The organism is Hymenobacter amundsenii (genome assembly GCF_002204745.1).
GTDB lineage: Bacteria > Bacteroidota > Bacteroidia > Cytophagales > Hymenobacteraceae > Hymenobacter > Hymenobacter amundsenii.
Window position 1 is genome coordinate 1 of sequence record NZ_NIRR01000001.1, and the last position, 112,364, is coordinate 112,364.

111 protein-coding genes, 4 tRNA genes and 2 pseudogenes (1 of these 117 running past the window's edge) are annotated in these 112,364 nt (G+C 58.5%); 24 read left to right on the plus strand and 93 right to left on the minus strand.

The window, feature by feature from the left end:
- The first annotated feature begins 326 nt into the window (after positions 1 to 326).
- Positions 327 to 1,841, plus strand: coding sequence for a M28 family peptidase (locus tag CDA63_RS00005; protein WP_088462398.1), 1,515 nt, complete (start codon positions 327 to 329; stop codon positions 1,839 to 1,841).
- Positions 1,842 to 1,948: 107 nt separating this feature from the next.
- Here the strand turns inward: CDA63_RS00005 and CDA63_RS00010 are convergent, their stop codons facing one another.
- Both CDA63_RS00010 and CDA63_RS00015 read right to left on the minus strand, forming a co-directional pair.
- Positions 1,949 to 3,112: a VWA domain-containing protein gene (locus CDA63_RS00010; protein ID WP_088462399.1), complete on the minus strand. Its 1,164-nt coding sequence runs from the start codon at positions 3,110 to 3,112 to the stop codon at positions 1,949 to 1,951.
- 77 nt (positions 3,113 to 3,189) lie between these two features.
- Positions 3,190 to 5,331 (minus strand): FUSC family membrane protein, encoded by a 2,142-nt coding sequence (locus CDA63_RS00015; RefSeq protein WP_088462400.1) that lies wholly within the window; start codon positions 5,329 to 5,331, stop codon positions 3,190 to 3,192.
- Between the two features lie 177 nt (positions 5,332 to 5,508).
- On the opposite strand from CDA63_RS00015, the gene CDA63_RS00020 reads away from it, so the two are divergent.
- The 3 genes from CDA63_RS00020 (at position 5,509) to CDA63_RS00030 (ending at position 8,608) form a co-directional block, all read left to right on the plus strand.
- Entirely contained in the window at positions 5,509 to 7,314 is a 1,806-nt protein-coding gene (locus CDA63_RS00020) for a PAS domain-containing protein (RefSeq protein ID WP_088462401.1), read from the plus strand.
- Between the two features lie 172 nt (positions 7,315 to 7,486).
- A complete protein-coding gene (locus tag CDA63_RS00025; protein WP_088462402.1) occupies positions 7,487 to 8,152 on the plus strand; it encodes a sensor histidine kinase in 666 nt (221 codons plus the stop codon).
- Positions 8,153 to 8,200: 48 nt separating this feature from the next.
- Positions 8,201 to 8,608, plus strand: coding sequence for a response regulator (locus CDA63_RS00030; RefSeq protein WP_088462403.1), 408 nt, complete (start codon positions 8,201 to 8,203; stop codon positions 8,606 to 8,608).
- Positions 8,609 to 8,741: 133 nt separating this feature from the next.
- Here CDA63_RS00030 and CDA63_RS00035 read toward each other — a convergent pair whose 3' ends face one another.
- From CDA63_RS00035 to CDA63_RS00045, 3 genes are all read right to left on the minus strand, one after another.
- Positions 8,742 to 9,707, minus strand: coding sequence for a bestrophin family protein (locus CDA63_RS00035; protein WP_088462404.1), 966 nt, complete (start codon positions 9,705 to 9,707; stop codon positions 8,742 to 8,744).
- Between the two features lie 76 nt (positions 9,708 to 9,783).
- Positions 9,784 to 11,751 (minus strand): MutS-related protein, encoded by a 1,968-nt coding sequence (locus CDA63_RS00040; protein ID WP_088462405.1) that lies wholly within the window; start codon positions 11,749 to 11,751, stop codon positions 9,784 to 9,786.
- A gap of 158 nt (positions 11,752 to 11,909) precedes the next feature.
- A complete protein-coding gene (locus tag CDA63_RS00045; protein ID WP_088462778.1) occupies positions 11,910 to 12,359 on the minus strand; it encodes a RidA family protein in 450 nt (149 codons plus the stop codon).
- Positions 12,360 to 12,468: 109 nt separating this feature from the next.
- Between CDA63_RS00045 and CDA63_RS00050 the strand changes: the two genes are divergently transcribed.
- A complete protein-coding gene (locus CDA63_RS00050; RefSeq protein ID WP_088462406.1) occupies positions 12,469 to 13,263 on the plus strand; it encodes an energy transducer TonB in 795 nt (264 codons plus the stop codon).
- Between the two features lie 209 nt (positions 13,264 to 13,472).
- The gene (locus CDA63_RS00055; protein WP_088462407.1) at positions 13,473 to 15,047 is read left to right on the plus strand and encodes a DNA integrity scanning protein DisA nucleotide-binding domain protein; all 1,575 of its coding nucleotides are present in this window, start codon (positions 13,473 to 13,475) and stop codon (positions 15,045 to 15,047) included.
- A 149-nt stretch (positions 15,048 to 15,196) separates the two neighbouring features.
- Here the strand turns inward: CDA63_RS00055 and CDA63_RS00060 are convergent, their stop codons facing one another.
- The 5 genes from CDA63_RS00060 to CDA63_RS00080 form a co-directional block, all read right to left on the minus strand.
- Positions 15,197 to 15,712 (minus strand): PaaI family thioesterase, encoded by a 516-nt coding sequence (locus CDA63_RS00060; protein WP_088462408.1) that lies wholly within the window; start codon positions 15,710 to 15,712, stop codon positions 15,197 to 15,199.
- 109 nt (positions 15,713 to 15,821) lie between these two features.
- Entirely contained in the window at positions 15,822 to 16,388 is a 567-nt protein-coding gene (locus CDA63_RS00065; protein WP_088462409.1) for a PPC domain-containing DNA-binding protein, read from the minus strand.
- A 32-nt stretch (positions 16,389 to 16,420) separates the two neighbouring features.
- Positions 16,421 to 17,665 (minus strand): hypothetical protein, encoded by a 1,245-nt coding sequence (locus tag CDA63_RS00070; RefSeq protein WP_126546653.1) that lies wholly within the window; start codon positions 17,663 to 17,665, stop codon positions 16,421 to 16,423.
- 3 nt (positions 17,666 to 17,668) lie between these two features.
- Positions 17,669 to 18,496 carry a hypothetical protein gene (locus CDA63_RS00075; protein ID WP_126546654.1) on the minus strand — a complete coding sequence of 276 codons (828 nt, stop codon included), beginning with the start codon at positions 18,494 to 18,496 and terminating at the stop codon, positions 17,669 to 17,671.
- 29 nt (positions 18,497 to 18,525) lie between these two features.
- On the minus strand, positions 18,526 to 19,089 hold the full coding sequence (locus CDA63_RS00080; RefSeq protein ID WP_088462412.1) for an RNA polymerase sigma factor: 564 nt from the start codon (positions 19,087 to 19,089) through the stop codon (positions 18,526 to 18,528).
- Positions 19,090 to 19,295: 206 nt separating this feature from the next.
- Here CDA63_RS00080 and CDA63_RS00085 point away from each other — a divergent pair, with 206 nt between their 5' ends.
- On the plus strand, positions 19,296 to 19,844 hold the full coding sequence (locus CDA63_RS00085) for a hypothetical protein (protein WP_088462413.1): 549 nt from the start codon (positions 19,296 to 19,298) through the stop codon (positions 19,842 to 19,844).
- Between the two features lie 74 nt (positions 19,845 to 19,918).
- On the opposite strand, the gene amaB is transcribed toward CDA63_RS00085, so the two are convergent.
- From amaB to CDA63_RS00135, 10 genes are all read right to left on the minus strand, one after another.
- Positions 19,919 to 21,517 (minus strand): L-piperidine-6-carboxylate dehydrogenase, encoded by a 1,599-nt coding sequence (gene amaB / locus CDA63_RS00090; protein WP_242434498.1) that lies wholly within the window; start codon positions 21,515 to 21,517, stop codon positions 19,919 to 19,921.
- A gap of 218 nt (positions 21,518 to 21,735) precedes the next feature.
- Complete coding sequence (locus CDA63_RS00095) at positions 21,736 to 23,247, minus strand: Do family serine endopeptidase (RefSeq protein WP_242434499.1); 1,512 nt, start codon at positions 23,245 to 23,247, stop codon at positions 21,736 to 21,738.
- 384 nt (positions 23,248 to 23,631) lie between these two features.
- Positions 23,632 to 24,450: a hypothetical protein gene (locus tag CDA63_RS00100; RefSeq protein WP_088462415.1), complete on the minus strand. Its 819-nt coding sequence runs from the start codon at positions 24,448 to 24,450 to the stop codon at positions 23,632 to 23,634.
- Between the two features lie 119 nt (positions 24,451 to 24,569).
- Positions 24,570 to 25,772 carry a M20 metallopeptidase family protein gene (locus CDA63_RS00105; RefSeq protein ID WP_088462416.1) on the minus strand — a complete coding sequence of 401 codons (1,203 nt, stop codon included), beginning with the start codon at positions 25,770 to 25,772 and terminating at the stop codon, positions 24,570 to 24,572.
- Positions 25,773 to 25,954: 182 nt separating this feature from the next.
- Positions 25,955 to 26,494: a sporulation protein gene (locus tag CDA63_RS00110; RefSeq protein ID WP_126546655.1), complete on the minus strand. Its 540-nt coding sequence runs from the start codon at positions 26,492 to 26,494 to the stop codon at positions 25,955 to 25,957.
- Entirely contained in the window at positions 26,472 to 27,194 is a 723-nt protein-coding gene (gene deoC, locus CDA63_RS00115; RefSeq protein WP_088462418.1) for a deoxyribose-phosphate aldolase, read from the minus strand. The genes CDA63_RS00110 and deoC overlap by 23 nt, the downstream gene beginning before the upstream one ends.
- A 248-nt stretch (positions 27,195 to 27,442) precedes the next feature.
- Entirely contained in the window at positions 27,443 to 30,847 is a 3,405-nt protein-coding gene (gene secA / locus CDA63_RS00120) for a preprotein translocase subunit SecA (RefSeq protein ID WP_088462419.1), read from the minus strand.
- Between the two features lie 224 nt (positions 30,848 to 31,071).
- On the minus strand, positions 31,072 to 32,253 hold the full coding sequence (gene glf / locus CDA63_RS00125) for a UDP-galactopyranose mutase (protein WP_088462420.1): 1,182 nt from the start codon (positions 32,251 to 32,253) through the stop codon (positions 31,072 to 31,074).
- Between the two features lie 177 nt (positions 32,254 to 32,430).
- Entirely contained in the window at positions 32,431 to 33,624 is a 1,194-nt protein-coding gene (locus tag CDA63_RS00130) for a glycosyltransferase family 1 protein (RefSeq protein ID WP_088462421.1), read from the minus strand.
- A 211-nt stretch (positions 33,625 to 33,835) separates the two neighbouring features.
- The gene (locus tag CDA63_RS00135; RefSeq protein WP_088462422.1) at positions 33,836 to 34,354 is read right to left on the minus strand and encodes a GNAT family N-acetyltransferase; all 519 of its coding nucleotides are present in this window, start codon (positions 34,352 to 34,354) and stop codon (positions 33,836 to 33,838) included.
- Between the two features lie 140 nt (positions 34,355 to 34,494).
- Here CDA63_RS00135 and CDA63_RS00140 point away from each other — a divergent pair, with 140 nt between their 5' ends.
- Complete coding sequence (locus CDA63_RS00140) at positions 34,495 to 35,280, plus strand: hypothetical protein (protein WP_126546656.1); 786 nt, start codon at positions 34,495 to 34,497, stop codon at positions 35,278 to 35,280.
- A gap of 27 nt (positions 35,281 to 35,307) precedes the next feature.
- On the opposite strand, the gene CDA63_RS21950 is transcribed toward CDA63_RS00140, so the two are convergent.
- From CDA63_RS21950 to dapF, 3 genes and pseudogenes are all read right to left on the minus strand, one after another.
- Positions 35,308 to 35,694: a TOBE domain-containing protein gene (locus CDA63_RS21950; protein WP_449404433.1), complete on the minus strand. Its 387-nt coding sequence runs from the start codon at positions 35,692 to 35,694 to the stop codon at positions 35,308 to 35,310.
- Between the two features lie 141 nt (positions 35,695 to 35,835).
- Positions 35,836 to 36,306: pseudogene (locus tag CDA63_RS21955) on the minus strand (ATP-binding cassette domain-containing protein); the annotation flags it as partial.
- Positions 36,307 to 36,352: 46 nt separating this feature from the next.
- Positions 36,353 to 37,147, minus strand: coding sequence for a diaminopimelate epimerase (dapF, locus tag CDA63_RS00150; protein ID WP_088462425.1), 795 nt, complete (start codon positions 37,145 to 37,147; stop codon positions 36,353 to 36,355).
- A 161-nt stretch (positions 37,148 to 37,308) separates the two neighbouring features.
- Here dapF and CDA63_RS00155 point away from each other — a divergent pair, with 161 nt between their 5' ends.
- From CDA63_RS00155 to CDA63_RS00165, 3 genes are all read left to right on the plus strand, one after another.
- Positions 37,309 to 38,193, plus strand: coding sequence for a class I SAM-dependent methyltransferase (locus CDA63_RS00155; RefSeq protein ID WP_088462426.1), 885 nt, complete (start codon positions 37,309 to 37,311; stop codon positions 38,191 to 38,193).
- A 151-nt stretch (positions 38,194 to 38,344) separates the two neighbouring features.
- Positions 38,345 to 39,280 carry a Ppx/GppA phosphatase family protein gene (locus CDA63_RS00160; RefSeq protein ID WP_088462427.1) on the plus strand — a complete coding sequence of 312 codons (936 nt, stop codon included), beginning with the start codon at positions 38,345 to 38,347 and terminating at the stop codon, positions 39,278 to 39,280.
- A gap of 121 nt (positions 39,281 to 39,401) precedes the next feature.
- Positions 39,402 to 40,469: an Ldh family oxidoreductase gene (locus tag CDA63_RS00165; protein ID WP_088462428.1), complete on the plus strand. Its 1,068-nt coding sequence runs from the start codon at positions 39,402 to 39,404 to the stop codon at positions 40,467 to 40,469.
- A gap of 90 nt (positions 40,470 to 40,559) precedes the next feature.
- Here CDA63_RS00165 and CDA63_RS00170 read toward each other — a convergent pair whose 3' ends face one another.
- Positions 40,560 to 41,294, minus strand: coding sequence for a murein L,D-transpeptidase catalytic domain family protein (locus CDA63_RS00170; protein WP_242434500.1), 735 nt, complete (start codon positions 41,292 to 41,294; stop codon positions 40,560 to 40,562).
- Between the two features lie 395 nt (positions 41,295 to 41,689).
- Here CDA63_RS00170 and CDA63_RS21510 point away from each other — a divergent pair, with 395 nt between their 5' ends.
- Positions 41,690 to 44,056, plus strand: a complete 2,367-nt coding sequence (locus CDA63_RS21510; protein WP_088462430.1) for an alpha-amylase family glycosyl hydrolase — start codon at positions 41,690 to 41,692, stop codon at positions 44,054 to 44,056.
- Positions 44,057 to 44,245: 189 nt separating this feature from the next.
- Here the strand turns inward: CDA63_RS21510 and CDA63_RS00180 are convergent, their stop codons facing one another.
- The 7 genes from CDA63_RS00180 to CDA63_RS00210 form a co-directional block, all read right to left on the minus strand.
- A complete protein-coding gene (locus CDA63_RS00180) occupies positions 44,246 to 45,118 on the minus strand; it encodes a murein L,D-transpeptidase catalytic domain family protein (RefSeq protein ID WP_165768129.1) in 873 nt (290 codons plus the stop codon).
- Between the two features lie 220 nt (positions 45,119 to 45,338).
- Complete coding sequence (locus tag CDA63_RS00185) at positions 45,339 to 45,548, minus strand: hypothetical protein (RefSeq protein ID WP_088462432.1); 210 nt, start codon at positions 45,546 to 45,548, stop codon at positions 45,339 to 45,341.
- A gap of 134 nt (positions 45,549 to 45,682) precedes the next feature.
- On the minus strand, positions 45,683 to 47,983 hold the full coding sequence (locus tag CDA63_RS00190; RefSeq protein ID WP_088462433.1) for a TonB-dependent receptor: 2,301 nt from the start codon (positions 47,981 to 47,983) through the stop codon (positions 45,683 to 45,685).
- A gap of 119 nt (positions 47,984 to 48,102) precedes the next feature.
- A complete protein-coding gene (locus CDA63_RS00195) occupies positions 48,103 to 48,489 on the minus strand; it encodes a hypothetical protein (RefSeq protein ID WP_088462434.1) in 387 nt (128 codons plus the stop codon).
- Between the two features lie 90 nt (positions 48,490 to 48,579).
- The gene (locus CDA63_RS00200; RefSeq protein WP_088462435.1) at positions 48,580 to 49,245 is read right to left on the minus strand and encodes a HupE/UreJ family protein; all 666 of its coding nucleotides are present in this window, start codon (positions 49,243 to 49,245) and stop codon (positions 48,580 to 48,582) included.
- 76 nt (positions 49,246 to 49,321) lie between these two features.
- Entirely contained in the window at positions 49,322 to 50,680 is a 1,359-nt protein-coding gene (locus tag CDA63_RS00205; protein ID WP_088462436.1) for a tetratricopeptide repeat protein, read from the minus strand.
- A gap of 138 nt (positions 50,681 to 50,818) precedes the next feature.
- A complete protein-coding gene (locus CDA63_RS00210) occupies positions 50,819 to 52,921 on the minus strand; it encodes a DUF4331 family protein (RefSeq protein WP_088462437.1) in 2,103 nt (700 codons plus the stop codon).
- A 654-nt stretch (positions 52,922 to 53,575) separates the two neighbouring features.
- Here CDA63_RS00210 and hscA point away from each other — a divergent pair.
- Both hscA and CDA63_RS00220 read left to right on the plus strand, forming a co-directional pair.
- Positions 53,576 to 55,438 carry a Fe-S protein assembly chaperone HscA gene (gene hscA, locus CDA63_RS00215; RefSeq protein WP_088462438.1) on the plus strand — a complete coding sequence of 621 codons (1,863 nt, stop codon included), beginning with the start codon at positions 53,576 to 53,578 and terminating at the stop codon, positions 55,436 to 55,438.
- Positions 55,439 to 55,508: 70 nt separating this feature from the next.
- Positions 55,509 to 56,708: an anhydro-N-acetylmuramic acid kinase gene (locus tag CDA63_RS00220; RefSeq protein ID WP_088462439.1), complete on the plus strand. Its 1,200-nt coding sequence runs from the start codon at positions 55,509 to 55,511 to the stop codon at positions 56,706 to 56,708.
- Between the two features lie 36 nt (positions 56,709 to 56,744).
- On the opposite strand, the gene CDA63_RS00225 is transcribed toward CDA63_RS00220, so the two are convergent.
- The 53 genes and pseudogenes from CDA63_RS00225 to CDA63_RS00485 form a co-directional block, all read right to left on the minus strand.
- Positions 56,745 to 57,143, minus strand: coding sequence for a hypothetical protein (locus CDA63_RS00225; RefSeq protein WP_088462440.1), 399 nt, complete (start codon positions 57,141 to 57,143; stop codon positions 56,745 to 56,747).
- Positions 57,144 to 57,223: 80 nt separating this feature from the next.
- Positions 57,224 to 57,538 carry an FtsB family cell division protein gene (locus CDA63_RS00230; RefSeq protein ID WP_088462441.1) on the minus strand — a complete coding sequence of 105 codons (315 nt, stop codon included), beginning with the start codon at positions 57,536 to 57,538 and terminating at the stop codon, positions 57,224 to 57,226.
- A gap of 222 nt (positions 57,539 to 57,760) precedes the next feature.
- Positions 57,761 to 59,032 carry a phosphopyruvate hydratase gene (gene eno / locus CDA63_RS00235; RefSeq protein ID WP_088462442.1) on the minus strand — a complete coding sequence of 424 codons (1,272 nt, stop codon included), beginning with the start codon at positions 59,030 to 59,032 and terminating at the stop codon, positions 57,761 to 57,763.
- A gap of 269 nt (positions 59,033 to 59,301) precedes the next feature.
- On the minus strand, positions 59,302 to 59,907 hold the full coding sequence (rplQ, locus tag CDA63_RS00240) for a 50S ribosomal protein L17 (protein WP_088462443.1): 606 nt from the start codon (positions 59,905 to 59,907) through the stop codon (positions 59,302 to 59,304).
- A 210-nt stretch (positions 59,908 to 60,117) separates the two neighbouring features.
- Positions 60,118 to 61,107 carry a DNA-directed RNA polymerase subunit alpha gene (locus CDA63_RS00245; protein WP_088462444.1) on the minus strand — a complete coding sequence of 330 codons (990 nt, stop codon included), beginning with the start codon at positions 61,105 to 61,107 and terminating at the stop codon, positions 60,118 to 60,120.
- Positions 61,108 to 61,251: 144 nt separating this feature from the next.
- Positions 61,252 to 61,857: a 30S ribosomal protein S4 gene (rpsD, locus tag CDA63_RS00250; RefSeq protein WP_088462445.1), complete on the minus strand. Its 606-nt coding sequence runs from the start codon at positions 61,855 to 61,857 to the stop codon at positions 61,252 to 61,254.
- 99 nt (positions 61,858 to 61,956) lie between these two features.
- Entirely contained in the window at positions 61,957 to 62,349 is a 393-nt protein-coding gene (rpsK, locus tag CDA63_RS00255; RefSeq protein ID WP_088462446.1) for a 30S ribosomal protein S11, read from the minus strand.
- 124 nt (positions 62,350 to 62,473) lie between these two features.
- On the minus strand, positions 62,474 to 62,851 hold the full coding sequence (gene rpsM, locus CDA63_RS00260) for a 30S ribosomal protein S13 (protein ID WP_088462447.1): 378 nt from the start codon (positions 62,849 to 62,851) through the stop codon (positions 62,474 to 62,476).
- A gap of 122 nt (positions 62,852 to 62,973) precedes the next feature.
- Positions 62,974 to 63,090, minus strand: a complete 117-nt coding sequence (rpmJ, locus tag CDA63_RS00265; RefSeq protein ID WP_088462448.1) for a 50S ribosomal protein L36 — start codon at positions 63,088 to 63,090, stop codon at positions 62,974 to 62,976.
- A gap of 115 nt (positions 63,091 to 63,205) precedes the next feature.
- Positions 63,206 to 63,424 carry a translation initiation factor IF-1 gene (gene infA / locus CDA63_RS00270; RefSeq protein ID WP_019946152.1) on the minus strand — a complete coding sequence of 73 codons (219 nt, stop codon included), beginning with the start codon at positions 63,422 to 63,424 and terminating at the stop codon, positions 63,206 to 63,208.
- Positions 63,425 to 63,428: 4 nt separating this feature from the next.
- Entirely contained in the window at positions 63,429 to 64,199 is a 771-nt protein-coding gene (gene map, locus CDA63_RS00275; RefSeq protein ID WP_088462449.1) for a type I methionyl aminopeptidase, read from the minus strand.
- 5 nt (positions 64,200 to 64,204) lie between these two features.
- A complete protein-coding gene (secY, locus tag CDA63_RS00280; protein ID WP_088462450.1) occupies positions 64,205 to 65,518 on the minus strand; it encodes a preprotein translocase subunit SecY in 1,314 nt (437 codons plus the stop codon).
- Positions 65,519 to 65,532: 14 nt separating this feature from the next.
- Positions 65,533 to 65,979 (minus strand): 50S ribosomal protein L15, encoded by a 447-nt coding sequence (rplO, locus tag CDA63_RS00285; protein ID WP_088462451.1) that lies wholly within the window; start codon positions 65,977 to 65,979, stop codon positions 65,533 to 65,535.
- Between the two features lie 13 nt (positions 65,980 to 65,992).
- Positions 65,993 to 66,172, minus strand: a complete 180-nt coding sequence (rpmD, locus tag CDA63_RS00290; protein WP_088462452.1) for a 50S ribosomal protein L30 — start codon at positions 66,170 to 66,172, stop codon at positions 65,993 to 65,995.
- A 6-nt stretch (positions 66,173 to 66,178) separates the two neighbouring features.
- Complete coding sequence (gene rpsE / locus CDA63_RS00295; protein WP_242434502.1) at positions 66,179 to 66,781, minus strand: 30S ribosomal protein S5; 603 nt, start codon at positions 66,779 to 66,781, stop codon at positions 66,179 to 66,181.
- Between the two features lie 9 nt (positions 66,782 to 66,790).
- The gene (gene rplR / locus CDA63_RS00300) at positions 66,791 to 67,141 is read right to left on the minus strand and encodes a 50S ribosomal protein L18 (RefSeq protein WP_044515439.1); all 351 of its coding nucleotides are present in this window, start codon (positions 67,139 to 67,141) and stop codon (positions 66,791 to 66,793) included.
- A gap of 9 nt (positions 67,142 to 67,150) precedes the next feature.
- Positions 67,151 to 67,705: a 50S ribosomal protein L6 gene (rplF, locus tag CDA63_RS00305; RefSeq protein ID WP_088462453.1), complete on the minus strand. Its 555-nt coding sequence runs from the start codon at positions 67,703 to 67,705 to the stop codon at positions 67,151 to 67,153.
- Positions 67,706 to 67,725: 20 nt separating this feature from the next.
- Entirely contained in the window at positions 67,726 to 68,124 is a 399-nt protein-coding gene (rpsH, locus tag CDA63_RS00310) for a 30S ribosomal protein S8 (protein ID WP_088462454.1), read from the minus strand.
- 198 nt (positions 68,125 to 68,322) lie between these two features.
- A complete protein-coding gene (rpsN, locus tag CDA63_RS00315; RefSeq protein WP_088462455.1) occupies positions 68,323 to 68,592 on the minus strand; it encodes a 30S ribosomal protein S14 in 270 nt (89 codons plus the stop codon).
- Entirely contained in the window at positions 68,585 to 69,145 is a 561-nt protein-coding gene (gene rplE, locus CDA63_RS00320; protein ID WP_088462456.1) for a 50S ribosomal protein L5, read from the minus strand. Before rplE ends, rpsN begins: the two co-directional genes overlap by 8 nt.
- Positions 69,146 to 69,172: 27 nt before the next feature.
- Positions 69,173 to 69,418: pseudogene (gene rplX / locus CDA63_RS00325) on the minus strand (50S ribosomal protein L24); the annotation flags it as partial.
- A 2-nt stretch (positions 69,419 to 69,420) separates the two neighbouring features.
- A complete protein-coding gene (gene rplN, locus CDA63_RS00330; RefSeq protein ID WP_088462458.1) occupies positions 69,421 to 69,789 on the minus strand; it encodes a 50S ribosomal protein L14 in 369 nt (122 codons plus the stop codon).
- A 1-nt stretch (position 69,790) separates the two neighbouring features.
- Positions 69,791 to 70,084 (minus strand): 30S ribosomal protein S17, encoded by a 294-nt coding sequence (gene rpsQ, locus CDA63_RS00335; protein WP_088462459.1) that lies wholly within the window; start codon positions 70,082 to 70,084, stop codon positions 69,791 to 69,793.
- A gap of 2 nt (positions 70,085 to 70,086) precedes the next feature.
- Positions 70,087 to 70,299, minus strand: coding sequence for a 50S ribosomal protein L29 (rpmC, locus tag CDA63_RS00340; RefSeq protein WP_088462460.1), 213 nt, complete (start codon positions 70,297 to 70,299; stop codon positions 70,087 to 70,089).
- Between the two features lies 1 nt (position 70,300).
- Positions 70,301 to 70,726 carry a 50S ribosomal protein L16 gene (rplP, locus tag CDA63_RS00345; protein WP_088462461.1) on the minus strand — a complete coding sequence of 142 codons (426 nt, stop codon included), beginning with the start codon at positions 70,724 to 70,726 and terminating at the stop codon, positions 70,301 to 70,303.
- A 39-nt stretch (positions 70,727 to 70,765) separates the two neighbouring features.
- A complete protein-coding gene (rpsC, locus tag CDA63_RS00350) occupies positions 70,766 to 71,635 on the minus strand; it encodes a 30S ribosomal protein S3 (RefSeq protein ID WP_088462462.1) in 870 nt (289 codons plus the stop codon).
- Positions 71,636 to 71,640: 5 nt separating this feature from the next.
- On the minus strand, positions 71,641 to 72,120 hold the full coding sequence (gene rplV / locus CDA63_RS00355; RefSeq protein ID WP_088462463.1) for a 50S ribosomal protein L22: 480 nt from the start codon (positions 72,118 to 72,120) through the stop codon (positions 71,641 to 71,643).
- A 1-nt stretch (position 72,121) separates the two neighbouring features.
- Positions 72,122 to 72,400, minus strand: a complete 279-nt coding sequence (gene rpsS / locus CDA63_RS00360; RefSeq protein WP_088462464.1) for a 30S ribosomal protein S19 — start codon at positions 72,398 to 72,400, stop codon at positions 72,122 to 72,124.
- A gap of 3 nt (positions 72,401 to 72,403) precedes the next feature.
- Entirely contained in the window at positions 72,404 to 73,231 is an 828-nt protein-coding gene (rplB, locus tag CDA63_RS00365) for a 50S ribosomal protein L2 (RefSeq protein WP_088462465.1), read from the minus strand.
- A gap of 39 nt (positions 73,232 to 73,270) precedes the next feature.
- Positions 73,271 to 73,558, minus strand: coding sequence for a 50S ribosomal protein L23 (gene rplW, locus CDA63_RS00370; RefSeq protein WP_088462466.1), 288 nt, complete (start codon positions 73,556 to 73,558; stop codon positions 73,271 to 73,273).
- Positions 73,558 to 74,196, minus strand: coding sequence for a 50S ribosomal protein L4 (gene rplD, locus CDA63_RS00375; protein WP_088462467.1), 639 nt, complete (start codon positions 74,194 to 74,196; stop codon positions 73,558 to 73,560). The genes rplW and rplD overlap by 1 nt, the downstream gene beginning before the upstream one ends.
- 9 nt (positions 74,197 to 74,205) lie before the next feature.
- Positions 74,206 to 74,832, minus strand: coding sequence for a 50S ribosomal protein L3 (gene rplC / locus CDA63_RS00380; RefSeq protein ID WP_088462468.1), 627 nt, complete (start codon positions 74,830 to 74,832; stop codon positions 74,206 to 74,208).
- 290 nt (positions 74,833 to 75,122) lie between these two features.
- Positions 75,123 to 75,428, minus strand: a complete 306-nt coding sequence (gene rpsJ, locus CDA63_RS00385) for a 30S ribosomal protein S10 (protein ID WP_019946175.1) — start codon at positions 75,426 to 75,428, stop codon at positions 75,123 to 75,125.
- Between the two features lie 21 nt (positions 75,429 to 75,449).
- Positions 75,450 to 77,594, minus strand: a complete 2,145-nt coding sequence (gene fusA / locus CDA63_RS00390; RefSeq protein ID WP_088462469.1) for an elongation factor G — start codon at positions 77,592 to 77,594, stop codon at positions 75,450 to 75,452.
- Between the two features lie 99 nt (positions 77,595 to 77,693).
- Positions 77,694 to 78,161: a 30S ribosomal protein S7 gene (rpsG, locus tag CDA63_RS00395; RefSeq protein WP_019946177.1), complete on the minus strand. Its 468-nt coding sequence runs from the start codon at positions 78,159 to 78,161 to the stop codon at positions 77,694 to 77,696.
- Between the two features lie 86 nt (positions 78,162 to 78,247).
- Positions 78,248 to 78,670, minus strand: a complete 423-nt coding sequence (gene rpsL, locus CDA63_RS00400) for a 30S ribosomal protein S12 (protein WP_088462470.1) — start codon at positions 78,668 to 78,670, stop codon at positions 78,248 to 78,250.
- Positions 78,671 to 79,021: 351 nt separating this feature from the next.
- Positions 79,022 to 79,411, minus strand: a complete 390-nt coding sequence (locus CDA63_RS00405) for a hypothetical protein (RefSeq protein ID WP_126546657.1) — start codon at positions 79,409 to 79,411, stop codon at positions 79,022 to 79,024.
- Positions 79,412 to 79,494: 83 nt separating this feature from the next.
- A complete protein-coding gene (locus CDA63_RS00410) occupies positions 79,495 to 79,686 on the minus strand; it encodes a hypothetical protein (RefSeq protein ID WP_088462472.1) in 192 nt (63 codons plus the stop codon).
- A gap of 122 nt (positions 79,687 to 79,808) precedes the next feature.
- On the minus strand, positions 79,809 to 80,156 hold the full coding sequence (locus CDA63_RS00415) for a DUF3467 domain-containing protein (protein WP_088462473.1): 348 nt from the start codon (positions 80,154 to 80,156) through the stop codon (positions 79,809 to 79,811).
- 120 nt (positions 80,157 to 80,276) lie between these two features.
- On the minus strand, positions 80,277 to 84,629 hold the full coding sequence (rpoC, locus tag CDA63_RS00420) for a DNA-directed RNA polymerase subunit beta' (RefSeq protein ID WP_088462474.1): 4,353 nt from the start codon (positions 84,627 to 84,629) through the stop codon (positions 80,277 to 80,279).
- A 316-nt stretch (positions 84,630 to 84,945) separates the two neighbouring features.
- Complete coding sequence (gene rpoB / locus CDA63_RS00425) at positions 84,946 to 88,821, minus strand: DNA-directed RNA polymerase subunit beta (protein WP_199797473.1); 3,876 nt, start codon at positions 88,819 to 88,821, stop codon at positions 84,946 to 84,948.
- Between the two features lie 298 nt (positions 88,822 to 89,119).
- Positions 89,120 to 89,497, minus strand: a complete 378-nt coding sequence (gene rplL, locus CDA63_RS00430) for a 50S ribosomal protein L7/L12 (protein ID WP_088462475.1) — start codon at positions 89,495 to 89,497, stop codon at positions 89,120 to 89,122.
- 139 nt (positions 89,498 to 89,636) lie between these two features.
- Positions 89,637 to 90,191: a 50S ribosomal protein L10 gene (rplJ, locus tag CDA63_RS00435; protein WP_088462476.1), complete on the minus strand. Its 555-nt coding sequence runs from the start codon at positions 90,189 to 90,191 to the stop codon at positions 89,637 to 89,639.
- Between the two features lie 19 nt (positions 90,192 to 90,210).
- A complete protein-coding gene (rplA, locus tag CDA63_RS00440) occupies positions 90,211 to 90,903 on the minus strand; it encodes a 50S ribosomal protein L1 (RefSeq protein WP_088462477.1) in 693 nt (230 codons plus the stop codon).
- 18 nt (positions 90,904 to 90,921) lie between these two features.
- The gene (gene rplK / locus CDA63_RS00445; RefSeq protein ID WP_088462478.1) at positions 90,922 to 91,365 is read right to left on the minus strand and encodes a 50S ribosomal protein L11; all 444 of its coding nucleotides are present in this window, start codon (positions 91,363 to 91,365) and stop codon (positions 90,922 to 90,924) included.
- Between the two features lie 206 nt (positions 91,366 to 91,571).
- Positions 91,572 to 92,141: a transcription termination/antitermination protein NusG gene (gene nusG, locus CDA63_RS00450; RefSeq protein WP_088462479.1), complete on the minus strand. Its 570-nt coding sequence runs from the start codon at positions 92,139 to 92,141 to the stop codon at positions 91,572 to 91,574.
- 21 nt (positions 92,142 to 92,162) lie between these two features.
- Complete coding sequence (gene secE / locus CDA63_RS00455; RefSeq protein WP_088462480.1) at positions 92,163 to 92,357, minus strand: preprotein translocase subunit SecE; 195 nt, start codon at positions 92,355 to 92,357, stop codon at positions 92,163 to 92,165.
- 59 nt (positions 92,358 to 92,416) lie between these two features.
- A tRNA-Trp gene (locus CDA63_RS00460) sits at positions 92,417 to 92,490 on the minus strand.
- 127 nt (positions 92,491 to 92,617) lie between these two features.
- Positions 92,618 to 93,805 (minus strand): elongation factor Tu, encoded by a 1,188-nt coding sequence (gene tuf / locus CDA63_RS00465; protein WP_088462481.1) that lies wholly within the window; start codon positions 93,803 to 93,805, stop codon positions 92,618 to 92,620.
- 174 nt (positions 93,806 to 93,979) lie between these two features.
- Positions 93,980 to 94,051, minus strand: a tRNA-Thr gene (locus tag CDA63_RS00470).
- A gap of 109 nt (positions 94,052 to 94,160) precedes the next feature.
- Positions 94,161 to 94,233 (minus strand) — tRNA-Gly (locus tag CDA63_RS00475).
- 75 nt (positions 94,234 to 94,308) lie between these two features.
- A tRNA-Tyr gene (locus tag CDA63_RS00480) sits at positions 94,309 to 94,391 on the minus strand.
- A 254-nt stretch (positions 94,392 to 94,645) separates the two neighbouring features.
- Positions 94,646 to 97,258: a M1 family metallopeptidase gene (locus CDA63_RS00485; protein ID WP_088462482.1), complete on the minus strand. Its 2,613-nt coding sequence runs from the start codon at positions 97,256 to 97,258 to the stop codon at positions 94,646 to 94,648.
- Positions 97,259 to 97,354: 96 nt separating this feature from the next.
- Between CDA63_RS00485 and CDA63_RS00490 the strand changes: the two genes are divergently transcribed.
- Genes CDA63_RS00490 through frr form a run of 3 tightly spaced genes read left to right on the plus strand, consistent with a single transcriptional unit; the run spans position 97,355 to position 99,330 of the window.
- A complete protein-coding gene (locus CDA63_RS00490) occupies positions 97,355 to 97,864 on the plus strand; it encodes a biotin/lipoyl-containing protein (protein ID WP_088462483.1) in 510 nt (169 codons plus the stop codon).
- 55 nt (positions 97,865 to 97,919) lie between these two features.
- Complete coding sequence (pyrH, locus tag CDA63_RS00495; RefSeq protein ID WP_242434503.1) at positions 97,920 to 98,714, plus strand: UMP kinase; 795 nt, start codon at positions 97,920 to 97,922, stop codon at positions 98,712 to 98,714.
- Positions 98,715 to 98,766: 52 nt separating this feature from the next.
- Positions 98,767 to 99,330 (plus strand): ribosome recycling factor, encoded by a 564-nt coding sequence (frr, locus tag CDA63_RS00500; protein WP_088462484.1) that lies wholly within the window; start codon positions 98,767 to 98,769, stop codon positions 99,328 to 99,330.
- 109 nt (positions 99,331 to 99,439) lie between these two features.
- Here frr and nadD read toward each other — a convergent pair whose 3' ends face one another.
- Genes nadD through CDA63_RS00535 form a run of 7 tightly spaced genes read right to left on the minus strand, consistent with a single transcriptional unit; the run spans position 99,440 to position 104,799 of the window.
- Entirely contained in the window at positions 99,440 to 100,042 is a 603-nt protein-coding gene (gene nadD, locus CDA63_RS00505; RefSeq protein ID WP_088462485.1) for a nicotinate (nicotinamide) nucleotide adenylyltransferase, read from the minus strand.
- Positions 100,039 to 100,623 carry a guanylate kinase gene (gene gmk, locus CDA63_RS00510; RefSeq protein WP_088462486.1) on the minus strand — a complete coding sequence of 195 codons (585 nt, stop codon included), beginning with the start codon at positions 100,621 to 100,623 and terminating at the stop codon, positions 100,039 to 100,041. The genes nadD and gmk overlap by 4 nt, the downstream gene beginning before the upstream one ends.
- A gap of 9 nt (positions 100,624 to 100,632) precedes the next feature.
- Positions 100,633 to 100,920 carry a hypothetical protein gene (locus CDA63_RS00515; protein WP_088462487.1) on the minus strand — a complete coding sequence of 96 codons (288 nt, stop codon included), beginning with the start codon at positions 100,918 to 100,920 and terminating at the stop codon, positions 100,633 to 100,635.
- A gap of 25 nt (positions 100,921 to 100,945) precedes the next feature.
- Positions 100,946 to 101,608: a sigma-70 family RNA polymerase sigma factor gene (locus CDA63_RS00520; protein WP_242434504.1), complete on the minus strand. Its 663-nt coding sequence runs from the start codon at positions 101,606 to 101,608 to the stop codon at positions 100,946 to 100,948.
- A gap of 60 nt (positions 101,609 to 101,668) precedes the next feature.
- The gene (locus CDA63_RS00525; RefSeq protein ID WP_088462488.1) at positions 101,669 to 102,982 is read right to left on the minus strand and encodes an O-antigen ligase family protein; all 1,314 of its coding nucleotides are present in this window, start codon (positions 102,980 to 102,982) and stop codon (positions 101,669 to 101,671) included.
- Between the two features lie 12 nt (positions 102,983 to 102,994).
- Positions 102,995 to 104,038 (minus strand): glycosyltransferase family 9 protein, encoded by a 1,044-nt coding sequence (locus tag CDA63_RS00530; protein ID WP_088462489.1) that lies wholly within the window; start codon positions 104,036 to 104,038, stop codon positions 102,995 to 102,997.
- Positions 104,035 to 104,799 carry a glycosyltransferase family 2 protein gene (locus tag CDA63_RS00535; RefSeq protein ID WP_088462490.1) on the minus strand — a complete coding sequence of 255 codons (765 nt, stop codon included), beginning with the start codon at positions 104,797 to 104,799 and terminating at the stop codon, positions 104,035 to 104,037. Before CDA63_RS00535 ends, CDA63_RS00530 begins: the two co-directional genes overlap by 4 nt.
- A gap of 101 nt (positions 104,800 to 104,900) precedes the next feature.
- Between CDA63_RS00535 and CDA63_RS00540 the strand changes: the two genes are divergently transcribed.
- From CDA63_RS00540 to CDA63_RS00560, 5 genes are all read left to right on the plus strand, one after another.
- Positions 104,901 to 105,719 (plus strand): T9SS type A sorting domain-containing protein, encoded by an 819-nt coding sequence (locus CDA63_RS00540; RefSeq protein WP_088462491.1) that lies wholly within the window; start codon positions 104,901 to 104,903, stop codon positions 105,717 to 105,719.
- Positions 105,720 to 105,781: 62 nt separating this feature from the next.
- On the plus strand, positions 105,782 to 106,228 hold the full coding sequence (locus CDA63_RS00545) for a hypothetical protein (RefSeq protein ID WP_126546658.1): 447 nt from the start codon (positions 105,782 to 105,784) through the stop codon (positions 106,226 to 106,228).
- 44 nt (positions 106,229 to 106,272) lie between these two features.
- On the plus strand, positions 106,273 to 106,992 hold the full coding sequence (locus CDA63_RS00550) for a hypothetical protein (protein ID WP_088462493.1): 720 nt from the start codon (positions 106,273 to 106,275) through the stop codon (positions 106,990 to 106,992).
- A gap of 163 nt (positions 106,993 to 107,155) precedes the next feature.
- A complete protein-coding gene (locus tag CDA63_RS00555; RefSeq protein WP_088462494.1) occupies positions 107,156 to 108,028 on the plus strand; it encodes an SDR family NAD(P)-dependent oxidoreductase in 873 nt (290 codons plus the stop codon).
- A gap of 84 nt (positions 108,029 to 108,112) precedes the next feature.
- Complete coding sequence (locus CDA63_RS00560) at positions 108,113 to 108,643, plus strand: hypothetical protein (RefSeq protein WP_088462495.1); 531 nt, start codon at positions 108,113 to 108,115, stop codon at positions 108,641 to 108,643.
- A gap of 98 nt (positions 108,644 to 108,741) precedes the next feature.
- Here CDA63_RS00560 and ahcY read toward each other — a convergent pair whose 3' ends face one another.
- Together ahcY and CDA63_RS00570 are read right to left on the minus strand one after the other, a co-directional pair.
- Complete coding sequence (ahcY, locus tag CDA63_RS00565) at positions 108,742 to 110,061, minus strand: adenosylhomocysteinase (protein ID WP_088462496.1); 1,320 nt, start codon at positions 110,059 to 110,061, stop codon at positions 108,742 to 108,744.
- 169 nt (positions 110,062 to 110,230) lie between these two features.
- The gene (locus CDA63_RS00570) at positions 110,231 to 110,935 is read right to left on the minus strand and encodes a DUF4397 domain-containing protein (RefSeq protein WP_165768130.1); all 705 of its coding nucleotides are present in this window, start codon (positions 110,933 to 110,935) and stop codon (positions 110,231 to 110,233) included.
- A gap of 200 nt (positions 110,936 to 111,135) precedes the next feature.
- Between CDA63_RS00570 and CDA63_RS00575 the strand changes: the two genes are divergently transcribed.
- Both CDA63_RS00575 and CDA63_RS00580 read left to right on the plus strand, forming a co-directional pair.
- Positions 111,136 to 111,756, plus strand: a complete 621-nt coding sequence (locus CDA63_RS00575; protein WP_126546659.1) for a hypothetical protein — start codon at positions 111,136 to 111,138, stop codon at positions 111,754 to 111,756.
- 219 nt (positions 111,757 to 111,975) lie between these two features.
- Positions 111,976 to 112,364, plus strand: the 5' end (the start) of a protein-coding gene (locus CDA63_RS00580; protein WP_088462499.1) for a class I SAM-dependent methyltransferase. 808 nt of this gene lie beyond the right edge of the window; the window shows 389 of its 1,197 coding nt (coding positions 1-389); it begins with the start codon at positions 111,976 to 111,978; its stop codon lies beyond the right edge, outside the window.

Here is a 112,364-nt window from a genome sequence, read left to right on the forward strand (position 1 = left end):
GGCTGCACTCCAGCATCGACTATCAGACCCCCTATTACGCTCACCAACAGCTTCTTCCACTTAACGCCCTAAACTGTCCAGCGTAACTAGACCACCTCAAAGAACTTCATGCAGAGCATGTTGCGCTTAGAGCACGGACGAAGCATCTCGCGTGCTGACGTTGAGCAACTATGGCAACATCAGCACGCGAGATTCCTCGCGCTACTCGGAATGACGTGCTATTTTTTATAGCTTCCTTACTACTTTGCTCACTCCTAAGTTATGTGGCAACCTTGCGGCAGTTGCTTCGTCCTTTTCCAACCTCGTTCTACCACTTCATTTCCCCCATGACCCTACGACTCACTCCCCTCCTACTGGCTGGCCTGCTACTAGCCGCCGCCCCCGCCGCCACGGCCCAGAAAAAGAACCGCAAAACCACGCCCAGCTCTACCGCCAGCTTGGCTGGCAACGCCGAATCGGCCATCAAGGAAGCCGACATTAAGCGCGACCTGTTTGCGCTGGCCGGCGACAAGTACCGGGGCCGCGAGGGCGGCACACTCGACGAATTGCGGGCCTCCAGCTGGCTGGCCGAGCAGATCCGGGCCATTGGGCTGGAGCCGGCCGGCGACGACGGCACCTACTTCCAGTGGTTTAACCTGCAGCGCACTCGCCTCACGCCCGGCAGCACCTTAAGCATTGGGAGCCACCGGCTGCGGCCCGGCCACGATGCTGTAATAACGGCCCCCACCAACGCCCGCGTAACGGCCCCGCTGGTGTTCGTGGGTACGGCCACGCCGGCCGAGCTGGCCAAGGTTGACGTGAAAGGCAAAGCCGTGGCCCTCCAGATTTCAGGCGCACCCACCGACGGCATCAGCTACCGGCGCTACCTGTTCGGCAAGCTCCGCGACCAGGCGGCCGAGCTCACCAAGGCCGGCGCGGTGGCGGTGGTGTTTATTTCCGATGCGCCCGCCCAGGCCGTGTACGACCATTGGAGCCATATTTTCGAGCGCGGCCGCTACGGCCTGCCCGGAGACGCCAACGTGAAAGTGCCTGCCGAACAGACGCCCGTAGTGTGGTTGCCCTCCTCCGACCTGAGCTGGGCCCGCCAGGCTGGCCAGCAGTTTTCCACCGAGCTGAAAGTAGAAACGTTTGCATACCCCTCGGTAAACATCGTGGCCAAGCAACCCGGCACCGACGCCCAGCTCAAGAATGAATATGTACTCTTCAGCACCCACCAGGACCACGACGGCGTGCGAGCCGCGGTAGCCGGCGACTCGATTTACAACGGGGCCGACGACAACGCCACCGGCTGCGCGGCCCTGCTGGCCATCATGCGGGCCTTCAAGCAGCAGCCCGCCAGCCGCTCGGCGCTGTTCGTGTACCATGGAGCGGAGGAGCGCGGTTTGCTCGGCTCCCGCTACTTCTCCGACAAGCCCACCGTGCCCCGCGAGAGTATCGTAGCCGTACTCAACGCCGAAATGATGGGCCGTAACGCCCCCGATTCGGCCGCGCTGCTGGGCTCCACCGCGCCCCACCTCAACTCCTCCGACCTCGTACGGACGGCACTGGCTGCTAACCAGGCCGGCCCCCAGTTCAAGCTCGATGTCGAGTGGGACAAGGCTACCCACCCCGAGGGCTGGTACTTCCGCTCCGACCACCTGCCCTACGCCCGCCTGGGCATCCCGGCCATCATGTATACCTCGTTGCTGCACGCCGACTACCACACGCCTAAAGACGAGCCCGCCCGCATCGACTACGCCAAGCTGCTGCGCATGACCCAGTGGATGTACCTCACCGGCTGGGCCGTGGCCAACCGCCCCACGCCGCCCGCTCGCGAGGTCGGCTTCAAGCTGGAGCGGTAGCCGGTTATTAGTTTTAAACTGAGGTTGATTGGCACGTCAAAAGGACGTCATGCTTCGATTTCGATCAGCATGACGCCCTTTCGACGTGCCAATCAACTACCAGCCCATTACGGCTGGCTGTATTCGGTAATAAGGCGGACGAGCAGGTTGTTGAGAAATTCAACCTTGTACTCCCCTACGGTGGCGGTCAGGTGCTTGTCGCCGATGCCGCTGTGGTCGGTGAGGAAGACGTATGTGCCGGCCGTGCTCAGGGCAAGGCTGCGCATCAGAAACTCGGTGCTGGTATCGATGCCGCTGGCCGTTACCGGAATGAGGCGGATGCCCCGACCGGCGGCCTCCCGGATGAGCGTCTGCATCCGGGTGCGGGCTTCGCCGTGGGGCGGGGCATCGAGCACCAGAAATAACAGCCGGCAACTGGCCTCGGGGCGCCATTGCTGATCGAGCGCGACCCGCAAGCCTTCGTCTACGGCTTCGGGGAAATCGCCCCCGCCTCCAGCGCGCTGGGCCTGCACGAAGTCTTGTAGCTCGCTCAGCTTGGTCGTAAAGGGCTGCACGCGCGTTAGGTAGGCATCGCCCTGGTCGCGGTAGAATACGCTGCTCATGCGAATGTCGGCCGAGGGCAATTGCGCGACGACGCGAGGAATTACATTGCCCAATTCAGCCTGGAGGTAGGTAATTTCGTCGCCCATCGAGCCGGTAGCATCCACGACAAACATAATATCCACTGCCGAGGCGGCCGTGGCGCCCACGGGCAGCGCCCGGGTGGCCGCGTACTCGGTGGCCGCTAGCGGAGCCAAGGTAAACTGCTGGCCCCGGTAGGCCACCAGCACCGGCTGGGCCGCCGCCGGACTATCCTTCTGAAACAAGCCCGGAAATAGTTCGGCCCGACCCAGCCGATCGGTTATGGCGACCGTGACGCCGGTCGTTGCCGCGGCCGAACCCAGCGTGACTTGGGCCCCGGGCAGCGGCTGGCCGGCGGCATCGGTGAGCGTGAGCGTGTAGCGCGTGGTGGGGTAGAGCTGCCAGCTATCCGGCAGCGGAGACCACTCGGGGCGCTTGAGTACATTAATCCAGAAGGACCAGTTGCGCAGGTCGTTCCATTCGCCGGCCGTTAGCACACCGGCCTGGGGCTGGGTCGGGTTGGAGCCCGAAGGCGGCGGGGCCACGCCCAAATCACGGGTAGGGCTTACGCTGCTGTCCAGGGCCCCGGAGCAGGCACCGAGCAGGAAGGGCAGCGCGCCGACGAGGGCCCATTGTAGTCGTGTTTTCATGGGGATAGAATAAAAAGGTTGCGTGGTGCTGGCAGGAGTAGCCTCCGTGGCCAATTGGTTGCACGCGGCCCTTACTGCTACACCGCTACCGCCTCCGTTATCCGCCCAATGTCGCCGCTTACTTTCTGGATGAACTCCAACTGCTCGCCCAGTTGCTCGTCTTGCCCGGCGGTTGGGGCGGGCGGGGTGACGGCCTCTTCTGTTTCGGGTTCGCCGAGGCGGAGCAGGCCGCGCTGGAGCTGCTGCTGGGCCTGGCGCAGGTTTTTGAGGCCGGTGGCCGAGATTCCGGGCGTGGTTTCGCCGGCCAGTAGGGCCGAGGTGATGGCCGCCACGTTGGCCGACAAAATGTGGTTAAGCACCACGAACTCGTGGACCTCGGCGGGGTGGCGCTGCTTGGCCCGGGGCTCGGAGAGCATCCGCTGGAAGGCCGCGCCCAGGTTGGCCGAGCTCACGTACACTTCTTTGCGGGCCAGCTTATAGTCGAGCACGGCCACGGGCGAGCCGAGCAGGGCCTGCTGGAGCGTGCGCAGGTAGCGCAGGTTGGCCCGCAGCACCGGCCGCAGAAAATCCTGGAGCTGCTCCGACTCCCAGCGCGGAAACAGCCAGTAGCTCACCGCAAACGCAATGGCGCAGCCCAGCACGGTATCGAAAATACGGTCCTGCACCACCCGCACGTAGCCCCGGCCCAGAAAGCTGAACAGGATGAGCACGAAGGGCGTCATGAACGTGACCGTGACCAGGTAGTTGATGCGCACGAAGCTGAACGATACTACCATGAAGCCCACCATCAGGGCCAACAGCACCAGCCGGTCGGGAATCAGCCAGAGCACCAGCGCCCCGAGCACGCCCCCGAGCAGCGTACCAAGCACCCGCTGGCCGTTGCGCTGCTTGGTGAGGCTGAAGGCCGGCTTGAGCATGTAGGTAATCGTCATGAGCACCCAGTAGCTGTGGTGGCCGGGCAGGGTTTCGGTGATGATGAAGCCGATGAGCGAGGCGATGAGCATGCGCATGGCATGGCGGAAAATACCCGAGCGTAGCGTAAGCTGGCTCGTGAGCTGCCGAACCGTGAACTGCTGGTGGGCCACGAACCGGTCGAGCTCCAGTTCGGCCCGCTGGCCCACAATGGCCGCGGCCTCAGCCCCAAAATACCCCTGGATACCCTGGAGGCGCAACGCCAGATTGCGCAGGTTCACCAGTACCTTGCGCAGCGGCAGCACCGAGCCCGCGCCGGCCGGACCAGCCGACGCGGATTCGAGCGCGTCGATGCGGGCTTTGAGCTGTTCGAGGCCCGCCAGCGGGTCGGCCGTGGGGCGGGGGCGGTAGGCGTGGTTGCCCTGGATGGCGAAGCCCACCCGCTCCAGCTCGGCGGCCAGCGCATCGACCTCGGTGGCCACGGCCGCCAGCACCCCGCTGGCCTCGAAGCGCTGGTGCAAGGCGGCGTAGTCGTAGGAGCTGATGGTGACCTGCTCGTAGAGGTCGACCAGATCGACGAACGTGAGCACCAGCCGCCGTCCCGTACCAGTCGATTCGCTCACCAGCTGGCGGGTTTTGAACAGTAGCTCCCGCACCACGTCCTGCTTCTCGCTCACGCGCACCTGCTGGGCCACGAGGCGTCGGTAGTCGGCGTCGAGGTGGTCGGTACCGGGGCGGTAGAAATCGGCCTTGAGGCGCAGAAACTCGGCCACGGCCAGCACGGCGTCGCCGAGGGCCTGCTGGGCCACGCGGTAGGGGCGCAGGCGGTTGAGCAGCAACGCCAGGGCCAAGTACCAGAGCCCCCCGGCCACAATCAGGCCGGCGTAGCTGAACACGCGCTCGGGCGGCAGGGGCTTGTCGAGCATGAGAATGAGCACCAGCAACCCCGCCGTGCCCACGGCTCCGGCCCGGTTGCCGTACACGAGCAGCATCGTAAACCAGAAGCTCACCGCCACCACCACCAGCCCCAGCAGCCACGAGTAGGGCTGCAGAAACCCGGTAACCACGGCCATCAGGCCCGCCAGGGCCACGGCCGCCAGCCCGGCGTTGCGCTTGTGCACGGGCGGCCCGGGCGTGTCGGTGAAGCTCACGCACAGCGCCCCAATCGACATCGTAACGCCCGCCGTGAGCTGGCCCAGCAAACCCAGGCCCAGGCCCGGCACCAGCACGGCCAGGGTCGTGCGCAGGCCATCGGAAAATTCCTGGCTCGAAAAGAAATAGCGAAGCTTACGGACGGTATCGGGCATGGCAGCGAGCCGCCCACGTTCGGACCGGACGGCCGCCCGCAAGTTGCAACCAGCCCGCCGGATTTACCACCCCGCAGTTTTTGCTTGCTGCCCGGCCGACCAACAATCCTTTTTGCGCTGCAATGTGCGCCGGGTGGTATCTTCGAACCCGTAATCCTTATTTCCCTGCTTAGGCCTATGGCTAACGCTAATTATCCGGTAGCGGCGCTGCCACCCGACGCGGGAGCGGCCGATGAGCTGTTGTACGCGCTGCTCGACGTTTCGCAGACGGGCCTGCTGCTGCTGCGCCCAATTTTCGACGAGACAGACAGCCGCATCGTCGATTTTCTTTACGAGTACCTTAATCCCGCCGCCCAGCGGTTACTCGGCCAGCCCGAGCACCCCAACCAGCGCCTGCTCGCACTGTATCCGCACGCCGGGCCCACCGGCATTTTCGACTTTTACCGCCGCGTGTTCGAGTCGGGTATTCGTGGGCAGGAGCATTTCAACTACCAGTACGATGGCATCGACGGCTACTTTCGGGCGGTGGCCCGGCCCCAGGGCCCGCTGCTGGTCGTGAGCCTGTCCGACGACAACGATACCCCGCGCACGGCCATGCAAGAGGCCCTGCGCCGCAGCCAGCTAGCCGAGCAGCAGGCCCGGGAGGAAGCCGAAACCGAGCGCAACCTGCTCCAAGCCGTGCTCACTCAGGCCCCCGTGGCCATTGCCCTGTTTCAAGGCGACGAGTGCGTAATCGGGACAGTCAACGACCAGATGTGTGCCATTTGGGGCTACCCGGCGGCGGCCATTCTCGGTTTGCCCCTGCTTGAGGCCGTGCCCGAGCTGGTAGGTCAGGAATTCGACAGCCTGATCCGCGACGTGGCCCGCACCCGCCAGCCTTTCGTGGGCCAGCAGGTGGCAGCCCAACTCCGCCAGCCCAGCGGGCAGGTCGAAAGCCAGTATTTCAACTTCACCTTTCAACCGCTCTACGATGCCGAGGGCCAGCTGTTGGGCGTGCTCAATATCGCCGTCGATGTAACCGAGCAGGTCCTGGCCCGCCAGCAGGTGCAAAACCTCAACGAAGAGCTGGCGGCCGCCAACGAGGAATTGCAGGCCTCCAACGAGGAATACCTGGATACCAATACGCAGCTGCTCAATACCCAGCAGCAGCTGCGGCAGCTCAACGAGGAGCTGGAGCACCGCGTAGCCCTACGCACCGGCGAAGTGCAGCGCGCCCTGGCCGAAACCGAGCACCAGCGCGAGCAGGTACGGGCCCGCCAGGAGTTGCTGAGCCAGATTCTGGGCCGGGTGCCCGCCGTGCTGGCTACCTTCAGTGGCCCCGACCACCGTTTCACCTTCTTCAACGACCGGTATCAGGAGGCGGTCGGCGGCCGCGCCCACCTGGGCCAGCCAGTGGCCGAACTCGTTCCTGAAATCGTGGCGCAGGGTATTCTGGGAATGCTCGACCACGTGTACCGCACCGGCCGGCCCTACGAGGCTACGGCGGCCCCCATCGTGCTGCACAACCCCGGCGGCCCCGAACCCACGGCCCCGCGCTACGCCAACTTCATCTGCCAGCCGTTGCTCGACAGCCAGGGCCAGACCTGGGGCGTGCAGGCATTTGCCGTCGATGTAACCGAGCAGGTGCTGGCCCGCCGGGAGCGGGAAAGCCGCCAAACTGAGCTGCAGACCATTTTCGAGCAGGCACCAGTACCCATCGCCATCCTGCGTGGTTCCGCCCTAATAGTAGAGCTGGCCAACCAAGCCATCTGCGATTTGTGGGGCCACACGCCGGCGCAGGTATTGGGCCGGCCCTATTTCGAGGCCGTGCCCGCCACAGTGGGCCAGGGGTTTGAGGAGTTACTGGCGGGGGTGCTGGAAAGCGGCGAAACGTTTTCCATTGACGAAAGCCCGGTGCAACTCGACCGCGCCCACACCGCCGGCCGGCGCTGGGCTACTTTAACTTCGTGTTTCAGGCCCTGCGCAATGAGCAGCAGCAGGTGACGGGCCTCATCGCCATTGGCATTGAGGTAACCGACCAGGTGCTGGCGCGCCAGCAGGTGCAAGCCCTCAACAACCAGCTGGCCGCCATCAACGAGCAGGCCCGGGCCACCAAGAGCAGCTACTCGAAACCAATACCCGCCTCAGTCGCACCAACGCCGACCTCGATACGTTCGTGTATTCAGCCTCCCACGACCTCAAATCGCCGATTACCAACGTGGAGGGGCTGCTGCTGGCCTTGCGCGAACACCTGCCACCGGAGGCCCAGCAGCAGCAGCCCGTACCCCAACTGCTGGGCATGATGGAAGACGCGGTGGCGCGCTTCCAGCAAACCCTGGCCCATCTCACTGATGTATCTCGCCTTCAGCAGATTGACCTGACCGAGTTACCCGAAGCCGTGGACCTGCCGGCCGTGGTGGAGGCCGTGCGCCTCGATATGCTGCCCGAACTAACGGCGGCCTACACCACGCTCACCATCGACTTGGCTGGTTGCCCGACCGTGCGGTTCTCAGCCAAAAACCTGCGTAGCATTATTTATAACCTGCTCAGCAACGCCATTAAGTACCGTGCCCCCGACCGGCGGCCTCAGGTACACTTATCTTGCCGCCATGTGGGCAACCTCGTGATGCTGGAAGTTGACGACAATGGTCTCGGCCTGAATCCGAACCAGCTGCAGGAACTGTTCCGGCTGTTCCGGCGGCTGCACAGCCACGTACCGGGCTCGGGCGTGGGCCTGTACATGGTAAAAAAGATGGTTGAAAACGCCGGCGGCACGATTACTGTGCGTAGTGAGCCCAATGTGGGCACCACCTTCATCGTATCGTTGCCCGTAGCCACCTAAGCGGCGGCATTTGCGCCGCTCCTCTTTCGCTCCATTCTGCTGATTTATATGCAAAAGCTACCAAGTATATTATTGGTTGATGACGATTCGACCAACAATTTTCTGAACGAGCTACTATTCAAAAAGCTCGACGTTACCGAGCAGGTGCTAGTGGCTGAAAGTGGCTCCCAGGCCCTCGATCTGCTGGCCCAGGCAGCGCCCGACGCCCCCGCCCTCATCCTGCTCGACGTGAACATGCCCGGCATGAGCGGCATTCAGTTCCTGGAGGCCTACCAACAACTGCCCGATGCCCAGCGCGGGGCCACGGTGGTCATTATGCTCACGACTACCATGGACGCCCGCGACCTGATCCGCCTCGACGAGCTATCCATTGCCGGGCTCGTCAGCAAACCCCTCACCAAGGAAAAAATCGATAACATCCTCCAACTCCACTTCCAGCGCCAGTTGCCAGGATAGGGCTTAGGAAAAGGACGTCATTCCGAGCGAAGCGAAGAATCTCGCGTGCTGTCATTGAAGATTACTTCAACGATTAGCACGCGAGATTCTTCGCTTCGCTCGGAATGACGTCCTTTCTCTTTTTCCCCAGGCTCTAATACAGCACGTCGTCGATGGGGGCGAGCTTGGGCGGCAGGTCGGTTTCGCCGAGCATTTCGCGCAAGTCGATTTCGATAGTGCGGCAGATGGCCGTCATCGGGACATCATTGATTTCGTTTTCGAAAGGGTTTTCGGAGGTGTGCCCGACCACTTCCATGGTATTGAAGACCCACGAAACGAGTACCGCGAACGGGATGGTCAGCCAGATGTGGTCGGGGCCCATCCGGGCAAATTCGCCAATCAGGCCCAGCGGTAGCAGCAGGGCAAACAGCCGCACGAACACGTAGCTAAAAAAGGCATACTGGCGCGGGAAAGGCGTATTCTTGATTCGTTCGCAGCCGCCCTGCAGGTTGAAGAGTTCCTCCAGACTCTGCATCATGTTCACGTGCTGGAAGTCGTTGAGCAGGCCTCGCTCCTGACGCAGCACCCGTAAATCGGCAGCTTGCTGGCGCAGCAGGTGGGCCGGTGGATTCTGGCGGAGGCGCATCTGGGCCGATTCGGCCGCGTCGAGGAAGGGTGCTACCTGCTCGTCCCAAAGTTCGGGCTGGCGGCGCAGGGCTAGCCGCAACGCGTTACACCAGGCAATTTGGCGATACACCAGCCGCCGGTGCCGCCCGCTCAACTCCTCCAGTGTGGCGGGTGGGGCCTCCACGTCGGGCGCATCTACTACCGTCGTGATGTACTCCAGACTCTGGATAGCCCAGTTGCGGCTGTAGTTGACCACCCCGCCCCAGAGCTTACGCCCCTCCCAGAAACGGTCGTAGGAGCCACTATTTTTGAAGCCCACGTAAAAGGCCACCGCAATACCCAGCGTGGCCACCGGCTGCCACGGAATATCGAGTGCGTGAAGCCCGGCTCGGTAGACAACACAGATAAGCAGGGCATACAGGCTCTCGAAAAGCACCATTTCCCAGGCGTAGGGCCAGATAACGCGCCAACGAATGTTTTTACGAACGTACATGATTGAGAGGAGCGAAATGGCAATGCAGAGCCTGCCTTACCCGTGCGGCAGCTAAAAAGTTGTCGCAACCACCAATTCAGACGGGCTTTTTCTCGTCTTCCGGGTCATCGAGCACGATGCCCATCAGGCGCATGAGCTGACTGGCATTGAATGAGCGGCACATGCCGGGCGTGAGGTGGTAATCGAAGCGCAGGGTGCCGTCGGGGTTGAGGTAGGAGTTGAAGCTGACGTTGCGCACATGCGCGGGCAGGTCGGTTTCGAGGGCGGCCAGCTCCAGATCGTGGGTGCTAATCAGGCCACTGGCGGCCCGTTCGCGCAGCTGGAATACCAGCGCCCGCGCCCCCCGGTGCCGGTCGGCCGAGTTGGTGCCCTTCAAAATCTCATCGAGCAGATAGAAAACGGGCAAGCCTTCCGTGGCCAGTGACGAGTTGCCAGTTGCCAGGTCGTTGGTTGCGGCCGATGAGCCAGCAGCGGGCACCACTAGGTCGCCGGTCATTGTCAACTCTTCCTTATCAGTTGTCAATTGATTTCCCTCCGTCATGTCCAGCAACAGGCGCAGGCGCTTGAGCTCGGCGTAGAATGAGGAGGTGCTTTCGGCCAGGTTGTCGTGGCTGCGCATAGCGGTGAACACGCGGGCGGGACCGGTGCGGAGGGTTGTGGCGGCCACTACCGCGCCGGCCTGGGCCAGCACCAGGTTCAGGCCCACGGTACGCAGAAAGGTGCTTTTGCCCGCCATGTTCGAGCCGGTCACAATCACCGTTTGGCCCAGGCCAGCCGTAGTAAAGTCGTTGCGCACGCCCTCACCCCCGAACAGCAGCGGGTGGCCTAAACCGGTGGCGGCCACGGTAAGGGCCGGGGCCGTGAGGTCGGGCTCGGCAAAGCCCGGGTTGGCGGCCCGGAAAGCGGCCAAGCTCACCAGCGCGTCGAGTTCAGCGGCGGCTTCCAGCAGCGGTTCCAGGCCACCGGTGATACGGCGCTTCCAGCGTTCCAACTGCCAGATGCCCCACAAATCCCAGAGCAACACCGTATTCAGCATGCCCGCCACAGCCGGGTTCTGGCGGGCCGAAAACCAGCCGGCAATACTGCCCAGACGCTTCAGCAGCCGCGCCGCCGCCGTGCCACCGGTAGCGTGCAGGGTACGGTGCAGCCGCTGCAGTGCTGGGCTCTGCCAAGTGCCGGCCTCGAAGTGAGCTAGCTGGTCGTGGGCCGCTCGCAGGGCGTCGCGCATGGTGGTGGCGTGGGTGTAGTAGTCGGCCCGTATCGCCGCAAACCGGCCGTTGAGGGCGGCAGGCAGCGCCAGCAGCAGCAGAAACCCGGGGCCGTGGCCGCTGAAAGTCGCCCACAAACCCACCAGGGCTCCTAGCGGCAGCAAGCCCAGCAGCGGCAGCAACCACCCACGGCCAGCGTAGAAATTGGGCTCGCGGAGCCAGCCGGCAAAGGCGCGCGGGTCGGTTTCCTGGCGCGGGTAGTGGCGGGCACGGGCCTGCCACTCCTGCTGCCAGGCCACGTTGGGAGCCAATTCGGCCGTAGCCTGCTGCCGCTCCTGCACCGTAGCCGGCGCGGCCGGGGCCAGCAGCCAATCCGCCAGCCAATCCTGCCCCAGCCGCGAAGTGCTGCGGTTAAGGAGCTGAAACAGCGAGTGGTCGCCGAATACGTCGAGGTCGGCGGCGTAGGCGTGCTGGGGGTCGAGGTAGCGGCGGCCGGGGTCGAAGCCGGCCAGGCGGCCTTCGAGGCGGGCCAGCTCGTCGCGGTTGAGTTGGGCCAGCAGCCGATGGTGTTCGCGCTGGTAGCCCACGCGGTTGTGCCAGCCCACCAGCGCCAAAAATGCCAGGTAGGCCCCCAGCGCCAGCCCCAGCGCGGCGGCCGTCTGCCCCAAGCTCAGCAGCCACCACACGCCACCGGCCGCCACCCCGAACAGCAGCAACCGCACCAGCGCCACTACCCGGTGCCGGCCGGCAAAATAGCCCTCACGTTCGGTATGGTAGGCCAGGTTTTCCTGAAATAATTCGGCGGGGGCAACGGTAAGCGGACGGTAATCGGACACGGATGATGGAAAGAAAGGGACGTTGGGATAAGTGAGGCAAACGCGCTGGTTGTGCTGCGCTAAGGCAACGCATGACCAGCGCATTTGCTACTTCTGGCTTCTGGCTATGCCTATAACAAAGCGGTAACGTACTTCGGCTTTGGTCAGCACGACCCCGTTTATGTGGCCCGCTTCACCTCCCCCACTGCCGCCACGCATTTAAGTTCTATGGCAATGGGGGTGGGCAGGCAGCTGATTTCAACGGTGGTGCGGCAGGGTTGGTTGGCCTGGAAATACTCGGCGTAGAGGCGGTTGTAGGTAGCGAAGTCGGCGCGCATGTTGGTCAGGAACACTGTAACGTCTACCAAGTCGTTCCAATCGGCTCCGGCTTCTTCCAGAATCCAGCGCACGTTGCGGAATACGGCGTGGCACTGGCTCTCAAAATCGTAACGCACTACGCGGCCGGTTTCGTCCAGCTCCACGCCGGGCACCTGGGCCTGGCCGCGCTGGCGGGGCCCTACCCCCGAAAGGAACAGCAGATTGCCCACGCGGCGGGCATGGGGGTAAAAACCTACCGGTTCGGGGGCGCGGCCGGAGTGGTAGGCGGCGGAAGTTGCGTCAGGTGCCATAAGGCCAAAGCTACCGAAACCGCCGCTTTCCGCCGAAATCCCGAACTTGAAGGCTGGCTGGTGCGGTTGTTGTTCCCAGTTCACCTCCGTTTCGCGCTGCTTTCTTCCTATGAAACCAACTATTCGTCCGTTAGCCCTGGCTGCCCTGCTTAGTGCCGCCGCCCTGGCACCAGCCGTAGCCCAGCAAAAGCTCAAGTACCCCAAAGCACCGCCCGCCAACGCCATTTACGAGGCCGTGCAACAGCCCGCCTTGCCCGCCGGTGGCGTCGAGGCCTTTGCCCAATACCTGGCCAACAACCAGCAGTATCCCACCGCCGCCTTGCAGGCCGGGGCGCAGGGCACGGTAACGGTGAACTTCGTGGTCGAGAAAACCGGCTCTGTTTCCAATGTGACCGTGGCCCAGCCCGGCAACGCCCTGCTCGATGCCGAAGCCATCCGCCTCATCAAAGCGGCCCCGCGCTGGACGCCCGCCAAGCACCGCGGCGGCGTGGTGCGCCAGAGCCAAGCAGTGCCCGTCACGTTCCAGATTCCTGGCGAGGCAGCCCCAGCGGCCGTTCCGGCGGCTACTGCCGCAACGGCTGCCGGCAGCACTACCCAAGTGGTTAGCGCCGACCGCCCCGCTCGGCCCGTGGGCGGCACCGAAGCCTTTTTCGAGTGGATTCAGCAAAACCAGAAGTACCCCGCCCTCGCGCTGCAACGCAAAATTGAAGGCAAAGTGCTGATGGAATTTCTGATTGAGAAAGACGGCTCGCTTACCGATATCAAGCCCATCAAGCGGCTCGGCTCGGGCCTCGACGAGGAAGCCATTCGACTGCTTAAAGCCGCGCCGAAGTGGGAGCCGGCGCTGTATAAGGGCGAGCCGATAAAGCAAAAGATGGTTTTACCGGTTGTATTCTCGCTTTAAGCTCGTCAGCGGCAAGTTGCCGGTTATCAGTAAATAATACGGCATACACCGTATCTATACCGCTTGCATTGCTGCGTTATCTGGGTCAATGGCTTGGGGCTTCGATGCTGAAGCTGCTTTTTTTGCCGTTCGTATAAAACAAAGTCCGCCCCTGTTCGTCAGTATGCCTAGTCCGTTGGCTTTCTGATCCGGGCCTTTTCGCTACCGTTATGATGTCGCCTTTGCCGTTGCTATCCGCTCCGCCCGTTGGATTCGGAATTCCTTTGCCCCTGCGGACCAACTATTCTGTCTGGCCCTACCAGGCGCGGTTCCGGCAGGCAGCCCAGGCTATTGCCACCGGTATTTTCGAGTCCCTCGACGAAGACTTGCACCCCCACGTGTACCTGCTGGCCTTACCCATTGAAGCTGCCGGGCTGGACGATGACGAACTGCCGGCCGCCGTACAGTTCGAACCCGAAGAAGGGGCGCTGCTTGCCCACCATTTCGAGCAAGTGCTCGAGCGCGGCCGCGTGCTGCAGCTCACCCACACCTGGCAACCCACCGACCTCGACCTGGAAAGTGAGGATATGCTGCGCCGCAAGCAGTTCGGGCGGGGCGTGCGCCAAGCCGTGCAGGAAGTGCTCGACGAGCTCGATGTGCCCGGCAAGCACCTTTCGTTTGCCGGCTGGCCCGTGCCAATTGGCCGCCACGTGGTGATGCCCGTACTCCAGCTCAACCGCAAGGTGTATAACAGTTACCCCACGCTGCAGCCCAACCGCTACTACACCGACGGCCGCCAAGTATCGAATTCCCTGATCATGGCGTCGATTCTGCGCTTCAACGAGGACTGCATCAAGTCGCTCACGGAGCCCGAGCCGGGGTCTGGACTGCTCATCCGCCCCCGCGAAACCGACGAAATCATCCGCTCGGCGGGCAAGCTGTTCATGGATACGCCAGCCCAGGACATGGGCATGAATCCGGCCGCCACCAAGCTGTTCGCTACCTGCAACACCATTTCCTCGCTCCGCTACGAGGGAGCCGAGGGCGTGGGCAAGCTACTGTTGGCCCGGCGCGGCCACCCCAACCTGGCCGAGGTGTTTGCCCTCACTTGTCCCACCCCACTCACCGACTACCGGGCCGTGCGCAAGCTGCTCGAAATGACCACGGCTGACGTAAGCTTACTCGCCGACGGCGAAAACGTGTACGCATTGGGCCGCCAGATCGGGCAGTACGACGCCTCCCGCGAGGATTTGTTTGTCATCAGCTTCGTGACGCATTATGCCTGGGAGTTCCAGCACGGCGGCCAGGTGCTCATGCGGGCCCACTACGGCAACCCCAGCCTGCCCCGGGCCCGCCTCAACCGCACCAAGTTCCGCCGCGACCTGCGCCGCACATTCGAGCTCACCGACGCGGCCAAAATAGAGAAGCTCTGGGACGTGGTGCTCGAAGCCAGCCGCCAGAAGCACGGCACGCTGCTCGTTATCACGACCGAGGCGCTGGCCGAAGCCGACCGCCTCAAGCTGCAGTGTACCCTCGTCGAGCCGGTGCCGCTCACTCCCCTCATCACCCGCCTCGTTACGGCCATTGATGGGGCCGTACTGCTCGACCCCGACGCCTTTTGCTATTCCATCGGGGTCATTCTCGATGGCAAAGCCACCGGCCGCGGCACCAGCACCCGCGGCGCCCGCTATAACTCAGCCATCCGCTACGTCGAAAGCAGCCCCTACCCCTGTCTGGCCATTGTGGTGAGCGAAGACGGCCTGATGGATGTGATTACCAAGGAAAGCGTAGCCAACGGTGAGTGAATCGGGGAATGTGTAAGCAGAAAACAGCGTCATTCAGAGCGAAGCAAAGAATCTCGCGTGCCATGCTAACGCCTGATACTAGGGTTACTTCGGCACGCGAGATTCCTCGCTTCGCTCTGAATGACGTTCTGGTTCGTTCGTTTACCCTCCTACCGCTTCGCCCGGAACGACCACGTAACCCGGAAGACAGCCACCGTATCGCCGGCTTCATCGACGCCGGTGCTGGTGGCCACTACGGTACGGCCTTCGCCGGTGGCACGGCTCTCAGCCAGTGCCCGGGCAATGGCCGCGCCGTCGGGGCAGGTAAAGCGAATCAGGCCCACGGCTTTCTTGGTGAAATCGGCTTGCAGGCCCACGACCAGCATCGAGGCCGGCGGGCCGCTCTGCACGTGCATCATGGCCAGCAGGCCGCTGGCCATTTCGGCGGCCATGCTCAGGCAGGCGAAATAGATACTCTTGAACGGATTCTGGGTCAGATACTTATAAGGCACCGTAACGGTGCATTGCTCCGGCGTGAGGGCCGCCACCCGCAGGCCGGCCAAGTAGGCCATGGGCAGCCGCCGCAGCATAAACAGCTTCAGCTTGAGCGGATTGCTGATGTCGCGGCGGAATTTTTCCAGGCGGGCCGTATCGGCCGGGGTAACAGGAGTTGGTTGGTCTGACATGGTAGGGCGGCGTGAGCACCCCAATTAACAAAAAATACTCGTCATGCCGAATATCCTTAGCTAACCAGCCCTTCCCCAGTTCACCGGTAACGTTGCTACTAGCTGCCCCCTACTTCCTCCGTTCTTTCGGCTGGGCCGAAACCGGGGCTACTGGCCGCACCATCAATTCGCGGTAGCCATAGGTGGGGTCGGGCTCGCGGCCGAATTCCAGCTCCGGCAGTTCCCCAATAACCAGCTCCACGGTCGTATACACGGTATTGCCGTCTAGCAAGTGCCCGCCCAGGGTACGCCCCGTCGAATCGGCTACCGAGAGGTGCAGGTGGCTGCCGCTCAGGGCCAGCGTGCCTACCAGCGACACGATTTCGAAGTGACCCTGGTATACCGTAGAACCCTCCTGATTAGCCAACCGAAGCGTGGCGGTGGTCAGGCTACCCACGCCCGTTAGCACGCAGGCGGCGCGCAGGTTCTGGGCAGTCGTGAAGGCCAGCAGCTCGCGGCGCAAATCCTGCCCTGGCCGCAGCCGGAGGGCGTAGGTGCGCAGGGAAGAGGCCGGAGCAGCGGTTGAGGCGGGCATAGCAGCGGGAGTGGTTTGCGCGGCCGCCGGGGCAGCACCAGCCAATGCGGCCAGCAGCCCGAGCAACAGGCAGCGCCCGAAAGAGAATGGCAGACGGTTCATGTCCGCAAAGAACGGCTATTCGGCCGCGCTATTTACTTGTTAAAGCTCACGTTGCCGTAGCGCACTTTAATGTTGACGTTACCGGCATTGCGGGCCGACACGGCTCCGAAAGAACCTTGCGTGTCGCTCGAAGAGGGGCTGGTTTCTTCAGAATCCACTTTTACCAGGCGCTTATCCACCAGCAGACGGCCATGGTCGGTGTTCACGTCGAAATCGAAGGCCGCCCCGTCGGGGAAGTTGAGCAAGATGGTGCTGTAACCCCCATCAAGCGTAATCTGGCGAAAGTTCTTGCCGGTATTGCGCACCTCGAAATTAGGGCAGTACTGCACCTTCATATCGAGCTGGTTGCTCAGCTTGTCGATGCTGAATTTCGAGTAGCCCGAGAAACCGCGCAGGTTATGCACCGTACCCAAGGCTACGTCGCCGTAGCGGCTGTGCACGGTCAGGTCTTGCACGGTACCAATATCGATGTCGGAGTTGTTGTTGCGCAGCTCCACGGTCCCGGCTTCGGTGAGGCGCACGTTGGCATAGGAAGCCTCAATAACGGCCCGGCCGGCGTAGGGCACAGCGGCGCGGGCGTTGGTCAGGCGCAGGGTGTTGCGGGGGCCTTCGAGGCGGGCTGTACGCAAGTGGCCGTACTCTACGGTCAGTTCCGTGGCTCCGGTCAGGTCGCCAGTCAGGCTGATGCCGCCGAAAGCGTTATGCAGCGCCAGCGGGTTATTCTTGGGCACCCACACCGTGTAATTCACTTCGTAGAGCTTCACCCGGCTGCGGCACTCCTGGGGCAGCGCGCCGAAGCGCGAGCGGGCCGAAACGCCGCCCGTGGCCGGGTCGCGGCCCAGGATTTCTACCTCAATCATGGCTTGCAGCTCCTGCGCTTTCTCCTCCGTTTCGGCCCGCGTGATGATATCGACATCGGTGCGGATTTCGGGACGGTTCCACACGTTCACCTGCACCCGGCCGTAGCGCGTGTCAAGTGTATAAAGCTTGGTGGCCGAGGTCGGAAAAGTCCGGCTGAGCTTGCGCACCTTCTCTACGGCCAGCGCGGGGCGGCCATCGTCTTGCTGCGGCCCCTGGGCCATACTGCCCTGGCAGGAGTCGGGTTGCCCCGGCGCTCCTGCGAGCGGCAGGGGTGCGGCGGCCGGCTCGTAGAAATGTGCATTAGGTCCGCCTCCGGCTCCCGACTGCGCCCGGGCGGCGGGGCTCGCTACACTCAGCAGCGCGGCCAGCGCCAGCAGTCGGCCGGTCCCGCCGGGTATCAGGCGAAAAGCACGCATAGCTTACGGAGTGCGGCGGCTGTCGGCCACCATGTAGGGTTGGGTATGGTAGGCCCGAATCTGTTCGCGGGTGCGCAACTGCTGGCCCAGCAAATCGAGCCGGATTTGCATGTTGCGGTTCATGGCATCGAGCACTACCGCAGGCTCGGGGTTACGGTAGAGCTCTACTTTCAGCTGCTGATAATCGGAATCAAGCGCCGCCAACTCCTGCTCCCATTCGGGCTGCGGGGTAGCCGTTTCGCGGTCGGCAACCTGCAGCTCCTGGCGGCGCTCGGCGAGCTGGACGGCGTAATAGGTTTCCAGGCGCTGCACGGCGCCGGCCAGGCGCTGCTCGGGGCCATCCGAGGCCGGCGTAGCCAGTTCGGGCACCGTGTACGGAGTCAGGGCCGGTACGGGGGCTTGGTGTAGGTTAACCAACTGGCCGGCACGGGTCCAGATGGTGGCTTCGGGGCGCTGCTGCCAGAACCAGGTACCTAGCAACAACAGCGCGGCCACGGCGGCCGCAATGCCATAGGGCCGAGCCGAACGAGCATCGGCTGTTATATCAGGAATTTGAGCTGTGAAAGAGGTAGCGGCGGCCGGGAAAAGCGGCAACACTCGTCCTGGGTCCTCAGCGGCTTCCGCCGGGGCGGAAGTCCCGTCAAGGTCCTGAGCAATGGCGTCCCACAAGTCCGGACGTGGCTCAAACGCGTCGAAATCGGCGCGATGATGGTCCACGAAGGCTTCCAGTCCGGTGCTTATATTATTCATGGTGAGTAGCAGGTGAAGGCAGGGCCGGAGCAGTTGGTCGGGCGAGGGGTGGGCCAGAACCGAACCGGCAGAATACCGCAAAGGGGTCGGAGAATAAAATCAGCGGGGCTTTACAGGCCGTGCTGGCGGGCCAGCTCTAAAAGCTTTTTTCGGGCCCGGCTATACTGCGATTTAGAGGTCGATTCGGTGATGCCGAGAATACCGGCAATTTCGGCATGGTCGTACCCTTCGAGCAGGTACAGAGTCAGCACGACGCGGTAACCATCGGGCAGGTCCTGCACGCAGCGGCGCACTACGTCGGCCCGCCAACTGGTAATTTCCGGATCGGGGCCATGGTCGGCGGAGTCGGGAGCCGCGCCGTCGTGCTGCTCACCCAGCGGCACCAACGTTAGGCGGCGGTTGCGCAGGCAGTTGATGCTTTTATTGATGACGATGCGCTTAAGCCAGGAGCCAAACGACGAGTCGCCTTTATAGCTGTGCAACTCCCGAAAGGCGCTCAGAAACGCTTCCTGCAACACATCCTCCGCCTCAGCAAAGTCGCCGGTAATGCGCAACGAGGCGTTGAACATGGCCTTGGAGTAGCGCTTATAGATTTCGGCCTGGGCTCGCCGGTCGCCTAAGCGGCACCGCTCGACTAGCGGGGCATTGATGTCGGTATAAGCAAAAGCCTCCATAGGGTTTCGGCAGAATGAGCAGAAATTCGAAAAACGCGGAAAAGTAAATATCCGGTTTTCTGGGCAGAAACGGTGCGGCCGGCGGGCAAGCAGGAGAAAGACGACCGGGCCGGGCCGGGGTTGCACCCAATGATTTAACACACCAAGAGACTATAAAAAGTGTCACGCCCTGTCTATATTTCAACTCCTTGAACCACTACTACCTTATGAAATTTCTTCCAGCCCTGCTACTTGCAGGTATCTGCTTGGCAGCCTGCACTAAGAGGGATGCTGCGCCCACCATCGACTTCGGTCCCAATGGTGGCATTACCCAGCGTGACGCCAGCGGCAAGCTATTCGGCACTATCGATACAACCGACTGGACCGCTGATACCAAGAACTGGAACAAGCAAGAGCGGGCCTTATTCACTTTACCACTTGATGTGAATGCCCCCTACATCCTCCGCACCATCCCGGGTGAGTTTGGCCCCAATCCGAGCAGGCTGAATTCAACCTCGGGTTTCAGCCTCTACGGTATTCCGTTTAATGCTATGTGGGAGCTGGCATTTGTCGATAAGAACTACAAGGTTGTCGACAGGCAGAAATACGGTCCTTTTAAGGTTGCCGACGTACGGTTCCCGTTTGAGTTTCCCGCTGATAAGTTCGCTTCTGGCACTACTTACCGCGTGTACTACGTCGTTTATTCGACCAACTCGCCTGCCAGCAGTCCAACGTTGTTTTTGAAAGGACACGGCGACATCAGCCTAATTCAGTAGCGCCAGTTTCTGCAAATGCCAAACGGCCCACTCGGTAGAACCGAGCGGGCGTTTGCATAAGAACAAAGCAGCAGTTACACGTCGAATTTGATGCCTTGAGCCAGCGGCAGCGTGGTGCTGTAGTTGATGGTGTTGGTCTGGCGGCGCATGTACACCTTCCAAGCATCGGAGCCCGATTCGCGGCCGCCGCCGGTTTCCTTCTCGCCGCCGAACGCGCCCCCAATTTCGGCCCCGCTCGTGCCGATGTTCACGTTGGCAATGCCACAGTCGGAACCAGCTTGGCTGAGGAAGGTTTCGGCCTCGCGCATGTTGAGCGTAAAGATGCTCGACGACAAGCCCTGGCGTACGCCGTTCTGCAGCTCGATGGCCGCCGTTACATCGCCGCTGTACTTAATCAGGTACAGAATGGGTGCGAAGGTTTCGTCCTGCACCGTGGTGTATTCGTTCTTCGCCTCCACGATGGCGGGCGTTACATAGGTACCGGTTTCGTAGCCTTCCCCTTCCAGCAGTTCGCCACCGATGAGCAGCTTGCCACCTTCGCTTTGCACGGCCTTCAGAGCCTTCTGGAAGCCGACTACCGAGTCCTTGTCAATCAGCGGTCCGACCAGCGTGCCGTCCTGCAGCGGGTGGCCGATAGGCAGGTTGGGGTAGATTTTGAGCAGGCGGGCCTTCACGTCGTCGTAAATCGAGTCGTGGATGATGAGGCGGCGGGTGCTGGTGCAGCGCTGCCCACAGGTGCCCACGGCCCCGAACACGATGCCCGGCATAGCAATGCTCAGGTCGGCGTGCTCGGTGAGGATGATGGCGTTGTTGCCGCCCAGCTCCAGCAGCGACTTGCCCAGGCGGGCGCCCACGGCCTCGCCTACCTTCTTGCCCATGCGTGTGCTGCCAGTGGCCGACACCAGCGGTACGCGCCCATCGGCCGCCATTTTGGCCCCGATTTCGGCATCGCCAATAATCAGGTTGAAAATACCCTCGGGCAGCTCGTTTTCTTCCAGCACGCTCTTGATGATGTGCTGAATGGCCACGCCGGTGAGCGGGGTTTTCTCGGAGGGCTTCCAAATGCAGGTGTCGCCGCAGACGGCGGCCAGCATAGCATTCCAGCTCCAGACAGCCACTGGGAAGTTGAAGGCCGAGATGATGCCCACCACGCCCAGCGGGTGGTACTGCTCGTACATGCGGTGGGCGGGCCGCTCCGAGTGCATGGTCAGGCCGTGCAGCTGACGCGAAAGGCCCACAGCAAAGTCGCAGATGTCAATCATTTCCTGCACTTCGCCGAGGCCTTCCTGCAGAATTTTGCCCATCTCGTAGCTCACCAGCTTGCCCAGGTCGTCCTTGTGGTCGCGGAGCTTGTTGCCAATCTGGCGCACAATTTCGCCGCGCTTGGGCGCCGGCACCAGCCGCCAGGTTTTGAAAGCCTCCTGAGCCTTGGTTACCACATGCTCGTAGTCTTCGGCCGTAGCCATGGCTACGGCACCGATTACCTTGCCATCGGCGGGCGAATGGATGGTGCGGGTGTTTTTGTTGTCGGTGCCGCCCCACTCCAGGCCGGTGCTCCAGGCGGCGTTGTGGGCCTGTACGCCCAGCTCGCGCAGTACCTGCCGGATGCCGTGGTGGTCGTGGTCCTGAACATCGGTGCCGGTGGCAACTGCTTCTTCGAGTGCTTGCTTCATGGGGTACGGAATATGGGTGGGGTAAGGGTTGCGGGAGAACGAGGTAGCCGGAGTGGCCTCTTACAAAGCTAACAAAAGCTTTCGGGGTGAGTTTTTTGGCGCTCGGCATCAGGGCCAAGGCAACACAAAAAACCCTGCCGCAGCAGCCGCCACGGCAGGGTTTAGTTGTCTTTTCAGGAAGTAATCCGGATTCCGGCTTTCGCCAGGAAAAGACTGTTTTACTGGCCCTGGCCGATGGGGTAGTAAGCCTTGCGGCCGTCGGGATACACGCCTTCTACCAGCGCGCCGTCGGTTTCCTTGGCTGCTTCGAGCAGGCGCTGTACATCCTGGGGCTTCTCGACGCGGTTCTTGTCGATGCGGGTGATGATGAAGCCGTCGGCAATACCGGTTTCGCGGAAGTTCGATTCGCGGATGCCAGTGATTTTGGCGCCGCCTTCAATGCCGAGCTTACCCTGCTCTTGGCGCGATACCGGGCTCAGGTTGGCACCCTCGTACTTCACACTCGTGGCGGCCGTTTCCCGAATCACGTCGGTGGTGCCAGTGGCGTTGCGCAGGGTGGCGCTGGCGTTCCGCTCGCGGCTGTCGCGCAAGTAGGTAATCTTGATCTTATCGCCGGGGCGGAAACGGGCCACCTGCTCCTGGAGTTGGGAAGACGTGTTCACCTTCGCGCCGTTGATTTCCGTGATAACGTCGCCCTCCTTGAGGCCGGCTTCGGCGGCGGCGCTGTTTTTACCGGCGCTCATCACGTACACCCCCTTCAGGTTATCAAGCTTCTTCTCGGAAGCCAGCGTAGCATCCACTTCCCGAATCTGCACGCCTAGCAGGGCGCGTTGCACCACTTTATACTTCAGCAGATCGTCAATCACCTTGCTCACGATGGAGCTGGGCACGGCGAACGAGTAACCAACAAACGAGCCGGTTTGCGAAGCAATGGCCGAGTTAATACCAATTAGGTCGCCATTGAGGTTAACCAGCGCCCCGCCCGAGTTACCGGGATTCACTACGGCGTCGGTCTGCAGAAACGACTCGATGCCCATGCCGTCTTCGCGGCGCAGAATATTGATGTTCCGGCCCTTGGCCGAAATGATACCCGCCGTTACGGTCGAGTTCAGGTTGAAAGGGTTGCCTACGGCCAGTACCCACTCGCCCACTTTCACATCGTCGGAGTTGCCGTAGCGGATGAAGGGCAAGTTGTCGGCCTTTACTTTGAGCAAAGCCAGGTCGGTGTTGGGGTCCCGGCCCACCAGCTCGGCCTCAAACTTGCGCTTATCGTCCATCACCACCTCAATTTTGCTGGCTTTGTCGATGACGTGGTTGTTGGTGACGATATAGCCATTAGCGGCGATAATCACGCCCGAACCCGAACCCTGCTGCGGGCCTTGCTGACGGCCGCGGCCGTGGTTCTGCTCGAAGTCGTCGCCGAAGAACTGGCGCAGGAACGGGTCCATGCGCATGGCGGCATCGTTCTGGCTAGCCTGGGGCGAATATTCGGTCATGACGTGCACGACGGCCGGGGTAACGGTAGCGGCGGCGGCCGTAAAGTTCAGGCCCTCGGGCACGGCGTACGTGCTGCTTTTTAATTCACTGGTGTAGCGAACATTTGGGTCGGCGGCCAGGGCCTGGGGCGAGTTGTCGCGCGCGGGCTCCAGCATTTTATAACCTCCTACGGCCACGCCTCCGCCCAGAATGGCGGAGCCCAGCAGGCCGAGCATCAGTTGTTTTGCTTGCATGGGTATTGAAAAAATGGGTGATAAAAAATGTCGGAAGTGAAAATACCGCTAAAAGGCGAATGAGCAATAAACCGGTCCCTAGGCTCGCCTGCTTAGCTGGTTCTCTAACGCCAGAGCCCAGCGAATGGTGTCCGGTTGCATGGGCGTTCAGGGAGTAAAACAGCCCGTTGGTAGAATGTTTTGGCTGTGGCCGAAGGGTCAGACGGTTAGCACCTGCTCTGGGCAACCAAACGCCAATAAAAAGGGCACCCGAAACGGATGCCCTTATGACGGTGCAATTAGCATACCTCAACCTAGTGCCTGGTTGGCTTCCCGATATCGAAAGGCAGCCCCGGCTGCGAGCTGGCGCCAGTGTGAGTTGGACATCGATAGCCGGCACGGCCATTAGTGTTGCGTTGGCAGAATAATTCGGTCGCTTGACAAGGCGTTTTTGCCGAGCAGGAAGCGCAGATCAAGCCCCAGCACGGGGGTGCGCAGGTTGGTGCGCCCTCCCGAAACAGGATTGCCATTCTGGTCGAACTGTGGCAGGGCATTGATGTACTGGGTTTGCAGGGCCACCCAAGGCGTAAAGTCGATGCGGGGTGAGAGGCGCACGCCCACTTCGGCCCGGGCACTACCAAAGTCAATAAAACGCTCCTTGTTCTGGTTGGCCTCGCGCTGGAAGCGCAGGTAAGCCAGCGCCTCATAGGAGAGCCGGGGCCGCAACTTCAGGCGCGGTCCAAAGCCAAATTCGCGGTCCAAGCCCAGCCGCAGCCGCGCGTGCGCCCGGTTGCCATTGTTGCTGAAAGAATCGTTTGTAGATGCTGCGTATTCCGTCGCCAGCCGCTGCGAGAAGCGGAATGACCCGATCGGGCCAGCGTGCCGAAGCAGTACCCCGGGGGTAAGATTGCCAACTACTCCCAGAAAGTCGCCGTAACCTCCACCCGCGTCGCTGCCGATGCGCAACGTCGGTCCCCAACTCCAGTGCTCGTTCCAGAAGTGTTCGTAGCCCACCCGAAGCTGGCCCCCGGCAAATGTGCTCCCCCCGCGGTTGGTCTGGCTAAATGCATTCACCCCGACCAGCACGTAATCGTTGCCTGGCAGGGCGATTTCGGCTTGTACTTCGGGTAACAACACTACGTTGGAAGTGCTACGATCCTGGGCGGCAGCATTTTCAGCCAGCAGCAAAAGTAGCGCGGTGGCGCCGGGCAGAAGAATACGCATACAGACAAGGATAAACTGACAAGCCCCCAGAACAGGTAGCACTCCAGGATACGAGAGGAGGAAAATAACCGCCGGATGCGGCGCTAAGCGGAAGCGTTGCACGCCCCCCAACCAGCCAGTTAGGCCTTCTCCGCCAGCTCGCGCAGCGTCAGCCAGGCCATCAGGCCGGGGCCGACTTCCAGCGCATGCGGGTCGATGTCGAAAGTGGGCGTGTGGACGCTGGAGGTGAGGCGGCCGCTGCCATCGGCGGCGGCGGTACCTAGGCGGTAGAAGCAGGCGCTGGCGGCTTGGCTGAAATAGGCAAAATCCTCGGCGGCCATCCACTGGTCGAGCTCCACCACATTTTCGCGGCCCAGGTATTCCACGGCAGCCTGCTCGGTGCGTGCCGTGAGGGCGGGCTCGTTTTCGAGGTAGGGGTAGCCACGGCGGATCTCCAGCTCGCAGCTCGCGCCCATGCTCACGGCCAGCCCCTCGCAGAGACGGCGCAGGTGCTCGTGGGCCTCGTTGCGCCACTCCTCGTTCAGGGTCCGGAACGTGCCTTCCAGCTTCACCTCATTGGGAATGACGTTGGTGGCACCCTGGGCAATTACCTTCCCAAACGAGAGCACCGAGGGCAGCTTGGGGTTGGCGCGGCGGCTCACAATCTGCTGGGCGGCCACGATGATATGGGCGGCCACCAGCACCGGGTCTACGTTCTGCTCGGGCATAGCGCCGTGGCCGCCCTTCCCACGCACGGTCAGGTACAGCTCGTCGGTGCTGGCCATGTAGCGGCCGGCCCGCAGGCCCACCTTGCCGGCTGGTAATAGCGGAAACACGTGTTGCCCCAGCACGCTGTCGGGCCGGGGGTTTTCGAGCACGCCCTCGGCAATCATCAGCGACGCGCCCCCCGGCAGCAGTTCTTCGCCGGGCTGAAACATCAGCTTCACGCTACCTTCAAACTCCTCCTTAAGCGCCACCAGAATGCGGGCCACTCCCAGCAGCGACGACGTATGCACGTCGTGGCCGCAGGCGTGCATTACGCCGGGGTTCGTGGATTTGTAGGGCACCTCGTTCTGCTCCGTAATCGGCAGCGCGTCCATATCGGCGCGCAACGCCACAGTGCGGGCGCCGGGATTGCGGCCCTCGATTACGGCTACTACGCCCGTTTTAGCAATAGCCTGGGTTTGCAGCCCCAACTTTTGCAGCTGCGCCGTCACGAAGGCCACCGTTTCGTGCTCTTTAAACGAGAGCTCGGGGTGAGCGTGCAAATGCTCGCGCAACGCCACGGTTTCGGCGGCGGCTTCGGCAGCTAGTTGCTTGACACGAGGTAGCAGGTGGTTCATAGGTTTTGACTGTTAGCTAAAGGAACGTCATTCCGAGCGAAGCGAAGAATCTCGCGTGCTGATGTTGCAATAGTAATCCAACGTCACACGCGAGATTCTTCACTTCGCTCGGAATGACGTTCTTTAGTTGTTGGCGCGATAAGCGGAGGCTAGCGGCTAATAGCTTTCAGCTAACAGCCAAATCAATAGCCCGATTTATTGATGTTTACCTGCATGGACTCCAGTTCGGCGCGGGGGGCCAGGGGGCGGATGCGCAACAGCGCCTGGGCGGCTTCGAGGCGGGTAAGGTAGTCGCCGACTTGCAGGCGGAAGATGGGCTGCTTGTAGGTCAGGTAATCGGTTTCCTCGGGGTAGCGGCTGATGATGGCCCGGCGCACACTCATCGCCTTGTCCTTTTCCAACCCTACGTAGGCCAGTATGCGGTAGCCCTGGGCATACTTTACGTTTTGGTTGGTGAAGGCCTGGTCGCGCAGCCGCTGGTCTATCTGGGTATTTACCTGGTTGGTGGGCGCTACTACCCGGCCGCGCGGCGCGGCTGCCGTAGCGGCTGGCTTCGGGGCCGGAAACACCGGTCGGAACTGGCTCAGGTCTTCGGCCGGCCGTTGGGCGGCGAGGCGGCGGGTGGTATCAGCAACTGGGGCGGCAGGCCCCGATGTCGCGCAGGACCCGAGCGACAACAGGGCGGAAAGCAATAGCACGTTACGAAGTAGCGGTAGAGTCATGAGCGGAAGCGGTTTCAGATTCGGCAGCGCGTTGGGCAGCGTTTTCCGCGCCGGGTTCGGCCAGCAAAGCTACGCCATCGGAAGCGCCAATCCGGTCGGCCCCGGCGGCCACCAGGGCCAAGGCAGCTTCGCGGGTGCGGATGCCACCCGAGGCTTTGAGGCGGATGTGCGTGGGCAGCGAGGCCCGCATCAACTCAATATCGGCCACCGAGCCCCCCCGACTGGCAAAACCGGTGCTGGTCTTCACGAAGTTGGCCCCGGCCTCGGCGCAGAGCCGGCACGCCATCACTATTTCGGCCTCCGTGAGCAGCGCCGTTTCGATAATCACCTTTAGCAACGCCCCGCGCAGCCGGCACAACTCGGCCAGTTGCCCGATTTCGTCTTCCACTTCCTCCTGGCGGCCGGCTTTCAACGCCCCTACATTGAGCACCATGTCCAGCTCGGTGGCGCCGTCGGTCAGGGCCAGATGCCCCTCGAAGAATTTCACCTTCGCCAGCGCATAGCCCAACGGGAACCCAATAACGGTACAAACGGCTACCCCCGAGCCTTGCAGCTCGTCGGCCGCCTGGCGCACGTAGCAGGGCGGTACGCAAACGCTGGCAAAGTGGTGGGCCGCGGCCTCCGTGCAAAGCCGGGTGATCTGGGCCGGCGTGGCATCGGGCTTGAGCAGCGTATGGTCGATGTATGGCGCGAGGTTCATTTCGGGAGGAAGCTTAGGAGCAAAAAGTGAATGATGATGCTCGGCAGGTACTCTTTCTAGCTTGCACAAGCGCCGGACTTCAGGCCTGATAGCCTCTCAAAAACCTTTCCAGCAAAAACCCCGGCTCGCTACCAAGCGGCAACGAACCGGGGCTTACGCCAAATAACACGCATTTCAACAGACGAAATACCTAAAGGAATCGGAACACCGGAATGTCATCCTGGACCTTTAGCCTTCAGGCTTCGGAGCTAGTCAATCAATACGGCCCGATCATTCAGCAGGTCGTCTTCGACTTGCTTGAACTTCACGTCGCGCACGATGCGGCCGTCCATGTATTGTACGCTCACTTTTTCGTTGCGGTTGGCTACTTTCTGCGACTTGGCAGGCTGCTGCTTCTCCATGGTTTGGGTCATGGCGCCATCCTGCTCCAAGTCTTCGGGGCCCGCGCCGAGCGAAACCGACGAAGTTTCCTTCTGGGCTTGCAGCTTGGGCTGGGGCGGGGCCACCGGCAACTCGTCCTCGGTGAAGTACTCGAATTCGTCTTCGCCATCCTGCCCGGCATGGGTCGGTACGTCGGCCCGGAACAGGAACTGGATGGTGTCCTCGTTCACCTTGCTGATCATCTGCTTGAAGAGCTCGAACGACTCGAACTTGTACACCAGCAGCGGGTCTTTCTGCTCGTACACGGCGTTCTGCACTACCTGCTTAAGGTCGTCCATGGCGCGCAGGTGCTTGGTCCAGGCTTCGTCGATGACGGCCAGCACTACCACTTTTTCCATGCCCCGGATTACCTCATGGCCCTTGTTGGCCTGGGCGCGGCGCAGGTTGGCAATGGCCTGGACCTGCTTGCGGCCATCAGTAAACGGCACCGCAATGTTCTCGTAGGGCGCGTTCTGTTGCAGCAGGTCATTGATCAGCCCCATGGAGTTGCCGGCAATGAACTCGTTTTTGCTGTGGTAGTAGCCCAGCGCCTCATCGTAGAGCTGCTGAGTGAGCTGACCAGCGTTCATACCGCTCAGCTGCTGGCCCGTGAGGTGGGTGTCGTAGCCGAAGATGCGGATGATGGCCAGCTTGAAATCCTCGAAATCGTTGCTGCCCTTGTGGCCGATTACGATGTCTTCGCAGACGTCGTAAATCATGTTCCAGATATCGAGCTCGAGCCGTTCGCCGTGCAGGGCATTGCGGCGGCGCTTGTACACCACCTCGCGCTGGGCGTTCATCACATCGTCGTACTCCAGCAGGCGCTTGCGGATGCCGAAGTTGTTCTCCTCCACTTTCTTCTGAGCCCGCTCAATCGAGCTGGTAATCATCGAGTGCTGAATCACTTCGCCTTCTTCCAGACCCATCCGGTCCATGAGCTTGGCAATGCGGTCGGAGCCGAACAGGCGCATCAGGTTGTCTTCCAGGCTCACAAAGAACTGGCTGGAGCCCGGGTCGCCCTGGCGGCCGGCGCGGCCCCGCAGCTGGCGGTCGACGCGGCGGGACTCGTGGCGCTCGGTGCCGATAATGGCCAGGCCGCCCGAACCTTTGGACGTTTCGCGCAGCTTAATGTCGGTGCCGCGGCCAGCCATGTTGGTGGCAATGGTGACGGTGCCAGGGTAGCCCGCGCCGGCCACGATTTCGGCCTCGCGCTGGTTCTGCTTGGCATTGAGCACTTCGTGCGGAATGCCCTTGAACTTGAGCATCCGGCTCACCAGCTCCGAAATCTCGACGCTCGTGGTACCGACCAGCACGGGGCGACCGGCCTGCACGAGCTCCTGTATTTCGTCGGCCACAGCGTTGTACTTCTCGCGTACCGTTTTGTACACCTTGTCGTCCTCGTCCTTGCGGGCGATGCCGCGGTTGGTGGGCACCACCACCACGTCGAGCTTATAGATTTCCCAGAACTCGCCAGCTTCGGTTTCGGCCGTACCCGTCATGCCGCCCAGCTTGTGGTACATGCGGAAGTAGTTCTGGAGCGTAACGGTAGCGTAGGTCTGGGTCAACTCCTCGACGCGCACGTTTTCTTTGGCCTCCAGGGCCTGGTGCAAGCCGTCGGAGTAGCGGCGGCCTTCCATTACGCGGCCGGTCTGCTCATCCACGATTTTCACTTTGCCATCCTCGGTGAGGATGTACTGGTCGTCGCGCTCAAACAGCGTGTAAGCTTTCAGGAGCTGGTTGATGGTGTGCACGCGCTCCGACTGCTGCTGGAAGTCGTCCATCACCTTTTCCTTGGCGTGGAGCTTTTCCTCGGTGCTTAACTCGGTGTTCTTCTCGATGACGGCCAGTTCCGAGCCGATGTCGGGCATAATGAACAGACGGGTGTCTTCGCCCTCACCGGTAATCAGGTCGAGGCCCTTTTCAGTTAGCTCAATCTGGTTGTTCTTCTCGTCAATTGTGAAGAACAGCGGCTGGTCGGCCTGGGGCATCTGGCGCGAGTTGTCCTGGAGGTAGAAGTTTTCCACCTTCAGCAAAATGGCGCGCATGCCGGTTTCGCTCAGGAATTTGATGAGCGGCTTGCTCTTGGGCAGTCCGCGGAAGGCGCGGAACAGCATCAAACCACCTTCACCCTCCTTAGGGCCGTCGTTGCCCTCCTTGATGAGCTTGCGGGCCTCCACGAGGTAGTTCTGCACCTGCTTTTTTTGGGCATCTACTACCTTCTGAATCCGGGGCTTGAGCTGGTAGAACTCGTGCACGTCGCCGCGCGGAATCGGACCCGAGATGATGAGCGGCGTCCGGGCATCATCAATCAGCACGGAGTCCACTTCGTCGACCATGGCGTAGTGATGCTTGCGCTGCACCAGCTCCTGAGGGTCGCGGGCCATGTTGTCGCGCAGGTAGTCGAAGCCGAATTCGTTGTTGGTGCCGTAGGTAATGTCGGCCAGATATGCCTGGCGGCGGGCGTCGGTGTTAGGCTGGTGCTTGTCGATGCAGTCCACCGTGATGCCATGGAATTCGAACAACGGCGCGTTCCACTCCGAGTCGCGCTTGGCCAGGTAGTCGTTCACCGTTACTAGGTGCACGCCGCGGCGGGCCAGGGCATTGAGGAAGGAAGGAAGCGTCGAAACCAGCGTTTTGCCTTCGCCGGTGGCCATTTCGGCAATCTTGCCCTGGTGCAGCACTACGCCGCCGATCAGCTGCACATCGTAGTGCACCATGTCCCAGGTAATTTCGGCACCAGCAGCCAACCATTTGTTTTTCCAAATGGCCTTATCGCCCTCAATCACGACGTTGCCCTTGCGGCTGGCGTATTCGCGGTCGTAATCGGAAGCCGTTACTACGAGCTGCTTGTTTTCGGCGTAGCGGCGGGCGGTTTCCTTGGTAATGGCGAACGAGAGAGGCAACACCTCCATCAGCACCACTTCCAGCTCCTTGTTGCGCTGCTTTTCGAGGGCGTCAATCTGATCGAAGATTTCTTCCTTCTGGAGCGCGTCGAGGGTTTCGCCGTTCACGCGGCCGTGCAGGCCGGCGAGTTGGTCGTCGAGGGTTTTGAGGTGGGCGTCGATGCGGGCCCGGACCTCGTTGGTACGGGCACGGAGCTCGTCGTCGCTGATGGGTGCCAGTTTGGCATATTCGGCGTTAATCAGCGCCACGTACGGGACAATCTCCTTCAGGTCCTTGTCGGATTTCGACCCGAACAATTTGGCGACAGTCTTCCCTAGAAAATCAAGCATGTTGGTTTACCTTAATTGAAACGCCGGGGCGCAACTCAAATTTACGGCGATTTTCGGGAATACCCCGGCTCTTTTACCGTCACTACGTCGCCCCGACCCCCGAAACGACAAACCCCGCACCTCAAAGAGTGTGCGGGGTTTGCCTAGTCGGATTACTTGTCAGGTAGTGAAGCCGAGCGAATTAGTGACTGAACAGTTGAATCGCTGATTCACTCAGCACTCATTTACTTCTTGGCCGGGTCGCGGGGCACGAGCTTTTCCATGATGGAAGTGGAGCCGATGATGGCGGGCTTTTTGGGCTTGTCGGCCATTTCCGGGGTGGCGGTCAGCTTTTTGTAAAGCGTTAATGCCTGGGCTACTACCTGGTCCATGTTGTAGTACTTGTAGGTAGCCAGACGGCCCACAAAGTGTACGTTTGGGGTTTCGTCGGCCAGCTTCTTATACTTATTGTAGAGCTCGGCATTTTCCAGGCGCGGTACGGGATAGTACGGGTCGCCCTCGGCCTTGGGGTACTCGTACACGATGGCCGTTTTGGGGTGCTGCTGGCCGGTGAGGGCCTTGAACTCGGTGATGCGCGTGTAGAGGTTGTCGTTGGGATAGTTGACCACCGGCGCGGCCAGGTAGTTCTCGGTATTCAGCGTTTCGTGCTTGAACTCCAGGGAGCGGTAGGGCAGCTTGCCGTACTGGAAATCGAAAAACTCATCGACCGGACCCGTGAAAATCATTTCCTTGAACGGAATGAAGTCGATGATGTCGTGGTAGTCGGTGTTGAGCATCACCTTGATATTCGGGTGATCCAGCAGCCGCTCGAACATGCGGGTATAGCCGTGCAGAGGCATGGCCTGGTAGGTGTCGGTGAAATACCGGTCGTCGCGGTTGGTGCGGGTGGGTACGCGGCTGGTCACCGACTTATCGAGCTCCGAAGGGTCCATGCCCCACTGCTTGCGGGTGTAGTTGCGGAAGAATTTTTCGTACAGCTCCCGGCCCACCTTGCTCACTACCACATCTTCGGACGTGCGGATAACCGGCACTGCCTCGGCCACCGACGCGAAAAACTCCTCTACTTCGAAGCTATTCAGCTTGAGCCCGTAGAGCTTGTTGATGGTATCGAGGTTAATGGGCATCGGTACCATTTGGCCGTCAACGGAAGCCAGCACGCGGTGCTCATAGGGCCGCCAATCGGTAAAATCGGACAGGTATTCGAATACGTCCTTGGAGTTGGTATGGAAGATGTGCGGGCCATATTTGTGCACCAGAATACCGTCCTCGTTGTAATGGTCGTAGGCGTTGCCGGCAATGTGGTTGCGCTTATCTACAACCAGCACTTTTTTATTGGAGCGGGTGGCCAGCCGCTCGGCCAGCACACTACCGGCAAATCCGGCCCCGACAATTAGATAGTCAAACATAAAGCGGTGTTTGGGAAGTTAAAAAGAGGGGAAATAGGGCAGGATGAAAAAATTAGGCACGCAGCGTATTCCGACTAGTGTAACCGCTTAAACGGTATTTGTTCTAATTGCACAGCATCCGTTCCAGCTTTAATTATCTGCCCGAATTTTGGCTGCTAACCATTCTGTACTAAGGCATTATTTACTGGCCTGCTGCTGCATGAGGTCTACCATCTGCTGCCAGGTTTGATCCCAACTGATGGTGGCCAAGTAATCATCGGTACGTTGGCGCCAATCGGCATCCTGGGTCTGGGTGAGGGCTATTTCGATTGCCTGACCGAACTCGGTGGCAGTGGCGGCAACCTGCACCAGCTTCAACTCACCGTAGGGCCGCACTACGTCGCGGATGGGAGTGCTGACAACGGGGCAGCCGGCGGCCAGATACTCGGGCGTTTTAGTGGGCGAAATAAACTTCGTGCTCTCGTTATCAGCGAAGAGCAGCGTAGCCACATCCCAACCCCGCAAGTAGGCAGGTAGTTCCTGATAATCCTTACCGCCGAGATAATGAATATTGGCATTGCCAGGCAGCGTAGCCGGGTCGATTTTGACTACCGGCCCGATAATGACAAACTGCCACTCGGGATGCGCTTCGGCCAACTGGCCCAACAAGTCAATATCGAGTCGCTCATCAATCACCCCGAAAAAGCCAACGCGGGGGTGGGCAATTCCAGCCTGGTCGGTAGGCTCGGTCATTTCGTGGCGGGCCTGGCCGAAGTGGTCTTTGTCGATGCTGCTCGGAAAGGGGTAAGCGGCGGCGTGCTGCTCGCGCTTGGCCTCGTAAAGCGTGTGGCCACCGGTAAATACCAAATCGGCTTTCCGGAACAACTCTTGCTCCCGCTCGCGCAACTCGGGCGGCGCGAACTTGAAGTTGGCCAGCTCGTCCATGCAGTCATACACCGTCAGGACCGGCGCGAAGCCACGCGACTTGCCCAGGGCCATTGGGGTGTAGTACCAGAACAGGTACTTGATAATATCCTGGTCTTGGAAGAGCTGTTGTAATAATTGCTGCTGCGCCTCATCGGCGGCCGGCGCATCGTGGCGCAGGTTTTCGGGCAGGTGAGCCACCACCACTTTCAGGCCGTGGGGGCGCTCTTTTATTTCAAGGTGGGGCGCTACCTGGTCGTTATCGTGGTAAAACGCGTCTTCCACGTAAAATACCGGTCCCTGCTGAGCAAAGCGCGACATCAGGTGCTGGGGCCGCTGCCACACAAAATCCCAGTGGAGGTGGGCAAAGCACACCACGGCGGGTAGCTGATAAGCGGCAGACGGGTTGGAGGAATTAGCAGCGTGGGCGGTGCGCACGGACGATTCCGCCGGCGAAGCAAGCGACATAGAAAGCGAGATAAAGAATGAGGAACTTCCGGTGGCTACGCAGGTCTGTCGGACCGGGGTTCACTCGCCTATACGCCCGCTATTTCAAAAGGATATTGTCGAGCTGACACTATTTTTTTTGGCCAGTATCCGCTAATCATATTAGCACCTGTTTTATCAAACCTTTCTGCCACTCCTAAGTTATGCGGCAGCCCTAATGCCAATCGGCAGCTCAACCCAGCAGACACTGCATTTCCACCGCATCCTGCCACCCTTCGGCGGTGCGCAACCACTCGCGCCGCACGCCTACCCGCTCGAACCCGGCCGCCGCGAACAGGCGCAAGCTTGCCTCATTATCGGCCCCGATGGTGCAGGAAAGCTGATGCAGGCGCAATACCTGGCGGGCGTAAGGCAACAACAACTCCAACGCAGCCCGGGCGTAGCCCCGCTGCCGGTGGGCCGCCAGCACCGTAATGCCCACCCCCGCCCGCTGGTGCAGCGGCTCGAACCCGAACAGATCGAGAGTTCCCACTGCCGCGCCGCTAGCCTGGTCTTGCAATACCAGCCGCAGCTGCCGCACCTCAAAAAAATCGACCGCCGCGTTGTCTAGGTACAGGCGCAGCACGTGCCGCGACACGGGCGCCAGCGTATCGGACACGCCCCAGACGGCCGGGTCATTTTCCAGCTGGTAGAGGAACTCCAGGTCGTCGGCTTCCAGGGGGCGCAGAGTCAGCAGGTCGGATTGGAGCATATGGGCGGTGAGTGGCAGGTCAGAAAATATATGTTAGCGGACATATACCGCCTTCATGTTGCTAATCGTTAGGCAGCTAGTTATTTTTCTTCCATCATTATCCTCCTTCCGCTATGGTTAAGCGCTTCTACTTATCCGTTATGTTACTGCTGGTTGCTACTGCCAGCGGCTACGCGCAAAGTATGCTCTACCTGGATGCGCGGCTGGGGATCAACCACAATCAAGCTGAAGGCGCTTATTTCGGCAAAGATAAGCCACCATTCAAGCCATATAGCACGCTAAAAGATATGAGCTTTGATGAGCAGGGCGTGCTGATGCTGCGGCTTCAGGTAAAAGAGACGTTCGGCATTGCTGCCGGTTACAGCGGTGGGTCGCTGGCCTGGGCATATAGCCTTCAGATGCCCCAGCAGTATACAGTTAACCCTTTTCATCCGGAATGGAAGGGACATGGAACCGGCGTATACATGCACCAGTTACCACTATTGTTCAGCAAAACATTCCGGGAAATAAACCTGCGTGAAATTGACACGGTCCGCCACACCTACCTAGCCAGCTTTCGGTTGGATGCAGTGCTGGGCGGCGGACTAAATCGCCTAGGCAACACCTGTCTGAATTGTGGAGGAGTGAGTGCCGGTGGCTTGTTTTACGATACTATCGACTTCCGCCAAACCATCATCGTGCGTCGCAAGTGGGGCGGCTTTCTGATGGGCGGCGTTACGGCCCGCTTCTACCGGTTGGGCAAGGAGCGGCTGAACCTGAGCGTTTACTATACCCAGGGCCTAACGGATATGCTGTTGGTGCCGGTGCAGTATCAGTACAATTCGCAACGCGGGGCCACTACGCTCCACATCCGTGGTTCCGGGTTTAGCGCTACGCTGGGCGTACCCATCCGGCTGAAAACGTTCGGCAAAGCACCACCGAGCTAAATAGACAGAACTATTCGCCAACCTGAGTTAATCGATGAACGAAACTGGCGCGTCGGGGGCCAACACCACCACTACTGCCACGCCGGGCGCTACCGTGGCGGCTGGCAGGCGCACGCGGATCAGGGTGGCGGCAAGCTGCACTTCAGCCTCGTAGTAGCTACCTAGGAACCGTACGGCCCGCATGATTCCGGCTACGCCCGGGTGGCCGGCGGGGGCTAAAACCAGGTTTTCGGGGCGTACCAGCAGGACGGAGCCGGGCAGCTTGCGGCTCGGGGCAGCCAGCAAAGCCCGCATGGCCGCCCCATCAAGGCGGTTGTAGTCGCCGAACAGGGCGGCCACGTACTCGCTGACCGGCTGGCGGTACACCTGCTCGGGCGGGCCCTGCTGCACGAGGCGGCCGCGCTCCAACACCATCAGCTCATCGGCCCAGGGCAGCGTGTCGGTGGGGTCGTGCGATACCAGCAGGCAGGTGATGCGGAGCTCCTCCCCCACTTCCCGAATGATGGTCTGAAGCTGCTGCTTGTGCACCCGGTCGAGGTTGGAGAAGGGCTCGTCGAGCAGTAGCAGGCGCGGGGCCGTGAGCAGCAGCCGCGCCAGGGCCACCCGCTGCTGCTCGCCACCCGAAAGCTGGTTGGTGCGCCGGGCCATGAGGCCGCTGATGCGGCAGACCTCGTACACCTGCTGGGCCTCGGCGGCGGGGCGCTTGTTGGCATAGCGCAGCACCTGCTCCACCCGTAACGATTTTGGCAAATCCGACTTCTGCGACAAGTACACGATACCCGGATGGCCCGGCACCAGCACTTCTTGGGGCCCTCGCACCCGCCGCCCCGTCAGTCGCACCTCGCCCGCCGTGGGCTGCACCAGCCCGGCAATCACCTGCAACAACGTACTCTTGCCCGCCCCCGACTCACCGGCCAATGCCAGCTTTCGGCCCAGCGGCTGCTCAAAATTGATGTTCTTCAGCACCGTCGCCCCACGTTCTTCCAGGCTGATATTAGCTACGGCCAGGAAGTCGGTATCAGGCATGAAGGGGGAATCAGGGCGGGTTATCGGAGGCAAATGGTGCTTTATACTACACTGTTCCTTCGAACACGTAGGTGGCGGGGCCACTGAGGAAAACGTTCGTGAACGAGCCGTCGGGCTTAGCCTCGAAGGCCACGCGCAGGTCGCCGCCGGGGGTGCGCAGGTGCACGGGGGTGGCCGCTCCACGCCGGGATGCTGCCAGGGCCACGGCCGTAACGCCGGTACCGCAGCTCAGGGTTTCGTCTTCTACGCCCCGCTCGTAGGTACGCACCTGCCAGGGCTGGCCGGGCGTGGCGGGCGGTTCCACGAAGTTCACGTTGGTGCCTTTTTCGCGGAACAGCTCGCCGTAGCGGAGGGCCCGGCCCTCAGCAAACACATTCAACTCGGCAAGCGTGCTGGCGGGCTGGAAGCGTACAAGGTGGGGCGAGCCGGTGTCGAGAAACACACCGTAATCTTCCACGTCCTGCTGGCCGATAACGTCCTGCATGCGCAGGTGCACGGTGCCGTCGGCATCTACGCGGGCCTCGTGGGGGCCGTCGGCGGCCAGGAAGCGGGTTTCATTGTTTATCACACCTAGCTGTCGGGCGAAGGCCACCGTGCAGCGCCCCCCGTTGCCGCACATCGAGCCCAGGTAGCCGTCGGCATTGAAATACACCATTTCGAAATCGTACTGCGGATGCTGGCGCAGCAGAATCAGGCCGTCGGCCCCAATGCCGCGGCGCCGGTCACAGAGGTGGCGCACGCGCTGGTGGTCGGCAGCATCGAACTGGTGGGCCCGGTCATCGACCATTACAAAGTCGTTGCCGGTACCCTGGTATTTGAAGAAGTGCAGCGTGGGGCTCATGGTAGCAAAGGTAGGGGTTGACGACGTAGGGGCGAGGCTTGCGCCCGCCCGCTGCTCGCACTGTTTCAACGGCTCTGTTCAATGTTATGCTGTTCAACGGCCCACATGGCGGGCGGGGGCAAGCCCCGTCCCTACGTCGTCAACCCCTACCTTTGCCCTGCATGTACACATTCCTGACCACGAGCCCCTGGGCCGACTACGAACTGCTCGACGCGGGCAATTTTGAGAAGCTGGAGCGTTTCGGCCAGCACATTCTGGCCCGGCCCGAGCCCCAGGCCATCTGGGACCCGCACCTGCCGGCCTCGGAATGGCAGCGCGCCAACGCCATTTTCACACGCGAGAAAAGCAGCCAGGAGCGCGGCCAGTGGAAAATAAAGCCCGGCACACCCGAGCAGTGGCACATCAATTACGAGCGGCCCGACGGCCTGAAGCTGCGGTTCCGGCTGGGCATGTCGTCGTTCAAGCACGTAGGCCTGTTCCCCGAGCAGGACCCCAACTGGCAGTTCATTTACAACGAAACGCGCCGCCGCAAGGCCGCCCAGCCCCGGGTGCTCAACCTGTTTGCCTACACGGGTGCCGCTACCCTGGCCGCCCGTGCCGCCGGCGCCGACGTTACCCACCTCGACTCGGTGAAGCAGGTCAATTTCTGGGCCCGCGACAATATGGAAGCCTCGGGCATCGATGGGGTACGTTGGCTGGTAGAAGACGCCATGAAGTACGTGAAGCGCGAAGTGAAGCGCGGCAGCAAGTATCAAGGCCTCATCCTCGACCCGCCCGCCTACGGCCGCGGCCCCAACGGCGAGAAGTGGCAGCTCGAAGATGAGCTCAACGAAATGCTCAAGCTCTGCCAACAGCTCCTCGACCCCGAAGACCACTTCTTCCTCGTCAACCTCTACTCGCTCGGGTTCTCGGCCCTTATTCTGGATAACTTGGTGAGCGAGATATTCCCCACGATGCGCGACAAGCGGGAAATCGGGGAAATCTACCTCCACGATGCCGGCGCCCGCAAGCTGCCGCTGGGCACATTCTGCCGGTTTGCCACCTAACTTTTTCGTTTTTCGCTGCTCGTTTTTCGTTTTTCAGCTTCTTGCGTAAGCCAGAAGCGAAAGACCGTACCGGTTATTCGGACGAGTCAAACCCAGTAAGCTAACAGAGCCGCTTGATCCGAAAAACGAATAACAAAAAAAGAACAACCCAATGACTCACCGCCGCCTCGCCCTCATCGATATGGGCACTAACACATTTCACCTGCTGATTGTGGAGTTGCCCGCAGCTGGCCAGACCCAGCCGCGCACCCTGTTGCGGACCAAAGTGGGTGTGCGGCTGGGCGAGGGCGGCATCAGCGCGGGCCGCATTGCCGAGGCTGCCTACGAGCGGGCTTTGCACGCGGTGGCCGGGTTTCGGGAAGAAATGGAGCTGCACGAGGTAACGGACGTGCGGGCCACGGCCACCAGCGCCATGCGCGTGGCCCAGAACGGCCCCGAACTGGTCAAGGATATCTTCGACCAGTCGGGTATTCAGGTGGAAATTATTGGTGGCGACCGGGAGGCGGAGCTGATTTGCGCCGGCGTGCGCCAGGCCGTGCCGCTGGGTTCCGAGCACCACCTGATCATGGACATCGGCGGCGGCTCGGTCGAGTTCATCATTGCCAATGCCACCACTATTTTCTGGAAGCGCAGCTTCGAAATTGGCGCCCAGCGTCTGCTCGACCAGTTTTTCCCGGACCCCAGCGGCGTCATTACCGCCGAGGCCGTGGCCTGGGAAAAGGAGTATCTGGCTTCCAAGCTTGCCCCGCTCACGGCCGCCCTGGCCGAGTTCCGGCCCGTAAGCCTGGTGGGCGCGTCGGGCAGTTTCGACAGCCTAGCCGACATGCAGCTGGGCCGCCTACGCTCCGAAGCCGAGCTGCCACCCTGCACCGAACTGGACCTAGCCAGCTTCCGCCGCAGCTACGCCCAACTATTGGTGCTACCCCACGAAGAGCGAAAAAACCTGCCCGGCATCCTGCCCATGCGCGCCGATATGCTGGTAGTGGCTGGCATCCTCATCGAGTACGTACTGGAGTTGACCGGCATTACCCGCATTCGCACCTCGGCCTACGCCCTCAAAGAAGGCTTGCTGGCCGAAATGCTGTAAGGCGTATCATGGTGTAGGGGCGGGGCTTGCTCCCGCCCGTCGCCCGCATCGTTTCACCGATTCCATTCTGGCGGCGGGTGGGGGCAAGCCCCGCTCCTACCTGCTCTCTCCCAGTTAGCCCATGACCACCACCCTCCCCTACGCCCAGCTTTTTACCTTCGCCGAAAACGTGTTTCGCGCCATGGGCTGCCCCGAGGAGGACGCGACGCTGGCCACCGAAACGCTACTCTCTGCCGATTTGCGGGGCATCGATTCGCACGGCGTGGCGCGGCTAATTGGCTACGTGCGCCTCTGGGAAGCCGGCCGCATCAACGTCACGCCCCGGGTGGGCGTGACGTATGAAACGCCCAGCACGGCCGTAGTGGACGGGGATGGGGGGCTGGGGCTGGTGGTAGGACCGCGGGCCATGAGGGTGGCGCTAGACAAGGCCCGGCAGGTGGGCACGGGCTGGGTATCGGTGAAGAACTCCAACCACTTCGGCATTGCCGGCTACCACGCCATGCAGGCACTGGCCCACGACATGATCGGTATCGCCATGACCAACGCCTCGCCCTTGGTAGCGCCCACCTACTCGCTGGAACGGCTGCTGGGCACCAACCCCATTGCCGTGGCTGTGCCCGCCGGCGAGCAGCCCGATTTCGTGCTCGACATGGCCACTACCACTGCCGCCAACGGCAAGCTTGAAATTGCCCAGCGCAAGCAGCAGCCCATCCCTGAAGGCTGGGCCCAGGACGCGGCCGGGGCGGGCTCCACAGATCCTAACGCCGTAAAAAACGGTGGGGCCCTGCTCCCACTTGGCGGCGCTACCGGCTCGCACAAGGGCTACGGGTTGGGCGCGGTGGTTGATATATTCTCAGCTGTGCTCAGCGGGGCCAATTACGGCCCCTGGGTGCCACCTTTCGTGGCCTTCCTGCAACCTGCCGCCAACCCCGTGGGCCAGGGGCTGGGCCATTTCTTCGGGGCTATGCGCGTCGACGCATTCCGCCCCGCCGACGAGTTCAAAGCCCACATGGACAACTGGATCAGTACTTTCCGGGCGGCCCAGGCAGTGGAAGGCCACCAAGTCCTTATTCCCGGCGACCCGGAGCGCGACACCGCTGCCATCCGGCTGATTGAAGGTATTCCGCTGCTCGGTCCGGTAATGCAGGACCTGGAAAGTTTAGGCAGCAAGTTGGGCGTGCAGTTATAGCCCAGCGTTTTCATTTAGCACCATAACCAAAAGCGCCCCTCCGAATAGAGGGGCGCTTTTGGTTATTCAAGCTTCCTGCACCGAACTGGATCAGATCATCTGGTTGGTATTGAGCAGCGTGCTCATGGCTACTTCCTCGTTCAGATACTTGGAAGAATAGCGGGTATCGGGGCCATTGATGAACATAGTGGTCTGGCCGCCGATAGATTCAATGATGGCGTCTTTCTGGTCCATGGGTAGGGCAGGGCAGCCGAGGCTGCGGCCCAGGCGGCCATTCTGGCGGATAAAATCCTCACTCACGTAATCGGCACCGTGCATCACGACGGAGCGCATGAGGGCGTTGGTGTTGTAACCTTCATCGAGGCCAGCCAGCTTGAGCGAACGGCCGTGCTTACCCACATACTCGCCCTCAGTCACATAGAAACCCAGGCTGCTCATGTTCGACTCGTTCTCGTTAGAGAAATTGGTCGCCATGTTTTCGCCGGAGTTGTGGCCGTGGGCTACCAGCGTGTGGAACTTCACCTGCTTGGATTCCAGATCGAGCACCCAAAGGCGTTTTTCGGTGGAGGGCAGACCGAAGTCGACAACCGTCAACATTTCTTTGTCACCGATTTTGCCATCTTTTTCGAGGTTGAGGTAACCAGTCATGGCCTTCTCAAATACCTCGAAACGCAGCCCCTGGTTTTCCACCTGCAAGTCGCGGTAGAGGTCGTGCAACTTCTGATCGAAGATGTGGGCTTTGGTAAAAGCAACCGAAGGAACGTGCGTTTTTACGCTCGCAGCAGCCTTGGAGGGCGTTACCGGAGCAGCTAACGGCGTGGCCATAAATAAGGCAGCCACAAAAGGTAGCACCCGACGGACCATGCGACGCGATTTTAGCTTCAGCCGCTGACGGCTAACTACACTTTTATTTTCCATCGACACAGTTATTTTTCGGTTGCAGAAAGGGGCCACGCGCACACGTCCCGCCTGAGTGACTGTATACGCAGCGGCTCCGATGACGGTTGAATAAAGATTAGTCCGACCCGACAAACCATAAACATAGCCGTTGCCTAATTGATTCCCCGGCCCAGTGTAATTGGCCAAAGGAAGACCGCTATCCGGCAATACAACATTGGTGTTTTACTATTAAATATCCCGATTTTAGATGCTCCAATTCTGCTCTTTCATGCGCACCCCGCGCCGCTGATTTTTCCACAACCAATTCCCACAATTCCCACATGCACACAAGTACCAATTCGTGGTGGCGCAAGCTCACCCTGGCCGCGGCTGCCCTTTTCGTTCTGGTTGGCCACCCGGCCCAAGCCCAAAAAGTAGTCCTGCAGGGCTACTGGTGGGACTACTGGAACACCAACTACCCCAACGGTTGGGCTAACTACATTGCCCTGCTGGCCCCGCGCCTCAAAGCCATGGGCATTGATGCCGTCTGGCTGCCGCCGAGCATCAAGAATGGCAACCAGGGCAACGGCTACTCGCCCTTCGATAACTACGACCTCGGCGACAAGTACCAGAAGGGCTTCACTGCTACCCGCCTGGGCAACAAGGATGAGCTGCTGCGGGCCGTAGCCGTACTCCACGCCAACGGCATTGAGGTGGTCCAGGACATCGTGCTCAACCACAACGACGGGGCCGGCTCCCAGACCGGGGCCGGCGGCCCCGACCCGGCCGCCTGGGAGGATGGCTCGACCAGCAAGTATAAAAACTTCCGGTACGTGAGCTACACCAAGCCCGCCACCAGCGAAACGGCCGCCAATTACTTGGCCCGCAACGGCCGCTTCGCCAAGAACTGGCAGAATTTCAATCCTAACCCCGGCAACAACTCCACCTCCGGCGACTGGAACGCGGTGTACTTCGGACCCGACGTGAGCTATTACAACGGCTCCTACGGCCAGAGCTCCAACGCCACCTTCAACCCCACCCAAACCGCCGACTACATGCGCAACAACGTGCGCGACTGGCTGGTGTGGTACAAGAAGCAGGAGGGCTTCGATGGCGTGCGGATGGACGCCGTGAAGCACTTCCCCGATTTCGCTTCCGAGGATTTCCTTTACAACCTGCAAACCAACGCCGGCTGGGCTAACGGCGGGGCCACCATGTACGCCGTGGGCGAATGGGTGGGCAGCAGCGGCCAGATGGACGGCTGGGTGGCCAACGTGCAAAACCGGGCCGGCACCTTCGACTTTTCGCTGCGTAATGCCCTGTACAGCATCGTGAGCGGGGGCGGCAACTACGACCTTGGCTCGCTACCCGGCTCCCAGCAGAACACGCGGGTGGTCAACATCAACGGCACCTATGTGCACCGTACGGTACCCTTCGTGAACAACCACGACACGTTCCGGCCCCAGCTCTCAACCGATGGCAACTACACCGGCTGGAACACTGGCTCGGAACTGGCCCCGCACATCGAGCCCTCCGACCCACGCATTTCGGCCGCCTACGCTGCCGCGCTGGCCGTCGATGGCTCGCCCCAGATTTTCTTCGAGGATTTATTCAACATTGGCAGCACCGGCAAGCGCTTCTCGCACCAGCCCACCAGTACGGTTGATCTACCTCAGCGTTCCGACATCGAAAACCTGATTTGGTGCCACCAGAACCTGCATTTCAAGGACGGTGCTTACAAAGTGCGCTGGCAGGCTGCCGACCACCTCGTGATTGAGCGCAGCACCAAAGCCATCATCGGCATCAACGACAACTTCACGACCTGGCAGAACAGCACCGTTTCCTGCGATTTCGCGCCCGGCACCGTGCTCAAGGACTACTCCGGGGCTAACGGCACGGCCACCGTCACGGTGAGCGGCTCCCAGACGGTGAGCATCAACACGCCGCCCTGCAACGGCACGGCCGCCAGCGGCCGCCGCGGCTACTCGGTGTGGGCCCCCACGGGCATCGGCACCAACTATAACCGCGCCGCCCTGGCCACCACCCAGGAGTGGGAGTTAGCCGATGATCTGGGCGACTCGCACGCTTCGTCGTTGAAGCAGGGCGGGCAACTGCCAGCCGCTTCCGTGGCCTACCGCACGGCGGGCCGTATTTACGTGGCCTCGGGCAAGACGATTACTTACACCCTCTTCCCTACCGATGCCACGCGCAGTCTGGCCATGGAGTTGGTGAGCAGCACGGGCAGCATCCTGAGTAGCAAAACCGGCACCGGCAACCTAACCGGCACCTATTCGCCCACGGCCACCGGCTGGATCACGCTGCGGGCCAAGAACGCCTCCACGGCCAACCCCGCCCAGCGCGCCTTTATCAAAGCCACCTACACCGCCCCGGCCGTGCTCACCAGCACCGCTTTGCGCGAAAGCACCGTTACGGCCACCACCACGGCCGCGCCCACCGGCACCGACCTGCTGGTGTACCCCAACCCTACCAGCGCCGAGCGCATCGATGTGGTACTCCAGACGCCCCGCGACCTGACCGCCACCCTGCGCCTGCTCGACCTCACCGGCCGCCTCGTGCACGAGCAGCGCGTGCGCCTCTACCCCGGCTCCACCGAGCAGCGCCTGAATCTGGGCCGCGCCCTACCCGCTGGCGTGTACCAGCTCAGCGTCCCGGAACTGAACCTCAGCCGGAAAGTAGTGGTGCGGTAAGTTGCCCCACTCTTTCAAGCCAAAAGAAAGCCCCGTTGGAATATTCCGGCGGGGCTCTTTCAATATAATTGTACCCTGGATGGGCGCTCTATCTACAGCAGAAAAGGGGCCGCGAGCTTGTAGCGCGAAGCTCCAGCTTCGCGTACCGTTGCCAGGCGTAAACTTGGCGATGTAGTGCGTTTCAACTTCCTACCGCCACCCCTGCGCCGCCAGTTGCCGGGCGGCCCCGGCAGCATCGAGCCACTTCGATTCGAGGCCGGGGCCGCTGAGGTAGAGGCAGCCGCCCTCACCCACGGCGCTGATGATGGCGCGGTACTGGTCGGGGGGCAGGGCGGGACAGCCGCGACTGTTGCCGGTTTGGCCGTAACGTTGCAGGTAGGCGCGGCTCACGTAATCGGCCGAGTGGAGCACCACGTAGCGGCGCAGGGCGTTGTCGTTCTGGCCCGGATCGAGGCCGCGCAGGCGGCGCGAGAGGCCGTGTTTGCCCTGGTAGGTATCCTGGGTGCGGTAGAAGCCCAGAGCTGTGCAGGCCGATTTGATGGTGTTGGAGAAGTGCCGCGCCCGCAGCTGCCCCGAGCCGCGACCGTGAGCCACCGGGCTGCGGTGCAGCACGGTACCCGCCCGTAAATCGAGAACCCACAAGCGGGGTTCAGAAGAAGGCAGATCCATATCGGCTACAGCCAGCACACCGGGGCGACTGATTTTACCGGCTTGGCGCAGATTGAGGTAGCCCACGCAGGCCCGCTCCAATACTTCGGGCCGCAGCGCGGCAGCCTCCGAGCCAAGCTGGCGGTGCAGCTCCGCTACGGCCGCGTGCAGTTGCGTCGGCACGTTTTCCAGGGATGCCACCGGCGTGAGGGCCATCGAATCGGGCACCGCGGGCGTAGCGGCAGCCCGGAAAACGGAATCAGCCGCGGCTGCCCGCACAGACGGGATGGAGCGCGCCGGTACTTCGCCCCCGGCCGACTGGCAGCCCGATAATGCGCTGCTTAGCCCGAGGGCCAGCCCCAAAAGTGAAGAATAACGGCGGCAGGAACGGGCAGACAGTTTCAGGAAAGACATGGGCAACGGCGGAATGGTCGCCAAAATCCGCATTTAGGACGCCGGATGCAAATACAATCTGCCGTATTATGGTTGGTGTGGCCGGGCTGATTCGGCGCCGACGCAGGCCGAGTCAGGTAGGGTCAACCGCTCAGCGCCGCGACACGAAGCAAAGTGCTTCGGTTGTCGTTGTCGGTAAAGCAAAAAATCTGCTTCCTGGCTTAGGAAGCAGATTTTTTGGTTACCAGCGCTTGCCGGAGGCGTAGGGCGTGGAGCGGGCATGGGTGCGGCAATGGGACTGGGCCTTAAATTCCTGGCTGCGGCGTTGCGCCCCCAAGGGTGGCACGGGTGGTCCGCCGGATTCAAAGACGGGCTCGATGCTACTGGCGGTCAGCGTTTGCTGCACTATGGCCTGGATAGCGGAAGAAGTAGAAAGGGAGAAGAAAGACATGGTTTAGGAAGTTGAAAGTGAAAAATTGGGGAGCCTATCGGTGCGGTTGCCGCAACACATGGGGCGTTGGCGCATCCCGGCGGCTCCCCATTGGATATAGCTGAGCACTACCGTTTCCGACGGCGGCCCGCAGCTTAGAAAAATACGCTGACGTTGAGCTTGGCGTAAAACGGCGTGCCCGGCGTGAAGTGCAGCTCATCCACGGAAGTGCCCAGCGGCTCGGAACGCAGCCGAGTTTCAGTGGCAAACTGGGCTTGGTTCCACTCTACGTTGAGCAGGTTTTCGGCCGTGGCCCCCACCTGAAAACGCTTGGTGGTGTAGTTGACTACGGCGTCGAGCAGGAAATAACCCTGAGCCGTGATGCTGCCCTCGTCGTTGGCAGGCCGGTCGTCGATGTAACGGTAGCGCAGGCTGGTGTTGAAACCTTTGGGAGCTTTGTAAGTGAGGCCAGCCACGCTGGTCAAGCTGGGAGCCAGTGGAATGAAGTTGGCACTTTCGGGGGCATCCACCTGCCGGCCGCGGTTGAAATTCACGTCCAGATCGGCAAAGAGGCGGGGGGTGACTTGGTAGCGGGCGGCCAGGTCGAGGCCAAAGCGGCGGGTAGGCCCGGTGCTCTCCGTAATGCCCTCGTCGCCGATGTACACCAGCTCATCCTGCAGGTGCAGGGCCCAGGCAGCCACGTTCACCACCAAGCTGGGCATGGGCTTGAAAGTACTGCCCGCCTCATAACCGATGGCCCTGGGCAGCACGTTGTCGTCGGCGGTGCCGCGCACCACGCCCCGCGCATCATTGGAGTGAAACCCGAAGCCCGAGCGCACGAACAGCTGAGCGTTGAGGCTGAACTGGTAGTAGAAGTTGAGCTTGGGCGACACCCGCGCCGCCGTGGCCCGCCCCGACACGGCATCCGTAGCATCGCGCTGGTCTCGGTAGCGAAAGCGAAACACGTCGAGCCGCAGGGCGGCGTTCAGGGTCAGACGCTCAGTCAGGGTTAGGGTTTCGTCGAGGTAGGCGTTGAAGTTCTGCTCGTTCACCCGCCCACTAATGGTGGTATCGGTCACCACGCGCCGCACGGCGCTAAGCAGGGTTACGTCGGTGGCATCGATGCGCGTGCCCACCCCGAAGGTGGTGTGCAGCGAGCGGCTGCCGAGCTGGGTGTCGCGGTCGTAGGTGCCGGTGTAGCCGACAATGTCGCGGTGGTCAGTCTGATAGATTTCGTCGCCGTTTTCGGGATTGTTGAGGAAAAAAGTGAAGTTGGAGTACAGCCCGAAGTTGTAGCGCGAGTAGTACGCCTGTTGGCGCAGCACAGCGTCGCCAGGCAGAGCCGTGGTCAGGATAGCCGAGGCGTTGGTGCGGTTGGTGCGGCCGCCCTCGCTGGGGTCGATGCTGCCAAAGCGGGAAATAATACCCTGCTCCACGCCCCGCTCAGGAATCTGGCCGCTGGCGTTCCAGTTGGAAGTGAAGTGCGAGCCCAACAGCGTAAGCGAGGTTCGGTCGGTGAGCAGGCCGGTGTACTTGGCCAGTCCGTTGAAGCGCTTGAAGCTCTGGGGCTGGTCGAAGTAGGCGTTGGTGTACAGGTACTCGGCCGCCACGTAGGCGCTTTCCGACTTCTTGGAAAACAGGTGGCGCTTGTCGTTACCCAGCAAATCCAGCATCACCAACCCGCGGTAGGTATCGAACTGACCTACTTCCATCTTCACCTGGCTGGCATCAAGCCGGGTTTTGGTGAGGAACTCGCCCGCGCCGGCCGTGGCAAAGTCGCCGAATCGGGCCGTGTACGGGCCTTTATATACTTTCAGCTGCTCCACCGTTTCGGGGATAACGAAGTGGAAGTCGGCGTAGCCCTGGCCGTGGCCGTGGCTCACCATGTTCACCGGCAGCCCGTCGATGCTCACGGCGAAGTCAGTGCCGTGGTCCACGTCGAAGCCGCGCAGGAAAATCTGCTCGGCCTTGCCGCCGCCCGCATGCTGGGCAATAAACAGGCCCGGCACCAGTCGCAGCAGGTCCTGGGCCGAGTTCACGGGCCGCAGTAGCTTATCGATATGGCTAATGGCGGCCAGGCTCTGGTTGGGGTCGCGGGGCTGGTTCACGGTCACCTCGCTCAGATTGAGTGCCATTGTGGGCAAGGCTAGGGCCACAGCGCGGTTTTCGCCCGCGGCCAGGGTCAGCGGCAGTGTCTGGCCCCGGTAGCCCAGCGCACTTACCCGCAGCGTGTAGGTGCCGGCCGCAATGCCGCCGAGCCGGAAATTCCCCAGCGCATCGGTGGCCGTGCCGCCGGACTGGCCTTCCAAGCCTACGCTCACACCCGGCAGGGGCTGGCCCGAGAGTGAATCGGCCACGGTGCCACGCAACACAGCGGTGTTCTGGGCCTGGGCTTCGAGCCCAAACCCACACGCGGCCAGCATAATGCTGGTCGCAATCCAATAAAAAAGGCGCATATGTGCAGCCACGAGGCGACGCGCTGCCTACTGGCAGCACGTCTGAGTCAGAAGATAAATTGACAGCGGCCCACGCTCGTGGCGCGACCTCCAGAGCTCTTTATGGGCTCTGCTACAACTTATCCGCGACGGGGCGGCTGCTTAACTACTGGCCGGATGCCGACGGGCACCCGCGGCGCGGCGGCCGGGTGGTACGTAAAATAATGCGGAAAGTGCCGCGCTTGCAGACGGGGCACTTCGGGTAGGCAGTGCAAATCGATGCTCTTGAACGACGCTAGCAACTGGGCTGGCGTGCTATGTTCGGGTTGCGCCTGTACCGCCGACTGGTCGCCATTACAGGTGTCGAAGCAGTCGAGGCGCAAGTAATTCTCGTGCTGGCAGGCGGCGCTGTGCACATACGGATGCGCCGCCGATGGCCCCACTGGCTCCGGCCGCCCAACTAGGCCCGCACCCAACCCTCCCAGATAGGGCAGCAAGAGCAGCAGAAGGAGCAGGTGGCGGAGCATTTTAAGGGTCAGTGTATAGCTAAGGGCAGCAAAGTATTAGAGGTGCTTCGCCTTCGCTTGGCATGAGAATTCTTTTTTCGTCCTACTGGCTCAACTCAGCCGTTCGAACGTCCAGTAGGCGGCCATCAGGCCGATGGCTACGGAGGCTGGCACCAGCACCCGGCGCTTATACCAGGGCTTGTCGGCCGCCCAGCGGCCGATGAGCAGCCAAGCCAGCAGAATTACCGAAATCTGGCCCAGCTCGACGCCCACATTGAAAGCCACCAACGACTCTACGAACATGTTGCGCGGCAAGCCCAGGCTAGTCAGGGCTCCGGCAAAGCCCAGGCCGTGGAGCAGTCCGAAGCCGAACACCACCACAATCCGCCACGGGTTAATCTTGGCCACCACAATATTCTCGATGGCCACAAACAGAATGGAGAGGGCAATGAGCGGTTCTACCAAACTAGTCGGCGGCGATACCACACCATACATGGCCAGCCCCAAAGTAATCGAGTGCGCCACTGTGAAGGCCGTGGCCTGCCACAACACCGGCTTCAGGCGTGGTTCCAGCAGGTACAGACTCAGCACGAACAGCACGTGGTCGAGGCCCAGGGGCAGGATGTGGGTGTAGCCGAGTTTGAGGTAGGTAAAAAAAACGTCGGTTCGTGAAAGCTTGCTCAGGTCAGCATCGATAACGTGCGCGGCAGCTAACCCCGGCAGCAACAGCAGCCCGGCCACAGCCAGCAACACACGAAACGGACGAGCAGAGCGCATCAGGGGCGTAAGGAGAGGTGATTTCAGGAGGCGCAAAAGCTAAACTGGTTATGCTAACGGCCAAGGTATGGCGTCTCTACCGGACAGCCAGCAGCTTACGGCCTTCGTCGGCGAGGTCGACTGAGAGATAAGGATTAATGGCCAACGCCTCTTTAATGAGGGCTTGCCCCTCGGCAGACTGTCCGTTGCGGGAGGCAATCAGCCCGGCCCGGCACAGCAGCACGGGGCTTTTAGAATTGGTGCGGCGGGCCGCTTTCATATAGGTAGCAGCTTCCGGAAACTCGCCACGCTTATAATGAACCCATGCCATGGTTTCATTTACGTCGATGTTGTCCGGACGCCGGTCGTATTCAATTTTTGCGTGCTTGAGGGCATTGTCCAGCTCCCCGGTTTTGAGGTAGGCGTAAGCCAGCTCCCGGTCAGCGTAGTGGCCCATAGCCTCGTTGTTTTCGGCTTCATCAGCAGCAGCAGAAAGCATGTCAATGGCCTCGCGGGCCATTTTCTTCGATTTAAAGGGCTGATTGTTCTGGTGATAGAGGTCAGCCAGCTCATCGGCGAAGGCGTAATCCTTCACCGTGCTGCGGGCCTGTTCCAAGTACTTGATGGCCTCCGGGTAATTCTGGCGGGCCTGCTCCACCCGGCCCAAACCCGCGAGGGCGTAGGCGTAGTGCGGCCGGACCTTCAGGGCATAGCGGTAGGCTTCTTCGGCGTTTTTCAGGTCGCCGGTGGTTTCGTAGAGGTGGCCCAGCGTTACGCGTGCCCACTCAGTCTGCTCCAGGCCAATGTAGCCGGCCTGCACGGCCATCTGCATGGCCTCAATAGCCCCGGGCAGGTCGCCATGGATTTCACGCAGGTACGATACCCGCGAATAGGAGCGCAAATCGGGGCGCACCTGATTCATTTTATCAGCCATTTTGATGGCTTCCGGGTAACGGCCCAGCTCCACGTTGGCATCGCAGAGCAAGCCGTACACGAAAGCGTTGTTCGAGTTCACCGCCACCGCGTGCTCGGCCACGGCCAGTCCTTCCGAAAAATGGTGCTGGGTCAGGCTTAGCGAGGCCTTGCAGCACAGGGCCTCAAAATTGTCACGGTCATCGCGCAGGGCTTCATCGAGCAGCTGCATGGCTGCTGTGTCGTAGTAGGGGTGGTTGCCAGTTACGCGGGCTTCCTGCATGTAAGCCTGGGCCAGCAGCACCTTGCTTTTGTTGTCGCCGGGCTTGGCCCGTAACTGGGCTAGCAGCCCCTGAATGGCGGCTTTGGTGTTCAGCCATTCACCACCAGCCGCTAAGTCGCCGTGCCGCTCCCGCAGCTGCGGAACCGGGTCGGGCTTCTGGGTCAGGAAAATGGCCGCACCAGCTGCTACAAACAGCACGATGAGCAGAGAGTAGATGTATTTTCTCACGAGATTGAGTTGGTTGAAGGTGAGGTAGAGCAAGAAAGGGAACTGACCGCGAAGCCAGTTCCCTTCTTCGTCATTGGCAAGATAGCCGAACTCACCCAGGGCCCGGCTATCAACCCGTCATCAACCGGCCGACTCACCATGGGTGAATGAGCCGGTCGATTCAGTACGGGCTTACTTTGTCACAACCAGCTTCATGGATTGTAGCACGGTATTACCGGTAGCAATCGTGAGCACGTAGGTGCCTGCCGCTACTTCCGGACCAGCTTTCCAAACCTGGTCGTAAGTACCAGGCTTGTGCTGACGGCCATTCATGAGCGTGGCTACCCGACGACCCGTCAGATCACTCACGAACATAGAGAGCGGCGCCTTTGTGGCCACTTCGTAATGCACAGTGGTGCTTTCGCTGAATGGGTTAGGATAGTTCTGCGCGGCGGCTACTACTTCGGGCTTCAGGCTAAAGCCGACGGCTCCTAGCTGCGAAGTAACCGTGGTCTGGGCCTTCGTACCGGCCCAGGGTAGCTGTGCGTAGGGGAAGCCCGAGCGGAACGTGGTGTCGTTCTTCTCAACGCCCGTGCGGAAGGTCAGCACGTTGGTCAGGCCGTTAGCCGATTCGTAGGGCAGACCAATGGCAGCCAGCACTACACCACCCACGGCTTGCAGCTCAATGCGCACTATGTCATCCTCCAGACGACGACCGTTTGGGAAGCCGTCCATGTTCGGAATGAATTCCAGATTGGCGTTCGTATTGTAGCGCGTGTCGGTCAGGCCCAGTACCGCCGCGGCCAGCAGGCCTTCGGAGCTGAAGTCGGCCGAAGAGCGCGACGTTGTGGGCACAGCCATGTTCAGGCGCAGCATATCTCCACCGATACCGGCGGCGGTGGTGGTGCTCTCGATAAGCGGCAAGAAGTTATTGATGAACGGCTTACCAGCTGCCAGCGGGTTACCCATAGGTTTGCCGGTTGCCAACTGATACGGCCGTACGTTTGGTACCCCCGTGTGGAAGATAGGCAGTAGGTCTACTGAGCGAGGCTTGCCCGCACGAAGCAGGTATTCGCCGTAGCCACCATTGGCCACCTTGGCGAAAGCCGTGCCGTTTACATCAGCGGCCGGAGCATTCAGCAGGCCCGAAAGGCCAGCTTTTCCGTTAGCGAAGTCGTACATGTTCAGCGAGTTGCGCTGAATACGTAGGGGAGCCAGACCGGGGACAGAAGTACCGAAATAACCATCACCTTCAGCCATGTACAGGCCCAGCTCAGGGTTGGAGAGGTAATCTTCGGTCGAGGCCTTCTCCGTATAGGGAGTGTTCGAGTTCCAGGCATCCTTCGCGCCGATGGGCACGATAACCTCGTTCGTCAGCGGCATGCCCAGGCGCGATACCTGCACATAATCGCCGGAGTGCGTGCGCGTGCCATCGGTGTTGATGGTACGCATCGCGGGGCGGCTGGCCGAGGCCCACACACCAATGACGTAGTTGCCGTCGAGGATGTTGGCGGCCTGCGCGCCAGTCTTGCCATCCTTCTGCAGCTTATTGATGGGGATTTGCAGGGCGATGGTGTGCGTGTTCTTGCGGGCCAAGCCGTCGGGGGCCTTGGCGGGCCGAATATTGGCCAGATCGAAGATACCACCTAAGTCCGCGAAGAACGGGTCATCGACCGGGCCGCAGTACACCTTAATATCGCCGTCCACAGTCTGGATGGCGTCGGTAAAGAGCTTCTCGTAGCTGGGGGCATTTAACCCAACTGGCATGGTGATGGAGCGCGGGCCGATGTTGGGCGGCGGAACTACCCCGTCGGTCTTGAGCTGAGTGAAAGCGCCGCCATTGACGCTGCGTTCCATGGTGTAGCTCGCCTTTAGGTTCTGCTTCCCCAGCCGAATGTTGAAGAACGTGGTTGGGTCCTCATTCACCCGCTTGAAGGTGAAGCGGTAGGTGATGTCGTCGGCATTCACCCGCTTCTCATCCCCAGGAGTAGCACCCGAGTTTTTGATGTGAATCTCGTAGCGGATGTTTTCGCCGAACGTGTTATAGTTCGGGCCGCCCTGGGGCAACTCCAACGGAATGTAGTTGGCGATGACGTTGATCATCTCCGCGTTGTTGGGGTCGCGGAAAGCGTACACATCGGTGTTGTCGGCCAACGGGTCGTCGGCAATCAGCGGAGCTTCGCGGTGGCTGGAAGCTTCTAGGGGGGCGTGTTGTCCACTCCAGGCTAGCAGAGCGGCCACGGTGGTGGCAGCCAGTGCGATAGGGAGAATCGGACGCGTAAACGTTTTCTTCATGATAAAAATAGGTTGGAAAAGGGTGAAAAAAACTGCCTTTCAACGGACAGCACAAGAGTTACGCAAAGCTTGGTGAGAGCCTGTAAATGTTGGGTGAGCTAGTGATTGGCGTGTAGTGAGGTGGCACCTACTCCAAAGGCCTCAATAGAGGAGGAAACAGATACTACTAAGTGTTCCTACGGAGTAGATCTTTTCCGTGGTTTTTGATTGCCATAATCATGTACAATTATTTATCTAGGTATCAGAAAAATAGTTCCTTTCCTTGACTATCAGTCACAGAAACAGATTTTCAGGCCTAAATGCATCTCAACTACAGAGGAGCAGCAGCAATCCGCAAAAAATGCACTTATTATCTATACTGTTGAGCTTTCTATTTTAAGTCAACGAATCGCTAACAAGATACTATCGATTCAATAGGGGAGAAAGCCCCCTTTCCACATTACCTTAATCTTGTACAATCGAGCAAAGGATTTCCACAAAAAACAGCTTCCCTTGCTTACCAGCAGTATGGCGCACTGGTTGGGAAGGTAACCAGCGACTGCTGCCGGGCATTTGTTGCGTAATTTTGGGTCTGGTCGGCGCCCCGCCGTCAGCGGTGGTGGGGGCCTTTTCTTCTCGTGATTTTCCTGGCGGTCCACGGCCCGTTTGCTTGTTATGGCTAAAGTTGCAATCAACCTTTCTACCGGTGCTATTCAGCAGGAAGAAATTATTGTCGGTATTGATTTGGGCACCACCAACTCGCTGGTGGCCTACATTCATCCCGAAAACCGCCAGCCCCTAGCCATCAACGACCAGGGCCGGGGTACTATCGTGCCTTCGGTAGTCCACTTTCCGGGTGGCTCCGATGCGCCCATTGTGGGCACCGATGCCAAGGAGTACCTGCTCACCGACCCCCAAAACACGATTTACTCGGTGAAGCGTCTGCTCGGCAAGAGCTACCACGACTTGGGCCAGCACGCCGGCGGCCTGGGCTACAAGGTAATTGACGACAACTCGGAGGGGCTGGTAAAAATCCGGGTTGGTGAGCGGTTCTACTCGCCCATCGAGCTATCGGCCGAAATCCTTAAGGAGCTGCGCCAACGGGCCGAGCACGCCCTCAAAACGCCCGTCAATAAGGCCGTGATTACGGTACCGGCCTACTTCAACGACTCCCAGCGCCAAGCCACCCGCGACGCCGGTCGGCTGGCAGGCCTGGAGGTACTGCGTATTGTGAATGAGCCTACCGCCGCCGCCCTGGCCTACGGCATCGGCCTCAACCCCGACGAGGAAAAAACGGTGGCCGTTTACGATTTGGGCGGCGGCACCTTCGACGTGAGCATCCTACGCCTACACCAGGGCATTTTTGAAGTCCTGAGCACTAACGGCGACACCTACCTGGGCGGCGATGACCTCGACCGGATTGTTGCCGAGCACTGGACCCAGCAACACGAGTTAGCCGACCGACTTGATGGCAACGGCCCACTGCGGCAGGAGCTACGGCTGCTGGCCGAATCGGCCAAGCGCTACCTAAGCCAGCACGACGACTTCGCCGGCAACCTGACCGACGACGTAGTAGTGCGCCTGACCCGCACCGAGTTCGAAACCTTGGCCCACCCGCTGGTCGAGCGGACCATCGACTCGTGCCGCCGCGCGTTGGCCGACGCCAGCCTCACAGCTGCCGACCTCGACGCCGTGCTGCTGGTAGGTGGCTCGACCCGGGTACCACTGGTGTATGACGCCGTATCGGATTTTTTCGGCCAGCCGGCCAACAAGTCGCTCAACCCCGACGAAGTGGTGGCGCTGGGCGCGGCCATTCAGGCCGACATTCTGGCTGGCAACCGCCGCGACGTACTGCTGCTCGACGTGACGCCTCTCACGCTGGGCATTGAAACGCTGGGCGGCCTCATGGACCCCATTATTCCGCGCAACTCCAAAATCCCAACCAAGGCTGGCCGCCAGTACACCACCAGCGTCGACGGGCAAGTGAACCTGAAAATTTCGGTGTATCAGGGTGAGCGGGACGTCGTAAAGGAGAACCGCAAGCTGGCCGAATTCGACCTGCGCGGCATCCCGGCCATGCCGGCCGGCTTGCCAAAGGTTGATGTGAATTTCATTCTCAATGCCGACGGTATTCTAAAAGTAGAGGCCATAGAATTGCGCTCGGGTACCCGCCAGGAAGTGGAAATCAAGCCCCAGTATGGCCTCACCGATGACCAAGTGGAAAAGATGCTGATGGATTCGCTCACCTTCGCCCGCGAAGATGTAGCGGCCCGTATGGTAATCGAAGCCCGCACCGTGGCCGAGCAGATGCTCTACCAGGTGGAGCGGTTCGTGGCTAAAAACGGCCAGCACCTCACCCCCGACGAGCTGACTGCCACCCAGGCTGGCGTCACTCAACTCAAAGCCTCCCTCGAAACCCAGGAAAAAGACGTGATACTGAAGGCCGTTGATGAGCTCGAAGAGCTTACCCGTCCCTTCGCCGAGCGGGTCATGAACATCAGCATCAACCAGGCCATGGCTGGGAAGAAAATTGAGTAGTAGTTAGGAACTTCATTCAGCGCCTCAAGCCACATGCTTTGAATGAAGTTCTTTCTTAATCCTTCACCGAATGCAACGCCTAGCCCAGCTCGCCCAGCAACCCAGCCGCCGAATTATCGGCTTGATGTCGGGCACCTCACTCGATGGGCTCGATGTAGCCCTGTGCCATTTGCACGGGCATGGGCTGGCAACGCGGCTGGAACTAGAGCACTTCGCTACGGTGCCCTATGATGAAGAAACGCGGCGGCGCATCCGGCAGGTGTTCGCCCGCGAGCAGGTAAGCCTAGAGTACCTGACGCTGCTGCATGCCTGGCTGGGCCGTTTTCATGCCGAGTTGGTACTTGGCTGCCTGCGGGAGTGGCAGGTAGCGCCCGCCGAGGTAGATCTGCTGGCCAGCCACGGCCAAACGGTGTACCATGCCCCGGCCCATCAGCACCAGCACCCCGATTTTCCGGGTCTGAACGCCACGCTGCAACTCGGCGACGCCGACCATATGGCCGTGGGGACCGGTATCATCACGCTCAGCGACTTCCGGCAGAAGCACATTGCCGCGGGCGGCGAAGGGGCACCATTAGCGGCATACGGCGACTACCTGCTGCTAGGCAGCTCCACCGAAGAGCGCCTGCTACTCAACCTAGGCGGCATTGCCAACTTCACCTACCTACCCCGCACCGGCCCGGATGCCACCGCTGCATTCAGCACCGATACGGGCCCTGGCAACACCCTACTCGACGCGGTAGTACGCCAGCACTTTTTCCACTTAGCTTACGACGAGGATGGCCTTCTGGCGGCGGCGGGCGCGGTTCATGCAGGATTGTTGGCCGAACTACTGGCGCACCCGTTCTTTGGGGCTCCGCTGCCTCGCACAACTGGGCCTGAGTTATTCGGCACGGTATACCTGCAGGCAGCCCAGGCCCATACTGGCACTACCCAGCTCTCCGTTGAGGACTTGCTGGCCACGCTGGTGGAGCTAAGTGCGGCGGGTGTCGCGCAGGCTGCCCGGCAAGCCTTGGGCGAACAACCCGCTTTGGCCGTGTACCTGAGTGGGGGCGGAGCCCACAACCCAGCGCTACGGGCGGCCCTGCAACGCCATCTGCCCGCCTGCTGTTTCGCCACTACCGCCGACCTCGGCGTGCTACCCGATGCCAAGGAAGCCATTCTCTTCGCCCTGCTCGCCAATGAAGCGGTGGCCGGCCAACCCATTAGTATTGGCACGGGCCGGCAGTGCGTTCCGGCCGTACGCATGGGCAAAATATCGTTGCCAGATTAGCATTAACTGCGTGAACAGCCTCGTGCTTGCGAGCATTCAATGAGCCAGCTTTACCAGACGGAAGCTTTGGATCTGGCGAGCCGTGGAGTCGCGGAACGTGACGTCGAGTTGGATGTGGGGGCGCGGTTGCAGCGTGTCGGCGCGGTAGGTGAAGGCGACGAAGGGCTCGGGGGTAGCGGCGTCGCGCAGGCGGTAACCCAGCTTGTAGAGGTCAAGAACGGGGCCGTACTCGCGGGCGGGCACAGCCAGAAGCTGGGCGGCCTGCCGGAACTGTTTTTCCGATTGCTGCTGCCGGGCGGTAGGCGTCAGGTAGCGGTAAGCCTCTTTCCATTTATGATGGATTATGGCCAGCAGAAATCGCCGCGCCACCTGCACCTGCGAAATTCCGTTCGGCTTAGCGGCCGGGCTCGGTAAGGCTAGCAAGAGTACGAGCATCAGGCTCAATGTCCACTTAGGGTTGCTCCTCTCCCACCAAATTGGTCGCCCGCGCCGGCTGCCGTTACCGCAAGCCAACCTCATTCCTGCTCCTGCGGAACGAGCACGAACACGTCTTCACCCGGCCGCTTCATGATGTACTTCTCGCGGGCAAACTTTTCCAGCAGCTCGGGACTACTGAGCAGTTCGGCCCGGTCTTTCTTCACCTTATCAATTTCGCGCAGGTAGTAGCCCTTATCGGTTTCCAGCTCCTGCCACTTGGCATACATATCGTACTGCCGCAGCACGTCGTTGGCGTCGAACACGAACATCCAACCCAGAAACGCCAGGCTTACTAAAAAGTAGAAGCTCCGCAAAAAACGCGGTACCCGTTCAAACAACTCCGCTATCCGCATAATAAGGCTACTGACTTCCGCTGTATTAGTTATGGTTCCGCTGTTTTCAACGATAACCTAACAAATATCCATTATTACGAGCAATTGCGTGGTCACCCCTACCAACCTTTTTCTCTTGTGTACGCCTTGAAACCAAAACGGTACCACCCTTTGGGGCAGTACCGTTTGCTAGCCGAATATAAAATCAGCGAAATCCAGGCTTAATCACCTGAAGTCAGTAGTCTACATCTTGCGGCCGGGGAAGTAGGCAACCTCGCCCAGCTCTTCCTCAATGCGTAGCAGCTGGTTGTACTTAGCCATCCGGTCGGAGCGCGAAGCCGAGCCAGTTTTGATCTGACCGGTGTTCAGGGCCACGGCCAGGTCGGCTATTGTGTTATCCTCGGTTTCACCCGAGCGGTGGCTCATGATGCTCTTGTAGCCGTGGCGGCGACCCAGGTTGATGGCATCAATCGTTTCGGAAAGCGTACCAATCTGGTTTACCTTGATGAGGATGGCGTTGGCAATCTGCTCATCAATGCCGCGTTGCAGGCGGTTTACATTGGTCACGAACAAGTCGTCGCCTACGAGTTGGGTAGTGCTGCCGATGCTCTCGGTCAGGGCCTTCCAGCCGCTCCAGTCATCCTCATCCATCCCATCCTCGATGCTGATGATGGGGTACTTCTTGGTCCAGTCGGTCCAGTAGCTCACCATTTCCGAAGAGGTCAGCTTGTCGCCGGTGCTCTTCTTGAAGTGGTAGTGACCGTCCTCGTAGAACTCCGATACGGCCGCATCCATGGCAATCATCACGTCGTCGCCGGGCTTATAGCCCGCCTTCTCGATGGCCTGAAGCACAATCTTAATAGCGTCCTCATTGCTTTTGATATTCGGCGCAAAACCGCCCTCATCGCCCACGTTGGTGCTAAAGCCTTGCTTCTTGAGCACTTCTTTGAGGTGATGGAAAATTTCGGTACCCCAGCGCAATGCCTCCGAGAAACTCGAAGCACCCACCGGCATAATCATGAATTCCTGGAAGTCGATACTGTTGTCGGCGTGTGAGCCCCCGTTGAGGATGTTCATCATGGGCACGGGTAGCGTGGTAGCGTTTACCCCGCCTACGTAGCGGTACAGCGGCATGCCTGCCTCGGCAGCAGCGGCGCGGGCAATAGCCAGCGAAGCCCCTAAAATAGCGTTGGCGCCCAGGTTGGCTTTGTTGGGCGTACCATCAAGCTCCAGCATAATCTTATCGAGCAGGCCCTGCTCGAACACCGAAAAGCCAATCAGCTCCTCGGCAATAGTCGTATTCACGTTCTCCACCGCCTGCAACACGCCCTTGCCCATATACATGGACTTGTCATTGTCGCGCAGCTCCACTGCTTCGTGCTTGCCGGTGCTGGCCCCGCTCGGTACGGCGGCACGGCCCACGGTGCCGCTGTCGGTGGTCACGTCCACTTCAACAGTCGGGTTGCCGCGCGAATCAAAAATCTGGCGAGCGTGGATTTCGGTGATAATGCTCATAAGAAAACGGGTTGGTGAAACTGAATGCAAAGTTGCGCAATGGCGCCTATGCCATTGGTCCGCAAGGTAAATAGTATCACCGACGTTTCGCGTCAGTTACTCTCTGTCCTTACTTATTTGCTGCTAGGGGCGGGCATCTAGACTCAGGGTAGAAGAGAAATCCTGGCCGCTGCTCAGGTGAGAACCCCAATACTTAGTCCACAAAAAAAGGCCCGCCAGATGGCGGGCCTTCTTCCAATTATTAAGTAAGCCGGGCTTACGAAACCAATTTACTCAGCGGTTTTCTCCTCGCGGGTCTCACCGTCTTTCAAAGTTTCGGAATCTGTATCCTCGGGAGCCGAAACTTCCGTGGTAGCAGCTTTGGCTTTCTTGGCAGGCTTAGCTTCGGCCACTACTTCAGCCGTCGAATCACCTTCACCAGCCGTTTCTTCGGTGGTTTTCTTGCCACCGCTGCGGCGCGAACGACGGGTGGTAGCCTTGGCTTCACCAGCATTCTTAGCTTCCAGCAGGGTGTCGTTGAAGTCCACCAGCTCAATGATGCACATCTCGGCGTTGTCACCCAGACGGTTCTGGCTCAGTTTGATGATGCGGGTGTAACCACCTGGACGGCCGGCAATTTTGGCTGCAACATTATCAAACAGTTCCTTGAGCACCTCTTTCTGGCCCAGGCTCGAGAAAACGAGGCGGCGTGAGTGCGTCGTGTCGCTCTTAGCTTTAGTGAGCAACGGCTCTACGTACTGGCGCAAAGCCTTGGCTTTGGCTACCGTAGTAGTGATGCGCTTATGCAGGATAAGCGAATTGGCCATGTTGGCAAGCATCGCTTGGCGGTGCGAAGCCGTGCGGCCGAGGTGGTTGAAAGATTTACCGTGACGCATAAAAAGGAGAAAAAGGTATGCTTGCGGACAACGACCACGGCGGAAGGTGCCTTTCGGCTACCATCTCATTAGAACCGCTGCCCCTGGGGCACACTATGAGAAATGTGAAAAAGTCTGCAAATGTACGGAATAGTCAGACATGAAAAATGTGCTAACGTGGAATATGCCATAGCATACCTCGCACATTGAGCACATTTTCACGTAATTCGGCTATTCCTCTTCGAGCTTGTACTTGCTCAGGTCCATCCCGAAGGTCAGACCTTTTTCCTCCACGAGGTTTTCCAGCTCCGTCAACGACTTCTTACCGAAGTTGCGGAACTTCATCATGTCGGCCATGTCGAGCTGTACCAAGTCGCCAAGGCTCTTGATGTCGGCGGCCTTGAGGCAGTTGTAAGCGCGCACGCTCAGATCCATATCCGCCAGTGGCGTCTTCAGGACTTTCCGCATGTGCAACGTCTCCTCGTCCACCGTCTCTTCTTCTTCGGCTTTTACCGTTTCGAAGGTCATGGTGCTGTCAGAGAACAGCATGAAGTGCTGGATGAGGATGTTGGCGGCACCTTTCAGCGCCTCCTCCGGATGGATCGAACCATCAGTATGAATCTCAATCAGCAGCTTCTCGTAGTCCGTCTTCTGCTCTACGCGCGTATTCTCGATGCTGTACTTCACGTTCTTAATAGGCGTGAAGATGGCGTCGATAGCAATCTGTCCGAATACCTGATCGAGGGGCTTGTTCTCCTCGGCTGGCACGTAGCCCCGACCCTTCTGGATCGTGAATTCGAACTCCAACTCCGTACCTGGATCGACGTGGCAAATCACCAGATCGGTGTTAAGCACTTCGAAGCCGTTGGTGAAGTTGTTGATGTCGCCGGCCGCAAAAGTTTCCTGACCCTTGATACGGACCGTGATTTTGTCCTCAATAGCATCACTCACCTTACGGAAGCGCACTTGCTTCAGGTTAAGGATGATTTCGGACATATCCTCAATCACGCCCTCGATGGTCATGAACTCGTGCAGGACGCTATTGGTGCGCACCGAAGTGATGGCGTAGCCCTCGAGCGACGACAGCAGGATGCGGCGCAAAGCGTTGCCGATCGTGACGCCGTAGCCTTTCTCCAGCGGCTTGAATTCAAACGTACCGTAGAAGTCGTCGGATTTCTCCATCACTACCTTCTCCGGCATTTGAAAAGCTAAGATTGACATAAGTGGGGCGGTTTGTTAGATATGAGTAAAAGGTACCAGGTAATAAGACGCTTCCTTGAGGTCCTACTGCCTAATACCCATTACCTGAATTCATTAAAAAGCAGCGAAGCAATGGCGCGGCCCGGGCGTCCGGGCCGCTACCAATTACTTCGAGTACAGTTCGACGATGAGCTGCTCCGTGATATTCTCCGGAATCAGCTCCCGCGAAGGGGCGCTGATGAATTTGCCCACCATGTCTTTGCCTTCCCACTCCAGCCACGAGAAAGCACGCGCATTGCGGGCGCTTAGGCTCGTAGTAATAGTTTCCAGCGACTTCGACTTCTCACGAACGGCCACGATATCGCCGGCGCGGAGCTTGTACGAAGCGATGTTTACAATCTCACCGTTCACCGTGATGTGCTTGTGCAACACCAACTGACGGGCGGCACGACGCGTAGGAGCAATGCCCAAACGGTACACCGTGTTATCGAGACGCGATTCGAGCAAAGCCAGCAAGTTGTCGCCGGTGATACCAGGCAACGCAGCAGCCTTGTGGAACAGGTTCTCGAATTGCTTTTCGAGGATGCCGTACATGTACTTCACTTTCTGCTTTTCCATCAGCTGGACAGCGTACTCGCTCTGCTTCTTACGACGGCCACGGCCGTGCTGGCCGGGAGGGTATGCTTTCTTGGTGAGTGCCTTGCTCGGGCCGAAAATCGGCTCATTGAAGCGACGGGCAATCTTGGTTTTAGGACCAGTATAACGTGCCATTGCGGGGTTGTTGGGAGTTGAAGGGGTGAACTGCTGGTCTGGCCCGAAGCGTTTTTTTTGTAAAAAAAACTTCAGGCTGAACCGGCCGCGCTCAGTTAATTAAACGCGACGACGTTTGGGCGGACGGCAGCCGTTATGGGGCAGCGGCGTCACGTCCTTGATGGTCGTTACTTCAATCCCCACATTACCCAGCGTCCGGATGGCTGACTCACGGCCAGCACCTGGGCCCTTTACGAATACTTCAGCCTTGCGCATACCCAGGTCGTGGGCTACTTTGCCAGCATCGGTCATCGCCATCTGGGCAGCGTAAGGGGTGTTCTTCTTCGAGCCCCGGAATCCCATTTTACCAGCAGATGCCCAAGAAATTACTTGGCCATTGTTGTTGGTGATGGAAATGATGATGTTGTTGAAGGAGGCTTTGATGTGTACCTGGCCTACGGGTTCAACAACGACAACGCGCTTCTTGGCTTTGTCTTTTCTTTTTTGTGCCATTTGGTTATCGCAAAAATGAAACGAAAGTTGTTAGGTTGAATTATGAAGGTAGGCAGCCAAGCAACAGGTGCTAGTCAGCTTGATTCACGCTTTGCAGCTATTAACTCAACCTGATTTTCGTTAATTACTTAGTGGCTTTTTTCTTACCGGCAACGGTCTTACGCTTGCCCTTACGGGTACGCGAGTTGTTCTTGGTGCGCTGACCACGAACGGGGAGACCTTTACGGTGACGCAGACCTCGGTAGCAACCGATGTCCATGAGACGTTTGATGTTAAGCTGCACTTCGGAGCGCAGCACACCTTCGGTCTTGTATTCGGCCGCAATTACGCTCCGAATTTCGCCGGCTTCCTCTTCTGTCCAGTCCTTCACTTTCTTATTCAGGTCAACACCTGCTTTCGAAAGAATTTGCTGGGCCGAAGCGCGACCGATGCCGAAAATGTACGTCAGCGATATTTCGCCGCGTTTGTTATCTGGGATGTCTACCCCTGCAATACGAGCCATGTGGTGAGTTTGGGTTGTTGGCGAGTTAGGGTCTTGGGGCTTGGCCTAGCTTCATGCTCAGTCAGAGGACGGTCAGAACCTAAACCAAGTTCCGGTGTCCCGAAGACCCCAATTTCCAATAATTACCCCTGACGCTGCTTATAGCGAGGGTTCTTTTTGTTGATGACGTAGAGTTTGCCTTTGCGACGGATGATTTTGCAATCGGCGCTACGCTTCTTGACGGACGTTTTTACTTTCATGATGTGAAGGTCTTAGAACTTGGGAACTTAGGGTCTTAGTGGGGAGTCGAAGTCTGAATAGAAATTGGTACCTAAACGGTAACCAAATGCTGAGACCCCAAGCTCCTAAGACCCACTACTTGTAACGGTACACAATCCGTCCCTTCGACAAATCGTAAGGAGACATTTCGAGTTTTACCTTATCTCCCGGCAGAATTTTGATGTAGTGCATCCGCATTTTACCCGAAATATGGGCAATCAATTGGTGACCGTTTTCCAGCTCCACGCGGAACATGGCGTTGGATAAGGCTTCCAGGATGGTACCGTCCTGCTCAATGGAAGTTTGTTTGGCCATAAGGCTACTGTAAGGCTTTTTCTATGTAATCAAAGGAGGTAAGAATTTCCGCCTTGTCTTTACGAACAACAATAGTGTGCTCAAAGTGCGCGGAAGGTTTGCGGTCCTTGGTTCGGATAGTCCAACCATCCTTCTCCTGAATCACACTCTTCGTTCCCAAATTCACCATTGGCTCGATGGCCAGCGTGAGTCCGGTTTGCAACTTCAGGCCCGATCCACGCTTACCGTAGTTCGGAACTTCAGGCCGCTCGTGCAGCTTCTGGCCGATACCATGGCCAACCAACTCCCGGACAACCCCGTATCCTTGCTTCTCAACATGGTTCTGGATTGCGTAGCTTACATCGCCCATTCGGTTGCCCGCTACCGCCTGCTCGATGCCGAGATAAAGCGACTTTTTGGTTTCTGCCAGCAACTGAAGTACCTCTGGTGCCACTTCCCCTATTGGGTAAGTATAAGCACTGTCGGCATGGTAGCCATTAAGCATCACCCCACAGTCAACCGAAACGATGTCGCCGCTTTCCAGGGCGTAATCACTCGGAAAACCATGCACCACAACTGAATTAAGTGAGATGCAGAGGCTATATTCGAAGCCATTGTACCCTTTGAAAGAAGGCTGTCCGCCATGATCCCGGATGAATTCCTCGGCCCGCTGATCCAGCGCCCGGGTGGTAATTCCTTCCCGAATCATTTTGGCTACTTCGCCGTGAGCCTGAGCTAGTACATTCGCACTAGCCTTCATCATATCAATCTCTTCCTCAGTTTTGTAAAAGATCATCTCTATTACGAAGCGAGAGCAATATTCTGTGAACGGCCCCGGGTTTTATTCGTCTTCATCATGCGGTCATAATCGCGCATAAGCAAATAGCTTTTCACTTGGTTCATAGTATCAAGTACAACTCCCACCATAATGATGAGCGACGTACCACCATAGAACTGAGCGAATGGCCGGGTAACTCCAGCAACAGTAGCCAAGGCGGGCAGAATGGCAATAATAGCCAATGCTACGGCACCAGGCAACGTAATGCGAGTCAGCACCTCATCAATGAATTCTGACGTATCACGACCAGGCTTTACACCGGGAATAAACCCGCCGCTCCGTTTCAGGTCATCCGCAATTTGGTTGGGGTTGACACTGATAGCGGTGTAGAAATACGTGAAGATCACAATGAGCAGACCGAATACCACGTTGTAGACCCAATGGTTAGGCTGGAACCAAGTACCGATCAGCGTCGCCGCCTCACTATTCTTATTCCAAGCCGAAGCCGCAATAGCCGGCACGAACATCAACGACTGGGCAAAAATGATCGGCATAACGCCGGCCGCATTCACTTTCATCGGGATATACTGGCGCTGGGAGCTGAGCGACGCGGCCCCACCAATCTGTTTGGCATACTGTACCGGAATCTGCCGCACGGCTTGCGTGAGGATGATAACGGCCATTACAACCACGAACAACACCGCCATTTCGATTAGGAAAATCAACGAACCGCGCATAGTACGGGCTGTAGCTTCCCCAATCAAAGCGCCAGGCAGACGCGATACAATCCCAATCATGATCAGCATGGAGATACCATTACCAATACCTTTGTCGGTGATTTTCTCGCCCAGCCACATGCAAAACAGGGTACCTGCTGTTACAATGATGGCCGTCGACACTGTGAAGAACACCCCAGGGTTGATAATAGCCTCAGCGTTGATTGTGGCAATGAAGCCTACTGACTGCAACGCCACGATTGGAATCGTTAGGATGCGAGTGTACTGACTGATCTTCTTGCGGCCGGACTCTCCCTCCTTCTGTAGCTTCTGGAAGTATGGCACCGCGATGGTCAGCAGCTGCAGTACGATAGAAGCTGAGATATAAGGCATGATGCCCAACGCGAAGATGGACGCGTGACTGAATGCCCCGCCCAGCAGCGTGTCAAGAATACCCAGCACGCCAGTAGCGCCCTGCTTGAGCCGGGTAGGATCAACGCCAGGTAGTACTACGTAGGAGCCAAGCCGATAAATGGCAATGAAAAAAAGCGTATTGAAGATCCGCGAACGCAGATCTTCAATTGCAAAAACATTCTTTATCTGGTCGATAAGTTTTTTCATTGCTACGTCGATGCTTACAGCGTCACGGCTTTGCCACCTGCCTTCTCAATGGCTTCAACAGCCGATTTGGAGAAAGCATGCGCATGTACTTCCAGTGCCTTGGTGATTTCACCACGACCCAGAACTTTGATTTTGGCAGTCTTCGAAGCCAGACCGGCCGTCACGAAGAAGGCAGCGTCCAGCGTAGTGGTCGAGCCATTCTCAGTTAGAGCAGCCAGCACGTCAAGGTTGACAGCTTTGTACTCTATACGGTTGATGTTCTTAAAGCCAAATTTAGGCACTCGGCGCTGCAAAGGCATCTGACCGCCTTCGAAGCCCGACTTCTTGGAGTAACCCGAGCGGGACTTGGCACCTTTGTGACCGCGCGTCGATGTGCCGCCGCGGCCGGAACCCGTACCACGACCGATTCGCTTGATGTTGCGAGTCGAGCCAATGGCGGGTTGGAGATTGCTGAGATTCATGTTCGGGAGATTCCTAGAGTTCGGTTACTTCCAATAAGTGCTGAACGGCTTTGATCATGCCAGACAACTCGGGCGTGTTTTCCACGATCCGGGTGCTGTTCATTTTGCCGAGGCCAAGGGCCTGCACAGTGCGCTTCTGCCGCTGGGGGCGGTCGATAGTGCTTTTTACGAGTTTGATTTGGATCTGCGCCATCGTCTCTTAACCGTTAAAAACTTGAGCGAGGGTAATGCCACGAGCTTGTGCAATCTGCAACGGGTCGCGCATTTTCAGCAGGGCATCGAAGGTAGCCTTCACCACGTTGTGGGGGTTCGACGAGCCTTTCGACTTAGCGAGTACATCCTTGATACCAGCGCTTTCGAACACGGCACGCATTGCGCCGCCTGCAATTACACCCGTACCAGCAGCAGCCGGCTGAACCAGCACGAAACCACCCGAGTACTTGCCTTCCATTACGTGAGGAACGGTGTGCTTATACAGCGGCACCTTCACCAGGTTCTTCTTCGCGTCGTCAATGCCTTTGGCAATGGCGTCGGTTACTTCGTTGGCCTTGCCGAGGCCGTAGCCTACAGTGCCGTTGCCGTCACCTACCACTACAATGGCCGAGAAGCTGAAGCGGCGACCACCCTTTACCACTTTGGCAACGCGGTTGATAGCTACTACTTTCTCTTTCAGATCGGAATCGCCGGTGCGCGAATCGTTATTGCGGTCGTTGCCGCCCTTACGGTCATTGCCACCACCACGACGGTCGTTGCCGCCGCGGTCGTTACCGCCAGCGCGGGGGCCGTTGTTAAATTCTGCCATGATGATAGATTAGAAATTGAGGCCGCCTTCGCGGGCTCCTTCTGCCAATGATTTTACGCGGCCGTGGTAGAGGTAACCGGAACGGTCAAATACCACTTTCGAAATTCCTTTTCCAGTAGCACGGGCGGCAAGCTCTTTGCCGACTGCGGCGGCGAGGGCGACTCCGTTGCCCCCTTCCACCGAAACGTGCTTCGAGGAAGCAGACGCCAGGGTATTGCCAGTAGTGTCGTCAATAATCTGGGCATAAATACCCGTATTGCTGCGGAACACCGACAAACGCGGACGCTCGGACGTGCCAGCCACCTTAGTGCGGATGATGCGCTGGATCCGTTTTCTTCTAGTTGCTTTATCGAAAGCCATGGTGCGTTATTATTTCGAAGCCGTTTTACCAGCCTTACGACGAATCTGCTCACCCACGAAACGCACGCCTTTGCCTTTGTAGGGCTCAACTTTACGCAACGAGCGAATCTTTGCTGCTACCTGGCCCAGCAACTGCTTATCGATGCTGGTGAGGGTAACGATGGGGTTTTTACCTTTTTCGGTCACGGCCGTAGCCGTTACTTCGGCTGGCAGAGCCAAGAAGATATTGTGCGAGTAGCCTAACGCCAGTTCCAGCGTAGTGCCAGCCATAGCGGCTTTGTAACCTACACCTACCAGCTCAAGCTTCTCTTCGAGGCCGTTGCTCACACCGTTCACGGCGTTGTTGAGCAGCGAACGGTAGAGACCGTGCATGGCCTTATGGCGCTTCTGCTCCGTGGGGCGGGTTACAACCAACTGGCCGTCCTCAGTAGCCACGGCGATGTCGCGGTCTACGGGAACCACCAGGGTGCCTTTTGGGCCCTTCACGGTTACGTTGTTGTCGTTGCTCACTTCAATCTGCACGTTGTCGGGCAGATTGATGGGCAGTTTACCAATGCGTGACATAGTTTCTGTTTCCTTTCAGATTAGTAAACGTAGCACAGCACCTCGCCGCCCACGTTCTCGGCCTTCGCCTCTTTCTCCGTCATCACGCCCTTCGACGTGGAGAGAATAGCAATACCGAGGCCGCTGAGTACGCGGGGCATGTTGCCTACGTGTGCATACTGGCGCAAACCAGGCGAGCTCACGCGCTGCAATTTCGTGATAGCCGGCACCTTCGTGGTGGGGTTGTATTTGAGAGCGATTTTGATCGTTCCCTGCACGGCGGCATCATCAAACCGGTAACTCTGAATGTAGCCCTTCTTGTAGAGCACCTTCGTAATCTCCTTTTTGATGTTGCTGGCCGGAATTTCCACCACCCGGTGGTTTGCCTTAATGGCATTGCGTACCCGGGTCAGGTAGTCGGCAATTGGATCTGTGTTCATTCGATTGTGAAAAGGCAGCGCCCATTTTTAGGGAGCCGCAAAGATATGAAAATTTCGCCGGCCCGGAAAGGGTCAGCGAAATTTTCGGTTAAGACTACTCGGCTCGGCTTATAAAGGCTCGGCCAATGGTTTCTTTCGGCAACCTGCCAAATATTCTTGCCCTACAGGAAACCCTGCTTCAGCAATCGTACAGTGGTATTACCAGCTGGACTTGGTTACGCCGGGAATTTTGCCGGCGAGAGCCATTTCGCGGAAGCGTACCCGGCTGATGCCGAACTTACGCATGTAACCACGAGGACGACCGTCGATTTTGTCGCGGTTGTGCAGACGCACGGGCGACGCATTGCGCGGCAGTTTGTCCAAGCCTTCGTAGTCGCCAGCCTCTTTTAGAGCCTTGCGCTTCTCGGCGTAGCGGGCAACGGTAGCGATACGCTTCCGTTCCCGTGCTTTCATGCTTTCCTTAGCCATTGTTTTCTTTCTTAGCGTTGGCGAATGGCATTCCGAAGGCCTTGAGCAGCTCGTAGCTTTGCTCGTCGTTTTCGGCCGTCGTCACGATAGTGATGTCCATGCCGGCAATCGACTTGATTTTGTCAATCGAAATTTCCGGGAAGATGATTTGCTCTTTCACACCCAAGGTATAGTTACCCCGGCCGTCGAAGCCTTTGTCGTTGATTCCTTTGAAGTCACGTACCCGGGGCAGCGCCACAGTCAGCAAACGGTCGAGGAATTCGTACATCTGCTCACCACGCAGCGTCACACGGGCGCCAATTGGCATGCCCTCACGCAGCTTAAAGTTCGATACCGAACGCTTGGCGATGGTAGGAACAGCTTTTTGACCAGTGATGATCGTGAGCTCATCCACGCCGTTGTCGACCAATTTCTTGTCGGCTACGGCGGCACCGATGCCGCGGTTGATGCAGATTTTGCTGATGCGCGGTACCTGCATGATGCTCTTGAACTGGAATTTCTCCTGGAGCGCGGGTACTACTTCTTTGTTGTATTTCTCTTTCAGTCGGGCCATGATCGGGAGCGGTTAGGCGTTGGCCGAGTCCACGCGCTTCACGTTGCTCACGTGAATCGGGGCCTCGATCTTAGTGATGCCGCCCTGGGGATTCTTCGCACTAGGTTTGTTGTGCTTGGTTGCCAGGTTAAGGCCTTCCACGATAACACGCTGGGTCGAACGGTTGACCGACTTGATAGTGCCGGTTTTACCTTTCTCGTCGCCGGAAATCACCAGAACGGTGTCACCAGTTTTCACGTGCAGTTTCGTAGGCGTTGCTTTTTTCGTTGCCATGCTTAGAGAACTTCAGGGGCTAGCGAAACGATCTTCATGAACTGGCGCTCACGTAGCTCGCGGGCTACAGGGCCGAAGATGCGGGTACCGCGGGGCTCGTCGTTATTGTTGAGCAGTACGGCGGCGTTATCGTCGAAGCGAATATAGGAACCGTCCTTGCGGCGTACTTCCTTCTTCGTGCGAACAACAACAGCACGGGAAACCGTACCTTTTTTAGCGTTGCCAGATCCGATAGCCGATTTGATGGCTACTACGATCTTGTCGCCAACACTAGCGTATTTTTTGCCCGTGCCACCGAGGACACGAATGCAAAGAACTTCTTTGGCGCCGCTGTTATCAGCGACGGTCAGACGGGATTCTTGCTGTATCATCTTACTTGGCGCGTTCTATGATTTCTACCAATCTCCACCGCTTGCTCTTGCTAAGCGGACGGGTGCCCATGATGCGCACCGTGTCGCCTTCGCCGCACTCGTTGTTCTCGTCGTGGGCCATGAACTTGGTCGACTTGGTAACGAACTTGCCGTAGATCGGGTGCTTCATCTTGCTCTCGACCATCACCGTGATGGACTTGTCCATCTTGGAGGAGGTTACGCGGCCGATGATTTCTTTGCGCAGGTTCCGCTCAGTGGTAGCGGCAGTGCCCTGCTGTTCTTCGTTGTTTGCCATCGTTAGTTAGCAGTGTTTGTAGCCTGCTCATTCTCGCGACGCTTCAACTCAGTCAGCAGACGGGCGACGTTTTTGCGGGCTTGCTTCAGACGGAGCGGATTTTCCAGCGGCGAGATGGCATGCGCAAAGCGCATGGTCTGGCCCGAGGTCTGCTCGGTCTTCAATTGATTTTTGAGGTCCTCTAGCGAGAGGTTACGGATTTCGGTGTTCTTCATCTTACTTGTTATCTACGTAGTCACGACGAACAACAAACGACGTCCGTACCGGCAGTTTCTGAGCAGCCAGACGCAGCGACTCTTGAGCTACTTCCAGCGTTACCCCGTCCGATTCGAACATGATAGTGCCAGGCTTCACACAGGCCACCCAATACTCGGGCGAACCCTTACCCTTACCCATCCGCACTTCAGCAGGCTTCTTGGTAATAGGCTTATCAGGGAAAATGCGGATCCAAACTTGACCTTCGCGCTTCATGGCGCGGGTCATGGCAATACGAGCAGCCTCAATCTGGCGAGCCGTAATCCACGCTTGTTCCAGCGACTTGATAGCAAATGAACCGAAGTCGATGGAGCTGCCGCGATGGGCTAAGCCATGTATGCGACCCTTTTGCATCTTGCGATACTTGGTCCTTTTCGGTTGTAACATGAGTGATACTGTCTTAAAATTCGAGAGAAAGGGAGAGGACTAGCGACGCGGTGCGCCACCGCCACGGTTAGCACCGCCGGCACCGCCTGGGCCACCCGGACCCCGACGCTGACCACCGGCTCCACCGCCGCGGCTGTCGCCGCCCCGGTCACCACCACGGCTGTCGCCACCCCGGTCGTTACGGTCGCGGCGCGGGCCACGCTCACCACGAGGGCCCCGGTCGTTACCGCCACGGCTGTCGCCCTGGCCGCCTGCGGGCTGCTGGTTAGGCGAGAGGTCGGGCTTGCCGAATACCTCGCCACGCATGATCCACACCTTGATGCCGATCTTGCCATATACCGTCTGAGCTTCCGAGAGAGCGTAGTCGATGTCAGCGCGCAGCGTATGCAACGGCGTACGACCTTCCTTGTACTGCTCGGAGCGGGCGATTTCAGCACCACCCAAACGACCACCGCACTGAATCTTGATGCCTTCGGCACCAACACGCATAGCAGCCTGGATCGACATCTTCATGGCGCGACGGAACGAAATCCGGGCGGCCAGCTGCTGAGCGATGCTCTCGCCTACCAGCTTAGCATCCAGCTCGGGACGCTTGATCTCGAAAATGTTGATCTGAACGTCTTTGCCGGTGATCTGCTTCAGCTCGTCCTTGATCTTGTCCACTTCGGCGCCGCCTTTGCCAATCACTACGCCCGGACGGGCTGTGTTGATGGTAATGGTTACGCGCTTCAGCGTGCGCTCAATCACGATGCGGCTGATGCCACCTTTCGGAATACGAGCGTTGATGTATTTGCGGATTTTTTCGTCCTCAACCAACTTGTCGGCAAAGTCCTTGCCGCCGTACCAGTTCGAGTCCCATCCTTTAATGACGCCCAAACGGAAGCCAACCGGATTTACTTTCTGTCCCATAGTGCTTATGCGGTGGCTTCTGCCTTGGTTTCAGTTGATTTCTTCGAGCTGCGACGCGCAGCTTTCGGCTTGGCTTCTGCCGTAGCCTCAGTGCCTTTTGTCTCAGCAGCCTGCTTGGCGGCAGCTTTGCTACCAAGTGGTTCTACTTTCGAGTCAATGATCAGCGTCACGTGGTTGCTACGCTTGCGAATACGGTGGCCACGGCCCTGGGGGGCGGGGCGCAGACGCTTTAGCATGCGGCCTTCATCCACGAAAATCTCCTTGATGTAGAGATTAGCGTCCTCGATGCGCTCATCCTCGTTCTTCTGCTGCCAGTTGGCCAGAGCCGACAGGAGCAGTTTCTCGATTTTAGGGGCACCTGAGTTGGCCTCAAATTTCAGCAGGCCGAGGGCCCGGGTCACTTTCTGACCACGGACCAGGTTGGCTACCAAGCGCATCTTGCGCGGCGAGGTAGGCACGTTCCGGAGTTTAGCTACTGCTTCCATATTAGCGCTTGCCTTTATCTTTCTTGGCGATATGGCCGCGGAAGTTACGGGTCGGAGCAAACTCACCGAGTTTGTGTCCTACCATGTTCTCCGTGACATACACCGGGATGAACTTATTGCCGTTGTGAACGGCGAAGGTGTGGCCAACGAAGTCGGGCGAAATCATCGAGCGGCGAGACCAAGTCTTCACCACCGACTTTTTGCCGGATTCCTCCATTGCCGTTACTTTCTTCTCGAGCCGGAAGTCAATGTACGGCCCTTTTTTTAGTGAACGTGCCATTGCTTACTTCTTGCCTTTACGGTTGATGATCAGCTGCTCGGAATACTTGTTCTTGTTACGGGTCTTCTGACCTTTCGAGAAGATACCGTTACGGCTGCGTGGGTGACCACCCGACGACTTGCCTTCACCACCACCCATTGGGTGATCTACGGGGTTCATGGCTACACCACGAACGCGCGGACGACGACCCAACCAGCGGTTACGGCCAGCCTTACCGAGGCGAACATTCATGTGGTCGCCGTTAGAAACGGTGCCTACCGTAGCCATGCAGGTAACGAGTACCATGCGCATTTCGCCGGAGGGCAGTTTCAGGGTGGCGTACTTCTCTTCGCGAGCTACCAGCTGGGCGTAAGTTCCGGCCGAGCGGGCCATTGCAGCACCATTACCGGGCATCAGCTCGATATTGTGTACAATGGTACCCAGCGGAATTTCGCGCAGAGGTAGGGCATTACCAACTTCCGGTGCAACGCCCGAACCCGACACTACCTCATTGCCTACTACCAAACCGGCAGGAGCAATGATGTAGCGCTTTTCACCGTCGGCATACTGCAACAAAGCAATACGCGCGGTGCGGTTCGGATCGTATTCAATCGTCTTCACCGTGGCGGGCACGGAGGCCTTGTCACGCTTGAAGTCGATGATCCGGTACTTGGCTTTATGTCCACCGCCCATATAGCGGTTCGACATTTTGCCCGAATTGTTACGGCCACCGGAGTTTTTGAGGGGTGCCAACAGCGACTTCTCCGGCGTCGACGCAGTAATCTCGTCGAAGGCCGGGGCGATGCGGAAGCGCTGACCCGGTGATGTTGGTCTTAGTTTTTTGAGTGCCATTACTCTTGCTTAGGAAAAATTCTTGGCGGAAAGACAGGCTTAGAGGCCGCTGTAGAAGTCGATCAGGTCGCCTTCTTTCACGGTAACCACGGCCTTTTTGCCGTGCGGACGACGACCCGAGATGGATCCGCCCTTCGTGAACTTGGACTTCACTTTGCCGATGGTGCGCATCGTGCTGATGTTGGTCACCGTCACGCCGTAAAGCTGCTCAATCTCTTTCTTGATCTGCACCTTGTTGGCATCGATATCAACGTAGAAGGAATACTTCCCTTGTTCGTTGAGCCCAGTGGCCTTCTCCGATAGGATGGGTTTCTTGAGAGTGCTCATTATTCAGCAGTGGTATAAAGTTGTTCCAATGCCGTCAGCCCATCCTCCGATAGCAGCAGCGTATCGGTGTTCAGCAGATCGTGGGTGTTGAGGGCTACGGGGGTAGCCACGCTCACGCGCTGGATGTTACGGGCCGACAGGACCACGTTCTTATCAACCGCGCCCGTTACGAGCAGGGTCTTCTTGCCGTTGTTCAGCTTCAGACCAGCCATGATAGCGGCGAAGTCCTTGGTCTTCACGGCCGACATCGTAATGTTTTCCACTACCGATATCTTACCGTCCTGGGCCAGCGTCGAGAGAGCCGACAGACGGGCCAGGCGCTTGGTCTTTTTGTTGAGCTTGAAGCCGTAGTCACGGGGCTGAGGACCGAAAATCCGGCCGCCACCTACGAATACGCCCGACTTCATAGAGCCGGCACGGGCACCGCCCGTTCCTTTCTGCTTCTTGAGCTTCTTGGTCGTACCGTGCACTTCGTTGCGCTGCTTCGACTTGTGCGTGCCCTGGCGCTGGTTGGCCAAGTACTGCTTCACGTCGAGGTACATCACGTGCTCGTTCGGCTCCATGCCGAAGATAGCGTCGGACAAGGTCACCTTGCGGCCCGTGTCTTCGCCTTTACTATTGATTACTGACAGTTCCATCTTAGTAGCTTATTTCTCCAGGAGCACGAAAGAGTTCTTGGCACCGGGAATCGAGCCGCTCACCAGAATGAGGTTTTTGTCGGCTACAATGCGCATAACCTTCAGGTTTTGCACTTTCACCCGGTCGTTGCCCATGCGGCCACCCATGCGCATTCCTTTGAATACGCGCGAAGGCCACGAGCAGGCACCAATGGAGCCAGGGTGACGGCCGCGGTTGTGCTGGCCGTGGGTTTGGCCACCTACACCAGCAAAGTTGTAGCGCTTTACAACGCCCTGGAAGCCTTTACCCTTAGAGGTACCTACTACGTCAACAAATTCACCTTCGATGAAAAGCGACGTGTTGATTTCAGCACCGGCCGAGTAATCAGCCATTTCAGCTTCCTCGAGGCGGAACTCAACAAGCTTCTTCTTGGGGGTTGTTCCGGCTTTAGCGAAGTGACCTACCAATGGCTTGGTCGTGTTCTTTGCTTTTTTCTCGCCGTAGCCGAGTTGAACGGCCGTGTAGCCGTCCGTTGCGATGGTCTTAACCTGCGTCACTACGCACGGACCCGCTTCGATGAGCGTGCAGGGAATGTTCTTCCCGTCCGGAGTGAAGAGGCTTGTCATACCGATTTTTTTACCGATGATGCCAGGCATTCAATTGGGGTTTTAGAAAAAGACACAACTCGAAAACGCCCGCATGGCATTTTCGGAAATGGAGTGCAAAGCTAGGAAAATGTTCTGTAAATATCTAGGATGCCTCTGAAATATTTTCATAACTAGGTAGTTAGAGTGGCATTCGACACCTGTAGAGTTAACTCGATGGAATTGCCATACTCGTTCAAATCAATCTTACTCTACCTCACACTAGATGCGCAAAAACGCCCCACCGACTCCGAGAAGTCAATGGGGCGTTTCAGGTTAGCTAGCTAACGGAAATCCGGTCCTCAGACTTTGATTTCAACGTCAACACCGCTAGGCAACTCCAGTTTCATCAGCGCATCTACGGTCTTCGACGAAGTCGAGTAGATGTCAACGAGACGCTTGTAGGTGCAAAGCTGGAATTGCTCCCGGCTCTTCTTGTTCACGTGGGGCGAACGGAGTACGGTGAATTTTTCCTTTTTTGTGGGCAGGGGAATCGGACCGCTAACGATAGCGCCCGTAGCCTTCACCGCCGTCACAATCTTCTCCGACGATTTGTCCACCAAGTTGTGGTCGTAGGATTTGAGCTTGATGCGAATTTTCTGGTTCATGTCGATTAATGAAAAAGCGGATTAGCGAATGGCGTTGCCCTTCTGCTTGGCAATAATGGCTTCCGCGAGGTTGTTCGGCACCTGGTCGTAGTGCGAGAACGTAAGCGAAGCGGAGGCCCGACCCGACGATATGGTGCGCAGCGTCGTTACGTAGCCGAACAGCTCCGACAGCGGAACGTCAGCCTTGATAACGTTGGCACCCGCCTTCGTGTCCATGCCCTTCATAATACCCCGACGACGGTTCAGGTCACCCGTTACCGAGCCAGTGTATTCATCCGGCGAAACTACCTCTACAGCCATGATAGGCTCAAGGAGTCGTGGACCGGCTTGCTTGCCGGCTTCCCGGAAACCACCACGGGCGGCGAGTTCGAACGACAGGGCGTCCGAGTCAACGTCGTGAAAGGAACCGTAGTACAGCCGTACGCGCATTCCCTCGATGGGGAAGCCCGCCAGCGGACCGTTTTTCATCGCCTCTTCAAAGCCTTTCTGAATCGGGGCAATGAATTCGCGGGGGATTACGCCACCCGTGATGTCATTGACGAACTCCAGACCGGGTTTCTCCGGCTCGGTGAGTTTGGGACCGAGTTCAAACACGATGTCGCCGAATTTACCGCGGCCACCGGTCTGCTTCTTGTAGGTTTCGCGGTGCTCGACGCTCTTGGTGAGAACCTCCTTGTAGGCTACCATTGGGGCACCCTGATTGATTTCCACCTTGAACTCCCGACGCATCCGGTCGATGATGATTTCCAAGTGAAGCTCACCCATACCTTTCAGTACAGTCTGGCCCGTCTCGGGGTCGGTCTGTACAACCAGGGTGGGGTCTTCTTCCACGAGCTTGGCAATGGCCATACCCATCTTGTCCACGTCGGCTTGCGTCTTGGGCTCGATGGCGTAACCAATAACCGGCTCGGGGAACGACATCGACTCAAGCACAATCGGGTGCTTCTCGTCGCTCAGCGTATCGCCGGTTTTGATGTCTTTGAAACCCACGCCAGCAGCAATGTCGCCAGCCTGAATCTTGTCGATGGGGTTCTGCTTGTTGGAGTGCATCTGCATGAGACGCGAAATCCGCTCCTTCTTGTTCGTGCGGTTGTTGTGCACGTACGAGCCAGCATCGAGCACGCCGCTGTAGCAACGGAAGAAGCACAGGCGGCCCACGAAGGGGTCGGTGGCAATCTTGAACGCCAAAGCGGTAAAGGGCTCCGAGTTGTCGGGGTGACGCTCGATTTCCTCCTCCGTATCGGGGTTTTTACCGATGATGGGGGGCATATCGAGTGGCGAGGGCAGGTAGGCCATTACGCCGTCCAGCATCGTCTGTACACCCTTGTTCTTGAACGCCGAACCGCACATCACGGGCGAGAACTTCATGTCGATAACCGCCTGGCGGATAACGACCATCATTTCCTCGCGAGTGATGGAGTCAGGGTTGTCGAAGAACTTCTCGAGCAAAGCGTCGTCATACTCGGCTACGCTCTCGATGAGCTTCTGGCGCCACTCGGCTACCGTGTCCACGAGGTCCTCAGGAACCGGGATTTCGTGGAAGGATTTGCCTTGGGTAGCGTCGTCCCACACGATGGCTTTGCCAGTCAGCAGGTCAACTACGCCCTTGAAGGTATCTTCAGCGCCAATCGGAATCTGGAGTGGCACGGGGTTAGCGCCCAGCTTCTCTTTGATTTCGTTTACGGCCTTGAAGAAGTCAGCACCGGCACGGTCCATCTTGTTGACGAAGCAGATGCGGGGCACCTTGTACTTGTCAGCCTGACGCCATACGGTTTCTGACTGAGGCTCCACACCAGATACGGCGCAGAACAGCGCAACAGCGCCGTCGAGCACGCGCAACGAGCGTTCCACCTCTACGGTGAAGTCTACGTGGCCGGGAGTATCAATCAGGTTGATTTTGTACTGCTTGGTGCTTTCAACTGGCTCGCCGTTGGAGTCAGTCGGGTAGTTCCAGAAGGTAGTAGTAGCAGCCGAGGTAATGGTGATACCCCGCTCCTGCTCCTGCTCCATCCAGTCCATCGTGGCGGCACCTTCGTGCACTTCCCCGATTTTGTGGGTCTTACCGGTATAATAGAGAATGCGCTCCGACGTGGTGGTTTTACCGGCGTCGATGTGCGCCATAATCCCAATGTTCCGGAGGTATTGCAGATCTTGATTTACAGCCATTGGTCGATTAGTGAATGAGTGAATCAGTGAATGTGCACGGCGAGTGAATAGTTCAGTTACTGAACCAGCGCTCAAGCCCACATTCGCTCATTCGTCGGCTTAGAAACGGAAGTGCGAGAAAGCCTTGTTGGCTTCAGCCATCCGGTGGGTGTCGTCCTTCTTCTTGACGGCGGCACCTTCACCCTTAGCGGCGGCGATAATTTCGCCGGCCAGCTTGTCCTTCATCGTTTTCTCACCACGACGACGAGCGTACTGAATCAGCCACTTCGAGCCAACAGCAATACGACGGTCCGGGCGAACTTCGATCGGCACCTGGAAGGTAGCACCACCTACGCGGCGGCTCTTTACTTCCACAGTCGGCATTACGTTGTTGAGGGCTTTGCGCCACATCTCCACGCCGCTTTCCTTGGTGCGCGCTTCTACCAGCTCGCAAGCATCGTAGAAAATGGTGTATGCCAGGTTTTTCTTGCCGTCATACATCATGTAGTTGACGAACCGGGTTACCAGCGTCTCCTTGTACTTAGGATCGGGCAGGAGGATGCGCTTCTTTGGTTTTGACTTTCTCATGGGGGTAGAATTGAGTTGACGTAGCGGGAAAGTGGGATAAGAACCATGTGCTATCCAGCACTTCGCACTACCTCACTCGGCTTCAATTACTTTTTCTTCTTAGCGGGAGCACCCTTGCCAGCCGCGGCTACCTGACCGGGCTTCGGACGCTTGGCACCGTACTTCGAGCGGCGCTGAGTACGGCCGTTTACACCGGCAGTATCAAGGGCACCGCGGATGATGTGGTAACGTACACCGGGTAAGTCTTTCACCCGACCACCACGAATCAGCACGATGCTGTGCTCCTGGAGGTTGTGGCCTTCGCCTGGGATGTAGGCGTTGACTTCTTTGCCGTTGGTGAGGCGCACGCGAGCAACCTTACGCATAGCCGAGTTCGGCTTCTTAGGCGTGGTGGTGTACACCCGGGTGCAGACGCCACGGCGCTGCGGGCACGAATCAAGGGCCGGCGACTTCGACTTAGTCGTCAGTTTCTCGCGGCCTTTTCGTACTAACTGGTTGATAGTAGGCATTTACGGAATGTTTTGTCAAGGAGGGTTCTCTCCCAAAAATTAGGCTTGCAAAGGTAGAAAAGATGTCGACCAATAGCAAACCTGTTGACATAGTTTGTTTTAGATGATGTTGCTGCTGTATTTACAGCTACTGCGAAGCTGCTACCCAAGTAACGAGGGTATCTGCCAACGCCGGCCCGTGAGTTTGCGCCAGGCACGCCGCCAGCCGGGCAGTTGGCGGTAGGCCAACTGTTGCTGATGCAGCTCAGCTAGCCCGAGACGTTGAAAGTGCGGTAGCAGTTCTTTAGTTGGTTGCTCTCCGGCGTAACGGGTAACGACATTAGTAATGGCGGGCCGCGCTGCCTTCAGGTTCTAATAGTGCCACAGATAATCCGGCACATCAGTAATCGGACCCTCGGCGGCGAAGCGCAGACTGAAGGCCAATTGCTCCATCATGTGCTTGTTGTAGGCTGCATATAACTGCTCGGCTAGGGCCATTATGTCGTTCAGCAGGTAGGCCTTGTCGCTACGGAAAGCAATGACGCCGGAATTAAACAGTTCGGTTGCCGGAGTCAAGTTATAGTTGCGGTCGGCCACCCGCAAGCTCTGCCCGCATAAGCGGCGGCAGATTTTCCGACTCAGAAGATTTCCGGAAATTAATCGGCCTTCGTTCTGGTGCATCAGGAAGCCGCCGACTTCGACGTGGGCGAACAATGGCTTGGGGTTGCGGCGCCAGATGGTGTCAGTATCCAGAAAGAGCAAATTGCCGGGGTAATAGGCGGCAGCGTGTTCCAGTACGCCTATTTTCAGCAGGTATACTTTATTGGCTGCCCCCGCCACTGCTGCTACTGAGTTGCCTGCACTGCCGGGTATACCACATCGTACCGGGACCCTAATAACTGCTGAAAAGCAGGGATATCTTTGGTGTAAATCAGTATCCGCGTATCCATAGCAGCTTCTGCAACGGCGTCGTAGTTTAGGATGTTATAAATGGCTTCGCTGCGAATAACCGCCAGACCGTAAGCCAGGTAATTCATGTGGCAAAGGTAACGCGCAGGCAGGCCGCGTCATCCATTATACTTTGCCAGCAAGCGGGTAAAAAAAAGCGGCTTTCATCGGACAGATGAAAGCCGCTTCCGCTACTTGTTGTTCGTATGCCTTAAGCCTCCCCCATCGTGCCACCAAAGCCCATTGGATAGGCGGGAGCGTCTTGCTGGGGCTTAATGGCGCCGTGAGCCTGCTCAAACCGTTCGATGTTCTCGGCCAGGGCCGCCTGCAACCGCTTGGCGTGCTCGGGCGTGAGGATGATGCGCGACTTGACCTTGGCCTTGGGTAGACCCGGCATCAGCCGGATGAAGTCAACGACAAATTCGCTGCTACTATGCGCAATCATAGCCAGGTTGGCATATTCGCCCTCGGCGATTTCCTCCGACAGCTCAATGTTGATAGCGTTCGGATCCTGTGGCTGGGCCGCGTCAGTGTTCTGGGGTTCGGTGGGTTGGTTCATAGGAAAAGGAAGTGTAAAAGGGCTGGCCCGTATTCTCGTGGCCGGTACCAAAGCTACCACAAAAGAAAAAGCCGACCGGATTGCTCCGGTCGGCTTCTCTTATTTATTCACTTCCGCAGATTACTCTGCCGAAACTTCGCGCTTGGCGCGCGATGGACGCTTGGTAGGCGTGGCAGCCTCTTCGGCCTTGGCGGCCTGAGCGGCTTCCATTTCTTCCTTCGAGCCCACAATCTGACGCGTGTACTCGCGCAGACCGGTACCAGCCGGGATGAGGTGACCCACAATTACGTTCTCCTTGAGGCCCAGTAGTTCGTCGGCCTTGCCACGAATGGCGGCTTCCGACAGCACCTTGGTCGTCTCCTGGAAGGAAGCGGCCGAGATGAACGACTGGGTGCCCAACGAGGCTTGGGTGATACCTTGGAGGGTCGGACGCGAAACCGAAGGCTGGGCGTCGCGCACTTCCACCAGTTGCAGGTCGCGGCGGCGCAGGCTGCTGTTCTCGTCGCGTAGGCGACGAGCCGTTACAATCTGGCCGGGCTTGAAGTTGCTTGAATCACCGGCATTAATTACCACTTTCATGTCGATGATGGTATCGTTCTCTTCCATGAAGATAATCTTGTCGATTACCTGATGTTCGAGGAACGACGTGTCACCAGCGTCGAGGATAACTACCTTCTGCATCATCTGGCGAACGACCACCTCGATGTGCTTATCGTTGATTTTCACACCCTGCAAACGGTACACCTCCTGAATCTCGTTCACGAGGTATTCCTGCACGGCACCGGGGCCCTGAATGCTCAGGATATCGGACGGCGTGATGGCACCATCCGACAGCGGCGAACCAGCGCGGATGAAGTCGTTGTCCTGCACCAGAATGTGCTTCGACAGTGGTACCATGTACTTCTTCTTGACGCCGTCTTTCGACTCCACGAAGATTTCACGGTTACCACGCTTCACCGTACCGTAGGTTACCACACCGTCGATTTCGGCCACAACGGCTGGGTTCGACGGGTTCCGGGCTTCGAAGAGCTCCGTAACGCGGGGCAGACCACCGGTAATGTCGCGGGTTTTACCTACGGCACGCGGAATCTTGGCTAGGATCTGACCAGCCTTAATTTTCTGGCCGTTCTCCACGTTGATGTGGGAGCCCACCGGAATGCTGTAACCTTTCTGTCCCTCCTCGTCGCCCTTTTTACCGGGGCGCACAATGATGGCGGGGTTCTGGTCCTTGGCCGACTTCGATTCGATGATCACCTTCTCGCGGTGACCCGTCTGCTCATCCGACTCCTCGCGGTAGGTGATGCCATCAATAATGGCATCGTACACAACACTACCATCAAACTCGGCCAGAATAACGGCGTTGTAAGGGTCCCAGTTGTTGAGCTCCTCGCCCTTCTCTACCTCCTGGCCTTCATCGACCAACAGGAACGAGCCGTACGGCACGTGGTTCGAGATGAACACCTTGCCAGTACCCTTCTCCACGATGCGGATTTCGCCCGAGCGACCCATCACCACTTTGCCCTTCACGCCTTCGTCGGTCAGGGTATCCACGGTGCGGATATCTTCGAACTCCACCACACCCGCGAACTTGGCGCGGATGCTGGCTTCTACGGCAATGTTGGAAGCCGTACCACCTACGTGGAAGGTACGCAGCGTGAGCTGGGTACCCGGTTCGCCGATGGATTGTGCGGCAATTACACCTACTGCCTCACCACGCTGGACCATGCGGCCCGACGACAGGTTACGGCCGTAGCACTTGGCGCAGATACCACGCTTGCTTTCGCAGGTCAGTACCGAGCGGATTTCCACCGACTCGATGCTCGTGTTATCAATACGGCGGGTTACCTCCTCCGTGATTTCATCACCAGCGGTCAGGATAATCTCGTCCGTGAGCGGATCGAGGATATCGTGAACGGCGACGCGACCTAGGATACGTTCGGCCAATGGCTCCACAATGTCCTCGTTGTCCTTGAGGGCGAAAGTTTCGATACCGCGCAACGTGCCGCAATCGGGCTCGTTCACGATAACGTCCTGCGATACGTCTACCAAACGACGGGTCAGGTAGCCGGCGTCAGCCGTTTTCAGGGCCGTGTCGGCGAGGCCTTTCCGGGCACCGTGGGTCGAGATGAAGTACTCGATTACGTCCAAGCCTTCTTTAAAGTTGGACAAAATCGGGTTCTCGATAATCTCACCAATCGAGCCCTGGAGCGACTTCTGTGGCTTAGCCATCAGACCCCGCATACCGCCGAGCTGACGAATCTGCTCGCGCGAACCACGGGCACCAGAGTGCATCATCATGTAAATCGAGTTGAAGCCCTGGTTCTCCTTTTCGAGGCGACCCATGAGGGTTTCAGTGATTTGGTTGTTGATACGCGTCCAGATGTCGATAACCTGGTTGTAACGCTCATTATCGGTAATCAGACCCATCTGGTAGTTCTGGGTTACCGCCTTCACGTCGTTCTGCGCCTGCAAAATCAGCTCATCCTTCTCCTTGGGAATCTGGATGTCACCCAGACCCATCGATAGACCACCTTTGTAAGCCGACTGGAAGCCCAGTGTCTTGATGTCGTCGAGGAACTGCGCGGTGCGGGCCATGCCGGTGCGCTTGAAGACCATCGAAATGATCTGCTGAAGCTTTTTCTTGGTCAGCAGCTCATCTACGAAACCTACTTCGACGGGCACGAGCTGGTTGAAGAGCACGCGGCCGGCAACGGTTTCGATGATTTTCGTCACGAGGTTATCATCCTCGTCGCGAACCTGAGTGCGCACCTTGATATAGGCGTGCTTGGAGAGCTGCTCCTCATTGATAGCAATAACTACTTCCTCATCGGAGTAGAAAACGCGGCCTTCACCCTGGATAGATTCCTCGGGAGTCGTGCGCTTGCCTTTGGTCACGTAGTACAGGCCCAACACCATGTCCTGCGACGGTACCGCGATGGGCGCGCCGTTGGCGGGGTTAAGGATGTTGTGCGAAGCCAGCATGAGCATGGAGGCTTCCAGAATAGCGGCCGGGCCCAGGGGCACGTGCACAGCCATCTGGTCACCGTCAAAGTCAGCGTTGAAGGCCGTACAAACGAGCGGGTGCAGCTGGATAGCCTTGCCCTCGATGAGGCGCGGCTGGAACGCCTGGATACCCAGACGGTGAAGCGTTGGGGCCCGGTTGAGCAGTACTGGATGGCCTTTCAGCACGTTCTCCAGAATGTCCCAGACAACAGCGTCCTTGCGGTCCACGATTTTCTTGGCCGACTTTACCGTTTTCACGATACCGCGCTCAATGAGCTTGCGGATAATGAACGGCTTGAACAGCTCGGCCGCCATGTTCTTGGGCAGACCGCACTCGTGCAGCTTCAGCTCGGGACCAACCACGATAACTGAACGACCAGAATAGTCGACACGCTTACCGAGCAGGTTCTGGCGGAAGCGGCCCTGCTTGCCTTTCAGCATATCGGACAGCGACTTCAGGGCGCGGTTGCCTTCGGCGCGCACGGCATTCACCTTCCGCGAGTTGTCGAAGAGCGAATCCACGGCTTCCTGCAGCATACGCTTCTCGTTCCGCAAAATCACCTCCGGCGCCTTGATCTCGATCAGGCGCTTGAGGCGGTTGTTGCGGATAATTACGCGACGGTACAGGTCGTTTAGGTCGGAAGTAGCGAAACGGCCACCATCCAACGGCACGAGCGGGCGCAGCTCCGGCGGAATTACGGGCACCATGCGGATAACCATCCACTCGGGGCGGTTCTCCACGCGGGTAGCCGCATCACGGAACGCCTCTACTACGCGCAGCCGCTTTAACGCCTCAGCTTTCCGCTGCTGCGAAGTTTCGGTAGCAGCAGAGTCGCGCAGTGAGTAGCTCAGCTCATCGAGGTTGATGCGCTCGAGGAGCATTTGCAGCGCCTCGGCACCCATGCGAGCGATGAACTTGTTCGGGTCGTCGTTCGGCAGCATCTGGTTCTCCCTGGGGAGCTTGTCGATGATGTCTAGGTATTCGTCTTCGGTCAGGAAGTCGAGCTGCTGCACGCCTTCCTCAGCCAGTACACCCGGCTGCACCACGGCGTAGCGCTCGTAGTAGATAATCTGGTCGAGCTTCTTGGTGGGCAGGCCCAGCAAGTAGCCGATTTTATTAGGTAGTGACTTGAAGTACCAGATATGCGCAACGGGCACCACCAATTCGATGTGGCCCATCCGCTCCCGGCGAACTTTCTTCTCGGTCACCTCCACGCCACAACGGTCGCAGATGATGCCCTTATAACGGATGCGCTTGTATTTGCCGCAGTGGCACTCCCAGTCCTTTACAGGACCGAAAATCCGCTCGCAGAACAAGCCGCCCATCTCGGGCTTGTACGTCCGGTAGTTGATAGTCTCAGGCTTGATCACCTCGCCGTTCGACCGCTCCAGAATGGATTCGGGCGAGGCCAGCGAAATGGTGACTTTCGAGAAGTCCTGGACCAGTTTCTTGTTTTTTGCAAACGCCATGTAGGAAAGCTATTAGCTGTTGGCTGTTTATCTGCCGGGAAAAACCGCTTCTCTTAAGAAAAGCCGAAATACCCTAACAGGACGACTCTGCTAAAAGTGCTCCGCGGGTCGGATAGGTACGCCACGCGGTAGTTTTAAACAGGTCTGATAGGTAACGACCCCAGTTTGGGCAAACTGCGGCTTACTGCGGTTACTTCTACCGGGGCTTCACGTCGTACTGACCATATCTCGGTACGAACCCGACGGCAGGTAGCTCGGCAGCTGCTTGAAACAGGAGTTGCCCGCATCGAAACGCTGGCAACTCCCTTTTCAATTACTAGTCAAGCGTGATTTCCAAGGCCAGACCGCGCAGCTCGTGGATGAGCACGTTGAACGACTCGGGGATATTAGGCTTGGGCAGCACGTCGCCTTTTACAATGGCCTCGTACGCCTTAGCCCGACCTACCACGTCATCCGACTTCACCGTCAGGATTTCCTGGAGCACGTTGGAAGCACCGAAAGCCTCCAAAGCCCACACTTCCATCTCGCCGAAGCGCTGACCACCGAACTGGGCCTTACCACCCAGCGGCTGCTGGGTAATGAGCGAGTACGGTCCGATCGAACGAGCGTGCATCTTATCATCCACCAAGTGACCCAGCTTCAGCATGTAGATAACGCCCACCGTTACCGGCTGGTCGAAACGCTGACCAGTCAGGCCATCGTGCAGGTAAGCACGACCCCAGTCAGGCAGGCCAGCTTCGGTCAGTTCCTTGGCTACTTCGTCCTCGGTGGCACCGTCGAAAATCGGGGTAGCGTAGGTACGGCCCATTTTCAGGCCGGCCCAGCCGAGTACGGTTTCGTAAATCTGACCGATGTTCATTCGGCTTGGTACACCAAGCGGGTTGAGCACGATGTCCATAGGCGTGCCGTCGGGCAGGAAGGGCATATCCTCATCGCGCACGATGCGGGCTACTACACCCTTGTTACCGTGACGACCAGCCATCTTATCACCTACCTTCAGCTTACGCTTCTTGGCGATGTACACTTTGGCCAGCTGTACGATACCAGCGGGCAGTTCATCGCCAACCTCCAGCGTGAACCGCTCGCGCTTAAAGCGGGCAGTTACCACGTTGCGGCGCTTAGCGTAGTTCTTCACCAGGTCACCTACCATACCGTTGATGCGGGCATCGGCTGTCCAGCCGTCGAGCACGAGGTCCTTGAACAGGTTGGCCTCTTCGGGAACAGCGTAATTGCTTTCGTCGCGGTACGGATTCTTGTCGGGGAACAGGTTCTCAGCCACGTTCTTCTTGCCGAATTTCACGCCCTTCGACATGATTTCCTCACCGAACTTGTGCTTGATACCCTGCGACGTCTTGCCTTCGAGCAGGCTGGTCATCTTCTCCACCATGATGGCGCGGATGCCGCGCAACTCACGGCCGTAGGCCTCCTTCAGCTCTTCTACTTCCTTCTTCGACTTAGCCCGCAGGTTTTTGTCTTTCTTAGGACGCGAGAACAGCTTGGTGCCGATAACGACGCCTTGCAGAGACGGTGGCGCTTTCAAGGAAGCATCCTTCACGTCGCCGGCCTTGTCGCCGAAAATGGCCCGGAGCAGCTTCTCTTCCGGGGTCGGGTCGGTTTCGCCCTTGGGCGTAATCTTGCCAATCAGAATGTCGCCTTCCTTCACCTCGGCACCCAAACGGATTACGCCGTTGTCGTCAAGGTTACGCACGGCTTCTTCGCTCACGTTCGGAATTTCCGAGGTCAGCTCTTCTTCGCCGCGCTTGGTTTCGCGCACTTCCAACTCGAACTCCTCAATGTGAATCGAGGTGAAGATGTCGTCGCGCACTACCTTCTCCGAGATGACAATGGCATCCTCGAAGTTGTAGCCCTGCCATGGCATAAACGCCACCTGCATGTTACGACCCAAGGCGAGTTCGCCTTTGTTGGTGCCATAGCCTTCGCACAGCACCTGGCCCCGCGTTACCCGCTCGCCCTTCTTCACGAGGGGCGTCAGGTTGATGCAGGTATCCTGGTTAGTACGACGGAACTTGATGAGGTCGTACGAAATCTTCTCAGCATCGAAGCTGACGAGGACTTCGTCGGCCGTCAGGTCGTAACGAACTACAATGCGGTTAGCATCTACATAGTCAATCACACCATCGCCTTCCGACACCACAAGCGTGCGGGAGTCGGTAGCTACGCGGCCTTCGAGGCCGGTGCCCACGATTGGAGCTTCGGCTTTCAGCAATGGTACAGCCTGGCGCTGCATGTTCGAGCCCATCAGGGCCCGGTTGGCGTCGTCGTGCTCCAGGAACGGAATCAGCGAAGCAGCGACCGACACAATCTGGTTCGGGGCTACGTCCATGTAGCTGTACTCGTCGGGACCAACCACGGGGAAGTCACCTTCGAAACGGCCTTTTACCAGTTCGTTGAGGAAGTTACCCTTGTCATCGATTGGGGCGTTGGCCTGGGCGATGTGGTGGGTATCTTCTTCTTCGGCGGTCAGGTACTTCACGTTCTCCGTCATGTCCACCTGGCCGTTGATGGCCGTGCGGTATGGCGTTTCGATGAAGCCCATCGAGTTCACGCGGGCGTGCACACACAGCGACGAAATCAGACCAATGTTTGGTCCTTCCGGCGTTTCGATCGTGCAAAGGCGGCCGTAGTGGGTGTAGTGAACGTCACGTACTTCGAAGCCAGCACGCTCGCGGCTCAGACCTCCTGGCCCCAGTGCCGATACGCGACGCTTGTGCGTCACCTCAGCCAGCGGGTTGGTCTGGTCCATGAACTGCGACAGCTGGTTAGTGCCGAAGAACGAGTTGATTACCGACGACAAAGTCCGAGCGTTGATCAGGTCAACCGGCTTGAAGTCCTCGTTGTCGCGCACGTTCATGCGCTCCTTGATGGTCCGGGCCATGCGGGCCAGGCCCACGCCGAACTGCGAGTATAGCTGCTCGCCTACCGTGCGTACTCGGCGGTTACTCAAGTGGTCAATGTCATCGACAATGGCCTTCGAGTTGATCAGACCGATCAGGTACTTCACGATGAGCACGATGTCCTCGTTGGTCAGCACGCGGGCCTCCCAGTTGGTCTCGATGCCCAGCTTCTTATTGATGCGGTAGCGGCCTACGTCCCCGAGGTCGTAGCGCTTATCCGAGAAAAACAGTTTCTGGATGATGTCGCGGGCAGTTTCCTCGTCGGGAGCTTCCGTGTTCCGGAGCTGGCGGTAAATCTGCTCTACCGCTTCCTTCTCCGAGTTGGAGTTGTCCTTCTGCAGCGTGTTATAAATAATGGCGTAGTCAGCAATATTTACGTTCTCGCGGTGCAGAATAACCGACTTGGCGCCGGCGTTGAGGATGATGTCGATGTCCTCCTCCGAAATTTCGGAGTCGCGTTCCATCAATACCTCGTTGCGGTCAATAGAAACCACTTCGCCGGTATCCTCATCTACGAAATCCTCGGTCCAGGTGCGCAGCACCCGGGCAGCCAGCTTGCGGCCGACGGCTTTCTTGAGGTTCTTCTTATCGGCCTTTACTTCCTCAGACAAACCGAACAGGTCGAGAATGTCTTTGTCGGTGCCGTAGCCGATGGCACGCAACAGCGTGGTAACCGGAAATTTCTTCTTCCGGTCAATGTAAGCGTACATCACGTTGTTCACGTCCGTGGCAAATTCAATCCACGAGCCCTTGAACGGGATAATACGGGCCGAATACAGCTTGGTGCCGTTGGTGTGCTTGCTCTGGGCAAAGAACACACCCGGCGAGCGATGCAGCTGCGATACAATAACGCGCTCGGCACCGTTGATAACGAACGAGCCTTTCTCGGTCATGTACGGGATGTTACCCAAGAACACTTCCTGCTCAATCGTTTCGAAATCTTCGTTGTCCGAGTCGTTGCACACCAGCCGGAGCTTGGCCTTCAACGGCACAGAATACGTCAGGCCCCGGTCAATGCACTCATCAACCGAGTACTTGGGCGGGTCGACGTGGTAATCGAGGAAGGTGAGGACGAAGTTTTCGCGCGAGTCCGAAATAGGAAAGTTCTCGGCGAACACTTTGAAAAGGCCTTCATCGGTCCGGTTCTCAGCAGCTGTTTCCAACTGGAAGAAGTCCATGAACGAGCGCACCTGCACGTCCAAGAAGTCCGGGTACTCAATAACCTTTTTAATCTTGGCGAAGTTGATCCGCTCGTCAGCGGCCTGCAGTTTTTGCAAACCGGTCTGTGCTTTCGGTGTAGCCAATGTATGTGGGGTTAGGAAATGGATACTTGGAGAATCCAAGCCAGGCTGAAAACAGGGTTATCAGCTTGGGAAAATAGTCGGTTTTTTCGGACACAACGAAGCGCAAAGCGCTACTGCTAGCAATTTGCGCTGGCCCGTCCGTAGCCGCCAAAAGCCGCTGAGCGGCGCGTAAACGGACTTCCGATTGGTTTGTTGCCTACAAACAGGAAAAGACCTGGCTTAGTTGCCAGGCCTCTCCCAATTTGCTGGTTGTTAGAGCAGGCAGCAGAGATTACTTAACCTCTACTTCAGCGCCGGCTTCTTCCAGTTGCTTCTTCAGGCCGTCGGCCTCATCTTTCGAAACACCTTCTTTTACTGGCTTAGGGGCACCGTCAACCAATTCCTTGGCTTCCTTCAGGCCGAGGCCGGTCAGGTCCTTCACTAGCTTAACTACGGCAAGCTTAGCGCCACCGGCCGACTTGAGGATCACGTCGAACGTGGTCTTCTCCTCGGGAGCATCAGCAGCAGCGCCAGCACCACCAGCCATCATCATTGGAGCAGCAGCAGCTGGCTCGATGCCGTACTCATCCTTCAGGATGCCAGCCAGTTCGTTTACTTCTTTTACCGTCAGGCTAACGAGCTGCTCGGCGAATGCTTTCAAATCTGCCATTTCTGTAGATTGTTAAAAAAGGGGGTTGTTGAAGAAAATTTTATCAGTACTGAGAATTCTTGTTGAGGAGCTGACCTTAACAGCCTAACGACTCAAACCAAAGTACTCGGTACTTCTTTTTGAAAAAGACGAGCAGTGGTTAGCCTGCAACCTCTTCTTTTTCGGAAAGCGTTTTGAGGATGCCAGCCAGCTTGGTACCGCCGCTCGACAGAGCAGAGATAACGTTCTTGGCGGGCGACTGGAGCAGACCGATGATTTCACCGATGAGTTCCGTCTTGCCTTTCAGCGTGCTGAGGGTGCTCAGTTGGTCATGACCAATGTAGATGCCAGCATCTACGTAAGCACCTTTCAAGGACGGACGGACTACGGCAGTTTTGCTGTAGTTCTGGGCCTTGTGGAACTCCTGGAGCAGTTTAGCCGGAGCATTGCCCGACTCTTTCGAGAACAGGATACCCGACTGGCCTACCAGCGCTGCGTCCATCTCCGTCGTGTCAACTTCGAGGGTATCGAGAGCCTTCCGGATGAACGTATTCTTGTACACCTTGAACTCCATGCCACGGTTGAAGCACAACCGGCGGAATTCGTTGATTTTCGCCACCGACATTCCCGAAGCATCGGCAATGTAGAACGCGTTGTGCGATTGAAACTTCTCGCTCAACTCGTCGACGAGGGCTTGTTTTTCTTCCCGGATCATATCGTCGTGTTGATTAAGGTTAGGCGGAAGTTACCGCAGTATCCACCGGCACGGCGGGCGACATCGTGCTCGAAAGCGTGATGCTCTTGATGTAGGTTCCTTTGGCCGACGAAGGCTTTAGGCGAAGCAGCGTCTGGATAACCTCGATGGCGTTTTCAGCCAGCTTCTGGTCATCAAACGACACCTTGCCAACCGAGCAGTGAATGATACCGGTTTTATCAACTTTAAAGTCGATTTTACCAGCCTTCACTTCCTGCACTGCTTTCGCAACGTCGGTCGTTACCGTACCCGACTTAGGGTTTGGCATCAGGCCACGAGGACCCAATACGCGGCCCAGACGGCCCACTTTGGCCATTACAGCCGGCATGGTGATGATAACGTCGATGTCGGTCCAGCCTTTCTCGATCTTAGCGATATAATCGTCCAAACCAACGAAATCGGCACCAGCTGCAGTAGCTTCGGCTTCTTTGTCAGGCGTAACGAGCGCCAGAACGCGAACGGTTTTGCCAGTGCCGTGGGGCAGCGTGGCTACGCCACGTACCATTTGGTCGGCTTTGCGGGGGTCTACGCCCAGCCGAACGTCGATATCTACTGAGGCGTCAAATTTCGTGTAGGTGATGTCCTTCACTACTTTGGCAGCCTCCACCAGATTCCGAACTTCGGTCAGGTCGTGCTTGGCAAGGGCTTCCTTGCGTTTTTTGCTAATTGCCATGTCTTCTCCGTTGTTAAATTATTCAGCAAAAGGAGAAGCGCCCGACACGGTGATGCCCATGCTGCGCGCCGTACCAGCCACCTGCTTCATGGCCGACTCAATCACAAAAGCGTTCAGGTCGGGCATTTTAGTTTCGGCGATGGTGCGAACCTGGTCCCATGATACCGACCCAACCTTGTTCCGGTTTGGCTCTTTCGAACCGCTCTGGAGCTTAGCCGCATCCTTCAACAGAACGGGCACGGGTGGGGTCTTCACCACGAAGTCGAACGACTTGTCGGTGTACATGGTAATAAGAACGGGACAAACTTGGCCGGCCTTATCCTGGGTGCGAGCATTGAACTGCTTGCAGAATTCCATGATGTTAAGGCCTTTGCTACCAAGTGCAGGTCCAACCGGCGGTGCGGGGTTCGCGGCGCCTCCCTTTATCTGAAGCTTCAGATAACCTCTAATTTCCTTGGCCATTTGGTTTGTAAGGCTTCGGATATTGCGTCGTAACACGCTCCATCCTCAGTTTTTCAATTGCTCCGAAGTGGAAGCACCACCGGTCCGGAGCGGATAACCGGTGACGTATGGTTGTTAGAGCTTAGTTGATTGTGCTTAGGCTGATTTAACAGAGTGCTACCGTTAAACGAACTAAGCACTAAGCACTAAGCACAATCAGCTGAGCACTACTCTATTTCCTTCTCGACCTGGGTGTAGCTCAACTCCATGGGCTGGCTACGGCCGAATATTTTGACTATGACGTTGAGACGCTTACGGTCCTCAAATACCTCGGCTACGTTACCCGACATACCAGCAAAGCCGCCATCCACGATTTTCACCAACTCGCCCACCACGAAGGGTGTTTCGAGCATTTCGGTCTGCTCTTCGGCTTCATCCACAATCCCGAGGATGCGGTTGACTTCCGAAATGTGCAGCGGCACGGGTATCATGTTCTGGTTGGCCGCTTTACCTTCCTTATCGGAGAGGAAGCCGATGATGCCCGGCGTACTGGTGATAATGTGGTCGACCTCACCGTGGGTCAGATCGGCGTGGATGATGATGTAACCGGGATAGAGGTTCCGTTCGCGTACGCGCTTCTTACCGTTGCGCATTTCGAACACCTTCTCTACCGGAATCAGCACCTGCGGCACCAATTCCGAGAGGCCATGACGGCCAATCTCGGTTTCGAGGTAAGTCTTTGCTTTTTTCTCTTGGCCGCTCACCGAGCGGACAACGTACCATTTCAATTCGCCCATTTTAGCCGTGTCTGTTACCGATTAAACGAACGAATTATAAAACGCTTCCAAGCTTTCCTTGAAAGCTACATCCATCACTCCTACTACCACGGCAAAGATCAGCGAGCCAAGCAGCACAAGGCCGGCGCTCTTCTGCAATTCTTCCAGCGTAGGCCACGTCACTTTGTAACGCATCTCGTCGGAAGTTTCCCGGATGTAGTTGCTCAGCTTGCTCATGCTCGTGGGCTGGGGAGAGTGATTAAAAGGACGGCTGCCGAAGCAGCCGTCGATTCTGGTGGCACGGGCGGAGAGATTCGAACTCCCATCAAAGGTTTTGGAGACCTCTATTCTACCCTTGAACTACGCCCGTGGGTGCGTCCCAGTTAGGCCCGAAGCCGGATTGGGACTGCAAATGTAGGCAACTCTTGACACAAAACAAATCCGGCCCCGAAATTTTCGGGGCGGATTTGTTTTGTGTCAAGAGTTGCCTAAGAAAACTACTCGGTGATTTCAGTTACCTGACCAGCACCTACCGTACGGCCACCCTCACGGATAGCGAAACGCAGACCTTTCTCCATAGCTACCGAGTTGATCAGCTCAACCGAGATAGTTACGTTGTCGCCGGGCATTACCATTTCTACACCCTCGGACAGCATGATGATGCCGGTCACGTCGGTGGTGCGGAAATAGAACTGGGGACGGTAGTTGTTGAAGAATGGAGTGTGACGACCACCTTCCTCTTTCGACAACACGTACACCTCAGCCTTGAACTTGGTGTGAGGCTTAACTGAACCTGGCTTGCAGATAACCATACCACGACGGATGGCTTCTTTTTCAATGCCACGGAGCAACAGACCTACATTGTCACCAGCTTCGCCACGGTCGAGGATCTTGCGGAACATCTCCACACCGGTTACAGTCGACTTAAGGTTCTCAGCACCCATGCCAAGAATCTCAACCTGCTCACCCGAGTTAACGATGCCACGCTCGATACGGCCGGTAGCTACAGTTCCACGGCCGGTGATAGAGAACACGTCCTCTACGGGCATCAGGAAGGGCAGGTCGGTCAGACGAGCAGGAATTGGAATGAAGCTGTCAACAGCGTCCATCAGCTCCTCGATCTTGGGAACCCAGTTGGCATCGCCATTCAGGCCACCCAGAGCCGAGCCCTGAATTACGGGAATGTTGTCGCCGTCGAAGTCGTAGAACGAGAGCAGCTCACGGATTTCCATTTCCACCAGCTCGAGGAGCTCGGGGTCATCGACCATGTCTACTTTGTTCATGAACACCACCAGCTGAGGAACACCTACCTGACGGGCGAGCAGGATGTGCTCACGGGTCTGGGGCATTGGGCCGTCGGTGGCGGCTACCACGAGGATAGCACCGTCCATCTGAGCGGCACCAGTTACCATGTTCTTCACATAGTCAGCGTGACCGGGGCAGTCAACGTGAGCATAGTGACGGTTTACAGTAGAGTACTCTACGTGCGACGTGTTGATCGTGATACCACGCTCTTTTTCTTCGGGCGCGTTGTCGATCGAAGAGAAGTCGCGCTTGGCAGCCAGACCCTTGTTAGCCAATACCATCGTGATGGCGGCGGTGAGGGTAGTCTTGCCGTGGTCCACGTGACCAATCGTGCCGATGTTTACGTGCGGCTTGGACCGGTCAAAATTTTCTTTAGCCATTGTAAAGAGATTAAGAGGAATTTTGAGATGAAGAGGGGGAAACGCGACTAAAACTTAACTATACAGAAAGAAAGCGAAACGCAGCTCCACTTTATCGGGACTGCACGTCGCTTTTCTTGGCTGACAGTTCCAAAACGGTGCAGTCGCGCTGCCCCGTTGGTACTCGTAATTCTGAGCCATTTATGGGATTTGAACCCATGACCTCTTCCTTACCAAGGAAGTGCTCTACCACTGAGCTAAAACGGCTGGTGTTACTGCGTGCAGTTTTTGCGTCGTTGGGCAAAGGTACGACAGGAGAACAACTTTGCCAACCTAGGTTGACGCAATCTGTTTCTGGCGACGCCACGATGCTGCGAGCGGGAGACGAGGTTCGAACTCGCGACCTACAGCTTGGAAGGCTGTCGCTCTACCAACTGAGCTACTCCCGCGGGGTGCGAATGAATGAATCGGTGCACGAGGGAATAGAAACTCCCTCATCCGCCAATTCACTTATTTGCTTAACGTGGGGGGAGAAGGATTCGAACCTTCGAAAGCTTACGCTAACAGAGTTACAGTCTGTCCCATTTGGCCGCTCTGGAACCCCCCCGCTAAGTAATTCTGGCGCCGTTTGCGCAAAATTAATTTCCTCCTATTCGTGTGGCCGAAGCCGCTTCTGTGTGAATTGGAGCTGCAAAATTAGCGGCTTTCTGATGTAAGTCAAGCCCTGCGCGAAAAAGGTTTTTAGCCGAGCCGGTTTTTTGTGCCGGCGCTGGCTCCAATTGGCGTCTTAATTGGCTGACTATCTTTTACAAGCACCGGACTCAGGCTGACCAATCCTCACTTAAAAAAAATTGTTTTTTTTTATTGCACCAAGCTGTACATGGCCTTCAGATCGTTATCCTTCTCCTTATTGCGGATATCCTGGAGGGTGGTTTTGAGCGTTGGCATGCTGGTCAGCAACTCGTGCAAGCCTTTATAGGCACCCAGGCGGACGTAGAGTTGCGGGTGGGTCCGGGCCAGATTTTCGAGGTGTTGGATTCCCTTCTCGCGCTCGACGGGTGGAATGCGGTTCATCAGCTTGCCGAAGTTTTCGAGCAGCACATAGAGCACTTCAGGCGGAGCATCCTGGCTGCGCTGCAGAAACCATGGGTAGTCGTCGAGGGTGCCGTTGAGGCCGTAGTAGTTGGAAAGGGCCGTGAGCAGGGCCGGATTCCGGGTGCTTTGCAGTGCGGCTACCTGGGCGCGGGTACCAGCGGCCGGCGCTTTCGACAATGCCTCCACGGCCGCCCCTACCACCAGATACGAGCTATCCTTGAGGGCCACGTTGTAGGCCTCATTAAAGTCCTCATTCGGAAATGATGCCAGCACATTGAGCGCCGTTGCCCGCACTGTGTTATTTTTTTCGCTCAGGGCGGCCCGTTGCAGATCTTTGCGCACAGCAGTACCCTCGGCCCCACGGTAGCGGCGCAGCCCCTCTAAGGCCGCTACCCGGGTGGCCCAGAACGGATCGGTGAGGGCGTTGCGGAAGGCGGAGCTGACCAGCAGATCGGCCGATTTGCTGCGTAGCCCCTCGATGGCCTGGACCCGTTGGAGGTAGCCCTGGGCATGGCTGAGTTGGAACTGCAACTCTTCTGTGCTCTGGGTTTCATCAATATCAGCCAGCAGTATGCCTTCGTTATCGAACTTTACCAGGGCTGGGCGCTGGCCGGCCGGCAGGCGGAACGTCTGATCGGCTTTGGTGATAACCAAGCGGTGCTCGGTGGGCTGGTTGCTACTGCCGCCGCCGCCCCAGACAGCCACGGCTACGGGCAAACGGTACACGGGCTGGAAAAGGGTGTCCTGCACCTGCTGCACCCGCAGCACCACGGCGTTGTTTTCGTAGCTATGCGATACACGCAGCTCGGGGTGGCCGCGCTGCATAAACCACTGGTCAAAAAACCACAGCAAATCCTCGCCCGTCGTTTCCTCGAAGGCAATTCGCAGCTTGGCAATTTCCGAGGAGGAAAGCTTGTTCTGGGTCAGGTAGCGGTTGAGGGAAGCGAAGAAGGCATCGTCGCCCACGTAGCTGCGTAGCATGTGCAGCACCCGTCCGCCCTTATCGTAAGAGTGGCGGTCGAACATGTCTTCGCGGTTGGCATAGCGGTAGCGGATGAGCGGCTCGCGCTTGGTCTGGGCCTCCTGAAGGTAGTTACGCAGCTTGGTTTGCTGCACCAATGCCGCCGCATCGGGGCCGTACTTGTGCTCTGCCCACAACAATTCCGAGTAATCGGCGAACGACTCGTTGAGGGGTAGGTTGGACCACGACTCGGTTGTTACATAGTCGCCAAACCACTGGTGAAACAGTTCGTGAGCCACCACCGACTCGAAGCCGGCGTACGACACATCGGCCAGTTCGCGAGCCGTGAACTGTACCAGTTGCTGCTGGAACGTGGAGGCCGTAGTGTTTTCCATTGCCCCCGACACGAAGTCGTGCACCGCGACCTGCGCGTATTTTTCCCAAGGATAATCGACCCCCAGCTTCTTGGAGAAGAATTCCAGCATCTCGGGCGTGTTGCCGAATACCTGCTTGGCGGTATACTGGTAAGCGGGGTCCACGTAATAGTCGACCGGCTTACCGCGCCACGTGTCTGACACTACGGCGAAGTTGCCCACGGCCAGCATGGCGAGGTAGGGCGCGTGGGGTTGGCTGAGCTTCCAGGTATCGGTGTGAGTGCCATCGGGGTTGCGGCGCGACGAAACGAGCAGGCCATTGGACACCGTTTTCTGGCCGCCTTCCACCGTTAGGCTAATTTCCTGGGTCATCCGTTGGTTGGGCCGGTCGATGGTTGGAAACCAACAGGAGCTGCCCTCCGTCTCGCCCTGGGTCCAGACTTGGCGCGGCTTCCCTTTCTCAGTGCCCAACGGATTGATGAAGTACAGCCCCTTGTCGTCGGTGATGGCCTCGCTCCCCCCCCGGGGCAGTTCGTTGGGCTTGGCTACGTACTGAATACGTAATTGGTACTGCTCGGTGCGCTGGTAGGTGCGGTCGAGGGCAATGGTGAGTTTCTTTTTGTCGTAGCTGTATTTCAGGTCGCGGCCCTTCTTACTGGAACCGCTCAGCAGCTCCACACTTTTTACATCGAAACCTTTGGCATCAAGCACCAGCTGGCTCTGGGGGTAGAAATGGGGCCGCACGGTGAGCGTAGCCGTACCTAGCAGCCACTGCCGGGCCCAGTCGAAGCGCACGTCCAGTTTGGTGTCCACCAAGTCGTGAAGGACAGTAGCCGAGGGCTGCAGGGGATTGGTATTTGGCAGCCAATTGGGAACCGGGGCCGCCGCCGCGGTATAGAAGGCAGCGGGTTCGGGCGCTTTCTTCTCAGGGGCCTTCCGCTGCGCGGCATGGTTGGTCGCGGTGGTTCCGCGCCCTCCCTGGGCATTAGCGGAGGCCGAAGCCCCCAGAACCAGCGAAAGAGCAATGAGAACCGGGTATTTCATGTGATGAGGCACTAGCATAAGGGATGGTGAAGTTCCGAATTTATTTCAGAATTGACCTATCTTTAAGCCCTTTTCCGCCCTACTCCCTTCCCGCCCATGCTCCAGGTTCACGCTACCACAGCCCCCCAGCACATCTGGGAAGTTGATTATCAGCCTAACGGTCCTATTACGCTTAACGGCGAGCCGTTCGACTGGGACTTGGCCCGGCTTGGGGCCGGACGGTACCATATCCTCTACCGGGGCCACTCGTATAATGCTGAGTTGGTCGAGGCCGACTACGTGGCCAAAACCATCGTGCTTACCCTCAACGGACAGCGACTGGAGTTGCAGGCTAAGGACCGTTTCGATCTATTGCTTGACAAAATGGGCCTTACCGCAGTAGCCAGCAGCAAAGTCAACGAGTTGAAGGCTCCTATGCCGGGCTTGATTGTGGACATTCGGGTGACGCCGGGCCAGACCGTGCAGAAGGGCGACCCACTGCTGGTGCTGGAAGCCATGAAAATGGAGAACATCCTCAAGGCTCCGGGCGAAGGCATTGTTACGGCCATCAAGATCAACCTGCGCGACAACGTGACCAAGGGCCAGGTACTGGTGCAGTTCAGCTGATCAAACCGCCCTCAGGTCGCCCTCTTCCTTGCATTCACCGCCAAATTCTTTTGTTTTGAAGTACAACCGAATCCTGCTCAAACTTAGTGGCGAAGCCCTCATGGGCCAGCAACAGTACGGTATCGATGCCACCCGGCTCATGCAGTACGCCGAGGAAATCAAGATTGCGGCGGCCACTGGTACGCAGGTAGCCGTGGTTATCGGCGGGGGTAATATTTACCGGGGCGTGCAGGCCGAAGCCTTCGGCCTCGACCGAGTGCAGGGCGACTATATGGGAATGCTGGCCACGGTCATCAACTCGATGGCCCTACAGAGCGCCCTCGAGAAGCTGGGCGTGAAGACCCGGCTGCTCTCGGGCCTCACCATTCAGCAGGTGTGCGAGCCGTACATACGGCGCCGCGCCATGCGCCATTTGGAGAAAGGGCGGGTGGTTATCTTCGGAGCTGGCATCGGCTCGCCCTACTTTACTACCGACTCGGCCGCTTCGCTCCGGGCCATCGAGATTGAGGCCGACGTGGTGCTCAAGGGTACTCGCGTTGATGGCATTTACACCGCCGACCCCGAGAAAGATCCGGCGGCCGAGCGTTTCGCCGAAATCAGCTTTGATGAGGTGATGGATAAGAAGCTCAACGTAATGGACATGACGGCCTTCACGCTGTGCAAGGAAAACAACCTGCCCATCATTGTTTTCGATATGAACAAGGAAGGGAATCTGCAACGCTTACTGCGGGGCGAGAGTGTTGGCACTCTGGTGAGCATGCATGGCGGAACAGCCGGCGGCAACACCGACGAAACTCAGCACAGCAGCATGAAGCCAGCCGTGGGCGACGCCAATACTCCGTCCGCCTAGTCTGGCCCAACGCATTTCAACACTTACATTTTCAACACTTAACTTTTCCGCAGTGGACGAAGAAATTAAGTTTTACCTCGAAGAGGCCGAAGAATCGATGGGCAAGGCCCTCGAACATACTAGCGTGGAATTTTCGCGCATCCGGGCGGGCCGCGCCTCCCCAGCTATGCTCGATTCGATTCGTGTTGATTACTACGGCACGCCCACGCCCATTGCCAACGTGGCCAATGTAGCTGCTCCCGATGCCCGCACGCTCTTCATCAAGCCTTGGGAGAAGAACATGATTGGGGAGATTGCCAAGGCCATCAAGAACAGCGACCTAGGCCTCAACCCCCAGTCCGACGCGGAAGGTGTACGCCTCAACATTCCGGCCATGACCGAAGAGCGGCGCCGCGACCTAGTGAAGCAGGCCAAAGCGGAATCGGAAAACGGCAAGGTTCGTATCCGGGGCATCCGCAAAGATGTGAACGACTCGTTGCGCAAGCTCCTCAAGGACGGTGCTTCGGAAGACAACGTGAAGGATGCCGAAGCTAAGGTCCAGAAGTTCACCGACAGCTACATCAGCAAAGTCGATGAGGTGCTCGGCAAGAAGGAATCCGAGATTATGACCATTTGATTTTCTAGAAGTAAGCCAGAAGAAGTGAGAGGGGAGACTCTCGTGCTAATGCCCAACCAAACTGGGTGGCAGCACGAGAGTCTCCCCTCTCACTTCTTCTGGCTTACTTCTAAACGTAGTAGCCCCGAGCCCTGATTTGCTGCTCCACCGCCTCGGGTATGAGGTAACGAACCGAGGTGCCCTCGCGCAGACAACGCCGGATAAAGGTAGCCGAGATATCGAGCAACGGGGCATTTACCACCTGCACGGCGGGCGGCAACGGATCTGGTAGCGCGTAGCCGGGGCGCGGATACACGTAGATTTCGTACTCGGCCAGCAGGCGGTCGGCGGCTTTCCAGCGGGGCAGGCCAAGCAGGTTATCGCCGCCCATCAGCAGTACGAACCGGCACTCGGGATGCTGCGCCCGCAACACGTCGAGCGTATCAATGGTGTAGCTGGGCTTGGGCAGGCTAAACTCCACATCGAGGGCCCGTAGCTGGTCGTTGCCGGCAATGGCACGTTGCACGAGGTCGAACCGGGCCGCTTCAGGCAGTAATTCCGCTTCGGTCTTAAACGGACTCTGGGGCGACACGATGAGCCATACTTCGGCTAGGTCAGTGTGCGTAGCCAGAAAGTTGGCCAGAATCAGGTGGCCAGTGTGAATGGGGTTGAAAGAACCAAAAAGCAGCCCCACTTTCCGGCCGGCAAGGGCGGCGGAAGCGGGGCTACTCACAAAATGGCCGATTCATCGGTAATAAAGGCCCGGACAATTCTCTCGGCCTCATCTACAGCTCGGTCGAGGTCGTCGTTGGTTATCACTACATCGAAGCGGTCCTCGAAATTGAGTTCGAAGTTGGCTTTGTAGAGGCGGGCCGAGATGCTGGCGTCGGAATCGGTGGCCCTTTTACGCAACCGCTGTTCGAGCACTTCCAGCGAGGGAGGCTTAACGAACACGGCCAGCGCACGGTCCTTGTAGAATTCCTTGATGCTTACTCCGCCCTTCACGTCGACATCGAGCACGGCATGGTGGCCGTTTTCCCAGATACGTTCGACTTCCGACTTAAGGGTACCATAAAAGGCCCCCTCATATACTTCTTCCCATTCCACGAAGGAATCGTGGCGGATTTTCTCCTGGAACTCCTGAACCGAGATGAAGTAGTAGTCTTTGCCGTTGGCTTCGGTGCGGCCGCGCTTGTCGCGCGTGCAGGCCGAAATCGAGAAGCTCAGTTCCGGAATCCGGGCCAGCAGCCGTTGGACGATGGTAGTTTTACCGGCCCCAGAAGGAGCGGAGAAAGCGATGATTTTACCCTGCATCGGGTAAAATTAGGCCATTTCTACTTGAACTTTGGCAAGAATAGTCCGGGAAAGGGAAGCCGGGGCTTTTTTACGTCCCAAGTGCTGCGACATGAAACCGATAAAAATCTGCTGTTTATCGAGGCTATCGAAGCAAGGGGAGCAATCATCGGCATGGTCGATGATATAGTCGCTGTCTTCGGCAGTAGGTTGTTCACCCACGAGCAACTGATCGAGAATCGTGTTCACACGCTCACAATCGGGGCCTTCTGCGGCAAAAGCGGTGGGCGATGTTGTTTTGGTAGAGGTAGGTTCCATAACAGGGGCCTGGCATTGAAGAGAATTAGTCAGCGTCGGGAGTTGAGGGGTCGTCGTCATCGTTGTCGCCGTCGGGGTTTGCGGAAGTAGATCCGTAGCCCATTGATTTTGCGTACTTCTCTAACTTCTCCTTCAGAAAATTACGGGCCCGGTGCAAGCGCGAGCGCACCGTACCAATAGGGATGTCGAGCACCTTCGCCATTTCCTCGTAGGTGAACCCTTCCAGGTCGCAGAGGATGATGACCGTGCGGAAATCCACAGGCAGCGAGTTCAGCGCACGCGCTACTTCATCACCGATGAGGTCGCGCACAGCCTGTTGCCGCATATCCGAAGAGGTAGTGCCGGCATCAGAGTCGGCCTCCACTTCCTCGGAGTTGTAGTATCCTTCAATTTCGCTGTAATCAACCTTGGCAGGTTGCTTACTTTTTTTGCGAAAATCGTTGATGAACGAATTTTTCAGGATGCGAAACAGCCACGCTTTGGCGTTTGTTCCAGATTCGAAGTACTCAAAGAAGCGATATGCTTTCAGATAAGTTTCCTGTACCAAGTCATTTGCATCATCTTCATCGAGAGTGAGGCGGAAGGCAAAATTGTACAGGGGGTCGAGCACGGGCATCAACTCGGCCTGAAAGCGCCGGTCTTTTTCCTCTTTGCTCAGTTTGGGCACCCGTTCGGGAGAGTCGCTCATGAACGCTTGAAATTGCGGCCTAATATTGAAAAAATACCGCTGTTGGACAAATATACTGTCTTATACCGGCCCCGGGGAGGAAGGTTTTTGTCCCCCTGCCGCCCGGCGCTCAGTAGCCACTACCAGGAAGCCGTAGAGAAACACGAAAAGGTTGAAGCTGATCTGCAATTCGAGCAGAGAATCGGCCAACATTGCCACGGCCAGTAGCAACAGAAACCGATAGACGTACGGATTACGCCGTTGTGCGGGTTGCACCAGCGGCCCGAACAGTACCAGCAACCATAGGGCCAACCCAATCACGCCGCCTGCCACAAGCTGGTGCAGATACTGGTTGTGCACCATAGCGCGGTTCTGCGGAAGCAGGCCGTAGCTGCGCCATTCGTATTGCTTCATCATGGCGGCGTAGGCGTCGGCGGGCCCTACGCCCACCCAAGGATGGTAGCGGATCACTTCACCGGCCGTTTGCCAGGCTGCCAGCCGCCGCGAGAGGGAATAGTGGTTGATGTCGTGGCCGCGCTCGAACTGCTCCAGATCATAGTCCGTAGTTTCTACCCGCTGCCGTACCGAGTTCAGCGAATGATAAGCCAGCCACGGACCCGCACCCAGCACTGCCAGCAGCCCCAGCCCCAGCCAAAAACGGCGGCGCACTACCAAGGTCAGCAGCCCTTCCACCAGCAGCATCACATAGAACGCCAGCAAACCGGTACGGTAGGCCAGCACGTGAAGCGCCAGCACGGTTAATCCGGTTGCCAGCCCCAGCGCTATCCGCCCCCAGCGGATCAGGTCGGGAGTCCGACTGAGCCGGAAGCCAAAAAAAGCGGCCAGCGCCAGCATTAGGCCGAAATGGATGTGGAAAATGCGGGTAATCGAGGGCATGCTCTGGCCCAGCCGGAACGATTCGTTGGCGGCGGAGGGGTCGAGTAGGTATTGCCCTAGCGTGGCCGTGCCCACTGCCGCTACGCCGCCCACGAACAGGCAGCCCACCGCGAACCGCTGCCGGGCCGTGAGGGGCACGGCCAACCCAAAAACCAGCGGCACTCCTACCCAAGGCAGTTGCCGAAATAGCTCGTGTCGCCATACGGCCCACTCGTGGGTGTAAAGGCCACTCAGCACCAGCAGCAAATACAGGCCCGCGGGCGCCCAGGTGGTGCGCAGCTGCAGCCAGCGGGGCATCTGTTGGCGCAGGTCGGGGTTGGCTAGCGCGGCCACGACACCCACTACCGGGGCCAGCGCCACCAGCGCCCGCGAAGCCAGCAACCCTACCACGCCGGCCACGCAGGCTAGCAGCAGCAGGTATTGGGAGAGTCGGCCGGAGCGCCACCAAGCTGGCCAGCCAGTGGGTTTAGCGGGAGAATCAGGAGCGTGCATCAGCATGGGCGAGGTAGCTTATAAAGCTGCGGGCGGCAAGGGCTGCCACTGTTGCACCCGGGCCAGCACGAGGGCTGGCTCCAGGGCTTTGATGCAGGTGCAGGCCGCAGGTTGGGCCTGGCAATCCTGGCAATCGGGGCGGTCGAACACTAAGTAGTTGGCGTGGGGGCCGAGCGGGGCCCAGCGGCCGGGGTGCATGGGCCGGATGGGCGGGTAGAGGCCCAGCGCGTGCCGCCCCAGCGCGGCCGCCAGGTGCAGTGGGCCGGTGCTACCGGCCACGATACCGTCTGCGGAGGCCAGCAGCGCCAGGAATTCAGGCAGCTCCAACTGGCCGGTGAGGTTGGCGGCGAGGTATTGCTGATGTTCGGTGAGCCAGTCGCGCAGCTCGGCCCCTTCGGCTGCCGTGCCTGAGATAAAGACCCGGTGGCCCGCCGCGTGCAGCAGCCGGGCCAGCTGGCCGAAGTGCGGCAGCCCCCACTCGCGGGCACTGCCCCGGCTGCGGGGGTGCAGCACCACGTTGAGCTGTTCCGGGGTACGGGCCGCTAGCAACTCACGCAACGCGGGGCGTAGTGGCACAGTGGGCGTCAGCTTCACCAGCGCGGCCACTTGGGGTAGCGGCAGCGGGCCGGTTTCGCCTAGCGGGCTCAGCAAAGCTAGGTTCAGCTGGCTTTCATGCAGGTCGGAGTGGCGGCGGCTGAGCTTGACTAGGCGGTTGCAGGTAAGCCAGTGAAACCACCGGTTGCGGGTGCCGATGCGCTGCCGGATACCCGCCAGCCAGGCAATGCGGGCCAGGTGCTTGTCGGGGAAAACGTGCACAATGGTATCTGCCCCGGTAGCGCGCAACGCCGCCACCTGCTGGTTAGGCGGCAGCTGCTGCAGCTCGTCTAGGTTCACGAAGTCGTCGATCCAGGGGCAGGCGTCGGCTACGGCGCGAGTGTAGGTGCGGCCCAGCAGCAGCACCCGGCAACCCGGAAACAACTGGTGCAGCTGGCCGGCTACGGGCAGCGTCAGCACCACGTCGCCAATGGCATCGGTCCGGCTGATAATAAAGGTGCGGCTCATGCGGCAGAGCGGGTTTTAAGCTTGGCAAATTTGAGAAATACGCCCCAAGCCGAAATCACGGCGATGCTCAGCCCCGCGAAACCGTCGCGGAATCCGCCCTGGATAACGTAGCCGTGCACGAATTTCCAGCTTGGTTTCAGCAGCAGATGGAAGGCGGAAACCTGTCGCTTATCTTTCTGCCAGAGCTCTTCGGCGGCCAGACTGGTGAAGCGGTTGAGTTGAGCTACATGCTGCTCAACCGACGTGTAGGAATAGTGCAGCGCGTCGCCGGCCAGGGGCAGCGGGGTGGGGTGGCCGGCGCGCAGCTCGTAGCGTTCATGCAGCAGCAGCCCTTCCCAGCGGCCCAGGCGACGGTCGTAGAGGCGCAGCTTGCGGTCGGGATACCAGCCCCCGTGCCGCACCCAGGAGCCACAGTAGTTGGTGAGCCGGGCCAGCGTGTAGCCGCCGCCCTGCCACTGCGTTTTGGCAGCCAGCACGCTGGCGCGCAGCTCTTCGGTCAGCACTTCGTCGGCGTCAAGCTGCAGGACGTAGTCGTGTCCGGCCTGTGCGGTGGCGAAGTTCTTCTGCTCGACGTAACCTTCGAAGGCGTGTTGCACCACCCGTGCGCCCAGCGCCCGGCAGATTTCCACAGTACGGTCGGTCGAGAAGCTGTCAACTACCAGCAACTCGTCGGCCACCGGGCGGGCGGCTTCGAGGCAGCGGGCAATGTTGGCTTCCTCGTTGAAGGTAATGATGACGACGGAGAGAGGAACGGCGGGCATAGCGGGCAAATATCGTGGTTTTGGCGGGTGCACCGCCGGGTTGGGTTACCCAAGACGCAGATGCGGTATTCAGATTACCCTGTCACCTAATCTTATCACCCATGAGAACGCGCGTTTTTGTTGGTTTGGGCCTGCTGCTGGCGGGTTGTGAGGGTGAAACGATTAACTGGCAGCCCGCCGCGCAGTTCGACGCGCTGCCGGTGCCGAGGCCGCTGAACCTGCGGCGGGTGCTGGAACCCGAATTCACGTTGGTCGGCCCCGACGATACGATCCGCCTCCGGCTCACTTACGACGCCCGCACCGGCCAGAATATCCTGACCGATGCCACGGCCGATACCGTGCTGGTTGCCCGCGTATCCCGGTTTCGCGGGCTGTATTACTTCGTGCAGACTGGCCCCGACGCCACGAGTTGGGTACATGCGGCGCGCATCCGGCACGGACGAATCCAGGGCTTCAATACCGGCTACCAGCAAATGCAGGCCCTTAGCGCCCGGGTGCGGCACGGCGGCTTCGCGGAACTGGTGCGCTTCGGCAACCCGAGAGCCGACAGTTTCCGCCTGCGCTTCGACGGCCGGCAACTACGGAACTTTTACCGGGCCCAGACCGACAGCAGTCCGGTTTACCGGGTGCTTCCCTCCTATCAATCAGCCCGAACTCTGCCGGCGCCGCAACCGGCGACCTTGACCGGCCCTTATCCCAACCCGGCCCGCGACCTGGTAACACTGGATTTCACGGAGCCGGCCGCTGGCACCGTAACGCTCTACGACAACCAAGGCCGCCGCCAGCGCACCTATCCGGTCACGGGTCCGCACCTCACTTTTACCGTAGCCGAGTTGCCGGCTGGCAGTTACCTGCTGCGCATCAGTCAGCCTGAGGCGCGTGGACGGGTTGTAACGCGCCGGCTCTTGGTGGAGCAGTAGCCCAAGGCAACGAAGCTTTGGAACGGGCAGGCCACCCAGTAACTTGGGGCCTTTCCTACCCCATGCCCCACTTCACGCTCCCACCATCTAACCCCAGCCAATGTTTCCGGACTGCCTGGGGCTGGCGAATCTTTATCTATAGCGTGGGGCCAATTCTGGCGCTGAGCGGCGGCACACTGCCCTTTCTCCTGTTTGATAAGGACCCTGACGCCCCATTTTATGCGTTGGCGCTGTTCTCTCTGCTGGGCGCGGGAATGGTTGCGTTTATTGGCTACGCCATCCTGGAAATCCAGCGCTGGCAACTCACCATTTCGCCCACGCTCCTCAGTGTTCGGAGTGTGGGCCGGTACCGGGAGCTGCCCCGCGAGGCAGTGGCGGGTTTCACGGTTGAGGCACGCCACACGTTCATACACCCCGCCCGGGCTGGACTTCCGCGGCTCAAAATTCATGAAACAACCGAACATTACGCGGCCATCCAGCGCTGGCTGGCGCCCGGTATCCCGACCTGAACGCAGTAGCCCTGACCCAGCATCAGCAGACCGTACTGGCCGATGTGCGCCACGGCTGGCGACCGGAACGACGGGAGGAAAGCCTGGAGCAGGCCCGCCGAACCGCACACTGGCTGAACGGGTTGGGCTGGTTGGTAACGCTCTGGTTGCTGGCCTACCCCACTCCCTACCAAGTGTGCGTGGCGGTGGCCGTGAGCTTGCCGATGGTGGGGGTAGTGGCCATCTGGCTGCACCCAGGCACGCTCCGGATCGATGAGCTAGCCAATAATGCTTACCCCAGCCTATTGCCCCTGTTTCTGATGCCCAGCCTGTTGCTGGCGCTACGAGCCTTGCTGGACTACGACATTTTGGAATATGCCAGCCTGTGGCAACTCGTAGTGCCAGGCGCGGCCTTGTTACTGCTGCTCTTGGCCATGGTCAACCGGGAGTTTATGGTGGGTGGCCGGGCAGGGTGGCCGTCTTGGGTGCTGCTGTTGTTTATGGCGCTGCCCTACAGCTACGGCGCGGCAGTCCTGCTCAACTGTAGCTTCGATACGTCGGCCGTGGTGGTACATCCGGCGGCAGTGGTGCGCAAGTACACCAGCGGAGATTTTCCGACTTCCTACCAGTTGCAGTTAAGCCCTTGGCCGCAACGGCCTACTGCCAACACCGAAGCAACGATTTCAAAGCGGGTATACCAGCAAATAGTGCCCGGCGACTCGGTAAGCGTGGCCGCGCATGCTGGCTACCTGGGCATTTCCTGGTTCAGCGTCGGGCAACGCTAGCTGGCCGCCATTCTGAAGCTCCCAGTGATTCGGGAAGGGCAATGCTGGCATAATATATTCCCGCTTCCCAGCCGTCGGCCCCGATGCTTCCGGCCGTGATGCACGTGGCCAACTACGCAACGGGCCCCGCGTATAGCTTGATTATCAATCTTTTTTCTTCCCTATGACTACTCCCACTGATTCTATTGCCCTCGTAACGGGCGCTACTTCCGGCATTGGCCAGGTAACGGCCCGCGAACTGGTACGCCAAGGCTACCACGTAATTCTGCTGGCTCGCAACGCCGCAAAAGCGGCCCGCGTGCGCCAAGAATTCCAGGCCATAGCTCGGTCAGGCCAGCGCGTCGATGTGCTGCTCTGCGACCTTTCCGACCTAAGCCAAGTGCGGCGAGCAGCGGCCGAGTTCCGCCAGCGCTACGACCACCTCGACCTACTCATCAATAACGCTGGCATCTTGTTCGGCAATGAGCGCGCGGAATCGGCCGATGGTTTCGAGATGACGCTGGCCACCAACCACCTCGGGCCGTTTCTGCTCACCAGCTTGCTCCTGCCGGCCCTGGAGAAAAGCCCCGCCGCCCGTATCATCAACGTGGCCTCCATGGCCTACCGCTTCTCCAACCCCAAACTGACCGACCTCAACCAGGAGCACAACTACAGCCCCATGTGGCAGTATGGCAACACCAAGCTCTACAACATCCTCTTTACTCAGGAATTGGCCCGGCAGCTGCGTGAGCGGGACATCAGCAACATAGTTACCAACACGCTGCACCCGGGGGCGGTGGCCAGCAACTTCGCTGCCGATTCGGATGGCCTACTAAGCTGGCTCTTCCAGCTAGGCCGGCCCTTCATGATTTCGGCCGAACAAAGCGCCCGCACCACGCTATTTCTGGCCACCAACCCCATTGGCGGGCAGGTGAGCGGTGGCTACTTCGTCAAGGAAAAGGCCGCGCCTGTGAAGCACGATTTAACCGCCCCCGCCAAATCCCGGCAACTCTGGGAGCAGACAGAGGAGATGGTGGGTCAGAAGTTCTTTGAATAGTAAAATTATCGCGCAGAGTAATCAACATTTTCTATATTTAAGCCCCTGAACGACTCCTCTTTACAATCTAAGACCCATTGATTTATGACACTTGTCTGGTCGATATTGAATTTGTTACTGATTGCGCTGATATTTTATGCCTTCTGGCGGGTGTTTAAACTCATAGGGCAGCAGGTAGGAAAAGGCATTGCTGTTCTCTTTATGGTGGGCCTTTTCGGCTTTCGCGGCGGATCCTCTAAGTCGGAAGAAACCATTAATGAAAATCTTGTACACCATACCCGAGTTTCCAATTTCCATAAAGCCCCCCTCCTGACGTATGTTACCCGGCCAATCGGGAATCAACTAAAGCTGTATGTCAGGGCATCCTATCGGGCGAACGACCCGGAATTGACCCCTGTCAGACTTACAGCAAGTGTTAACGGCTTGGTGGCCGGACACGAGTGGACGCCTATGGGAGGCGTCACGAACATTGACCGGGACAGTGTGCCAACCTATGAGATTCGGATGATACACCGCTGGAATCTACTGAATTACAATATGTTCACTGAATTTGAAACGTACGAGGGCACTTTGCCCAAGCCCGGCAAGATGGGCCCTAGAGGCACGGTAAAATAACTATCCTGATTGACTTGGAAGCTCGCCTCCTGCAAAGCTAAAATCCCCGCCCGGCGCAATGCCGGGCGGGGATTTTAGCTTTTACGCAGCCAGATGGCCTAGTAGCGGTATAGATCCGACTTGAACGGGCCTTCCACGTCTACACCAATGTACTTGGCCTGATGTGGACGAAGTTCCTCCAGCTCCACGCCAATTTTGGCAAGGTGCAGGCGGGCTACCTTCTCATCGAGGTGCTTGGGCAGGGTGTACACTTGGTTCTCGTATTGGTCAGCATTCTGCCACAGCTCCAACTGCGCCAAAACCTGGTTGGTGAACGAGTTCGACATCACGAATGAAGGGTGGCCGGTGGCGCAACCCAGGTTCACCAAGCGGCCTTCGGCCAGCACGATGATTTCCTTGCCTTCGATGGTGTACAGGTCCACCTGGGGCTTGATGGTGTCTTTGGTGTGACCGTAGTTTTTGTTGAGCCAAGCCATGTCGATTTCATCGTCGAAGTGACCGATGTTGCAGACAATAGCCTTGTCTTTAAGGGCGCGGAACGACTCCTCGGTGATGATGTCGCAGTTGCCGGTAGCGGTTACCACGATGTCGGCCTCTTTGATGGCGGTTTCCATCTTCTTCACCGCGTAGCCATCCATGGCAGCCTGCAGGGCGCAAATGGGGTCAATTTCGGTAACGATAACGCGGGCACCAGCACCACGCAACGAAGCAGCGGTGCCTTTTCCTACGTCGCCGTAACCGGCTACTACAGCAATTTTACCAGCCATCATCACGTCGGTTGCCCGGCGGATAGCATCTACAGCCGACTCTTTGCAACCATACTTGTTGTCGAATTTCGACTTAGTTACCGAGTCGTTGATGTTGAACGCGGGCATGGGCAGCGTGCCGGCCTTCACCCGGTCGAGCAGGCGCAGGACGCCAGTCGTGGTTTCTTCCGACAGCCCTTTGATGCCGGCCGCCAGTTCGGGAAACTGGTTGAGCACCATGTTGGTCAGGTCGCCACCGTCGTCGAGAATCATGTTCAGGGGCTCGCGCTTCTCGCCGAAAAACAGCGTCTGCTCAATGCACCAGTTGAATTCCTCCTCCGTCATGCCTTTCCAGGCATACACCGGAATACCAGCGGCGGCAACAGCCGCGGCGGCGTGGTCCTGGGTCGAGAAGATGTTGCACGACGACCACGTAACGTCGGCGCCGAGGGCAGTGAGCGTTTCGATGAGGACCGCAGTTTGGATGGTCATGTGCAGGCAGCCAGCCACACGGGCACCCTTAAGGGGTTGGCTGGCGCCATACTCCTCGCGCAGGGCCATCAGGCCGGGCATCTCGGCCTCAGCCAAGCGCATTTCCTTGCGGCCCCACTCAGCGAGGCTCATGTCTTTTACTTTATAGGGCACGTAGGCCGTCGTCTTGGTTTCTACCATGGTGGTAAGTTGTAGCTGTGTGCGTGTTCGTCTCTAAACCACAAAGTTATTCAATAAGTTATCATTTCCCTTTCAACTGATCAACAGCTAGTTGACTTCACAAAAAAAACCCGCCGATTCTCATCGGCGGTTTTTTTGTGATCTGCTGGTAGCCGTTATCCGGCCCAGCTTAATTGTTCTGGATGACGCTGGCCTTCAGGCGCAGGTCGGTAGCTACCGCGCTACTCTTGACGCCGCGCAGGACTACCGTGTAGATTTTGCCGGCTTCATAAGTGCGCGAGACAGCCGTGTTGCCATTGCCGTCTCCTACCATAGCTTCCACAACGGCAGAGGTTCCGGTACCGGTCGAAACCGCGAAGTTGTAAGGACCAGGGGTGATTTCAGTGAACGCCGATGCTTTAGCAAAAGCCACCATCGGAACAATGTCGCTGGTACCGCCCTGGGGTAGGAGCACCGACAAGCTAACAGGGTTGGTAAGGCTAACGCCCAAATTAACGATGCGGATTTTAGCCTTGCCAGCAGTGGGCACCATCAAATCGTCGGGCGTTACCAAAATGTCGGCCGAACCCAGCGCAGTAGTGGGCGAATAGGCGAAAATCGAATAGCTCTTGTTTTGGTCGAAAGTGGTTTTGAGGCTGGCAATGGTGTTGTTAGACGATGCATCGTTGACGTAAATCATACGCGAACCTGCGTCTACACTCGTGTAATTGCCGTTCTGGATGTTTTGGCCGTAGCTGAGCTGGCCAACATTCTTGGTATCAACTAACACTTTTACCTGCACATTAGCCGAAGGCGCGGCTTGCACAGCCAGTACCCGAGCCTGAGCCGGAGCGGGCTTATCATCGTCTTTGTTGCAAGCCGAAAAAGCTAGCATAGCGGGTAATGTGGCTAGAAGGGCAGCTGGACGGAGGAAGGGCAGAAGTTTCATAAGCGTAGTTAGGGGGATGAATTAGATGGCACAACGAATACCATGCTGCTTTTGTTGAACGGGCCAGATCTTTTTCTCGATGAATTGCACTTTTTCCACGTCAGGTGCTTTAGTAATCCGAGCTGACATCCCTTAATTTTGCCCTCATGCTTTACTGGCCCTCCTCTTCTATTGTTCGTGCGCTACGCCGGACTGCCCTCACCGCCATCTGCCTGACTGGTTTGGGCTTAGGCGCCCAGGCGCAACAGTCGGCTCCCATTCAATTATCTCCGGAGGACCAGGGCCGGGGGCTGAACGGCGTGCAGAAGAACTTCTTCTTCGCCCAAGGCAGCGCAAAAACCGACAAGGATTACCAGAACGCGGGTTTTTTCGGCCAGCAGCTGCGGCCTTACCTGGCCGGCAACGAGGAGGCGCTTGATGCCCTTAACAGCTACCGCCGCCAGAAATGGCTGTTTGTGGCCGAGCGGCTGACGTTCGTGGGTGCCGTAGGGGTGTATGGGCAGCAGGTGCTGGCCAAAAGCAACGACTATCAGTACTTCAATGGCACCCAGAAAGTAGCTATTGGGGTAGCTGCCGTGAGCCTGCTGAGCAACATCTTCATTGTCCGCAACACGAATTCGCACTTCCAGCGGGCCGTGGAAGCCCATAATGCAGGCATGCCAGCAGCCCGCGTCGGTTTGCTCCAACGGCTGCAGCCCGGTACTGTGGGGCTGGCAACCAGCGCAACCGGCCGGCCGTTGCTGGCCCTGAGCTGGAACCTGCATTAGCGGTTTGCGCCCCCGTAGCGGGTTGGCAAGTGCAGCCGGCAGCGGCATGATGGCCCAGTTGGCAGCTGTACGCCGCTGCTTTTCGTTTAGCCTGTAGTACGGCCATTACGGCCCAGCTTGGCCATTTGCCGGATTCCTGCTTAGGTTTGGGCTGGCCTTTTCTCCCGGCCAGCCCAGGCTTTTTAGTCCGGGCCAGCCGGTTTCCCGTAGTTACCCCGCATGGAATACCCGCTGCCCGCGGCGTCGCGGCAATACGTTGCCCAGCACCTGCACGACGACCCCGCCCAACTGGCCCTGCAAGCCCGCCGCCACCCTAGTCTGCCCGTTCCTGAATTGGTGCGCCAGATTCAGGCCCGCCAGAAGGCCCGGCTTAAAATCCCGACCTGGGCTGCCAACCCCGACCTGGTTTTTCCGCCCGCCCTTTCGGTCGAGCAAGCCTCCTCGGACCGCACGGCTGCCTTTAAGGCCTCATTAGTAAAGGGCCACCGACTGGCCGACCTCACCGGCGGTTTTGGGGTGGATGCTGCCCATTTCGCCGCTACCGTAAACGAGGTACATTACGTGGAGCGCCACGGTGCGCTGGCCGATGTCGTACGCTTCAACTTGGC

Bases quoted from the DNA above. Each gene is read 5' to 3' on its own strand.
- rpsL (WP_088462470.1), bottom strand. From the start codon at position 78,670: ATGCCTACTATCAACCAGTTAGTACGAAAAGGCCGCGAGAAACTGACG.
- rpmJ (WP_088462448.1), bottom strand. From the start codon at position 63,090: ATGAAAGTAAAAACGTCCGTCAAGAAGCGTAGCGCCGATTGCAAAATC.
- rplC (WP_088462468.1), bottom strand. From the start codon at position 74,832: ATGCCTGGCATCATCGGTAAAAAAATCGGTATGACAAGCCTCTTCACT.
- CDA63_RS00210 (WP_088462437.1), bottom strand. From the start codon at position 52,921: ATGAAGAAAACGTTTACGCGTCCGATTCTCCCTATCGCACTGGCTGCC.
- CDA63_RS00195 (WP_088462434.1), bottom strand. From the start codon at position 48,489: ATGCTCCGCCACCTGCTCCTTCTGCTGCTCTTGCTGCCCTATCTGGGA.
- CDA63_RS00545 (WP_126546658.1), top strand. From the start codon at position 105,782: ATGCCCCACTTCACGCTCCCACCATCTAACCCCAGCCAATGTTTCCGG.
- rplA (WP_088462477.1), bottom strand. From the start codon at position 90,903: ATGGCAATTAGCAAAAAACGCAAGGAAGCCCTTGCCAAGCACGACCTG.
- CDA63_RS00060 (WP_088462408.1), bottom strand. From the start codon at position 15,712: ATGTCAGACCAACCAACTCCTGTTACCCCGGCCGATACGGCCCGCCTG.
- CDA63_RS00170 (WP_242434500.1), bottom strand. From the start codon at position 41,294: ATGGCCACGCCGTTAGCTGCTCCGGTAACGCCCTCCAAGGCTGCTGCG.
- deoC (WP_088462418.1), bottom strand. From the start codon at position 27,194: ATGAACCTCGCGCCATACATCGACCATACGCTGCTCAAGCCCGATGCC.
- CDA63_RS00165 (WP_088462428.1), top strand. From the start codon at position 39,402: ATGACCACCACCCTCCCCTACGCCCAGCTTTTTACCTTCGCCGAAAAC.
- CDA63_RS00525 (WP_088462488.1), bottom strand. From the start codon at position 102,982: ATGCTGATGCACGCTCCTGATTCTCCCGCTAAACCCACTGGCTGGCCA.
- rplB (WP_088462465.1), bottom strand. From the start codon at position 73,231: ATGGCACTCAAAAAACTAAGACCAACATCACCGGGTCAGCGCTTCCGC.
- CDA63_RS00035 (WP_088462404.1), bottom strand. From the start codon at position 9,707: ATGTACGTTCGTAAAAACATTCGTTGGCGCGTTATCTGGCCCTACGCC.
- CDA63_RS00555 (WP_088462494.1), top strand. From the start codon at position 107,156: ATGACTACTCCCACTGATTCTATTGCCCTCGTAACGGGCGCTACTTCC.
- CDA63_RS00050 (WP_088462406.1), top strand. From the start codon at position 12,469: ATGAAACCAACTATTCGTCCGTTAGCCCTGGCTGCCCTGCTTAGTGCC.
- CDA63_RS00515 (WP_088462487.1), bottom strand. From the start codon at position 100,920: ATGGAACCTACCTCTACCAAAACAACATCGCCCACCGCTTTTGCCGCA.
- CDA63_RS00160 (WP_088462427.1), top strand. From the start codon at position 38,345: ATGACTCACCGCCGCCTCGCCCTCATCGATATGGGCACTAACACATTT.
- CDA63_RS00020 (WP_088462401.1), top strand. From the start codon at position 5,509: ATGGCTAACGCTAATTATCCGGTAGCGGCGCTGCCACCCGACGCGGGA.
- CDA63_RS00520 (WP_242434504.1), bottom strand. From the start codon at position 101,608: ATGAGCGACTCTCCCGAACGGGTGCCCAAACTGAGCAAAGAGGAAAAA.
- CDA63_RS00570 (WP_165768130.1), bottom strand. From the start codon at position 110,935: ATGCTAGCTTTTTCGGCTTGCAACAAAGACGATGATAAGCCCGCTCCG.
- CDA63_RS00220 (WP_088462439.1), top strand. From the start codon at position 55,509: ATGCAACGCCTAGCCCAGCTCGCCCAGCAACCCAGCCGCCGAATTATC.
- infA (WP_019946152.1), bottom strand. From the start codon at position 63,424: ATGGCCAAACAAACTTCCATTGAGCAGGACGGTACCATCCTGGAAGCC.
- CDA63_RS00200 (WP_088462435.1), bottom strand. From the start codon at position 49,245: ATGCGCTCTGCTCGTCCGTTTCGTGTGTTGCTGGCTGTGGCCGGGCTG.
- CDA63_RS00100 (WP_088462415.1), bottom strand. From the start codon at position 24,450: ATGCGTATTCTTCTGCCCGGCGCCACCGCGCTACTTTTGCTGCTGGCT.
- nusG (WP_088462479.1), bottom strand. From the start codon at position 92,141: ATGGGCGAATTGAAATGGTACGTTGTCCGCTCGGTGAGCGGCCAAGAG.
- rplF (WP_088462453.1), bottom strand. From the start codon at position 67,705: ATGTCACGCATTGGTAAACTGCCCATCAATCTGCCCGACAACGTGCAG.
- rplO (WP_088462451.1), bottom strand. From the start codon at position 65,979: ATGAATCTCAGCAATCTCCAACCCGCCATTGGCTCGACTCGCAACATC.
- CDA63_RS00245 (WP_088462444.1), bottom strand. From the start codon at position 61,107: ATGTCAATCTTAGCTTTTCAAATGCCGGAGAAGGTAGTGATGGAGAAA.
- secA (WP_088462419.1), bottom strand. From the start codon at position 30,847: ATGCTTGATTTTCTAGGGAAGACTGTCGCCAAATTGTTCGGGTCGAAA.
- CDA63_RS00560 (WP_088462495.1), top strand. From the start codon at position 108,113: ATGACACTTGTCTGGTCGATATTGAATTTGTTACTGATTGCGCTGATA.
- CDA63_RS00055 (WP_088462407.1), top strand. From the start codon at position 13,473: ATGATGTCGCCTTTGCCGTTGCTATCCGCTCCGCCCGTTGGATTCGGA.
- tuf (WP_088462481.1), bottom strand. From the start codon at position 93,805: ATGGCTAAAGAAAATTTTGACCGGTCCAAGCCGCACGTAAACATCGGC.
- CDA63_RS00070 (WP_126546653.1), bottom strand. From the start codon at position 17,665: ATGCGTGCTTTTCGCCTGATACCCGGCGGGACCGGCCGACTGCTGGCG.
- CDA63_RS00045 (WP_088462778.1), bottom strand. From the start codon at position 12,359: ATGGCACCTGACGCAACTTCCGCCGCCTACCACTCCGGCCGCGCCCCC.
- rpsN (WP_088462455.1), bottom strand. From the start codon at position 68,592: ATGGCTAAGGAAAGCATGAAAGCACGGGAACGGAAGCGTATCGCTACC.
- rplJ (WP_088462476.1), bottom strand. From the start codon at position 90,191: ATGATCCGGGAAGAAAAACAAGCCCTCGTCGACGAGTTGAGCGAGAAG.
- CDA63_RS00185 (WP_088462432.1), bottom strand. From the start codon at position 45,548: ATGTCTTTCTTCTCCCTTTCTACTTCTTCCGCTATCCAGGCCATAGTG.
- CDA63_RS00080 (WP_088462412.1), bottom strand. From the start codon at position 19,089: ATGGAGGCTTTTGCTTATACCGACATCAATGCCCCGCTAGTCGAGCGG.
- rpsQ (WP_088462459.1), bottom strand. From the start codon at position 70,084: ATGGCAAACAACGAAGAACAGCAGGGCACTGCCGCTACCACTGAGCGG.
- map (WP_088462449.1), bottom strand. From the start codon at position 64,199: ATGATCTTTTACAAAACTGAGGAAGAGATTGATATGATGAAGGCTAGT.
- rplN (WP_088462458.1), bottom strand. From the start codon at position 69,789: ATGATACAGCAAGAATCCCGTCTGACCGTCGCTGATAACAGCGGCGCC.
- eno (WP_088462442.1), bottom strand. From the start codon at position 59,032: ATGAGCATTATCACCGAAATCCACGCTCGCCAGATTTTTGATTCGCGC.
- CDA63_RS00135 (WP_088462422.1), bottom strand. From the start codon at position 34,354: ATGCTCCAATCCGACCTGCTGACTCTGCGCCCCCTGGAAGCCGACGAC.
- CDA63_RS00105 (WP_088462416.1), bottom strand. From the start codon at position 25,772: ATGAACCACCTGCTACCTCGTGTCAAGCAACTAGCTGCCGAAGCCGCC.
- CDA63_RS00540 (WP_088462491.1), top strand. From the start codon at position 104,901: ATGAGAACGCGCGTTTTTGTTGGTTTGGGCCTGCTGCTGGCGGGTTGT.
- CDA63_RS00180 (WP_165768129.1), bottom strand. From the start codon at position 45,118: ATGTCTTTCCTGAAACTGTCTGCCCGTTCCTGCCGCCGTTATTCTTCA.
- rpsM (WP_088462447.1), bottom strand. From the start codon at position 62,851: ATGGCTCGTATTGCAGGGGTAGACATCCCAGATAACAAACGCGGCGAA.
- CDA63_RS00085 (WP_088462413.1), top strand. From the start codon at position 19,296: ATGAAATTTCTTCCAGCCCTGCTACTTGCAGGTATCTGCTTGGCAGCC.
- rpsJ (WP_019946175.1), bottom strand. From the start codon at position 75,428: ATGAACCAGAAAATTCGCATCAAGCTCAAATCCTACGACCACAACTTG.
- CDA63_RS00190 (WP_088462433.1), bottom strand. From the start codon at position 47,983: ATGCGCCTTTTTTATTGGATTGCGACCAGCATTATGCTGGCCGCGTGT.
- CDA63_RS00140 (WP_126546656.1), top strand. From the start codon at position 34,495: ATGTTACTGCTGGTTGCTACTGCCAGCGGCTACGCGCAAAGTATGCTC.
- rplD (WP_088462467.1), bottom strand. From the start codon at position 74,196: ATGGAACTGTCAGTAATCAATAGTAAAGGCGAAGACACGGGCCGCAAG.
- dapF (WP_088462425.1), bottom strand. From the start codon at position 37,147: ATGAGCCCCACGCTGCACTTCTTCAAATACCAGGGTACCGGCAACGAC.
- CDA63_RS00110 (WP_126546655.1), bottom strand. From the start codon at position 26,494: ATGACTCTACCGCTACTTCGTAACGTGCTATTGCTTTCCGCCCTGTTG.
- rpsK (WP_088462446.1), bottom strand. From the start codon at position 62,349: ATGGCACAAAAAAGAAAAGACAAAGCCAAGAAGCGCGTTGTCGTTGTT.
- glf (WP_088462420.1), bottom strand. From the start codon at position 32,253: ATGTTTGACTATCTAATTGTCGGGGCCGGATTTGCCGGTAGTGTGCTG.
- amaB (WP_242434498.1), bottom strand. From the start codon at position 21,517: ATGAAGCAAGCACTCGAAGAAGCAGTTGCCACCGGCACCGATGTTCAG.
- rplV (WP_088462463.1), bottom strand. From the start codon at position 72,120: ATGGAAGCAGTAGCTAAACTCCGGAACGTGCCTACCTCGCCGCGCAAG.
- CDA63_RS00415 (WP_088462473.1), bottom strand. From the start codon at position 80,156: ATGAACCAACCCACCGAACCCCAGAACACTGACGCGGCCCAGCCACAG.
- CDA63_RS00065 (WP_088462409.1), bottom strand. From the start codon at position 16,388: ATGAACCGTCTGCCATTCTCTTTCGGGCGCTGCCTGTTGCTCGGGCTG.
- rpsS (WP_088462464.1), bottom strand. From the start codon at position 72,400: ATGGCACGTTCACTAAAAAAAGGGCCGTACATTGACTTCCGGCTCGAG.
- CDA63_RS00130 (WP_088462421.1), bottom strand. From the start codon at position 33,624: ATGTCGCTTGCTTCGCCGGCGGAATCGTCCGTGCGCACCGCCCACGCT.
- CDA63_RS00005 (WP_088462398.1), top strand. From the start codon at position 327: ATGACCCTACGACTCACTCCCCTCCTACTGGCTGGCCTGCTACTAGCC.
- hscA (WP_088462438.1), top strand. From the start codon at position 53,576: ATGGCTAAAGTTGCAATCAACCTTTCTACCGGTGCTATTCAGCAGGAA.
- CDA63_RS00030 (WP_088462403.1), top strand. From the start codon at position 8,201: ATGCAAAAGCTACCAAGTATATTATTGGTTGATGACGATTCGACCAAC.
- CDA63_RS21950 (WP_449404433.1), bottom strand. From the start codon at position 35,694: ATGGTGTTGGAGCGCGGCCGCCTCGTGCAGCAGGGCCCGCCCGAGCAG.
- rplW (WP_088462466.1), bottom strand. From the start codon at position 73,558: ATGAGCACTCTCAAGAAACCCATCCTATCGGAGAAGGCCACTGGGCTC.
- secY (WP_088462450.1), bottom strand. From the start codon at position 65,518: ATGAAAAAACTTATCGACCAGATAAAGAATGTTTTTGCAATTGAAGAT.
- rpsD (WP_088462445.1), bottom strand. From the start codon at position 61,857: ATGGCACGTTATACTGGTCCTAAAACCAAGATTGCCCGTCGCTTCAAT.
- fusA (WP_088462469.1), bottom strand. From the start codon at position 77,594: ATGGCTGTAAATCAAGATCTGCAATACCTCCGGAACATTGGGATTATG.
- rpmC (WP_088462460.1), bottom strand. From the start codon at position 70,299: ATGAAGAACACCGAAATCCGTAACCTCTCGCTAGAGGACCTCAAAAAT.
- rpoC (WP_088462474.1), bottom strand. From the start codon at position 84,629: ATGGCGTTTGCAAAAAACAAGAAACTGGTCCAGGACTTCTCGAAAGTC.
- secE (WP_088462480.1), bottom strand. From the start codon at position 92,357: ATGAGCAAGCTGAGCAACTACATCCGGGAAACTTCCGACGAGATGCGT.
- CDA63_RS00575 (WP_126546659.1), top strand. From the start codon at position 111,136: ATGCTTTACTGGCCCTCCTCTTCTATTGTTCGTGCGCTACGCCGGACT.
- CDA63_RS00095 (WP_242434499.1), bottom strand. From the start codon at position 23,247: ATGCAAGCAAAACAACTGATGCTCGGCCTGCTGGGCTCCGCCATTCTG.
- CDA63_RS00225 (WP_088462440.1), bottom strand. From the start codon at position 57,143: ATGCTCGTACTCTTGCTAGCCTTACCGAGCCCGGCCGCTAAGCCGAAC.
- CDA63_RS00010 (WP_088462399.1), bottom strand. From the start codon at position 3,112: ATGAAAACACGACTACAATGGGCCCTCGTCGGCGCGCTGCCCTTCCTG.
- CDA63_RS00535 (WP_088462490.1), bottom strand. From the start codon at position 104,799: ATGCCCGCCGTTCCTCTCTCCGTCGTCATCATTACCTTCAACGAGGAA.
- CDA63_RS21510 (WP_088462430.1), top strand. From the start codon at position 41,690: ATGCACACAAGTACCAATTCGTGGTGGCGCAAGCTCACCCTGGCCGCG.
- CDA63_RS00015 (WP_088462400.1), bottom strand. From the start codon at position 5,331: ATGCCCGATACCGTCCGTAAGCTTCGCTATTTCTTTTCGAGCCAGGAA.
- gmk (WP_088462486.1), bottom strand. From the start codon at position 100,623: ATGCAGGGTAAAATCATCGCTTTCTCCGCTCCTTCTGGGGCCGGTAAA.
- CDA63_RS00410 (WP_088462472.1), bottom strand. From the start codon at position 79,686: ATGAATTACCTGGCTTACGGTCTGGCGGTTATTCGCAGCGAAGCCATT.
- rplP (WP_088462461.1), bottom strand. From the start codon at position 70,726: ATGTTACAACCGAAAAGGACCAAGTATCGCAAGATGCAAAAGGGTCGC.
- rpsG (WP_019946177.1), bottom strand. From the start codon at position 78,161: ATGAGAAAGTCAAAACCAAAGAAGCGCATCCTCCTGCCCGATCCTAAG.
- rplR (WP_044515439.1), bottom strand. From the start codon at position 67,141: ATGGCTTTCGATAAAGCAACTAGAAGAAAACGGATCCAGCGCATCATC.
- CDA63_RS00230 (WP_088462441.1), bottom strand. From the start codon at position 57,538: ATGCGGATAGCGGAGTTGTTTGAACGGGTACCGCGTTTTTTGCGGAGC.
- rpsC (WP_088462462.1), bottom strand. From the start codon at position 71,635: ATGGGACAGAAAGTAAATCCGGTTGGCTTCCGTTTGGGCGTCATTAAA.
- CDA63_RS00485 (WP_088462482.1), bottom strand. From the start codon at position 97,258: ATGAAATACCCGGTTCTCATTGCTCTTTCGCTGGTTCTGGGGGCTTCG.
- rpmD (WP_088462452.1), bottom strand. From the start codon at position 66,172: ATGGCGCAGATCCAAATCAAACTCGTAAAAAGCACTATCGACCGCCCC.
- CDA63_RS00530 (WP_088462489.1), bottom strand. From the start codon at position 104,038: ATGAGCCGCACCTTTATTATCAGCCGGACCGATGCCATTGGCGACGTG.
- rplE (WP_088462456.1), bottom strand. From the start codon at position 69,145: ATGGCCCGACTGAAAGAGAAATACAACAAAGAAGTAGTACCCGCGCTC.
- rpsE (WP_242434502.1), bottom strand. From the start codon at position 66,781: ATGGCAGAATTTAACAACGGCCCCCGCGCTGGCGGTAACGACCGCGGC.
- CDA63_RS00155 (WP_088462426.1), top strand. From the start codon at position 37,309: ATGTACACATTCCTGACCACGAGCCCCTGGGCCGACTACGAACTGCTC.
- rplK (WP_088462478.1), bottom strand. From the start codon at position 91,365: ATGGCCAAGGAAATTAGAGGTTATCTGAAGCTTCAGATAAAGGGAGGC.
- CDA63_RS00490 (WP_088462483.1), top strand. From the start codon at position 97,355: ATGCTCCAGGTTCACGCTACCACAGCCCCCCAGCACATCTGGGAAGTT.
- rplL (WP_088462475.1), bottom strand. From the start codon at position 89,497: ATGGCAGATTTGAAAGCATTCGCCGAGCAGCTCGTTAGCCTGACGGTA.
- rplQ (WP_088462443.1), bottom strand. From the start codon at position 59,907: ATGCGTCACGGTAAATCTTTCAACCACCTCGGCCGCACGGCTTCGCAC.
- rpsH (WP_088462454.1), bottom strand. From the start codon at position 68,124: ATGAACACAGATCCAATTGCCGACTACCTGACCCGGGTACGCAATGCC.
- ahcY (WP_088462496.1), bottom strand. From the start codon at position 110,061: ATGGTAGAAACCAAGACGACGGCCTACGTGCCCTATAAAGTAAAAGAC.